Source organism: Microbacterium sp. NPDC088619 (assembly GCF_044752825.1).
Classification (GTDB): Bacteria; Actinomycetota; Actinomycetes; order Actinomycetales; family Microbacteriaceae; genus Microbacterium.
In genome coordinates this window covers 226,113-334,883 of record NZ_JBIVLZ010000001.1, presented here as the reverse complement: position 1 = coordinate 334,883, position 108,771 = coordinate 226,113, and the positions used below count along the sequence as shown (strand labels likewise).

Genomic DNA, 108,771 nt, shown 5'->3' with positions numbered 1-108,771 from the left:
CCATCACCCGACCTGCCCGTCGAGGTACAGCCACCTGCGATCCTCGCGTACGAAGCGGCTCCGCTCACGGAGCGAACCCCGCTCGGCGTCCTGCCGCCAGAAGGCCTCGAACTCGACCTCGCCGTCACGATCGAAAGGACCCCCGCCCATGCGATCGACGATCACGAGCCGTCGCCAGACCACGTCGTCGTGGAGGTCGATCTCGGCGGGGCGGGTCGAGGGATGCCAGGTCGCCTGGAGATACGCGGCATCCCTGACCGCGAATGCCGTGTAGCGCGAGCGCATCAGGCGCTCGGCCGTGGGGGCCGCAGCCCCGCGGAGCAGTGGTCCGCAGCATCCGCCGAAGACGTCTCCGGAGCCGCACGGACACCGATCGGCATTATCGGGGACATCGTGGTCCGACGCCATCCTCTGCACCTCGCTCATCGCTCCAGCGTACGCTGGCGCCATGACGGCTCTTCCTCAGTTCACGGCACACAACGGCTTCGCCCTTCCGGCTCTCGGGCTCGGGACCTACGCGCTCGACGGCGACGCGGGCGCGGATGCGGTCACCACGGCGATCGGCGCCGGGTACCGCCTGATCGATTCGGCATTCAACTACGAGAACGAGGGCTCGGTGGGGCGCGGCGTGCGCGCGTCCGATGTGGACTCCGCGGAGCTGATCGTCACCACCAAGCTGCCCGGCCGTCATCACCCGCGGGCGAAAGCTCGCACCAGCATCGAGGAGAGCCGTTCGCGGCTCGGCGTCGACGCGATCGACCTGCACCTCATCCACTGGCCGAACCCGCATCAGGACGAATACGTGCAGGCATGGGAAGCGCTGGTGGAGGCCCAGCAGCGCGGGGTCGTGAGACAGATCGGCGTCTCGAACTTCCTCCCCGAGCACCTCGAGCGCATCGAGCGCGAGACCGGCGTTCGCCCCGTGGTGAACCAGATCGAGGTGCACCCGTACTTCCCCCAGGACGAGCAGCTCGCCTATCACCGAGAGCACGGCATCCTGACCGAGGCGTGGAGTCCGCTCGGTCGGGCGAAGGAGCTGATCGAGGAACAGGTGATCGGCGAGGTGGCGGCAGCCCACGGCATCTCCCCCGCGCAGACCGTGCTTGCCTGGCACATCGCGCGGGAGACGGTCGCGATTCCCAAGGCATCCTCCCTCGAGCACCAGGTGTCGAACCTCGCCGCAGGAGAAGTGGTGCTGACGACGGCCGAGGTCGCTGCGATCACGGCGCTCGGACGCGCAGACGGGCGGCTCTTCGACGCGGATCCCGCATCGCACGAGGAGTCCTGAGGCAGCATGCTGAGCGGGCGTCCGCACACGGCGCTCATAGACTGACTGCATGCCGGTCATCGCAGGGATCCCGATCACACCGGTGACCGCCCGGCTGTATTTCGCTGTGCAGGCTCTGGCCGGAGCGGCCTGGTGGCTCGCGGTGGCACTGTCGGCCGACGTGCGTCACCTCACGCTCGGAGACCTGCCCGCCGGACTCGTGTCGGTGTTCGACATCCCGCTCTTCGTGATCGGTTCGGCGATCATCGCGGCCGGTTCCCGATGGGCTCTGTGGATCACCGTTCCGTGGACGGCCATCGTCGCCGCCGCCATGGCCGTCTACGCGACCGTGACGGGTCTCGCGGGGTGGGGCGCGCTGGTCATGGTGATCGCCGCCGGAGCGAGCATCGCGGCCGGAATCGTCCTTCTCTGCGGAAGGGCGCCTCTCGAGTGGCTCGTCACCGGCCCCCTCGCGTTCCGACCCGCTGCGAGGGTCGGGACACGAGCGCTGCTCGCCCGCACCGGACTGCAGACCCTCTTCTTCTGGGGCACGTTCCTGGTGGCCATCCCCGTGGTCGTGTCGCTCATCGAGGCCCGCTGGTCGCTGCGCATCGAGGCCCCGCTCGTCGTGCACCTCGCCGGCGGGGCGCTGCTCGTCGCAGCGACCGCCCTGGGGGTCTGGTCAGCCGTGTCGATGTCCGTCGAGGGCGAGGGCACCCCGCTCCCGTCACAGATGGCGCGAAGACTCGTGATAACGGGCCCGTATCGGTACGTTCGCAACCCCATGGCGGTCGCCGGCATTGCACAGGGGATCAGCGTAGGCCTCATCCTCGGTTCGTGGCTCGTCGTCGCCTACTCGATCTTCGGATCGCTGCTCTGGAACACAGTCGTCCGGCCGCTCGAGGAGGCGGATCTGGAAGCGAGATTCGGATCGGACTTCCTGGAGTACAGCAGCAGGGTGTCGTGCTGGGTGCCGGTCAGACCCGCTGTGTCCCGAGCACTCTGAGCAGCTCGAGCTTGCTCGCAGCGTCAGTGCCCGGGGCCGCGGTCAGCACGATGAGCGCCTGGGATTCATCCTCCGTGAACAGCGCCTGGCAGTCGACCTCGATCGGGCCGATCTCCGGATGGATCAGGACCTTGTGGTCTTCGAAACGCCGCCGCACCTCGTGCACGTCCCACAGCTCGGCGAACTTCGGGCTGTGCATCGTGAGCTGCCGAACGATCTCGCCGGCGCGTGAGCGCTCGCCGAGCGCGCCGTAGGCGGATCGGAGCGACGCCACCAGCACACGGCTGTGGCGCGGGTGGTCCTGCTCCGGGTAGCGCCTGCGCTCGTCGTGAGGGTGCGCGAACCAGCGGTAGATCCCACTCCTCTCGATCCCTTCCAGACCGCTCGCATCACCGAGCAGAGCCCGCGCGGCGTCGTTCTGGATCAGGACCTCGTCGAGCACGGACACCACGAACGCGGGCGTGTCATCGAGGCGGTCGAGAACACGGAGCATGCCTGGATGCACATAGTCGGTGAACGTCGTGCGATCCGGGGCGCTGTGCCCGCAGATGCGATGAAGGTAGTCGCGTTCATCGGGAGTCAATCGCAGCGCCCGCGCGAGCGAAGCGAGGATCTGCACGCTGGGCTGCGGACCGCGCTGCTGTTCGAGACGCGCGTAGTAGTCGGTCGACATGGCGGCCAGTTGGGCGACCTCCTCGCGGCGGAGACCGGGAGTGCGGCGTCTCGCTCCCGCTCCGAGGCCGACATCGGAGGGCTTCAGCTGCTCCCTGCGCCGCACGAGGAACTCGGCGAGTGCTTCTCTGTCCACCAGTGAAGTATCTCGTGCTCGTCGTCGTGCATCCAGGGACCGCCGATCCCTGGATGAGTGCTCTCTGGTGAGCCGGTGCGACAGGCCGAAGAGTGGACGCATGAACATCACCGGAAACACCATCTTCATCCCCGGCGCCACGAGCGGCATCGGCCTCGCGCTCGCCCGGCGACTCAGCGAACGAGGCAACACCGTGATCGTGGGCGGGCGTCGTGTCGAGCTGCTCGACGAGATCGCCGCGGCGAACCCGGACATCGACACGGTTCGGATCGACATGACGGATGCCGACAGCATCCGCGCGGCCGCACAGTCCGTCCTCGCCGAGCATCCCTCGCTCAACGTCGTCATCGCGATGGCCGGGATCATGCGCCCCGAGGACTGGAAGTCGTCCGAAGGGTTCCTCGAGACGGCCGAGGCTACCGTCACGACGAACCTGCTCGGACCGATCCGGTTGATCGCGGCTTTCATCGAGCACCTGCGCACCATGCCGGATGCCACGATCATGACGGTGTCCTCGGGACTGGCCTTCGCCCCGCTGCGCGTCACGCCCTCGTACAACGCCACGAAGGCCGCCATCCACATGCTCAGCGAATCGCTGCGCCTGCAGCTCGCCGACACGAGCGTGAGCGTGCTCGAGCTCGAACCGCCTGCCGTGCGCACGTCCCTCATGCCCGGACAGGAGACCAGCGACTTCGCGATGCCCCTCGACGAGTTCGTCAGCGAGGTCGTCGAACTCATCGAGACCCAGCCGGACGCCACCGAGATCCAGGTCGAGAACGTGAAGTTCCTGCGTTACGGCGAAGCGCGAGGCGACTACGCGCAGGTGGTCGAGACCCTCAACCGGCGCGACCCGCACGCCCGCTGAGCCGAGCGGGCTGTAGCCGCATCGTGCTCAGAGCGCGGCGTCGACGGCCTGCTTCGCGGTCTTGTGGATGAACTCGAAGCCGGACTCCTCGAGCGCGGCAGGTCGCACATCGGCGTCGGAGATGAGCAGCGAGTCGGCAGCGGCACGGCTCAGCGCGAGTCTCAGCGCCCAGGTCGGAGCGGGAATCCAGAACGGACGCCGCATCTTTTGCGCGAGTGCGCGACCGATGTCGTTCGCCGAGGCGCGCGTCGGGCCGGTGAAGTTCACGGGCCCCTCGAGGCGCTGGTCGATCACATGCCGGATGCCCCGGACCTCGTCTTCGAGAGAGATCCACGGCCAGATCTGGGTGCCAGGGCCGATGGGACCCGCGAGCCCGAACCGGGTGAGCTGAATCAGCGGCTTGAGCACTCCCTGGCGGTGGATGATCGGGGCTGTGCGCAGCAGCGCCACTCTCGTCTGCTCCCCCGCGCGCAGCGCCTCCTGCTCCCAGCGCACGCAGAGCTGGGCGAGGAACGTGTCTCCGGCGAGCGACGCCTCGGTCAGTATCTCGCCGGGTGCCGAGCCGTAGTAGCCGACGGCGGATGCCGAGACGAGCGCCGGAGCATCTTCGCGCAGTGCGCGCACCGCGGTCGCGAGCGTGCGAGTGGTGGTCAGCCGGGACTCGACCAGTTCCCTGCGGTAGCGCCGGGTCCACGGCAACCGGCCCACGCTCGCCCCGCCGAGGGCGACCACTGCGTCGGCCCCTGCCAGCACATCGGGGTCGAGTTCGCGCTCGCCGGGAGTCCACTGCACTTCGGAGGGCTCGCGCGGAGGGCGACGCACGAGGGTCGTCACCTCCGCACCGTCCGAGCGCAGGGACGACGCGAGGGCCGTGCCGATCAGACCCGATGCGCCACTGATCACGATCCGCTGCGGCATGATGACTCCCTCTGTCCGTTCACCGGACTCGTTCCTCTCCGCGAGTCTGTCACGTCCGACGCCCCCTGGCGATGTCGGCGGCGACCGGTAGGTTGCCCGACGTGACTGAACCCGTGGAGTCGTGGTGGGCGAGACGCCAGTTCTCGCGCGGGCGAGAGGTGCCCTACGACGTCGGCACCTATCGCTCGCAATGGGCCGCCTACCCCGAGTTGATCCGCCAGTACCACCCCGAGCTCAATCACGGCATCGCGCTGTCGCAGGTGCCGTTGGCGGCCGACGTGCTGCTGTGCTGGGAATGCCGGGTGGGCCACCGTTTCGCAGCCACCCCGACGGAACAGCGTGAGCGCCCGGGGCGAGTGCGTCGTCAATCGGCATGGTGCCCCGAGTGCTCGCTGCTCGCGAGGCCTCAACCCGTGATCCTGGGTGAGGCGCGCGCGGTTCCGCGGCGCCCGAAAGCTCAGCTCGCGCTGTGCGACAAGACTCCCGATCTGGCGACCGGAGAGGCGTTCACCAGCGTGTGCGCTCCTGCACCGGCATCCGCCGCCGAAGCCCGGCTTCGTGCGGCGCTCGCCGACCGCCTCTCCTTCACACCGGGTGCCAATGCGGTGAAGGTCTCGCGGCCCTTCTTCCGTCACACCGAGGTGTGGCCCGACATCCTGCTTCCGGAGCTTCGCGTCGCCATCGAGTACGACACCGTCGGGCGCCATGGACTCGAGCACGTCGGCAAGCGTGAGCACACGGATCTGCGCAAGGATCGTGCCCTGCGCTCCGCCGGTTGGGAGGTCATCCGCATCCGCACAGGGCGGCTGGAACCGCTGGGCCCCCACGACCTGCAGATGACGTCGGTCTCCGCCCGCGGTGTGGATCGCATCATCGATCAGCTGCGCGAGATCCGCGGTCCGATCATCGTCGACGCCTACCTGACTCCCGGCTGACGACCTTGCGGCGGGCATGGGCGAATGGGCACGCTGTCAGCTCTCGGAGAGATCGTCGACCTGCCGCACGACCGCATCCCATTCGGACCTCAGAAAACTGGCCTCGCCGGCCGCGACGATCTGCGCGTTGTCGTTCGGGCCGAGCTCGGGTCGCATGGTCAGGCCGCCGACCTCGAGGCTCGGGATGCTCTGCCTGATGCACTCGACGCTCCCGCGCACCAGCAGCTCCGCCGTCTGCTCCGGTGTCGTCACCGATCCCATCACGGCGTCGTCGTGAGCGACGAGCACCACCTGCCACACGGGCTGCCGGTCATCGGGATCCAGGGTGTACTGCATCAGCCCCTGCGGCGCGGCCTCGACCACGATCACGATCGAACCTGCGACCGGCTGCTCGTGTGCTGCGTACTCGCCCATGATGGTTCCCCTGACCCGAGCGTCCCCACGCCCACTGTCCGCTCAGGGTACTGCGAAAAGTTTCTTCTCGAACGCCTTACGGCGATCGAATCTCGACCGATATATGAGTACGGGGAGCGAAGGAGAAGGATCTTGACCAGCACCTACATCGAGACGGGTGGACACGTCCGCGTGTACGACGCGGCCGTCCGCACTCATCACGAATTCCCTCTCGGCACGTACCGGGTGCATTTCACGTCGAAAGAGGGCTTCAGCCTGATCAAGATCGACGATCTCACCGTCGGCACCGAGCGCGTCTACGGCGGCCGCGACAGGAAGGTCGACAAGATCTTCCGCTCCTATGCCCTCACCGATCGCAGCCTCGGCGTGATGCTCTCGGGCGACAAGGGAATCGGCAAGACGCTGTTCCTGCGCATGGTGGCCGAGGAGGCCCGTGAACAGTGTCTGCCGGTGGTCATCGTCTCCGAGGACAACGACGGCATCGTCGAGTTCCTCGACACCCTCGATGAGTGCCTGATCATCTTCGACGAGTTCGAGAAGGTCTTCCCCGCCGGACGCCGCGGCGGCGGTGAAGGAGGCAATCGGCAGAATCAGTTCCTCTCGCTGTTCGACGGCCTCTCGTCCGTGAAGCGCATCTACTGCCTGACCGTGAACGACATCAGCGACGTCAGCACCTACATCGTCAACCGCCCAGGGCGGTTCCACTACCACATGCGATTCGAGTACCCCGGTCCCGACGAGGTGCGGCAGTATCTGATCGATCAGGCCCCGCACGCCGACCCCGACGAGATAGAGAACGTCGCCCTGTTCTCCCGCCGTGCTCGCCTCAACTACGACCACCTCCGTGCCATCGCATTCGAGCTCGAGCAACCGGACGCGCTGTTCGCAGACGTCGTGGAGGACCTCAACATCAAGTCAGTCGAACCGAGCACCTACCGCATCGAGGCCCGCTTTCCCGATGGCAAGGTCTGGTCGGATGAGGTCGAGATGAACCTCTTCGAGCGCGGCGACGTCGGGCGCACCTTCGAACTGCGCAATGCGACGCGGTCCATCTTCGCGTCGTTCGTGCCCAAGGACCTCATCTTCGAGCCCGACGGCAGCATCTTCGTGCCGATCCACAAACTCGAACTGCTCGATGATGAAGACGAGGAGCCCGAGGTCTACCCGACGACGGTGAGCCTCATCCTGGTGGGTCAGGCGAGCTACGGCTTCGGACTCTGACCGCTCCGTCGGAGCGCCGTCGCGCGGGCTCCTGATCAGACGCCGACGGCGTGGGACAGGATCGCGCGGGTGAACCGCTGGCCGCTGGCCGCGAGGCGCTCGAAGTAGGCGTCCAGTCCTGAGGCGGATGAGCGCGCGACGGGCGCGGACTCGGTCGGCGGGACATCGGCGTAGTGACGATCCAGCGCATCTCGGAGCATGCGCACCGCCGCGGCTCGCTGCTGCGAGACGGCGGCGTGCGACACGCCCAGCTCGTCCGCGAGCTCCGTGACGGTGCGGTCGTCGAAGTAGATCGCCTTCACGATCGACCGCTTGCGCTCGGGCAGCGCGTCCACGGCACGTCGCAGGAACTCATCGCGCTCGGATGCGATCGCGAGCTCTTCCGGCAGGTACCCGGTCCACACGATCTCGGGCGCGTCCGGCGCATCGAGACTGGTGAGCAGACGCTCGGCGTCCGCCAGCCCTTCTCGTGCAACTGCCGTGTCGACACCCATGGCTGCCGCGATCTCCGCCACCGTGGGCGTGCGGCCGAGCGCTGCCGACAGCGTCTGCCTGACCTTGGTCGTCTGCTTGGCCCGCACTCGCACGTCTCGCGGCGCCCAGTCCATCGACCGCAGCTCGTCTTTCAACGCCCAGTTGACGCGTGCCCGCGCGAACGCTCCGAAGGGCACACCGAGACTCGCATCGAACTTCTCCGCCGCACGAACGAGCGCGAAAGCACCGGCCGAGGCGAGGTCGTCGCGGGAGATATGCGTGATGCGGGAAGCGACATACGCCGTTGCTGCGCCGACGATGTGCAGGTGATCGACCACGAGCTGGTCGCGCGCGCGCATGGGCACCGGATTCGCCTCTTTCACTGTAAGTGCAAGCCCTCCCCAGCGACTCACAGCGTGGTCTCTCCCCAGCGACCAGAACTACTTTCACCTACATGCTAGGGGTGCGACGGGCAAGAAAGATCCCCGGAGGCCGAAACCTCCGAGGATTCTCGTTTACGTTCAGATAACGATGACTAATCGTTCACCTTGACTCGACGGTTCACTTCGCGAGTCGCGGAGAATTTCAGCACCGTGTAGTCGTTGACCTCGGCGTCCCCGTCGTCCTTCGCGAACTGCACGCGATGCCCCTTGTGCGTCTGCGGATAGAACTTGCCGAAGTTGGTGAGCGTCACCGTATTGCCTCGGCCGACGAGGTCGAGGAGCTCGTCGATCATGGCGTTGTATGCGGTCTGCGCCGCCTGAACCGAGATGCCACCGCGGCGTGCGAATCTCTGCACGAACTCCCGCTTGCTCACCCGATTCGTCTCGAGCGTCCTTGATGTGCTCATGTTGTCTTCCGTCCCATGGAATGTCGCTCGTCACCGAGCGCCGTGCGCTGTACCCCTACCAACCGCATCCATGACGTGCCTCAGGCCCCGATCTCCTGCGACGACGCCGGGATCCCGCCAGTACCCCAGCCTGTGCTATTCAGAGGATAGATGCTCTTCCTTGGTATATGCGGTGAATCTCAGAATCCTCTGCTTGCCGAGAGTCCGCCCCGCCGAGGGCCGTCGAGCGACGAACCCCGCTCACCCGCCCAGAAGAGCGCGGATCGGGTACCGCTGGTCCTCGAGGATCGCCTGCACCGCACGGCCGGACTCCGCATGGATGAGGATCGGAGCGCGCAGGTTGATGTAGACGCCGTCTGCAGAAGGGTTCGCCACGACGAACACACGGATCTCCGATTCGTCGGCGGCGCCGATCTGCGCTCTCACCTCCTCGGGGATGGTCGGCTCGTAGCCGTAGTCCCCGGCGAGCGGGTCGAGGAGGAACAGTCGCACATCGGCATCCGTCGCTCGCAGCGCGTGCAGCCCTTCTGCACCGTCGATCCGATCGAGGGTGAACGCCGTGTGCGGGCTCAGCCCCGGCATCGGCGACGCGAACTCGACGTCCAGCGCCGCAGTCCCGTGGTCGGTGGATGAACTCATCGCAGGAACTCCATCAGATTGGTCTGCAGCGATCGGGCCGTCACCTGCAGGGCGGACTGGAAGACGAGCTCGGCCGACTGCAGCCGAACGAGCACCTCGAGGCTGTCGACGTTCTCGACCTCGGCACGGCGGGCCTCGAGGTCGATCGACGCCGAGAGGTTCTGCGCCGACGCACGCTCGATCTGCACCTGACGCGCGCCCGTCGATCCGCGAGCCGCGTTGACATCTTTCAGTCGCGCGTCGATGTCTCCGAGACGCGAACCGACCTCGACCCCGCTGCGCAGATCTGCCGCGATGTCGTTCAGCAGGGCGAACGCGCTGCCGGCGCCCTCGCCGAACGCCTGCGAGCCGTCGAAGTCGACGCGCACCGTCTCGTTGTCACTGATGCGGCGAAGCACGCCGTCGCCCGCCCCGCCGTTGAACGTGAAGGTGGTGGCGTCGAAGGCGGATCCCGCATCGCTCGTGCCGGCGAAGACGCTGCGACCGAGCACCCTCGTGTTCGCCTTGGCGAGCAGCTCCGCACTGATCGATTCGAGCTCCTGCGCGATCGACTCGCGCGCAGTCGGGCTGAGCGCCCCGGAGTTGGCCCCCTGAGCGGTGAGATCCCGCGCGCGGTTGAGCAGGTCGGCGCTGGCACCGAGAGCGGTGTCGACGGTTGTCACCCACGCCATCCCGTCGCTGAGGTTGCGGGCGAACTGGGCGACGCGTGACTGGTCGCCGTGCACGCCGAGCGCCGTGGCCGCCGCCGCAGGGTCTTCGCTCGGCGAGCGGAAGGCGCGCTGCGAAGCCGCCTGATTCTGCAGACGTTCGCGGTCTGCGAGGTTGGTCTGCAACGTACGCAGCGACTGCTGCGTCATGGTGTTGCTGGTGATACGACCGATCATGTTCACTCTCCCCAGAGTCAGCGGCCGACGAGGCCGGTGCGGTTGATCAACAGGTCCAGTGCCTCATCGACAGCGGTCAGCACGCGGGCCGCCGCCTGATAGGCGGTCTGGTAGGTCAGGAGGTTGATCGTCTCCTCATCGCCGTCCACCGACGAGTTCGACTGCTGGGCGGTGACAGCCGCGACGGCTCCCATGTCGGCGATGTCGGCGCGCTGCAGATCGCCCGCGACGGAGACTGCGAATCCCGTGACGAAGGTCGACCAGGTCTTGCCGGGTCCGGTGGCCGAGCCGCTGAGAGCGCTGATGCGGTCGGCGATCGTGGTGTCCTTCGCTCCCGCTCCCGGAGCCGCCAGAGCCAGCTGATCGAGACCCGTGGGAACCACGCTGAGTCCGAGAGCGGCCGGACCGGCGCCGTCGAGCGCGAAGAAGTCGCCCCCGGCAGCGCCCGACGACGTGACACCCGTGCGGTGCACGTCGTTCACGGCGGTCGCGAGCGCGGTCGCCGTCTCGTTGTAGGCCGCTGCGACACCGGCGAGCGTGCCGCCGTCCGATGCGGGGGCGAGAGCGCTGATCGTGCCACCGACGAGGCCGCCGGTGATCGGCACTGCCAGGCCCGGTCGATCAGCCCACGCGACGGTGATCCGACCGGCGTCGGCGATGTCACGCGGCCCGCTCGCCACGAGCGCCCGACTGCTGTCGCCCGACACGAGCGCGTTGCCGTCGACGCGAAGAGTGAGGGTCCCGTCCGCCTCGACGTTGCCCTTGGCACCGACCGCGGTCGAGAGCTGCTGGGCGAGGACGTTGCGCTGGTCGATCAGCTCGTTGGCGTTCCGCCCGGACTGCAATGCATCCCTGATCTGACCGTTGAGCGAGGCCACCTGGCCGGCGACGGCATTGACGTCGGCGAGCTGACTGTCGACCTGTCCACGCAGGTCGCTCCACTGGCCGGCGATCGTCTGGTACCCCGCAGCGATCTGTCCGATGAGCACATTGGCATTCGTGAGCACGACCTGCGCGGCCGCCGGATCCGGCGTGTTGGCGAGGTCGGACCAGCCGGCCCAGAAGCGGTCGAGGTTCGCCGCGAGACCGTCCTTGGTCGGTTCGGCCAGCACATCTTCGGCACGGCCGGCAGCCGTCGCGCGAGCTGCCCAGAAGCCTGACGTCGAGAGCGCATCGCGGACACGAGCATCGAGGATGTCGTCACCCAGCCGCGCGATCCCGGTCACCCCGACACCGCCGCCGATGCCGAGTCCGGACGGCCAGAGTCCCGTCTGCCCCGGCGCCGAGAGGGAGGTCTGCTCCACGCGCTGGCGTGTGTACCCGGGGGTGGCCTGATTGGCGATGTTCTGCCCGGTGACGGTCATCCCCGCGCGAGCGGCGGAGAGCGCGGATTCTGCGAGACGGACTGCGGCGAAAGACGACATCGTGCCCTCACACCCTCGTGTCGAGAAGTCGGGCGTCCCCGCCACGCACGACATCACCGTGCGTGTCGTATTCACCGGTCGGCGCGCCGAGACCGGCGATCGTCTCCTGCGTCACCCGGACGGCGGTGCGCAGACGCTGCTCATTGACCTTCTTCATGTCGCCGATCTCGTCGGCCAGAGTCGTCATGGCGTCCAGATGACCGGTCAGGATCTCCCGCCACGCGTCGGTCGGCGCGGCGTCGATCAGTTCACGGAGCGTCGTGGCCTCCGGCACCCCCCATTCGTCGGCCACCGCGATGACCAGCGTGTCACGCGAGAGGGCGACCGTCGGCATGGCCGCGAGGACCCGCTCGATCTCGTTCGCCGCATGGTGGATCCAACGGTTGCGTCCCGTCGCGAGCAGCATCTGCTGCTCGTCGAGTTTGAAGAGCAGCACTTCCAGCAGATCGCGCTCTCGCATCAGTTGCATGCTCAGGTCGTGAGCGGCCACGATTCGTCACCTCGTCATGTCGCGGTTTGCGTGGCGGGATCGCCCGTCACATCCACGACTATCGCGACAACGCTCGACCCAGTAACTCGAAGCGCAGCGAGATGACCCCGCGGCAACCGGATCAGGACGCGGAGGGCGTCTTTCCCAGGACGCCGAGGAGAAGCGATTCCGCGGACTCGTCAGAAGAGGTCTGGACTGCTTCCTGGTTCGCATCGCTCACAGCGAGCACGATCTCGGCGCGGTTGATGCGCTTGTCCCGAGGAGCATCGATGCCGACACGGACACCGCCGGGCGTCACCGCGAGGATGGTGACGGTGATGTCGTCGCCGATCACGATGCTCTCGTTTGCGCGTCTCGTGAGTACCAGCATGCGTCGTCTGCCTTCCATGGCGTGAGCGCTGTTGCGCCCTCTGCTCACAAACGTATCGCACTCAGCTCGTAAATGAGCAGAATCCGACGCTACACCGCCGCGCTCGGAAGAGCCGAGTGCGTCACGCGCACCACCCCGACCACATCGGTCGCGAGTCCGCCGGCCGCTGCCTCGTCATACGACAGCACGGGAAGGCCGCTGACCTGCGACGAGACCATGCGACGCACGGCCTGACGCAGAGACGGAGCGCACACGAGCACGGGTTCCGGCCCCACCTGCTCGAGTTCGGCGACGGTGCGACGCACGTTCTCGAGCACGTGCATGGTCGACTCCGGTGTCAGCACGATCTGCGGCTGACCGTCGACGACACGCATGCCCTCGAGCATCTGCTGTTCGAGCATCGGCTCGAACATGACCACCCGGATCCGTCCGTCCTCGGCGAACCGTGACGCGATCGCCGGACCGAGTGCCGCCCTGGCGGCATCGATCAGACCCGCGGTCTCGGTCGACGTCTTTCCCCGAAGGGCGAGAGCCTCGTAGATGCGGGCGAGGTCGTTGATCGGCACCCGCTCGGCGAGGAGCCCTGCCAGCACGCGCTGGATCGCGGCGAGAGACAGCACGGCGGGCGTGAGCTCCTCGACCGTCGTCGGGCTGGACTGCTTCAGGTGCTCGGTCAGCTGTCGCACGTCTTCGAGGGAGAGCAGACGATCGGCTTGGCTCTGCACGATGTCCGAGAGGTGGGTGATGATCACACTCGCGCGATCGATCACCGTCGCACCCGCCATATCGGCGGCGTGCGACATCTCAGCGGGCACCCATTTGCCCTCGAGGCCGAACACGGGGTCGACCACGGCCGTGCCCGGAAGCAGCTCGAGTCCCGTGCCGATCGCGAGCACGTGACCGCGCGGCACGGATCCGCGCCCGGCCTCGACCCCTGCGATGAGGATGGAGTAGGTCTGCGCGGGCAGATCGATGTTGTCGCGGGTGCGCACCGGCGGCATCAGAATGCCGATGTCGAGGGCGAGCTTTCGACGGAGCGACTTCACCCGGGTGAGCAGATCCCCCGCTCCCCCGGACGCCAGGTCGACGATGTCGGGTGAGAGGGAGATCTCCAGGGCATGCACCCGCATCCTGTCCATGAGGTCTTCCGGCCCCTCGACCCCGGCCTCGACCGCCTCCTGCTGCAGCGCATCGGCCTCGCGCGCGGCGTCGCGATCTTCGTTCGCCTTGACGCGGGATGCGGCGAACAGCAGCACCGCCCCGATCGCCAGGAAGATCACCAGAGGCATCCCGGGGATGAAGCCCATCGCGATGGCTGCGAGCCCCGTGATCACGAGGGCATTGCGCGACTGCATGAGCTGGCGACCTGCCGCCTGGCCCATCTCCGCCTCCGCGTTCTCGCGCGTGACGATCATGCCGGTCGACACCGCCATGAGCAGTGCCGGGATCTGGGTGACCAGTCCGTCGCCGATGGTGAGGATGCTGTAGGTCTCGAGCGCGTCGCCGACCTCCATGCCGTGCTGCACCATGCCGATGATGATGCCGCCGACGAAGTTGATGACGACGATCACGATGCCCGCGATCGCGTCGCCCTTGACGAACTTCGACGCACCGTCCATCGCACCGTAGAAGTCCGCCTCCGCCGCGACCTCGGCGCGGCGCCTGCGCGCCTCGGTGTCCGTGATCAGCCCGGCGTTCAGATCGGCGTCGATCGCCATCTGCTTGCCCGGCATGGCATCGAGGGTGAATCGCGCTCCGACCTCGGCGACACGCTCTGCGCCCTTGGTGACGACGACGAACTGGATGACGGTGAGGATGAGGAAGATCACTGCGCCGATCACGAGCGACCCGCTGATCGTGATCTGCCCGAACGCCTGGATCACCTGTCCCGCGTGCGCCTCGCTGAGCACGAGACGCGTCGACGCGACGTTCAGACCGAGGCGGAAGAGCGTCGCGACGAGCAGCAGGCTGGGGAAGACCGAGAAGTCGAGCGGCTTCTTGATGAACATCGCGGTGAGCAGGATCAGCAGCGCGAACGAGATGTTCAGGACGATGAGGACGTCGAGGAGAGGAGTCGGGATGGGCACGATGAGCAGGAGGATGATGCCCACCACCCCGACGGGCACCGTCGCCTTGGACAGCAGCTGACCGATCATGCGTCTCGCCTTCGTTCTCTCTCGTCGTTCGAAATCTGATCGCGACCCCGGCTCAGAGGCCGCGGTCCCTGGTGCTCGCGAAGGGCATCGTGTGCGTCCCCCTGGCCGACCCTCGGCGCTTGAGATGCTCGATGAAGGCGAGCACCTGAGCGACCGCGGTGTAGAGCTCTTCGGGGATCTCCCGCCCGAGGTCGCAGGCCGCGTGCAGCGCCCGAGCGAGCGGAACGTCCCTGATCATCGGCACGCCGGCCTCCTCCGCCCGCTCGCGGATCTTCTGGGCGACGATCCCCGCCCCCTTCGCCACGACCCGAGGGGCCGACTTGCCCGGTTCGTACCGCAGCGCGACCGCGACGTGGGTCGGGTTCACCAGAACGACATCGCTGTCGCCGACCGCGGCGATCATCCGATTGCGGCTCATGGCGAGCTGCCTCGAACGGCGCTGGGAGCGCACGAGCGGGTCGCCCTCGGTCTTCTTGTGCTCGTCCTTGGCTTCGTTCTTCGTCATGTGGGTGTGCTTGCGGTTGCGTCGCATCACCACGGCCACGTCGATCGCCGCGAGCAGGATGCCGACGGCGACGGCGACCTGCAGGAGCGCGATCGCTCCCCCGGCCGCCTGCTCGAGCAGCCAGGTGATGTTGTGGCTGCCGCTGGCCATGAGCACGGGGACGAGGCCGGAGACCACGATCCACAGCGCGAGCCCGATCGCCACCGTCTTCAGCAGCGCTTTGGCGCCCTCCCAGAGCGCCTGCTGCCCGAAGACCCGCTTCATGCCCGACACGATGTTGAACTGCTCGGTGCGCATCGTCACACCTCGCAGATGGATGCCGCCCTGAGCGACCGCGGTGGCCGTCGTCGCGAGCAGCACCACCACCAGCATCGGGAGCAGGATGCCGCCGAGCGATGCGATCGCCGAGCCGAGGACGTCGAGGGCCGCGTCGTCGGTGGGGTTCATCGCGACGGGTGTCACCGCGAGGAACAGCTCGGTGACGACCTGCGTGCCCGAGGCGATCGTCGGCACCATCATCACGGCGGCGGCCGCGATGCAGACCCAGGCGGTGAAGTCCTGGCTGCGGCCGATCTGCCCCTTCTTGCGCGCTTCCTTCAGGCGACGCTCGGTCGCCTTCTCGGTGCGTTCGCCGCTGTCGGACTCGCTCATCGCGTCACCCCCAGGAGCAGCCTCGCGGCCTCCTCGGCGATGACCGCGACCACACCGGGCAGCGCCGCGTAGACGAATCCGACGAGCAGCAGCGTGAGGCCGATCTTGATCGGGAAGCCCATCGCGAACGCGTTCAGGGCCGGCGCGACGCGACTGACCAGTCCGAGCCCGACGTCTGCGAGGAAGAGCACGATGAGCAGCGGGCCGGCGATCTGCACGGCGCTGAGCATCATCTGCCCTGCAGCGCCCACGAGCGCCTCCGCGGGCTTGGCCAGATCGATCATGCCGGTGACCGGCACCGCATCGAACGAGCGGAACAGACCTCCGAGCACGAGCTGGTATCCGTCCGATGCGAACAGCAGCATGATCGCGGTCATCTGGAACAGGCGGGTGAACTGCGCGCCGTTGATCGCCATGCCGGGGTCGAACGCCTGCGCGAGCTGGAAACCGCCGAAGGTGTCGACGAGATGGCCCGCACCCTGGATCGCGCTGAAGAGCACCATCACGAGGAAGCCGAGAAGCGCGCCCGTCAGTGCCTGACCGGCGAGGGCGAGCATGAAGGCTCCCGTGTCGAGACGCTCGTACCCCACCGTCACCACCGGCGACACGGCGAGAGCGAGACCCACGCCGAGCATCGCGCGGATCCGCATCGGGATCGTGCCGTGGCTGAACGGCGGGGCCAGCACGAGGAAGGCCGTGATCCGCACGCAGGCGAGCGATGTCGCCTCGAGCCAGGTGAAGTCGATCGGGATGTCCATCAGCCGCCGTTCAGCAGCGACGGTATTCGCGCGAACATCTCGTTCGTGAAGGCGATCATCTCGGCGATCATCCAGTGCCCGGTCACGAGCAGGGCGATGCCGACAGCCACGAGCTTCGGCACGAACGAGATCGTCATCTCCTGCACCTGGGTGATGGACTGCAGCAGCGAGATCGCGAATCCCACCACGAGGGCGGTGATGAGCAGCGGTGCGCAGAGCTTCGCCCCGACGATCAGCGCCGCCTGCCCGATGTCGATGACGGCCTCGGGATTCATCAGCCACCCCCGTTGTACGACTGGACGAGGGCGGTGATGACCATGCCCCAGCCGTCGATGAGCAGGAAGAGGAGGATCTTGAACGGCAGCGAGATCATCACGGGAGGCAGCATCATCATGCCCATCGACATCAGGGCGCTGGCGACGACGAGGTCGATCACGAGGAAGGGCACGAAGATGATGAACCCGATCAGGAAGGCGGCGCGCAGCTCGCTGATCATGAACGCCGGCACGAGCGTCTGCAGCGGGATGCTGGCGGCGTCCGTGGGGTTGTCCATCTGCGCCGCCCGGTGCATGAGCGCGATGTCCTCTTCGCGTGTGTAGGTGAGCATCCACTCCCTCAGCGGTTCCTGGGCGAGCTCGAACGCTCTGCCGAAGTCGATCTGACCGTCGGTGAACGGCGCGACCGCGACGGCGTTGATGTCGGTCAGCACCGGCCACATGATGAACAGCGTCAGGAACAGGCTGAGTCCGGCGAGGACCTGGTTCGGGGGGATCGACGGCAGCGAGAGCGCGTTGCGGGTGAGCGCGAGCACCACGAAGATCTTGGTGAAGCTCGACATCATCAGCAGCAGGGCGGGAGCGACGCTGAGGACCGTGATGCCCAGCAGCGTCATGATGCTGTCGGACGGCGCCCCGTTGATGCCGTTGATCGTCACTCCGTCGCCGTCACCGTCACCGATCTCCGTCGGGAGCAGGGGTGCAGCGGCGTGTGCGCCGCTGGTCTGCAGCAGCACCAGCAACGCCGCGATGCCGACAGCGGCTCCGACGAGCGCCCAGGCACGGCGCGGCAGACGCTGTGCGCGCGCAGACGGCGACGCGGCGACTGCGGCGGATACGGGCACGGCGGCACTCCGAAGATGGGTGACGTGGCCGATCCGTAGCCAGAGGGTCGAGCGATCCGTGCTCGCAGTCGACTATCGCGACACGACGCGGTGCACGTAACCGCGACGACCGATGCGCTGACGGCCGTCAGGCGACGGAGCGGAGAGCGCGGTCGACGATGTCGTCCGGCATCTCTGAGACGGCGGGGCGCTTCTCCTCGGCGAGGATCTCCTCCGCGAGCGGAGGCGCCTCCTGCGTGTCGACGACGTTGATCCCGTGCTCGGTCACGCCGAGCACATAGCGGATGCCGCCGAACTCGGCCACCACGAGCTGCGCCTTGCCCCCGATGCCGGACCGCGCCACGACGGTGATCTTCTCGGGGCGTGCGCGCGGGGCCGCCGCCGTACGCGAAGGCACGAGCTCGGTCAGCTTGGCCAGCTTCTTCGGCATCAGTCCGGCCAGCGGGCTCACCCCCTTCGCCTGCGACTTCTGCAGGCGACGGCTCAGGAAGAGCAGCAGCGCGAGCACCGCTCCGAGCGCCACGATCGCGCGGAGCGCGACGAGGATGTCGTCCATGGTCAGACCGTCTCGGCGCCGTCGAGGATGCGCTCGACGCGGATCGCGAAGTCGCCCTCCGCGACCACGACGGTGCCGTGCCCGATCAGACGCCCGTTCAGCTTGATGTCCGCCGGCGACCCGGCGGCGCGGTCGAGCTCCACCACACGCCCTGGTTCGAGCGAGAGCACGTCGCGCACCGGCATCCGCGTGCGTCCGATCTCGACCACGAGCTCCATCTCGACGCCCGCGATGCGATTCAGGCGCTGCGGGCCCGCCGGCGCGGCGGACCTGGCTCCGTCGATGCGCACGGATGCGCGCGCCACGACGCTGCCGTCGGCGTCGACCATGTCGAACACCTGCGTGCCCGAGTCGGTGAAGACCTCGGCGGCGGGCACGATCGCGCCGTCGCCGAGCGAGCCGCTGCCGAGCACTGCGGTGGCCGCCTCGAAGATCGGATGCAGTCGATCGGTCAGCGCTGCGTTCTTGGAGCCGTCCTCGAGCTGCGACGGATCGACGACCTGGATCGCGATGCGCGCGCCGGGGCTGCCGGTGAAGGTGACGACGACCGCGTCGCCTGCCGCGCCGGGGTCGGTCGAGGGTGCCGGGATCACCGGGTAGCCGAACGGCAGCTTGCCGGCGATCGCCGCGGCGATCGCGGTCTCGTGGAAGGTGCTCATCAGTGGGTCTCCTCATGGGTGGTCGTGATCTTGCAGGTGAGGCGCGAGCCCCGGCTGCCCGGTGTGGCGAGGGCGATTCGGGTCTGTCCCGCCATGAGCTCGTAGGGGCGGGTCTCAGGGTGCGGCAGACGCAGCAGATCGCCGGGAGCGAGGTCGAGGATCTCGCCCGTGCCGATCGTGATGGGGGCGAGACGCAGCGTCAGCTCCAGCGGGGTGCTTCGCACCTGTTCGAGGGTCTGATCGGCCGTATGAGCGGAGGCGGCATCCGATCCCGTGGCAGCGAGGCGATCGACGACCGCCGACGCGGGCAGCATGACGGTCGCGGTCGACTCCGAGTCCCCCAGGCGCATCGTGTAGCGGGCGACGATCACTGCGGCGGTGGCGGCGATGACCTGCATGTACTGGGGGTTGTAATGCACCGCACTGAACCTGGGCGCGCTGGGAAGCAGAGAGTCGAGGCTGGCGTGGAGATGCTCGAACGTGCCCTCCATCAGGTTGCGGACGAGAGCGAGCTCGATCGGCGTGAAGGTGCGCGCTTCGGGAAGCGACGTGCTCCTGCCGCCCATCATCTGCACGACCCACAGCAGGGCGCTGTCGAGGCCGAACTGCACGACGCACGGCTCATCACGGTCGGCGAAGGATCCCGCGACCATCGCCGTGGTTCCGGGGAGCGTGTCGGAGTACTCCTCGTACGACACGAGGTCGACGCTCTCGAGCGTCAGGTGCGCGCGCACACGGATCTTCGCCGTGAGCTGCGACGACCAGAGCCGGGCGAACGACTCGAACGCCGCCTCGAGGTGCCGGGTGCTCTCACGTCCGAGTTGCGCCGGGCGCCCGAAATCGTATGCCGGATGGCGCACGGCCGGATCATCGAGCACAGCGGATGCGGTCATGGCGGTCTCCTCGACAGTGGTGTTCACGTGAGCTCACTTGCTCGCGGCAGCGGCGAGAGCGGGTATCAGCGCTCTCACCTGCTCTTCTTCGTTCGACTCGACGATGATGTCGACGCGTCTGTTGCTGGCCAGCGCCTGAGGGGTGTCGCCCGGCACGATGGGGCGGGTGTCGGAGAACGCGATCGCCTTCACGCGGGGCCCTCCGAGGCCCTCATGCTCGACGAGGAATCGGGCCACCTGGGTCGCGCGTCCTCCCGAGAGCTCCCAGTTGGTCGGAAAAGGGGCTGCCGATACCCGGTGATCGGCGTGCCCCTCGACGCTCACCTGGTTGTCGACCGTGGCCAGCACGTCTCCGATGTTGTCGAGCACGGCATCCGCCTTCGCCGAGAGGTCGGTGCTGTTGTCAGCGAAGAAGGTCTCGGCGCCGACCAGCCCGACCTGGAGCCCCCGATCGTCGATGACGAACTGCACGGTGTCCTGCAGACCCTGAGCCGCAAGCGACGTGCTCATGCGATCACGCAGACCCACGAGAGACTCGAACTCGGTCTCCGCACGGGCGGCCAGGTCTACCACCCCGTCGTCGTCCTGCAGCTCGGGCGGCACGATCATGCCCTCCGCGGTGTCAGCGCCACCTTCGGTGCTCTCCTGCCCGAAGCCCGTCGCCAGACTGTTCGCGAGCATCTCGAACTTCGTCTTGTCGACGTTCGACACGGCGAACAGCACGATGAACAGGCACATCAGAACCGTGACCATATCGGCGTACGACACAGCCCAGCGTTCGTCCGGCTCGTCGTGCGAGTCGTCCTCATGCCCGCGACCGCGAGCTCTGCGGGCTGTGCTCACTGGACGCCCTCTGCCGGCGCCGACTCCCGCTTCTGCTTGCCGGGCTTGGGCTTCACGGTCGACAGGGCCTCGAGCCGTTCCTGCAGGAGGTGGGGCGCACTGCCCGCCTGGATGGCGAGCATCCCCTCGGAGACGAGGGTCATCCGCTCGAGCTCGACCGCGCCGATCCGCCCCAGTCGGCCGGCGATCGGGTTCCAGATGAAGTTCGCGGAGAGCAGGCCCCACAGAGTCGCCACGAAGGCCGCGGCGATCATCGGACCGAGGTGGTCAGGTTCATCCAGTTTCTCGAGCACGTGCGTCAGCGAGACGACGGTGCCGACGATCCCGATCGTCGGCGCGTATCCGCCCAGCGAGGCGAAGAACTTCGATGCGATGCGATTGCGCGACGACGTCGCGGTGATCTCGTCGTCCATGACCGTCCGCAGATCCTCGGCATCCGTGCCGTCCGCGAGCGCCTGGAGAGCCTGCCGGGTGAACTCGTCCGGTGCGGAGTCGAGTTCCTGCTCGAGAGCGAGAAGCCCTTCACCCCGAGCCTTCTCGGCATATCCGACGAGGAACGGGATCACCGCCTCCGGCGTCATCTTGGGTCCTCGGACCATGCGCCCGAGGCTCTTCACCGCGAGAATCGTGTCACGGAGAGTGTGGCTGGCGATGCCCACGCCGATCGTCGAGCCGAGCACCAGGATCATGGGCGCGGGAATGAGCAGAGCCTCGAAGCTCGCCCCCTCCATCGTGATCATCGCGACCAGCGCGCCGAACGCCAGGATCACTCCGATGATGAACGCGGGATCCATGATCACGCCTCCATCTGAGAGGTCAGGGCCTGGGCTGCACCCAGGACACGGGCCCGGTAGGCGACGATCAGGTCGATCAGGTGGTCGAGGTCTTCCTCGACCACGTAGACATGCCCGTCGACCATGTGCAGAGTCGTGTCCGGTGACGCGTGGATCCGTTCGATCAGGTCGGGGTTCACCGCGAACCGGGTGCGGTCGAGGCGGGTGACGATGATCATTCGGGGGGTCTCCGGGCTTCGGATGAGAGGGGGAAGTCTGCCCCGACTATCGCGACGCGGCCCGCCCCCGGTAACCAGGGGCGGGCCGCGTGGTGGCTGACCCTGCGGGTCCGCCAGGCGCTAGCGCTTGAGCTGGGTGAGCTCCTGAAGGACCTCGTCGCTGGTCGTGATGATGCGGGCGTTGGCCTGGAAGCCGCGCTGAGCGACGATCAGGTTGGTGAACTCCTGCGAGAGGTCGACGTTGCTCATCTCCAGCGCACCGGAGACGAGGTCGCCGAACCCTGCCTCGCCGGGCTCGCCCATGCGCACCGCCCCGGAGTTCACGGATGCCCGGTAGGCCGTTCCACCGGCCTTCTCGAGCCCCTCGGGGTTGGCGAACGTGGCCATGGCGATCTTGCCGAGAGTCTGCGTCGCGCCGTTGCTGAACGTGCCCACGATGGAACCGTCACCCGTGATGCTGTACGACTTCAACGTGCCGGCGGCGGATCCGTCCTGCTCGGACACAGCGACCGTCGACATGGTCGCGTAGCCGGTGACAGAACCGAGATCGACGCTCACAGCACCGGCGGTGAGCGTGAGGCCCGCTCCGGTCTGCTTGCCGTCGGTGAAGGCCAGAGCCCCGGTCGCACCGCTCGCAGGCTCGGTGACGTCCCATCCGGTCGCCGTCTTCGTGAAGGTCAGGCTGAGAGTAGAGGGCGTGCCCTGAGCGTCGTAGACGGTGACGTCGCGCACGAGCTCATCGCCGGTCGCTGCGGTCGACGGCAGGTTGCCGGTGACGGTCGCCTCCGTCGTCGCCTTCGCGGGCGACACGGCGTCGAGAGGGAGCACGATGTTGCCCGTCGCCTGCCCGGTGTTGACGACACCGTCCTGCGCCGACCAGCCCTGCACGACCGAGCCGTCAGCGGTGACCATCTTGCCCGTGGGGTCGAACGAGAACCCACCCGCCCGGGTGTACAGGGTCTCTCCGCCCGATCGGACGGCGAAGAATCCATCACCCGAGATCATCAGGTCGCCGCCGCGACCCGTCGCCTGGGCAGAGCCCTGAGCGAAGTTGGTGCGGACGCCGGCCACCTGCACGCCCAGACCGACCTGAGCGGGGTTGCGACCGCCCACCTCGTCGTCGGGGATCCCGGGGTTGCCTACGAGCTGAGACAGCGAGTCCTGGAACAGCACGGACGAGCCCTTGAACCCGGCCGTGTTGACGTTGGCGATGTTGTTGCCCGTGACATCGAGCATGGTCTGGTGCGAGCGGAGGCCGGAGATTCCGGAGTAGAGCGAGCGAAGCATGGGGTTCTCTCTTCCTGGGTGAGACGGGGATCAGGCTGCGGCGGGGGCGGGCGCAGCGGGGGTGGTCGGAGCGATGGGGGTCTGCGTCGTGGCGACGCCGGTGATGGCGTCGAGCGCGACGGTCTTGTCGCCGATGGTCACCTGCGGGACGGGTCCGTCGAACGAGACCTTGGTCACGACGCCGGAGACGGTCTTTCCATCGGCATCCTTGTAGCTCGCTTCTTGGCCGATGAGCGCGCTCGCGGCCTGACGCATGTTCAGGGCGAACGCCTCGGCGCCGCTGTCGGCGAGTGCCGTCAGCTGCTCCATCATGGCGAGCTGGGTGGTCTGCGAGATCATCTCGTTGGTGTCCATCGGACTCGAGGGATCCTGGTGCGTCAGTTGGGTGACCAGGAGCTTGAGGAAGACCTCCCCGTCGAGAACCTGCTTGCGGGCTGCGGGGTCGGTCGTGCCCCCCGTATGGATCGAGGTCGGGGCGCTCACGGCGTCGACAGTCATTCGGTCGTCCTCTCAGGCGAAGATGTCGAGCCCCACGCCGGAACCGGCAGAGGGCGTTGTCTGGATGGTGCGGGAGAGATCGGCGACCTGCTCGGCCCCGCGGCGGTGGTCGGGTCGGCCGCGGCTCGCGTCGCGATCGCCGCCGCCCTGCTCGACCGGTGCTTCGCCCGCAGTCTGCTGGCCGCGATCGCCGGCTCCGTCTGCGGACGTGCCGTGGTTGACGCTCAATGTGGCGTGCGGCATCACGGCGGCGAGGTCGCGGCGCAGCTCGACGAGAATCGTCCGCAGCGCGTCGCGACCGGCGTCGGTCGCACCGCTGAGTTCTACCTGCACCTCGCCCGAGGCGCTGATCTGTGCGCGGACCGTGACCGGGCCGAGGCTGTCGGGGTTCACCGTCATCGTGAGCTGGTGAGTGCCCATCGGACGCTGGGCGATGCTCACGACCACCGGCGCGACCTGCGCCGCGACCGCACGGTTCGCGGTGGTGGCCGCATCGGGCGGCGATACGGGAGTGAGCGTCGCGACTGTCGGAGTGACCGGCGCGGCGGAGGCCGTTGCGAGCACGGGCTGTGCTCCCGGCGCCTGGTCCCCCGCATCGCTCGACATCCGCTGCTCGAGGGCGCCGCCGACCGCGGGCGCGGGAGAGCCGAGAGGAGCCGGGATCACGGGCAGGCCCTGCCTCGGGGGCGATTCCTGCCGAGGCGTGGCTCCTACCGGGTCGGACAGCGATGCGTCGGCACCGCCTGCCGCGGGCTCTCGCGGGGTCGCCGCCGTATCGACACCGAGGTCTCGCACGTGGCCCGACGGTCGGCCCTGCGTCCGTAGTTCGGCACGGCCGTCGGCGACCGCCGCTGCGCCGGCTTCGGCCGTCGACGCCGCGGCAGCCGGATCGGGCACGGTCGCCGGAGCCGAAGCGGGCGCAGGCACCGACGTCGTCTCTGGGGTCGAAGCCGTCTGCGTTGCCGGCACTGACCCGACAACAGCCGGTGCAGCCGCCACCGCATCCGTCTCGACGACTCTGCTCGACGGGTCGACAGGAGTCTCCTCCGCCCCGGCCACGATCGGCGTCGTCTCCGCCGTCGTGTCCGGAGTCGCCTCGCCCGCGAGCGTCGGCTCGGACGTCGTCGCCTGCGGGGTCGTCGCCTGGAGGGGCGTCGGGGAGGGCACAGGGGTCGCCGGAGCCGACCATGCGACGAGGTGAGTCATCGCCGCGATCACCGCCTGTCGGTCGCTCGTGCGGTCGGGGGCCGCTGAAGCCTCCGCCGGCCCGCCCTGCCTGACTGTATCGAGCGTCGCCGTGCCGGAGTCCGACGCGCCGTCGAGCACCTGACCTGCTGCGGTGAGTGCGTCACCGAACAGCGAGCCGGAGTCTCCCGACGCTCGGCCCCCGGTGTCCGCCTCGCCGGAGCCGGCAACGGGCATGGACGCGAGCAGTCCCACCGCGCTCATCCGAGCATCTCCATGATCTTCTGCATCGACGGAGTCGATCCGCCTGCACTCGAAGCGTTGGCCGAGAACAGGGTCTGGAGTGCTGCCAGGACCTGGGCGTTCTCTCCGCCGGACGCACCGGTGCCGGCAGCCGCTGACGACTCGGTGGTCGCGGTGGCGGAGGTGGTCTCGGTGCCCGAGGTGGTCGCGGTGCCGGAGGCAGCCTTGGCCGCTTCGAGCACCCCGGCGAACGTCGTCGAGCTGGCCGCCGATGTCTCAGCAGTCGCCTCCGTCGCAGCTGCTGCGGCCGCGCGCCCCGCTGGATCCAGCGACACGATCTGGGTCTCGATCGCGTCGACGCGTGCGATCACCGCTGCCAGCCCGGTCACGCTGCGCTCCCCTCACGTCGCGAGGTGCGCACGACCGCGATCTCGTCGAGCGCGGTCTGCTCGGCGGCGAGCTCGGCCTTGGCGGTCTCGACACGGTGGGTGCTCTCGAGTCGCTCGAGCCCCTTCAGATCGCGTCGCGCTTCGACGTGGGCCGACCTGGCCTCGGACTCAGCGCTGCGCCTCATGTCGACCAGCGCCTGCAGATCGCTGAGCGTGCTGCGCCCCGCGGCGCGCGCCGCGGCCATGGCCATCAGCGCCCGAGGATCATCGATCTGCGCGCTGATGTCGGCGAGGCTCGTGATCGCACTCTGCTCGGCCGTCTCGGCCTGCGCACGTGCTGCGCTGGCACGCGAGAGATGCTCGGCGGCGACACGCTCCTGGGCGCCGCGCACACGCAGCAGACCAGCCAGTGGGAAGGTCATGGGGTGAGTCCTCCGAAATCGGTGGTGAGGGTGGCGAGCTGCTGCCAGGACGCATCGGATGCTGCGAACTCGTCCATGCTCTGGGTGAGGAACCGCGAGATCGCGGCCTCATGAGAGAGGGCGGCGTCGACCATCGGGTTGGCTCCCTGTCGGTAGGCGCCGATCTCGATCAGGTCGTTCGCGCTGCGCCGGGCCGCCAGCACGCTGCGCAACATCACCGCGTTCTGCCGCTGCTCCGGCGTGGTGATCTTCGACACGACGCGAGACACCGAACCGAGCACGTCGACCGCAGGGAAGTGTCCGCGGATCGCGAGCGCCCGATCGAGCACCACGTGCCCGTCGAGGATCCCTCTGGCGGCATCCGCGATCGGCTCGTTGTGGTCGTCGCCGTCGACGAGCACCGTATAGAGACCGGTGATCGACCCGACGGACCCCGTTCCGGCACGCTCGAGCAGCCGCGCCAGCACCGAGAACGTCGACGGCGGATAGCCGCGAGTGGCTGGGGGCTCTCCGGCGCTCAACCCGATCTCGCGCTGCGCCATGGCGACACGCGTCAGGGAGTCCATCATCAGCACCACGTCGAGTCCGTCATCGCGGAAACCCTCCGCGATCCGTGTGGCGACGAACGCCGAACGCAACCGCGCCATCGCCGGCTGGTCCGACGTCGCGACGATCACGACCGAGCGCGCCAGACCCTCGGGACCCAGGTCGTCTTCGAGGAACTCCCGCACCTCACGACCGCGCTCACCGACGAGGGCGATGACGTTCACGTCGGCGGTCGAACCGCGGGCGATCATCGACATCAGCGACGACTTGCCCACACCCGATCCGGCGAAGAGCCCGAGACGCTGACCCGACCCCACGGGCGTCATGGTGTCGAGCACGCGCACGCCGAGTCCGAGCTGCCTGTCGATCCGCTGGCGGTCCATGACACTCGGGGCATCGTGGTCGAGCGACACGAGGGCGGCGCTCCTGTCGAGCGGCCCCTTGCCGTCGATCGGCCTACCGAGTCCGTCGAGCACGCGTCCGAGCAGCGCCCGTCCCGTGGGCACCTGCAACGGTGCTCCCCCATGCCGCACACGGGCGCGAGCGGTGATCCCGTCGAGTCGACCGAGGGGCATGCACCGTGCCGAGGCTCCGTCGACTGCGACGACCTCGGCATCGACCGGACGACCGTCCGCCGCATCGATGCGAATGCGGTCGCCCACCGCGCCGTCGATGCCGAGCACCTCCACCCCGAGTCCTCGCACCGCCTTCACCGTGCCAGATCGCTCAGGACGTGCGGCGGCGAGTGCGCGCTGCCACGACTGCGTCCCGGTGGTCACACGATCACCTCGGCGTCGTGGTCGTCGCCGTCGAGAGCTGCGGCGGCGCGGGCGAGCGCTGCGGTGATGCGCGTGTCGACCGCGCCGTTCTCGATCTCGACGATGGCGCCGCCGTTGTCGACGACGTGAGAGGTCGAGATCTGGATGCCGCTCAGCGCGTCCATCGTGGACGCCTCCTCCTGCAGTCTCGCGGCGTCCTGCTCACTGAAGGTGACGCGTGTCCATCTGTCCGCAGGCATCTCGAGCAGGGCCCGCTGAAGCGCGTGAGCCGCGGATCGCGCAGGATCCGACAGCTCAGCTCCGAGGATCGCCGTGGCGAGCACCACGGCGAGTTCTTCGATTCGGTCGGCGGCGAGCATGCTCAGCTCGTCGACACGCTGATCCAGCGCCGCCCGCGCGGTCTGCAGTGCGCGCAGCCCGGAGCCGCGCTCGTGCAGGTACAGCTCCTGGAGTTCCTGCATCCGCTGGTGATCCGCGGCGCGCTGTGCTTCTCCCTCTTCGAGGGAGAGCCTGCGTCCTTCGGCGAAGCCGTCGGCGTACCCCCTGGTGCGGGCGCGGTCCGCCTCGCCTCGGAGGTCGATCGGAGTCTCGCCGACGCGCGGCACGACCAGCGGCGTGAAGGCGGAATCGAGCACGGCGGACACCTCGGAATCGAAGGGCGAGGCCTGTCCGTGGCCCGAAGGTCGAGCGATCCGTGCTCCCTGCCCACTATCGCGACGTCCCTTCGCGGCCGTAACCATCGCGGCCGAATCACCTGCCGTCAGAGGGATCACTCGATGAGCTCATCCTCGTCTTCGCGAGAGATCGTGATCTCCTCGGCGGCCTCCAGGTCGCGGATGATGCGCACGATCTCGGCGCGGGCTTCGTCGACCTGACGCATGCGCACGGGGCCGAGCACTCGGGTCTCCTCCGCGAGATTCTCCTGGTTGCGCTCGGTCATGTTGCTCTTCACCTTGTCGGTGATCTGCTCGTCTGCGCCCTTCAGCGCGAGCGCCAGCATGCGGAGGTCGATACCTCGCAGCACCCGTTGGGCGTCGCGGTCCTCGAGGCGGGCGATGTCGGCGAACGTGACCATGCGACTGCGGATGTCCTCTGCCAATGCCAGGTCGCGCCCCTCGAGGCTCGCGAGCAGCGACTTCTCGAGGGCGGTGTCAGACCGGTTGATGATCTCGACCAGGGGTTGGACGCCGCCGATCGACTCGTGGTTGTCGCGCATGGCGAAGACGCCGGTGCGAGAGCGCAGGGAGTCGGCGACGATCGAGATCGCCTCCTGGGTGGCGGTGCCCATCGTCGCGATCGCCTGGGCGACATCCGTGCGCAGCGGGTCCTGCAGCGCGGCGAGCACGGCTGCCGCACGATCGGCTCGCAGGTTCGCCAGCACCACGGCGACCGTCGTCGGAAGCTCGCCCTCGATGATCGTGGCGAGCTGGGCCGGGTCGGCTGCGTTCAGGAAGTCGAAGGACACCGACCCCTGCGACATCACCCGGCCGACCATGCCGACGGCCTTCTCGCGCCCGAACGCCGTCTCGAGCAGTCCGGTGGCGAGTTCCTGCCCGCCTCGAGACGGCACCGAACCACCGGTCGCGATGCGCCGGAACTCAGCGAGAGCGCGGGCCGTCGAAGCGACGTCCACCCCTCCGAGCTGCGTGAGCTCCGCGGCGAGCATCTCGGATCGCTCTTCACCGAGATGACGCAGGACCTCTGCACTGGCGGCGCGGTCCATGTTCATCAGCACGATCGCGGCCTTGCGAAGGCCGCTCATCTCCGGCACGGGAGTCACTGCGGGTGCCACGGCGGTCGAGACCTCGACCGTGTCGGCCTGCGCATCGAGCAGCTCGGTCAGTGCGCTCATACGGTCGCCTCGTCCATCAGGTCGGCCAGTGCGCTGGCGATCGTGTCGGGTTCGCGCTTCGCCAGATCATCGATCTCACGGCGCCGGCGCTCGACGAGAACCTTGTCGGGCTCCGGCTCGTCATCGAGGTCGACCGACGCCGAGGGCAGCAGCTTCGTGGGGGCGGGGGCGATGATCGCCTCCGCCTCCTTGAGTCCCCTGAGCGAACGGAGCTTCTGCTCCTCGCTCTCGGTGACCGTGGCGAAGTACTCGATCGGGCCGTCATCGGTGTAGAGGACGCGGCGCTTCATCTTGCGGCGCACGACGAGGAAGACGATCAGGATGATCACGGCCAGCAGGATCGATCCCCCGATGATCGCGGATCGCAGCAGCTCCTGCTGCAGCTGCGCCTCGCGCTCGGCCTCTGCCGCCGCGAGAGCGGTCTGCGCCGCCGTCGCTCCTGCCTGGTTGAACTCGACGAACTCGACGGCGATCTCGTCACCCCGCTCGACATCGATGCCGGCGGCCGACGCCACGAGCGATTCGATCTGGTTCGCCGTCACACCCGTGACGGTTCCCCTGTTCAGCGCGATGCTGACCGTCTGCCTCGTGACCTCTCCTGCCGGAGTGATGGTCTTCTCGGTGGACTTGTTCACGGCGTTGTCGCGCGACGTCTCCTCGAACTCGTAGGCACCGGTGCCGTCTGCGTTGTCGGGAACCGCGATGTTGTCAGGGCCGAGCACGCCCGTGCCGCCGGCCTGACCGCCGTTGTAGGTCTCCGTCTTGGTCTCCTCCGAGGCCCGCAGCTCGCCCTCGGGGGCCGAGTACGTCTCGTCCATGCGCTCCGAGGTCGAGTTCGCGACATCGGCCGCGACCGTCACTGTGGCGTTGCCGGGCCCGACGATCGTCTCGAGCATCCTGCTGACCGACGCCGCGACCTTCGCCTCGTGCTCCGTCGCCTGCTTCGACGAGTTGCCGGTGAGTCCGGTGCCGACGGCCGAGAGCACCCGGCCGTCCTGGTCGGTGACGGCGACGTCTTCCGGGGTCATCCCCGGCACTGCGGCACTGGTGAGGTGCACGATGGCCTCGATCTTCTCGTCGCCGAGGGTCGAGCCGTTGCGGGTCTTCACGAACACGGATGCGGTCGGGCTCTGCCGCTCCGAGACGAAGACGCTCTCCTCGGGGATCGCGAGCTGCACCGACGCGGTGGAGATGCCCTCCATGGCGCCGATCGTGCCCGCGAGCTCGCCTTCGATCGCCCGCTTGTAGGTGACGGACTGCTGGAACTCGCTCGCCGTCACACCCATGTCGTCGAGCAGCGTGTACCCCTCGCTGGTGTCGCCGGGAAGCCCGGCCGATGCTGCTGCCAGGCGCTGCGCGTAGACCTGGTCGTCTGGGACGAGAATGGTCGCGCCGCCCTCGGTGAGCTCGTAGCCCACGCCCGCCGACTTCAACTGCTCGACGACGGCCGAGGCATCGCCGGCACTGAGGCCCGTGAACAGAGGGCTCATCTGCGGCTTGGTGAGCCACGCGCCGAGCGCGATCGCTCCCATCACCAGCAGCGCGACGCCGATGATGGCGATCGTTCGCTGTGCGAGCGTGAATCCTGAGACGACCTGCTTCGCGCGGTCGTAGTAGCTCGTGAGCATCTTGGGCATCGTCAGGCCTGCATCCTCATGATCTCGTTGAATGCCGAGACGCTGCGGTCGCGCACCGCGACCACCAGATCAAGCGTCACGGAGGCGCGTGTCGAGGCGATCATCGCCTGATGGATGTCCTGCAGGTCGCCGGTGACCGCCTGGACCGCGAGTTCGTTCGACGAGGACTGCAGCTGTTGGAGGTTCTCCACGGCGCCCGAGAGCGATGTCGCGAAGGTGCTGCCCGATGCCGACGCGCCGGATGCCTCTGGGCCCGTCTCGAAGCTGAGCGCGGACAGCGGCGTGACGCCGGCCGCGCCGACGGCCTCGATGCCCGACATCAGTTGCGGCCGATCTGCAGTGCGGCCTCGTAGGTGGTCTTCGCACGATCGACCACGGCGGCGTTCGCCTCGTAGCCGCGCTGGGCGAGGATCAGCATGCTCATCTGATCGCCGAGCTCGACGTTCGGGTACTGCACGTAGCCGTCGTCGTTCGCGTAGGGGTGTTCGGGGTCGTACACGAGCTTGGCCTCGGCATCGGATTCGACCACGCCAGCGACATAGACGCCGGGGCTCTCCGTGCCGGCCTGCACCGTGACGAACTTCTCTCGAAAGGCCTCCTGGCCCGCAGGGGTGGCTGTGTTCACGTTCGCGATGTTGTCGCTGAGCGCGTCGAGCCACTTGCGGTGCGCGGTCAGGCCGGTGCCGGCGATGCCGATCGCGTCGAAGGTCATGCGGAGGCCTGCCCGATCGCCTTGGTGATCGACGCCGCCTGGCCGCCGATCGCCTGACTCGCGAACTGGAACCGCAACACGGTGTCGATGTTCGAGAGGGTCTCGGTGTCGAGATTGACGTTGTTGCCGTTCAGTCTGGTCGGCTCGAGCGATCGCTCGACCGTCGCGCCGACGGTGCCCGAACCGCCTTCGACGGCTGAGCGCAGCTCATCCTCGAACTGCACGCGCTGGGCCTGATAGCCGGGGGTGTTGACGTTGGCGATGTTCTCAGCGATCGCGCGTTGGCGCAGGGCCAGCCCGTCGAGGGCGCTGATCAGCGCAGAGGAGGTGACGGATTCGAGCACGGGGGCACTCCGGACGTTGGTGGAGAGGCCGATCCGTGGCCAATCGTCGAGCGATCCGTGCTCTGAGTCGACTATCGCGACACGCGACCGCTCCCGTAACCGTGATTCTCAACCTTGGACGTCGAGATATGCGGGCGCATCGGTCTTCGAGGTCGGCACCCGTCGCAGAGCGGCGATCTCTCGAGCGACGTTGGCGCGGGAGGTGACGAGTCCGCCGATCATGAGCTGCTGGCGCGCGAGCACCGCCTCCGCGCGCTCGCGAAGCTCGTCGGGCACGGGGCCGGGCGGCGCCTCGAAGGACTGCTCGTCCAGCTGCTCGTCGGCGACGTCGAGGGCCCGCTCGAACTGATCGAGCACGGTCAGCCAGGCCGAGAGGTTGTCCGGCACGGTCGCTCAGGCCAGTGCCGTGATGGGCGACTGCGTGCTCGACGTGATCGCCGCAGCGGCCGCATGCCACGCTTCGCGCAGCGGGACGACGAGAGCTCGGCACTCTGCGGTGGCGGCTCGGTCACGAGCGATGTTGGCGGTGATCAGACGGCCCGTGAGGTAGGTGTACACACCATGCAGCTCCGCGGAGCCGTCCCACTCATCGGTGAGCGAGCCGTTCAGCTCGGCGACGATCTGCTGCGCGTGCACGAGGTGGTTGCCCGCCGCCGCCCAGTCTCCGGAGTCCTGCGAAGCGTCTGCGCGTTCGATGTCGACCAGCAGGCGGTCGTACAGCAGCACGAGAAGGCGCTCAGGCGTGGCCGAGGCGACCTGCTGCTCGAGGTACTGCTGCTTGGCGCGGTCGAGAGAGGTGATGGGCATGGTTCTGTTCTCCGATGCGATGGTGGTGGCGGTGCTCAGGTCACGACGTCGTCGTGCTGTTGAGGCCGGCGAGCTGCGAGGTGAGCCACGACGACTGCGACTGCAGCTTCGACAGCTGCACCTCGAGCTGGGCGTAGGTGCGCTCGAGTGTGGCCTGGCGCTGCTCGAGTCGGATGTCCCATCGCTCGACCTGGGTCTTGAGCGTCTTGACCTCGGCCTCCTGGCCGGTGATCCTCTGGGTGAGCAGCCCGTCGTACTTGTCGGAGTACTGGTCGGTGACTCCTTCGACGCGGCCCGCGATCGCCGAGAACAGCTCCTGGGTCTTCTCCGGGTCCTCGGCCAGCGCCTTGGCGAACTTCTCTGCATCGAAGGAGAGCACACCCTTGTCGCTGATCGAGATGCCGATCGTCGAGGGCGAGACGCCGTCGACCGGATGCTGCATCGCGCTCGTGAGTGCACCGCGAAGGTTTCGGACCGTGCTGTCTCCCGTGAACACGCCCAGCGTGGTGGCCTCCCCGACTGCTCCGACCGTCGCGGTCGACCCCTTGTCGATGCGGGTCAGGAGCGACGCCATCTCCTTGACGAACGTCTCGGCCGTCGTGGTCTGCTTCTTCGCATCCCGAGCCACCGCCACCGTCACCGGATCCGCGCTCGCCTTCGTGACCGTGACCTCGATTCCCTCCCCCACGCTGATGGTGTTGCTCGCGCTGTTCAGCGTCTGCTCTGCCGCAGTGCCGGCGAACAGACGGATGCGGGCGTCGGCTCCCTGCGTGATGACGGCGGCGCCGGGCTCGGCGCCGAGATCCGTCGAGGTTCCGGCGGCGATGTCTGCCACCGTGCCTCTGTGCACGGTGAACTCGCCGGCAGTGCCGGTCTCGATCGACGTCAGCTGGATGCGCGACAGGGGCTTGCCGTCGGCATCGATCCCTGCGGGGACGACCGTGGCGCTCACTCCCGCCTTCGATGCGTTGATGGCCTTGGCGAGATCCTGCGGCCCGGTGCCGAGGGGTGTCACTTCGATCGATTCGCCGTCTGAGCCGACGAGCGTGAACGCGCCGCCCCACTCCGTGGATCCGCCTGCTGCCGTCACGATCGAGTGCGCGGTGGCGACGGCATCGACGACGATGGCGGTCGAGAACGCGCTGGCCTTGGCTCCGGCCGTGACGGTGACGGTCTCGGATGACGAGGACGCGGTGAATGAGGCCAGAGAGGTCGCACCCGCTGCGGTCTTCGACTTCGCGACCAGCTCCTGCAGCGTGGTGTTCAGCGACTGGAGGTTGGTGATGATCGAGTTTCGATCTGTGATCTTGTTCGTGATCAGTGTCTTCGGGATCGCCGAGACGTCCATCAGCGCCTTGATGAGCTCTTCGGTCTTGAGCCCTGATACGAGTCCGTCGAGTTTCATCCCGGTCGTCTTCCGTGCGATGCGGTCAAGGGTGTCCTACAGGAAGGCGCCCGAGCGGAGATGACTCCGCCCGGGCGCCTGATGCGCCTCAGGCGCAGCGACTCAACGGAGAAGCTGCAGGACGCCCTGGCCCGACTGGTTCGCCTGCGCGAGCATGGCGGTGCCGGCCTGCTGCAGGATGTTCGAGGCGGTGTACTTGACCATCTCGGCGGCCATGTCGGTGTCCGCGATGCGGCTCTTGGCTGCGGCGAGGTTCTCGGCCGAGACCTGCAGCGAGTTGATCGTCGACTCGAAGCGGTTCTGCACCGCACCGAGACCGGCGCGAGCCGACGAGACACCGGTGATCTCCGTGTCGATCGTCGCGATCGAGGCGAGAGCAGTCGCTGCGGAGTCGACGGTCAGGCCGCTGATCGTCGCACCCAGGCCGGAGAAGTCGGTCAGGGTGACTGCGATCTGGTCCTCGGCCGCCTCCGAGCCCGCACCCACCTGGAACGTCAGGGTGCTCGCGCTGTCGAGCAGCTTGATCCCGTTGAAGTTCGTGCTGGCTGCGACGCGGGTCAGCTCCTCGCCGAGCGTGTTGATCTCGGTCTTGATGGCGTCACGCGAATCCGCGTTGTTCGAGTCGGAACCCGCCTGCACCGCGAGGTCGCGGACACGCTGCAGGATCGAGTGGACCTCGGTCAGGGCGCCTTCTGCGGTCTGGATGACCGAGATGCCGTCCTGAGCGTTGCGGGCTGCGACGTTCAGGCCGTTGACCTGCGAGCGCAGACCTTCGGAGATGGCGAGGCCGGCTGCGTCATCGGCTGCGCGGTTGATGCGCAGACCGCTCGACAGCTTCTCGAGCGACTTCGAGACGTCGTTCTGGTTGACAGAGAGGTTGCGGTACGCGTTGAGTGCACCGACGTTGGTTGCGATCTGAAGACCCATGAGAATTCCTCCGTGGTTATGGGGCTGGACGCGGGCCCATCCGTGGGCCTGCACAATCCACATTCGCGACATGCGCCGCGGTCGTAACCAACGATGCGGAAGATTCCGGCAGAGGCGTCAGACAGCGGCGAGAAGCTCGCTCGACCGGTCACGGCTCTCGGCGCGCACCGGCCCGAACAGGCTCTCGAAGAACTCGGCCCTCGCCTTGGTCGTGCGGTCACCCGAAGTGCCGTTCTCCCACGCCTCCATGGCTTCGCGCATCAGCGAGAGGCCCTTGGACCGCAGCTTGGACACGTAGGCATGGCTGACCTCGAGCTCTTCGGCGATGTCCTTCACCATCCGATCCTCGAGGTAGATCCCACGCACCACCTGCTGCATGGCCGCCGGCAGTGCGTCGACCACGCGGTTGATCATCGTCCGCGTCTCAGACTGCTCGACCGCGTGCTCGGGGAGGATGACGTTGTCGGTGAGGTCGGCCGCCTGACGTCCGGTCTCGGCGTCGAAGTGCTCTTCGAAGCTGACCGCCGTCCGCACCATCTCGTCGAGCTTCATCATCTCCGCGACGACGTCGACCGCGAACCCCGACTCCCTCGCGAGCTCCGTCGAACTCGCCACGCGGCCGGTGCGGGCGAGCACTGTCTCGGCGGCGACCCGCAGGCGCTCGATCTTGTCGCGGCTGCGCTCGCCGGCGGGGTCTGCTCGACGCATCTCCGACAGCATCGCCCAGTTGATCTGACTGCTCGCGAAGGCGCCGAACGGAATGCCGCGCGCTGCGTCGTACGACATCGCTGCTCGTGCGAGGCCCATGCGCGCGGCGGAGAGCAGATCGTCGAGGTCGACATGTGTGGCAGAGCGGGCCTTCTCGACTGCCAGGAAGGTCGCGAGCGGCATGTTGTCGCGTGCCAGCCTCTCGGGCGAGACGGAGGTGTTGTCGGGCTGAGAGGAATCAGCAGAAACAGCGAAACTACTCAGCAATGTGACTCCGTGGCTTGAACAACTGTTTTACGAGTGAAGCTAGCACGAACAACACGTTTATGAGTAAAAAATGATCGAGTTCTTCGGTCCGACGCGGCCCTAGACTCGGTCGCATACGGAGTGCGCCTCCTCAGGAGCGACTCCGAGCTCCCGCTCCGGCTCGACGAAAGAAGACGATCATGGGTGTGATCTCCCGCGGCTTCGGTGCACGGCGACGCGAATCGGATGACCGCCTCCCCCCGGGGCAGTACCTCACCGAGGACTTCCCCGTCCTCTCGGCGGGGCCGACGCCGCGCGTCTCCACCGATACGTGGGAGTTCGCCGTCGTCGGTCTCGACGGCATCCGCCGCACCTGGTCGTGGGACGACCTCCAGGCGCTGCCGATCGACACCATCACCACAGACATCCACTGCGTGACCCGGTGGTCGAAGCTCGGCACCCAGTGGCGTGGCGTCTCCCTCGATCATCTGCTGCAGGATGCCGGAGACGGCGACTTCACCCGCGTCTTCTCCTACGGCGGGTACACGACCAACGTCCCTCGCGCCGACCTGACCGGCGGCAGGGCGTGGATCGCATTCGAGTTCGACGGCGAGCCGCTCGCCGCAGAGCACGGCGGCCCCGCCCGGCTCCTCGTCCCCCACCTCTACTTCTGGAAATCCGCGAAGTGGGTCCACGGCCTGGATCTGCTCGTGAACGACGAACCGGGGTTCTGGGAGCAGAACGGATACAACATGTACGGCGATCCGTGGAAAGAGGAGCGGTACTGGTGACCTCGTCGTCGCTGTGGCTTGTCGCCAGCGTCCTCGAGGTCCGACGAGCCACACCGCATGGGCGTGTGCTCTCCCTACGGGTCGACAGGTGGCCGGGGAACCTCGCCGGCCAGCACGTCGATGTGCGCCTGACCGCTGAGGACGGCTATCAGGCCGTGCGGTCGTACTCGCTCGCATCGTCCGGGGAGGGCGGCGTGCTCGAGTTGGCCGTCGACGAGGTGCCGGATGGCGAGGTCTCTCCGTATCTCGTCGAGGATGTCCGACCCGGCGACGAGCTGGAGGTTCGCGGTCCGATCGGCGCCTACTTCGTGTGGACCCCTGCGCAGACGGAACCCGTGCAACTCATCGCCGGCGGATCAGGGATAGTGCCGCTCCTCGCGATGGCCCGGGAACATGCGCGCTCGGCCAGCTCCGCACCGATGCGGCTCCTGTATGCGGTGCGTTCTGCGGAAGACGCGTTCTACACGGCCGAACTGGGCGATCTCACCGACGACGCCTTCAGCGTCGACTGGGCGTACAGCCGCTCGGCACCGACCGGGTCCGAACGGCCCGCCGGCAGGGTGGATGCGGCGACGATCGCGGCGTCCACCATCCCCGCTGCAGAGCGCCCTTCGGTCTACGTCTGCGGGCCGACCGGCTTCGTCGAGGCGGTCGCAGATCTGCTCGTCGCGACGGGGCATCCGCCCGACCGCATCCGCACCGAGCGTTTCGGAGGTTCCTGATGGACGCTGTCCACCCCGGTCATCGCAAGAGAGTCGACGGCAACGCCGCCGGCGGGATGCTGCTCGAGTTCTTCGGCAGGGACATGACCGCTGCCCGAGCGGCATGCACGCACTGCGAGAGGGAAGCCGACCTCGCCGACGCCGTCGCAGAGCTCGATCCGGCCGGCGTGATCCTGCTCTGCCGCGGGTGCGGGCGCACGCTGCTGACCTGTCTGCGCGCCGACGGGAGAGCGACCCTGGTGATCGGCGCGCTGAGTCGTCTGAGCTGGCCGGCCGACGAACGATAGACGAGATATGCGGGGTGCGGGTCCTGGGGCGACGCCGCGATCAGGCGCGGCGACCGGCGTCGGTCAGAGTTCCACGGGCGGAGCGGGTTCCGAGTCCGCGACCTCGGGGTGACGCGCGAGGTTCACGACGGCGGCGATGAGTCCGCCCCAGATCGTGACCATCGCGATGATCATCATGACGATGGCTGTCGTGGTCATGCGCCTGCTCCCTTCTCCATCGTGCGAGGTTCCGAGCCCGGCACCGTCGGAATCGACGAGGTTTCCGCATCGGGTTCGTAGTCTTCCTCGGCGAGGAACTCGTCGTACTCCGGGTCGTCCTTGGCGTGCGAACGACCGCTCCACGGCAGCGCGGACAGCAGCAGTGCGAGCGCGACGAGGGCGATGACCATGCCCCATCCGAAGACGGCGAGGAACCATCCGGGATAGCCGCCATACGGCTCTGCGATCTTCGAGATCAGCTCGGTGACCAACAGGTAGCCGAGCACCAGGGGCGCGAGCGCACCGACGAGCAGCATCCAGACCCGACCTACTCGGAAACTCGAACGACGATCGAGGTGATCGACGAGCGCCGGCAGCTTGTGCAGCAACCAGGCCACGACGATCACGGCCACGAGCGCGACGGCCATGATGCCGAAGGCGTTGACGAACGCGTCAGCCGTATCGAGGACCGACAGAGCAGTGGTCGTCGAGAAGAGGGCCATCGAGACGATCGCGAGCGGAATCGACACTGTGAGGGTCGTGCGGATGCGCGCCCACCCGAGCTTGTCCTGCAGCGCCGCGACGATGACCTCGAGGATGGAGATGAGTGAGGTCACGCCGGCGAAGACCAGTGCCCCGAAGAACAGGACGCCGATGATCGAGCCGCCGGTCGCCTGCGACACGATCGTCGGGAACGCGATGAACGCCAGGCCTATCCCCGACGATGCGACTCCGGCAACCTCGGTGCCCTGCGCCTGCGCCATGAAGCCGAGCGCGGCGAACACGCCGATTCCCGCGAGGATCTCGAAGCCCGAGTTCGCGAAGGCGACCACCAGGCCGGAACCGGTGAGGTCGGTCTTGCGCTTCAGGTACGACGAGTACGTCACCATGATCCCGAAGGCCACGGACAGCGAGAAGAAGATGTGACCGTAGGCCGATGCCCACACGGCGGGGTCTCCGAGTGCCTCCCAGTTCGGGGTGAAGAAGGCGTTCAGCCCGTCCATCGCGCCGGGAAGGAACAGCGACTGCACCACGAGGATCGCGAACATCACCGTCAGCAGAGGCATCAGGATCATGTTGGCCCTGCCTATGCCCCGCTTGACGCCCAGCGCCATGATGACGATGACGATCAGCCAGACCGCGATGAGCGGCAGCCCGACCTGAGGCACGAACTCGGTCGAGATGCCGATTTCGGCGACGTCGGCTGAGCGGAGGAAGTCCACGAAGAAGAAGTCGTTCTCGTTGCCGGGCCCCCAGGTCAACTGCGCCGAGAACCAGGTGTACATCGCAGCCCACGCGATGATCACCGCGTAGTAGACCGCGATCACCACGCAGATGAGCACCTGCCACCAGCCGAGCGGCTCAGCCCTGCGGTGCATCCGCCGGAAGGCCAGCGGCGCGGAACCGCGGAATCGGTGTCCGATCGCGTAGTCGAAGAAGAGCAGCGGGATTCCGGCGGTCAGCAGCGCGCACAGATACGGGATGAGGAACGCCCCGCCTCCGCCCTCGTACGCCACGTAGGGGAACCGCCAGATGTTCCCCAGACCGACGGCAGAGCCGATCGCAGAGAGGATGAAGACGTTGCGCGAGCCGAAGGCCTCGCGTTTCGGGGTCTGCGACGTTGCGGTGGCCATGCGCCGAGAGTACCGGAGTCGCGATCAGTTGACGTCGCGACTCTCGGCCCGCGGCAGGGCGCAGGCGGCCGTGCCCCCGGGAAGCCGGTGCCGGAAGCGGGCGATCAGCCTGTAGCCGAGTGCCGCTGCCCACGAGAACGGGGGCGTGACCAGCACCTGGCCCACGACGCGCAGGGGCCTCGAGCGCTGCATCCTCAGCAGCGCGGCGAAAGCCGCGTGACCGCGGAACCGGCGTTCGCCGACCAGCAACCATACGTAGCGGGTGACGTCGTCCGAGCTCAGTCCGAATTCATCGAGGTCGAGCCACTGCCACGGCTGAGCCTCGGGAAATCTGACGAGCCACCGCTCGAGTCGCCGCACCCACGTGGTGCAGAAGGCACAGTCACCGTCGAAGACGAGCAGCGGTTTCGGACGCATAGCGTCGACCCTACGCCCCGGACCGATGTCCGGAACCACAGGATCCTCCTGATCACAAGCCCCTGTTCATCGCTCGGAGCCTGATGGAGCCTGTCGCCATGAGCCACCCGGACGACATCAAGCAACCGCTCGATCATCTGCCTCCGCTCGACGAGCGTGACAGGGCGATCGAGATCGAAGAGCCCCACTACCCGAGCTCCGGATCACCGACCGGGCGCGCGCATGCGACGCCCGAGACGGCCGCCGAACCCGACAAGCCCCACCGGCACGGCGTCGACAAGCTTCCGCCGACCTCACGCTGACAAGAGTTCAGCAGGCAACGGCAGATCATGGGCAGGTTCGTGTACGAGGGAAGCCAGAAGGCCGAGATCGACGATCGCACTCTCCACCATCTGCAGGTGGTCGTGACGACGAAGCTACGACGAAGTGAGCCCTTTCTCTTCACGTGGAGGGATGACTCCAGCGTCGGGGGCGGTCGCAGCACGGTGTGGTTGCACCCGGGCTGCAGCCTCGTCTTCAGTTACTCCGTCGGCCAGGTGCCCGACCTCAACAGGCAGTGGATCGAGGCGCTCGCGTTCACCGCGAACGCACCGTCCGGGTTGTACGTCGTTCGCGAACCCGATGGCCGGACGGGCTCTGAGAGCGGTGGCGCCGCTCAACCCCGATCATGACTCGCCTATGAGCTGAGCGGACCGGCGCCAGCGACGTCGAACGCGGCACTGAGCAGACCGATGGCCATCGCCTCGGGCAGCGGCTCGAGCGGGCGGTGCCCCCTCGGATCCTCCCATGGGCCGTTGTCCGGCCGCGGATCGCGGTCGCGGCGACGCGGGACGAGGTGCGCGTGCACGTGCACGTGCGAGTCCGTGTCGCCGGAGAAGGCGACATCGACACGGTCGGCGCCGGTGGCTCGTCGGATGATGCGCGTCGCGCAGTGGATGTCGGCCATGAACAGCTCCGCGAGTGCCGACGGCGCGTCGGCGATGTCGTCGTGGTGATCGCGCAGACTGACGACACTGCGGCCGGGGAACCGGGCGTCCGAGAGCAGTCCGACGCGGGATACGCTCAGGCTGCCGACCGGATTGGCCACTGCGAACTGACACTTCTGACACGTGTTCACGTGACCTCCTTCCCGGCATCGACTTGACGTCCGCGAGCCGCTCAGAGTCCACGAAGAACTCTACGAGAGGCGTGACGTCTCAGGAAAGAAGGCGTCCTGTCTAGCCATCAGCGCCAGGGTGCGGTATCTTCCAGCGCAGCCCAGAGCCAGGACGAGATCGAGGTGGGCCCTGCCGGGATCGAACCGACGACATCCACGGTGTAAACGTGGCGCTCTACCAGCTGAGCTAAAGGCCCTGATGCGTCCAGTCTACAGATGACCCGGTGCGCGCTGATGTCGTGGAAGGGGGATAGGCTGAGGGCGGCACGCGTTGTGCACAGCCGACAAGGCTGCCCGCGTCGCTTCCCGTTTCATTGGCATGACCTGCCAGCTTGACGAAAGGCTCCCCGTGACTGTGCACGACCAGGATCCGTATTCCCAGGGCCCGCTCGACAGCGATCCGGATGAGACGGGCGAGTGGCAGCAGTCGCTCGACGAGCTCGTCGACGCCAAGGGCCACGGTCGAGGCCGCGAGATCATGCTCAGCCTGCTCAAGCGCTCCAAGGAGCTGCACCTGGGCGTGCCGATGGTCCCGACCACGGACTACATCAACACCATCGCGCCCGAGAACGAGCCCGAGTTCCCCGGTGACGAAGAGGTCGAGCGCCGCTACCGCGCCTGGATCCGCTGGAACGCGGCCATCACGGTGCACCGCGCGCAGCGCCCCGGCATCGGCGTCGGCGGTCACATCTCGACCTACGCGTCGTCGGCCGCGCTGTACGAAGTGGGCTTCAACCACTTCTTCAAGGGTCTCGACAACCCGGGCGGCGGAGACCAGATCTTCGTGCAGGGCCACGCCTCCCCCGGCACCTACGCCCGTTCCTTCCTCGAGGGCCGCCTGAGCGAAGACCAGCTCGACGGCTTCCGCCAGGAGAAGTCGCACGCGCCGTACGGCATCCCCTCGTACCCGCACCCTCGACTGATGCCGGACTACTGGCAGTTCCCGACCGTCTCGATGGGTCTGGGTCCGATCAACGCCATCTACCAGGCGATGTCGAACAAGTACCTCGAGAACCGCGGCATCAAGGACACGTCCGAGTCCCACGTCTGGGCATTCCTCGGCGACGGCGAGATGGACGAGGTCGAGAGCCGCGGTCAGCTGCAGGTCGCGGCCAACGAGGGTCTCGACAACCTCACGTTCATCGTCAACTGCAACCTGCAGCGCCTCGACGGCCCTGTGCGCGGCAACGGCAAGATCGTCCAGGAGCTCGAGTCGTTCTTCCGCGGTGCGGGGTGGAACGTCATCAAGGTCGTCTGGGGTCGCGAATGGGACGACCTGCTCGCCCGCGACACCGAGGGCGCGCTGCTCAACCTGATGAACATCACCCCCGACGGTGACTACCAGACGTACAAGGCCGAGTCCGGCGCGTACGTCCGCGAGCACTTCTTCGGCCGCGACGAGCGCGCCGCAGCCCTCGTCAAGGACTACTCCGACGACGACATCTGGAACCTCAAGCGCGGTGGCCACGACTACCGCAAGGTCTACGCCGCGTTCAAGGCTGCGACAGAGCACAAGGGCAAGCCCACCGTCATCCTCGCCAAGACCGTCAAGGGCTACGGCCTGGGTCCGCACTTCGAGGGCCGCAACGCGACCCACCAGATGAAGAAGATGACGCTGGACAACCTCAAGACGTTCCGCGACGCGATGCACATCCCGATCACGGACGCTCAGCTCGAGGAGAACCCGTACCTGCCCCCGTACTACAACCCGGGCTCGCAGGACGAGACGATCCAGTACATGCTCGAGCGCCGCCAGGCTCTCGGCGGCTACCTGCCGGAGCGTCGTTCCACGCACGTCGGGCTCTCGCTCCCCGACGACACCGCGTACGCACTGCCCAAGAAGGGCTCCGGTACGCAGGAGATCGCCACGACCATGGCGTTCGTCCGTCTGCTGAAGGACCTGCTGCGTTCGAAGGACTTCGGCCACCGCATCGTCCCGATCATCCCCGACGAGGCCCGTACGTTCGGAATGGACGCGTACTTCCCGTCTGCGAAGATCTACAACCCGAACGGTCAGCACTACACGTCGGTCGACCGTGAGCTCCTCCTCGCCTACAAGGAGAGCCCGCAGGGCCAGATCGTGCACGTCGGCATCAACGAGGCCGGCGCACTGGCGGCGTTCACCGCGGCGGGCACCTCGTATGCCACGCACGGCGAGCCGCTTATCCCGATCTACCTCTTCTACTCGATGTTCGGGTTCCAGCGCACCGGTGACGCCCAGTGGGCCGCCGGCGACCAGATGGCCCGCGGGTTCATCATGGGTGCCACGGCCGGCCGCACCACGCTCACCGGTGAGGGCCTGCAGCACGCCGACGGCCACTCGCACCTGCTCGCCGCCACCAACCCGGCGACGGTCTCGTACGACCCGGCCTACGGCTACGAGATCGCGCACATCATGCGCTCCGGTCTCGAGCGCATGTACGGCGGCAACCACGAAGACCCGAACGTCATGTACTACATCACGCTCTACAACGAGCCGATGGTGATGCCCGCCGAGCCTGAGAATGTGGACGTCGACGGCATCGTGCGCGGCATCCACCGCATCTCGGTCGGAGAGGGCGAGGGCCCGCGCGCCCAGCTCTTCGCATCGGGCGTCGGACTCCCCTGGGCACTCGAGGCGCAGGAGCTGCTGAAGAACGACTGGGGCGTGATCGCCGATGTCTGGTCGGTCACCTCCTGGACCGAGCTGCGCCGCGACGGACTCGCCGCCGACGAGCACAACTTCCTCCACCCGGAGGAAGAGCCGCGCACCGCGTACCTCACGCAGAAGCTGCAGGGGGCCGAAGGTCCCGTCGTCGCCGTGAGCGACTTCATGCACGCCGTGCAGGACCAGATCCGTCCGTGGGTTCCGCAGCGTTTCGCGACGCTGGGTGCCGACGGCTTCGGCTTCTCCGACACGCGTGCAGCCGCTCGTCGCTTCTTCAAGATCGACGGCCCGTCGATCGTCGTCCGCACGCTGCAGTCGCTCGCCGAAGACGGGGTCGTCGACCGTTCTCTCGCCGCGCAGGCCATCCAGAAGTACAGCCTGCACGACGTGAATGCCGGCACCAGCGGCAACGCGGGCGGCGAAAGCTGAGCCATCGGTGACGGGTTCCTCTTCGCGCGGCATGGACAAGTCCGCCACGCTCACCTGGCTGCGCCGGATCTCCGGCGACATCGCCTCGGTGACCATCAAGCGCCTCGAGGACACCCTTCCGTGGTACGCCGACATGCCACCAGCCCGCCGCTCTGCGGTCGGGCTGGTGGCTCAGGCGGGCATCACCTCCTTCATCCAGTGGTATGAGGATCCGACCTCGACGCCATGGATCGCCGCCGACATCTTCGCCGCGGCGCCGCGCGAGCTGCTGCGCAGCGTCAGCCTGCAGCAGACTCTGCAACTCATCCGTGTCACGGTCGAGGTGACAGAGGAGCGCGTCGCCGGACGAGGCGCAGATCTCCGCGAGGCGATCCTGCTCTATTCGCGCGACGTGGCTTTCGCCGCTGCCGACGTCTACGCCCGAGCCGCTGAGGCTCGTGGTCTGTGGGATGCGAGGCTCGAGGCGCTCGTCGTCGACTCCATCCTCACCGGTGAGGCGGACGAAGAGCTGCCGAGCCGGATCGCCGCCTTGGGCTGGCACGGTCACGGAGAAGTCGCGGTGCTGGTCGGCACGACTCCCCCGCAGTTCGACGTCGATCTCGTGCGTCGCACGGCGCGGAAGCTCGCGGTCGACGTGCTGATCGGAGTGCAGGGATCCCGACTCGTGCTCGTGATCGGCCGCGCTCGCATCGCGGGCCAGGAACCGGCGGAAGGCGAAGAGGAAGAACTCGGCTTCGAAGAGATCGCCTCGCGCCTCGAACCCTCGTTCGGCCCTGGTTACGTCGTCCTCGGCCCCGCGGTCGCCGCACTCGTCGACGCGAGTCAGAGCGCACGGGCGGCCCTCGCAGGCTTCGCTGTGGCCCGCGCCTGGCGCAGCGCTCCCCGGCCGGTCGACGCAGACGACCTCCTTCCCGAGCGGGCGCTCGCGGGCGATCCGCTCGCCAAGCAGACGCTGATCGAGCGCATCTACCGTCCGCTGCAGGCGCACTCCACAGATCTCGTGACCACCCTCTGGAGCTATCTCGACAACGGGCGTTCACTCGAGGCCACCGCCCGAGAGCTGTTCGTGCACCCGAACACCGTGCGCTACCGCCTCAAGCGTGTGAGCGAGGTGATCGGCTGGGACGCCACGGGTCCTCGCGAGGCTCTGATCCTGCAGACCGCGCTCATCCTCGGGTCGATCGGCGCCGCAGAGCAGGTCCGTCGCCGGGCTCCCCTGCGTCGCCCTTCGCGCTGATCTGCGCTCCGCGCGCCGATCAGCTGTACGCCACACACAAGGGTTTTCTCGAATCTTGTGATGGATCATCCACCGCTCACCGCAGATCGTTGGCAGACTGGGGTCTGTGATTGTCGTCGTATGCCCTGGACAGGGCTCGCAGACCCCCGGATTCCTCTCCCCCTGGCTCGAACTCGACGGTGCGGCAGACAGCCTCGCCGCGTTCTCCGAGGCGGCGGAGGTCGATCTCCAGCAGCACGGAACAGTGTCAGACGCTGACACGATCAGAGACACGCGCATCGCCCAGCCTCTGATCGTCGCTGCGTCGCTGATCGCTGCGAACGCGCTCAATGCGCGTGCCGGTCGCCGAGCCGACGGTGTCGCCGGACACTCGGTCGGCGAGATCGCCGCGCTCGTGAGCAGCGGTGTGATCGACGCCGACACCGGCATGCGCCTGGTCGGCATCCGAGGTCGGGCGATGGCGGACGCCGCGTCCCAGACCCCGACCGGCATGAGCGCCGTGCTGGGCGGAGACGAAGAGACCGTGCTCACCCGTCTCACCGAACTCGGGCTCTCCCCCGCGAACTACAACGGCGGCGGCCAGCTCGTCGTCGCCGGCGAGCTCGCCGGGCTCGACGCTCTCGCCACCGAACCCGTCAAAGGCACCCGCGTCATCCCGCTGCAGGTGGCCGGTGCATTCCACACGTCGTACATGGCCTCAGCGGTCGCCGCACTGCGCGACGCGGTCGCCACGGTCGCCCCGGCCGACCCCGAGATCACACTCTGGACGAACCGCGACGGATCCGTCGTCACCGACGGATCGCAGGCCCTGAGCTACCTCGTCGACCAGGTGTCGTCGCCGGTGCGCTGGGACCTCTGCATGTCGTCGTTCGCTGAACACGGCATCACCGGTCTGATCGAGCTCGCACCCGCGGGCGCGCTCACCGGACTCGCCAAGCGCGGCCTGCGCGGAGTCCCCTCCGTGGCCGTGAAGACCCCCGATGATCTCGATGCGGCCGTCGCGCTGCTGAACGGAGAAGCCGCATGAGCCCCATCCTGAACCAGATCACCGGTCCCGCCTATACGCGGATCTACTCCTATGGCGCTGCCCGCGGCGAGAACGCCGTGCCGAACGACGACCTGATCGGCCCGATCGACTCGAGCGACGAGTGGATCCGCCAGCGCACCGGCATCGTCACCCGCGTGCGAGCCGACAAGGGCACGGATGCGATCGACCTCGCCACGATCGCCGGAGCAGAGGCCATCGAGAAGTCCGGCATCCCTGCCGACCAGGTCGACCTCGTGATCGTCGCCACCATCAGCAACCCCAAGCAGTCGCCGTCCGTCTCGGCGATCGTGGCCGACCGCGTCGGTGCGAACCCGGCGGCTGCATACGACGTCAACGCCGCCTGCGCGGGCTATGCCTACGCGATCACTCAGGCAGACGCGCTGATCAAGTCCGGTGCCGCCCGCTACGCCCTCGTGATCGGCACCGAGAAGCTGTCAGACGTCGTGGATCCGGCCGACCGGAGCATCTCGTTCCTGCTGGGCGACGGCGCCGGCGCCGCCCTCATCGGCCCCAGCGACACGCCGGGCATCGCCCCGGCGGTGTGGGGATCGGATGGTTCGAAGGCCGATGCGGTCGGCATGAACGCGACTCTCACCGAGTTCCGCGACGGCGAGGTGCCGTGGCCGACCCTGCGCCAGGAGGGTCAGACGGTCTTCCGCTGGGCCGTGTGGGAGATGGCGAAGGTCGCGCGCGAAGCGCTCGACAAGGCCGGCGTCGAGCCGACCGACATCGCCGCGTTCATCCCGCACCAGGCGAACATGCGCATCATCGACGAGTTCGCGAAGCAGCTCAAGCTCCCCGAGTCCACGGTGATCGCTCGCGACATCGAGACCACCGGCAACACGTCGGCCGCCTCGATCCCTCTCGCGAGCCACCGTCTGATGGCCGAGCACCCCGAGCTCTCGGGTGGTCTCGCGCTGCAGATCGGCTTCGGCGCCGGACTCGTGTTCGCCGCTCAGGTCGTCGTCCTCCCCTGAGAACGCGCCGACTTTCCCTAGACTGTTCCACGGTTCCGAATACAACCCGTAAGAAAGAGGAAGACCACATGGCTTTCACCAACGATGAGGTCCTCGCAGGCCTCGCAGAGCTGATCACCGACGAGACCGGCATCAACGCATCCGAGGTCGCCCTCGAGAAGTCGTTCACCGACGACCTCGACATCGACTCGATCTCGATGATGACGATCGTCGTCAACGCAGAAGAGAAGTTCGGCGTCACCATCCCCGACGACGAGGTCAAGAACCTCAAGACCGTCGGCGACGCCGTCAACTTCATCGTCGCAGGCCAGGAGTAATCCTCGCAGGATGCCACCCCCGCGCTCGCGGGGCGTGGCATCCTCCGCCTTGCCCGTTCTCCGCTCGACCCGCCCGACAAGGAACCACACATGACCAAGCGCATCGTCGTCACCGGCATCGGCGCCACGTCCGCCATCGGCGGGACCGCCCCCGAGAACTGGGCGAATCTGCTCGCCGGCCAGTCCGGCACCCGCACCCTCGAGCACGACTGGGTGAAGGAATACGACCTCCCCGTCACCTTCGCGGCCGAAGCGATCGTCCGCCCCGAAGAGGTACTGCCCCGCCACGAGGCGAAGCGGCTCGACCCCTCGTCGCAGTTCGCACTCATCGCCGCACGCGAGGCCTGGGCGGACGCCGGCTCCCCCGAGGTCGCTCCCGAGCGCCTGGGAGTCGACTTCGCGACCGGCATCGGCGGCCTCTGGACTCTCCTCGACGCGTGGGACACCCTGCGTGAGAAGGGCCCCCGCCGTGTGATGCCGCTGACCGTCCCGATGCTGATGCCGAATGCCGCAGCCGGCAACCTGTCGCTGCAGTTCCAGGCTCGCGCCTATGCGCAGACCGTCGTCAGCGCATGCGCCTCCAGCACCGAGTCGATCATCCACGCCTTCCACCACCTGCAGGACGGTCTCGCCGACGTCGTGATCGCCGGCGGCACAGAATCGGCCATCCACCCGATCACGATGGCGTCGTTCGCCTCTGCTCAGGCTCTGTCCCGCCGCAACGACGACCCGGCCACAGCCTCGCGTCCCGGCGCGATCGACCGCGACGGCTTCGTCATGGGCGAGGGCGCAGCCGTGCTCATCCTCGAGACCGAGGAGCATGCCAAGGCGCGCGGTGCCAAGATCTACGGCTACGTGCTCGGCGGTGGCGTCACCGCTGACGCGTACCACATCACGGGCAACGACCCCGAGGGCAACGGCGCCGCACGCGCCGTCACGCAGGCGCTCGACGAGGCCGGCATCACCGCCGACCAGGTGACCCACATCAACGCGCACGCGACGTCGACCCCCGTGGGAGACCCCAACGAGTACGTCGCGCTGAGGAAGGTCTTCGGCGAGCGGATCGACGAGATCCCCGTCTCGGCCACCAAGGCGTCGACCGGCCACCTGCTCGGCGGCACGGGAGCCCTCGAGGCGATCTTCTCGCTGCTCGCGCTCCGCGACCGCGTCGCCCCGCCGACGATCAACATGACCGAGCCCGACCCGGCCGTGCCGTTCCGCCTCTCCGGCGAGCCCACGCCCCTCGGCGACGGCCCGCAGATCGCGATCAGCAACTCGTTCGGCTTCGGCGGCCACAACGCCGTCGCCGTCTTCGCGAGCGCCGACTGACCTGCGACAGAGACGAACAGCGGCCCCCGGGTTATCCCGGGGGCCGCTCCTCGTCTCTGAGGACCTAGCGCGCGGACGCGCGTGCGAGCTGGCGCGACCTCGCCGCACGGACGCGAGTGGTCCACGGCAGGAACCAGCCGATCAGGGGCCCGACTCCGAAGGCGAAGAGCACCGTCCCCACGCCCACCGGACCGCCGAGCAGGAAGCCGATCAGCAGGACGCTCCCCTCGATGAGCGTGCGCACGAGCCACACGGGCCACCCCGTGCGCCCCACGAGCCCCGTCATCAGACCGTCTCGCGGGCCGGGACCGAAGTCTGCCGCGATGTAGAGACCGGTGGCGAAGGCGAGCAGCAGAAGCCCGGCCACGAACATCGGAGCGCCGACCCAGATCGACGACGGTGCGGGAATGACGGCGAGAGCCAGATCTGCGCTGGGTCCGACGAGCAGGGCGTTGAGCAGAGTCCCGAGCCCGACCCGCTGCCGCAACGGGATCCACAGCAGCAGCACCAGCACCGACACGAGCACGGTGACCGCCCCGTATCCGATCCCCGTCTGCCCCGAGACTCCGAGTGCGAGGACGTCCCACGGGGCGACGCCGATACCGCCGCGCACCATCAGCCCGAGGGCGACGCCGTAGAGGAACAGGCCGACGAGCAGCTGCACGATGCGCTCGACGACGTCGCGGGGGCTGGTGGCGCTGATCGGGAGGAGGACGGAACGAAGTCGCATCCCTCAATGCTGGCCCAGTCGTCCATCGCGTTCACGAGACCACTCGGTGAGAAGTGGCCTGCTTTCTTCAGGCCACTTTGGTGCATGCTGGAGTCATGACCTCACGGCTCGTCCAGCAGCTCGGTGCCCACAACATCGCCGGCGCCACGGCGAAGGCCCTCGCCGAGCACATCCGCGCGTTGATCCTCGACGGTCGACTCACCGTGGGCGAACGGCTGCCGAGCGAGCGAGCGCTCGCGCTGGAGCTGCGTCGCTCCCGCTCGACGACGACCCGTGTCTACGACCTTCTCGAGGGCGACGGGTACGTCTCACGGCTGCACGGGGGCAGCACTCGGGTCACCCTGCCGCATACCGTCGCCCCGGGAAGAGGTGCAGAAGACGAGTCGGCCATCGATCTGTCGATCGCATCGATGGATTCGACTCCAGGGCTGTACGACGCGACCGTGCGATCACTCCCCCGGCTCGCGGCGATGCGCGGCACCAGCGGCTACTCACTGCGGGGCCTTCCCGAGCTGCGTGAGGCGGTGGCGCAGCGATTCACGCAGCGGGGAGTGCCGACGGATACCGACGAGATCATGATCACATCCGGTGCGCTCAACGCCTTCAACCTGCTGCTCGCCACGATCGGCCGAAGGGGCGAGCGCGCACTCGTCGAGCAGCCCACCTTCCCGCATGCACTCGAGGCACTTCACCGCCACGGCTACCGGCTGCTGCCGACCCCGGTCGATGTCACGGGATGGGATGAGGGCCACCTCACCGACACTCTGCTGCGCGGCCGCCCCCATCTCGCCTACCTCATCCCCGACTTCCACAATCCGACGGGAGCCACGCTCTCGGATGTCGAGCGGTCGCGAATCGCGGCGACGGCTCGGAGCGTCGGCACGCACCTGATCATCGATGAGACGACCGCCGAACTCGACATCGATCGGGAGTGGACCCCGCTGCCCTTCTCGGCGTTCAGCCCGCATGTGATCACCGTGGGCTCGATGTCGAAGATCGCCTGGGGCGGCATGCGCATCGGCTGGATCCGGGCCGACCGCTCGGTGATGGCCCGCCTGCTCGCCACCCGCCCCTCGTTCGAGCTCGGCACGGCGCTGCTCGAACAGTGCATCGCCGTCGAGCTGCTGCAGGAGATGCCGGCGCTCACCGCGCACGTCGCGACACGCCTGCGGGCAGGTCGCGCCGCTGTGGCGGCGGGACTCGAGTCCTTCGACACCGTGTCCATGCCGCCGACGAGCGGTGGGCTCTCCGCTTGGCTCGACCTGGGCGCCCCGGTGTCGACAGCCCTGTCGCTCGCCGCGCGTGATCACGGACTGATCCTTCCGCCAGGGCCGCGATTCTCCACCGGCGGCGTGCTCGAGAGGCGCCTGCGGATTCCGATCACCCTGACACCTGAGCGCACCGCAGAGGCGATGGACCGACTCCGACTCGCGTGGGAGGACGTCATGGCCGGAGGGACCGCGGCCGAGTCCGAGATCCCGCGCTCGGCTGTCATCTGACAGACGAAGACCCCGTCCCTGATCTTCAGGAACGAGGTCTTCGTCATGTGTGGAACGGGAATTCGCCTTCTCGGCGTCCGGGATCACTCACCGGCATCCGATACTCGCGCCTTCCCGTTCCAGGTCTGGGGTGTCGGCTCAGCCGACCTTGTGCAGCCACACGACGCGTGCGTCGTCGCTCGCATGACGGAACGGCTCCAGCTCCTCGTCCCACGCGGCGCCGAGCGCGATATCGAGCTCGCGCTGCAGCTCGGTCGCACTGCCGGCGGCGATCTCCATCGCATAGCGGATGCGGTCCTCGCCGATGACGATGTTGCCCGCCGCATCCGTCTGGGCGTAGTGGATGCCGAGGTCAGGCGTGTGCAGCCAGCGTCCGCCGTCACTGCGGGGCGTCGGATCTTCCGTCACCTCGAAACGCAGATGCTCCCATCCGCGGATCGCGGTCGCGAGAGCAGCACCCGTGCCGACCGGGCCGTCCCAGTAGAACTCGGCACGACGAGCGCCGTCGAGCACCGGCTGGTCGCTCCAGTCGAAGTTCACCGCGCGACCGATAGCGCGTCCGACCGCCCATTCCAGGTGCGGGCAGAGCGCGCGAGGTGCAGAGTGGATGAACACCACTCCGCGTGCGTAAGCCGTCGCCATGATCTCTCCGTTTCATCAGGTGCGTCTTCCCCAACGACCTGAAACAACGAGAACTGGCGTGAATATGCGGTTATGGGGCTATTCTCGCCCAGACCAGGCGAAATCACAAGCATGTGATTCACACGGCGAAGGCCCCGGTCACAGGGACCGGGGCCTTCGGACCGCGAACGCTCGTGGATCAGACGAGGATCACGCCTCGCTCATGGCCTGCTTGACCTGCTGGCCCTTCGCGGCGTAGTACGCGGCGCGGGCGGCGTCACGACGAGCCTGCTCGGCGTAGCCGGCCTCGAGCACGTCCTGCGGCACCTCGACGTTCGGCACATCCTGCGTGCCGTTGTACTTCTCGATATAGGCGTCGAGCTCGGGGCCCGACGTCCACGACGTGATGAGGCAGTAGCGGGGCTCGGTGCCGACGTGGGTCGCCGCGTGCCACAGACGCTGCGTGTCGACGATCAGCTGCGCTCCTGCGGGCAGCGCGATGCGGTACTCGATGCTCGGGTCGGTGCGGTTCTCGCGGAGGACGAAGAAGCTGTCCTTGTCGTCGCTGAGGTTGAAGAAGCCTCGGACGACCCAGCCGGTGCCGTCGGGGTTCAGACGATTGTTGTCGTCCTGGTGCAGGTTGTAGAGGCACTCGCCGTACGGGGTCGGCTGAAGCTCGATCACACGGCAGCGACCGACGTTGGCACCCGGCTCCTGCGCGCGGCGCGTGAGGTTCGGGGCCTTGGCGGTCTGCGAGTCGATCCAGACGCCGTCCTTGTCGGTGCGCGGCGGCTTGTGGTTCCAGAAGCCGTTGCACTCGATCTCGCCCTTCGCACTGGCGAGCGGAGCGAAGCGGGTGTCACCCGACGACTTCCAGTCGTTGTACTCGATGTCGAGCCACTCCTTGGGGTCGAGCTCCTGGTCGTAGCTGTCGAGAACGACGAAGCCCTTGTCTTCGAGCGCCTTCGATTTGATGTATCCCATGATCTAGGTCATGTCCTTTCATCGGGGGCCAGCACGTTTTAACAGGCCCTGATAAGGCAAGCCTAACAGGGCGCCTCTGGAGCGCCGCCGAGGGCCACCGTGAATAAGCGAATAGACTGAATCGGGCGCCTGGCGACTCCTCGGCGCCGGGCGCTACGGGAGGACGAGACACCAGCATGAGCACTGCGACCAACGTCGAGGCGACAGCTGTCAACACGATCGAGTGGCTCGCGCAGGACTCCACCACCATCGTCGTGCCGGTGTACCAGCGTCAGTACCGGTGGGACATCGGCGGCTGCGAGCAGCTCCTCTCCGACGTCAGGGCAGTCGCTCGCGAAGACTCGTCGCACCGCCACTTCATCGGATCGATCCTCTCGGCCGCAGACGACAGCGAGGCCGACACCGACCTCGTCCTGATCGACGGTCAGCAGCGCATCACGACGTTGATGCTGCTCGTCGCCGCACTCCGGCATGCGGTTCAGCACACCGACCCTCTGCTCGCCGCCGACCTCGACCGAGTGCTCGTGCGCCCGGACGACCCCTCACGCACGAAGCTGCGGCCGCACGACGCGTGGGCCGAGCTCTACGAATCCGTGGTGCTTGATCGGGAGGTGCAGGAAGAGCGCGAGTCGCGGTTCGATGACAACTACGCGTTCTTCCGCAGCCAGGTGCACGCCGACGAGGCGCCGCAGATCTGGGCGGGGCTGCAGAAGCTCGAGCACGTCTCGATCACGCTCGGCGCCGACGCGAACGCCCAGCAGATCTTCGAGAGCCTGAACTCCACGGGCGAGCCCCTGCGCGATCACGAACTCATCCACAACTACATGCTGATGGGGTTGACCCACGCCGAGCAGCTCGATGTCGAGGCCCGGTTCTGGCTCCCGATCGAGCAGCACACCGGTGAGACCATCGGGGCGTTCTGGCGGCACTATCTCGTGATGACCACAGGTCGCGAGGTCGCGGCGAACGGCGAGCACGGTGTGTACAGCGCCTTCCGGCAGTCGTTCCCCCGCGTCGACCTCGATCACCTGCAGGCGGACGCCGAGGTCTGGCGTCACTACGCCGAGATCTACGGCATCCTGCTCGACCCGTCGCTCGAGCGGGACCTCGAGATCGCACAGCAGCTGCGATTCGTGAACACCTTCGGCCGCGCGTCGTACCCTCTCGTCCTGAGCGTCTACAGCGACCACTCCCGCGGACTCATCGAACGCGGCGAGCTCATCGAGACACTCGAGTGGATCCAGGCGATGTATCTGCGCCGAACACTCGTCAACCTTCCGAACGAGCGACTCGTGGCTCGGCTCTGTCGCGCCAGGGCGAACGGCCGAGACGCTCTGGCGCGCGCATTCGCCCGGATCACGCCGTCGGACGAGCGCGTCAGCGCCGTGCTGAAGTACGGCGAGCTCCCCCACCCCGCCTACGTGCTCGGTCGACTCGAAGGGGTCGACGACCCGGACCGTTTCGATGTGGAGCACATCGTGCCCACAGTCCCCAGCGACAGCTGGTCAGGCGACGGCCTGCGCCCGTGGATCGATTACTCGGATGACGAGCGCAACGCGCATCGCGCACTCGCCCCGACCCTCGGCAACCTCACGCTGCTCGAGCAGTCGCTCGCCGAACGGGTCTTCGGAGAGTCGTACGCCGCGAAACGCGACGCCGCATACGCTCGCAGCTCCGTCCCCGAGACCAGGGCCCTCATGGCCACAGAGGCATGGGGAACCGCGGCCATCTCGCAGCGCACGATCCGGCTCACATCCGACCTGCTGCGGATCTGGTCTCGCCCGGCACTGCCCGAGATCGACGACGACGGCCTCACACCGATCCTCGACGCGGTCCGTCGACGCGGCTGGCCGGCGGGGTGGGAGCGGGAGTTCGAGTACGTCGAGTACCGCGGAGAGCGCTGGGAGGTCTTCGACGTGAAGCACCTCTTCAACCGCGTCTTCCGCCGTGCGTGGGCGGACACGCGCGACGCCGCCGTGTCGTACTGCACCGCCCACGGCGGTCCGATCTACGACTCGATGGCCTGGAAAGGCCAATGGGATCAGCTCGACGAGACACACCATCTCTACATGGGCTGGGATTCGAACTACATGATGAACGCAGTGCAGGGCGTGCTCCACGAGGCGGACATCGCCTCGGAGGTGTTCGTCAAGTACTCCTACATCGGGAATGTGATGTGACATGACGACCACCATCCGCCGCCTCCTCGATCTGACCGTCGAAGATCACACGCTCACAGTCCCGCTGGTGTGGGGGGACGCCTCGGACGGCCGGACGATCGATGTCTTCGCCCGCGTCGTCACGCGCGACGGGGGCGAGCGACTCCCCTACCTGGTGTTCCTGCAGGGCGGTCCTGGCCACGAGGCTCCCCGGCCGTTCCATTCGTCGACCTCCCCGGCCTGGCTCGACGAAGCACTCGCGCACTACCGCGTCGTGATGCTCGACCAGCGCGGCACCGGACTGTCGACCCCCGTCGGCGACGCCGATCTCGCCCAGGGCTCCGCCGTGGTCGCCGAATACCTCACGCATCTGCGCGCAGACTCGATCGTGCGCGACTGCGAGGCGATGCGCGAGCACCTCGGCGCGGAGACGTGGAGCGTGCTCGGCCAGTCCTTCGGCGGATTCACCACCCTGGCTTACCTGTCGACCGACGCGGACTCGATCGCCGACGTGTTCATCACGGGGGGACTCAGCACCGTGAATCGGCACCCCGACGACGTCTATGCACTCTGCTACGACAAGATGCGCTCGGCCTCCGAGAGGTATTACCGCAGGTTCCCCGAGCACCGGGACGCCATGCGCCGCCTGGTCGACCGGGCAGACGCCGGTGACATCGTGCTCCCTGACGGCGAAGCGGTCTCGCCCTCGCGCCTTCGCTCGGTCGGCTCGGCGCTGGGCACGAACGACGGCTGGCAGACGGTGTGGTCGCTGCTGGAGCGCGACCCATCGTCGAACGCGTTCCGCCACGACCTGATGCACGCCATGCCGTACAGCGGACGAAACCCTCTGTACTTCGCTTTCCACGAGTCGAGCTACGCGAGCGGGCAGGCCACGCGCTGGTCGGCGGAACGCACCGAGCCCCAGGACTTCCGCGACGACGTCACACTGTTCACGGGTGAGCACATCCGCCGGGAATGGACCGAGACGGTGCCGGCGTTCCAGCCGTGGCGCGACGTCACAGTCGCACTGGCGGACTTCGAGTGGCCACAGATCTACAACGAGGTCGCCCTCGCGAGCTCCGGTGCGACGGGCGCCGCCGCGGTGTACGTGAACGACGTCTACGTTCCGATGGAGTTCTCGCTCGAGACCGCCCGGCTCCTGCCCGGTGTGGCGCTCTGGGTGACCAGCGAGCACGAGCACAACGGCGTCCGCTCCGGTCCGGTGCTGACGCACCTCATCGATCTCGCGCACGGGCGCCGCATCCGGTGATCATCCCCGCCGGAATCCTCCTGCAGACGGATGCCGACGCGGCGGGAGCCGCATAGCCTGGTCTCATGGCCGACACACTCGGGATGCTCCTCACGATCGCGATCCTCCTCGTCGTCGTGATCGCGATCGTCGTGGTGATCGTGGCCGTCTACGCGAAGGCTCCGCTCGAGAAGAAGTACGAGAGCGCAGGCGGCGGGCTGGGCGGTTCGTTCGACGCGATCTGGATGCCGTCGGCGCATGAGGCCGGGATGGAGCGCGACCGCCAGACGAAGCGCACCGCGCCCGCGCCCTCTCCCGGCGACCCGCCCAGCAGGATCGACGGCGAACGCATCGTCATCGACATCTGACCCGCTCGCGACCCGCGAGGAGACGACGAAGGCCCCGTGTTCCGAGGAACACGGGGCCTTCGATCGCGGTGGTCGTTACTTGGACGATCCGCCGAAGCCCTTGAAGCGCTGGTTGAACTTCTCGACGCGGCCGGCCGAGTCCATGATGCGCTGCTTGCCCGTGTAGAACGGGTGCGACGCCGACGAGATCTCGACGTCGATGACGGGGTACTCGACGCCGTCGAGCTCGATCGTCTTGTCGCTCGAGACCGTCGAACGGGTGAGGAACGTCTCGCCCGAGCCGAGGTCGCGGAACACGACTGCCTTGTACACGGGGTGAATGTCAGTCTTCATGGGATTCCTTAGTTGCTGCCCTGGATTGTGCCAGGGACGAGGGAAGTCTGCGGTGCAGAGAGCACCAAGGATCGATTCTATCAGATCCGCGTCAGGATGCCGCGCGGGCCGCGTAGCGACCGTCTTCGCTGCTGAGCACGATCGGCATGCCGAACGTCTCTGTCAGGGCGTCGGCGGTCAGGGTCTCGGCGACGGGCCCGGCTGCCACGATGCGCCCCTCGCGCATGAGCAGAACGTGCGTGAACCCGACCGGGATCTCCTCGACGTGATGCGTGACCATCAGCATCGCGGGCGTCGTCGGCGATGAGGCATAGCCGCTCAGCAGCGCGAGCAGCTCCTCGCGCGAGCCCAGATCGAGGGAGGCCGTCGGCTCGTCGAGCAGCAGCAGCTCGGGATCGGTCATCACCGCTCGGGCGATCTGGACCCGCTTCTGCTCACCGTCGCTCAGGGTGCCGAACGTGCGATCAGCCAGGTGGTCGAGACGCCAGTCGCCGAGCACGCGCAGAGCACGGCGCTCATCGATGTCCTCGTAGTTCTCGTTCCAGCGACCCAGGACGGAGTACGCCGCCGTGAGCACCGTGTTCAGCACCGTCTCGTCGCGCGGCACGCGCTTCGCCATCGCCGAGGAGGCGAAGCCGATGCGAGGCCGCAGCTCGAACACGTCCGTTCGCCCGAGCGTCTCGCCCAGCACCGTGACGGTTCCGGAGGTGGGGTGCATCAGCGTGTCTGCCAGCTGGAGCAGCGTGGTCTTGCCGGCGCCGTTGGGTCCGAGGATCACCCATCGCTGATCGTCGTCGACCTGCCAGGTCACGTGATCGATGATGTCGCGCCCCTCGCGGCGCACGACGACGTCGGTGAATTCCAGGGCGATCGACATGCCTCCAGCCTATCGGCTCAAGCGGTCAGCTCCGCGTACAGCGCGCGCGTGGTGTCGGCTATCGCATCCCAGCTGAACTCATCGCGTGCGCGCTCCCGACCGGCCGCGCCGTAGGCGCGAGCCGTCACAGGATCGGATGTCACCTCGGTGAGCACGCTCGCGAGGTCGGCGACATAGCGCTCGGGATCGACCGGCGTCCCTGTGCCGTCCTGCAGCTGCTCGATCGGCACGAGGCGCCCGGTGACGCCGTCGTCCACGACCTCGGGGATGCCGCCGGTGGCGGTGCCGACGACAGCGGCACCACAGGCCATCGCCTCGAGGTTCACGATTCCCAGCGGTTCATACACCGACGGGCATACGAACGTCGTGGCCGCCGTGAGGATGGCCGAGAGCTCGTCACGCGGCAGCATCCGATCGATCCAGATGACTCCCTCGCGGGTCTGCTGGAGGAGTCGCACGCCCTCCTGCACCTCCGCCATGATCTCGGGGGTGTCCGGTGCCCCGGCGCAGAGGATCAGCTGGACCTCCGGGGGCAGCAGACGAGCGGCCTGCAGCAGATACGGCAGACCCTTCTGACGCGTGATCCGGCCGACGAACACGACGGACGGTCGAGCGGGGTCCATGCCGACCGACTCGAGGAACGCGGGGTTCTGCACCGGACGCCACCTCTCGACGTCGATCCCGTTGTGGATCACACGCACTCGGGTGGGGTCGACGGAAGGGTAGCTGCGCAGGATGTCCTCGCGCATGCCGGCGCTGACGGCGATCACCGCCGCCGCGTTCTCGTAGGCGAGCTTCTCGATCCCGCTCGACACCGCGTAGCCGCCGCCGAGCTGCTCCGCCTTCCACGGGCGCAGCGGCTCGAGGCTGTGAGCGGTCAGCACATGAGGGATGCCGTGCAGCTGCGACGCGAGATGTCCGGCGAAGTTCGCGTACCAGGTGTGGCTGTGCACGAGATCGGCATCGGAGATCGCCGCGACGATCTCGAGATCGGTTCCGAGCGTCCGCAACGCGGCATTGGCGGAAGCCAGTTCGGAGGGGGCCTGATACGAGAAAGTACCCGCCTCATTCCGGGGAGAACCGAAGGCTCTGACCTGTACATCGATATTCTGCCGCAGGGCCGTGACGAGCTCTGCGACGTGCACACCGGCACCTCCGTAGATCTCCGGCGGGTATTCCTTCGTGATCATCTCGACGCGCATGTCTAGACGGTAGTGACTCACTTGTCCAGATGCTAGTTAGCCGAGCCGAATCACATCTATGGTTGGTGCATGTCCGCACCAAAGAAGATCTTCGGCATCATCCTCGCCGGCGGCGAGGGAAAGCGTCTCATGCCCCTCACGGCCGACCGCGCAAAACCTGCAGTGCCCTTCGGCGGACAGTATCGATTGATCGATTTCGCGATCTCGAACCTCATCAACTCGGGTCTGCGCCAGGTCGTCGTCCTCACGCAGTACAAGTCGCACAGCCTCGATCGCCACATCTCGCAGACCTGGCGCATGTCGGCGCTTCTCGACTCCTACGTCACCTCCGTGCCGGCGCAGCAGCGTCTGGGAAAGCGCTGGTTCTCCGGCTCAGCCGACGCGATCCTGCAGAGCCTCAACCTCATCAACGACGAGAAGCCCGACATCGTCGTGGTGATCGGCGCCGATCACGTCTACCGCATGGACTTCCGGCAGATGCTCGACGCGCACATCGAGTCGGGCGCGAAGGCCACCGTCGCCGGCATCCGCCAGCCGCTCGCGATGGCCTCTCAGTTCGGCGTGATCGACGCGGACACGGAGTCGGGGCGCATCAAGCAGTTCCTCGAGAAGCCGACCGACATCGCCGGGCTCGAGGACTCGCCGCACGAGGTGCTCGCCTCGATGGGCAACTACATCTTCGACGCGGACGCGCTGATCGCCGCCGTCGAGGCGGATGGCGAGTCGCCCACGTCGGGTCACGACATGGGCGGCGACATCGTGCCGTACTTCGTCGATCGGGGTGAAGCCGGCTACTACGACATGAAGCGGAACGACGTCCCGGGTTCGTCGCCGCGCGACCGCGCGTACTGGCGCGACGTGGGTACCATCGACTCCTTCTTCGACGCGCACATGGATCTGATCTCCACGTTGCCCATCTTCAACCTCTACAACATGGAGTGGCCGATCCACTCGCAGGCCGTGAACTCGCCGCCCGCGAAATTCGTGCGCGATTCCGTCGGGCGCATCGGCAACGCGATCGACTCGATCGTGTCCCTCGGTTCCGTGCTCTCGGGCACTCACCTCGAGCGCAGCGTCGTCGGGCCGTGGACTCTTGCCGGCGGTGGTTCGACCATCACCGATTCCGTCGTCTTCGACGGGGTGAGAATCGGCGCGGGCTCCCGCGTGCATCGCGCGATCCTCGATAAGAACGTCGTCCTCGCCGACGGCGCGACCGTGGGTGTCGACCGCGAACGAGACCTTGCCCGGGGCTTCACCGTGACCGAATCCGGCATCACGGTGGTGGGCAAGGGCCTCTTCATCGAGCGCTGAGGTGTCGACTGAAGACCGCCGTGCACTGACCAGCGGCTTCCGGTCGATAGGCTCGGAGGCGTGACCGCCGCGCGATTCCTCGTCGTCCTCGATGCCGATTCCACCCTCATCCGCAACGAGGTGATCGAGCTGATCGCCGACGAGGTGGGGCGCGGCGCCGAGGTGCAGGCAGCGACCGAAGCCGCAATGCGCGGAGAGATCGACTTCGCCACGAGCCTGCGCTCACGCGTCGCAGCCCTCGAAGGCGTTCCGGTGTCGGGGTTCGCGCGTGTGCTCGCACGCATCGAGCCCACTCCCGGCGTGCGAGAGCTCACGGCGGCCGTACATGAGCGCGGGGGTGTGGTCGGCGTGGTGTCCGGCGGGTTCCACGAGATCCTCGACGATGTCGCACCCGGACTCGGCGTCGACCGCTGGCGCGCGAACCGACTCGAGGTCGTAGACGGTGCTCTTTCCGGTCGGGTCGACGGCGAGATCGTGGATGCCGCGGTGAAAGCCGCCTCACTGTTGGAGTGGGCGGATGAGCTCGGCGTGCCCCGTCACGCCACGATCGCCATCGGCGACGGTGCCAACGACCTGCAGATGATGGCGGTCGCTGGACTCGGTCTGGCGTTCAACGCGAAGCCCGCTGTCCGGGAGGCCGCGAGTCTGGTCATCGGACCCCAGGATCTCGCAGAGGTCATCGCACTGCTGCCCTAGCGAATGTCCGATGCCCCGTCTAACCTCGGGCGCATGGACATCATCCTCATCCCCGGTCTCTGGCTCGATGCGTCCAGCTGGAGCGACGTGACCACCGAGCTCGAGCGCGCAGGACACACGGTGCATCCGCTGACCATGCCCGGCACGGGCCTGGTCGCCGCCGAGTCCGCGAACATCGGCATCGCCGATTGGATCGACGCCGCTGTCGCCGCCGTCGACGCGGTCGGTACGCCGGTGGTCGTCGTCGGTCACAGCGGCGGAGGCAATGTCGCCTGGGGTGTCGCCGATGCGCGGCCCGACCGCGTCTCGCGGGTCGTATTCATCGACACCGTGCCGCCGCCGCCCGGATTCGGCATCAGCGAGTTCGAGGTCGTCGACGGTGTCATCCCCTTCCCCGGGTGGGACTTCTTCCCCGCTGAAGACGTCGACGACCTCGACGACGCGACGCGTGCGCGCACCACGCCCCTCACGCACAGCGTGCCTGCCAGAGTGCCCACCGACGAGATCGTGCTCGGCCCCGGGGCTCGGCATTCCGTCCCTGTGACGCTGCTCATGGGCGCTATGGACCGGGAGACGCTCGACTCCGAGCTCGAGCAGTGGAGCCCGTACGCCGACGAGTTCCGGGCGATCGCCGATGCCGAGGTCGTGCGCATCGGCTCAGGTCACTGGCCGCAGTTCTCGGTTCCGAGCAGGTTGGCCGACCTCATGGATGCGGCGATCAGTCGACGCTGAGGCAGCGACGTGCACTCGGCTCAGTGACCCATCCCGAGTCCGCCGTCGACCGGGATGACCGCACCGGAGATGTATCCGGCGTCATCGCCCGCGAGCCACGTGACGACGCCCGCCACCTCATCGGGAGTCGCGAAACGTCCGGCCGGGATGTTCGCCTTGTACTGCTTCTGAGTCTCCTCCGGAAGCTCAGCCGTCATGTCGGTCTCGATGAATCCGGGGGCGACGACATTCGCAGTGATGCCGCGTCCCCCGAGCTCCCGCGTGAGCGACCGAGCGAAACCGACGAGCGCGCTCTTCGACGCGGAGTAGTTCACCTGGCCTGCCGAGCCGTAGAGACCTACGACGCTGGAGATGAGGATGACCCGGCCGAATCGAGCCCTCAGCATGCCCTTCGATGCGCGCTTCACGACGCGGAAGGTGCCTCCGAGGTTCGTCGCGACCACACTGTCGAAGTCATCCTCGCTCATCCGCAGCAGCAGGGTGTCCTTGGTGATCCCGGCGTTCGCCACGACGACCTCGACAGGCCCGAGCTGCTGCTCGACCTCGGTGAAGGCGGCATCGAGCGCAGCGGCATCGGTGACGTCGGCGCGCACGGTGAGAGTGCCCTCGGGGCCTTCGCCGCTGCGAGCCGTGACGGCGACGCGGTAGCCGTCCCTGACGAATCGTTCGGCGATCGCGCGACCGATGCCGCGGTTTCCGCCGGTGACGAGCACGACGCGAGAACTCATTTCCACTCCTGATCTGGCCGGTGCGGGTATGGCGGCCTGGTCGTGATCGATCCTATCGATGATGCCTCGACGTCACCGGCTGGACGTTTGACAGATCCATGCCCTGGCTGGAACGCTGAACCCGACGAAAGGCACCACCGTGAGCGACAACAGCATCCCGACCTCGGCGGACGGACAGCAGCAGACTCCCCCGGCGGCGCCGATCGCATCGGCTCCCCCGGCCCCGCCGGCGCCCTCGGCGCAGCCCTACCAGGCGTATCCCGGCGCTGCGCCGTCGGTCGCCCCGCCGCAGGGCTACGCGACACAGTCGCCACAGCCGCCGCAGTACGCTCCGCAGCAGCCCTATGGCTCCGCCGTGGCTCAGCCGTACGGCGCTCCAGCACAGCCGCCGTACTACGGGTCGTCTGCACCGGGTCAACCCGGCGCCGGCTATGCGACGAACTACGGCGCGACGCCGTACCCCGCTCCTCGCCCCTCCAGCGGCCTCGCGATCACGTCGCTGATCTGCGGAATCGCCGGCATCGTGCTCTTCTGGGCGGTCGTGCCTCTGCTCGCCTCGATCGTGGCCGTCATCACCGGCCACATGGCGCTGCGACAGACGAAGCAGAACCCGGCGATCGGCGGCCGTGGCATGGCCTTCGCCGGCCTCATCATGGGGTACATCATGGTCGCCGTCCTGGTCATCGGGATCGTCATGACGGTGATCAGCGCCCTGTTCTTCGGCGCCTTCACTCTGCCTTTCCTCTTCTCCGCCTGAGCGGCAGACGGGCGCGCCGTCGTGCCCGCACCGGCGTAGGCTGGACTCATCGTGAAGAGCAAGCCCCTGGTCCCTGCCGTCACCTCGCTTCCGCAATCGCCGAAAGACGAGGCAGACCACCGCGTGCGCCGATACGCGCTCACGATGACCATCCGCATCGTCTGCTTCGCACTGATGATGTTCGTTCAGCCGTACGGCTGGTACACCTGGGTGTTCGCGCTGGCCGCCGCCCTCCTCCCCTACATCGCGGTCGTGTTCGCCAACGCGGGGAGTGACAGCACCGAGACGACGGCCGAGTCCCCCGTGCAGCAGCTGGAGGCTCCGGCTTCGGCCCCGACGCTGCCGATCGAAGACGACTCCGCGCCTGACGTGTTCACCATCCACGAGAGCCGCCAGGATCGCGAGTGAGTGGACTGGAGTGCTCGCGTGCCGGATGCCGGGACGCGGCGACCAAGCAGGTGGTGTGGCGCAATCCACGTATCCACGCCGCTGACCGTGAGAAGGTCTGGCTCGCGTGCGATGAGCACGTCGGATTCCTCCACGACTACCTGGCAGCCAGGGACTTCCCCGTGACAGTGAGAGATGGTGTGCCCTCGTGAGTGCCCGGATGGGTCGATGGACCGTATACGTGCTGATCGCGATCGGATTCGCGGTCGCCTGCGCGTTCCTCTCGAACTGGCAGTTCGAGCGCAATGAGACGCGGACGGAGCAGATCGCGCTCGTCGAGAAGAACTACGATGCCGACCCCGTTCCGCTCTCCGACCTCATCGGCGATGATGGAGTGCTCGATCCCGGTGACGTGTGGCATCCCGTGGTGCTGAACGGCGAGTACATCGCCGACCAGCAGCTGCTGGTGCGCAACCGGCCGCACGGCGGCACGAGCGCGTTCGAGGTGTTGGTGCCCTTCCGCGACGCCGATGGTCGGGTGTTCATCGTCGATCGTGGATGGGTGCCGCCGGGCGACGGCGACTTCCCGGATTCTGTTCCGACGCCCCCGAGCGGCGAGGTCGAAGTCATCGTCCGACTGCGACCGGGCGAGCAGCTCCCCGCCTCTGGGCGAGGCGCCCCCGAGGGGCAGGTGCCCACAATCAACCTGCCGTCGATCGCCGAGTTGGTCAGCGGCGACGTCATCACCAGCGCATACGGGCAGATCGTCAGCGAGGACCCATCCGGAGAAGGGACCCTCGGCGGCTTCGACTCGCCCACCGACGACCCCGGACCGCATCTGTCTTACGCGATCCAGTGGATCCTGTTCGCACTCATGGGCTTCGTCTTCATCGGCTACATCATCCGCACCGAGATCGTGAAGCACCGTGAAGAGGTCGAGGGGATGCCGGCGCCGGTGAAGAAGTCGCGGCGGCGCGACAAGGATGCCGACATCGAGGACGAACTGCTCGACGCGCGCTGATCCTTCGATCAGTCCCAGGCCGTCACTTCACCGATGACTGCGGTCTTGGGATACGCGCCTTTGGGCCCACCGATTTCGAAGAGGTCGATCATCAGGGCCATGGGATAGTCCGGAGCCTGGCCGAAGCGGCGCACGACCTGTCGGTCGCAGCCGATGATCGTTTCGCCATCGCCCCAGATCACTGTCCAGGTATGCGGCTCCCGGGCATCGAACGGGAGGGTCACCTCGGCCATGTCGGTCGTCAACCTCGTGTCATGGTGCGCTTTGATGCCTACGCGCGCCCTCGTCATGCTCCCGATCGCTGAGGCGTCGATCTCGAAGATGCAGATCTCGCCGGAGTCTGTCTCAGAGAGGTGTTCGGTGCCGACCAGCCACACCGCGAGCATGCATCCTTCGTCGGTGCTCGCCGTGACCGTGACGTCGATCCGCCCGCGACGGGGTGTGAAGAGCAGTCGCTGCGGCGTGTCCGTCTCAACTACGAGTCCATCTTCGCGGTGGCGATGCGTGCCGACGGTCGATCCGACCGGACCGGAGTACGTCGCCGTCTGCAGATTCGACACCCGAAGCGGGGCGTCTTCTGGCCGCCAGTCGAGCTGATCGTGCTCGATCCGGAGCTCCAGGCCGCCCTCGACGAAAGCAAATCGCGCTTCAGACCGCTCGGGCACCGTCCAGTGCGGCAGGTAGTGCGGGATCCACTTCTCCGCGTCGAGCCCCCGCGTGAAGTCGTCCATGAGAGCCGGCGGTGATGATGGACGCGGTGGCAGGAGGTCAGCCACCGCTCAGTCCCGCCAGGGCATCGGCTTCTCGGGCAGGCGAGCGCTGTCATCGGGGAGATGTGGAAGCTCTTCCCCTCCAGCTCGGATGCAGAGCCAGCGCAGCTCTCCCGGGCTGTCGGGCCGAGCGCGCCAGGTGCGCGCGACGCGCTGTCCCACGCGGATCACCGTTCCCGGGCCCACCTCCACGACCTCGTCATCGAGGCCCATCTGCCCGCGCCCGTCAAGGAACACATAGAGCTCTTCGACCCGCGAATGGACGTGCCAGTAGCCCGCTTCCTCTCCCGGTTGGAGGGCGTTCGCGGTGAGGCCGATGTACTGCATCGTCAGCTCGTGATCGACGACACGACGGCCATCGCGCGAGCGCCGCGCGTCGAACCCGCCATGGTGTGCGCGCCACTCGTCGAGAGCACCGATCTCGATCACCTGGTATCCGCTCATTCCCCTCACCCCTCCGTCTTCTGATCTGCCATGCCGCCGATGACAGTCCGTTCCCATCCATCGTCGACGGCGTCGAAGATGACCCGCGTGTGACGGCGGTCTCTCGATCCCTGCCAGAACTCGATTCGGGTGGGCACGATCCGCCACAGCACCCAGTCACCGTCCGCGATGTCCGCCCGCGCGGCCGGAGAGCGCGCGGCCAGGTCGGCGGCGCTCTCCTCGGGCGTCGCCTCCTCCACACGACCGCGCACTCGCACCGCGCGCACCTGGGGCTGCCACCAGAAGTTCAGCGCGGCGGCCGGCGAGGCAGCCAGCTGCGCGCCCTTGCGAGACGACCTCGTGCTGGCAAATGCCCAGCCTCGCTCGTCGATCCGCTTCAGGATGAGAGTTCGAGCGTCGGGTAGTCCGTCGGCATCCACCGTAGCGAGGGTCACCGTGTGCGGCTCAGGCACACCGTGGGCAGCCGCTGCGCGCAGCCATGTCGCGAAGAGTGCGCTCGGGTCGTCAGGCAGCGTGCCGAGATCCCACTCCGGGGCGAGCCCGGTGAGAGCGTGCCGGCCCTTCAGCCACTCGTTGAGCGGGGCGGGGTCGAGGTCATGGTCGTCGTGCGTCACGCTCTCGACTATGCCACGAGAGGCGAAGGATCAGGCGAGCTCGATGAGGTCCTGGTACTCCTGGCTCCACAGGTCCTCGACGCCGTCCGGGAGGATCAGCACGCGCTCGGGGTTGAGCGACTGCACTGCACCCGGGTCATGCGAGACCAGCACGACCGCCCCCTCATAGTGCGCGAGCGCGCCGAGGATCTCCTCGCGCGACGCGGGGTCGAGGTTGTTGGTGGGCTCGTCGAGCAGCAGCAGGTTCGCGGACGAGACCACGAGGGTGGCCAGCGAGAGCCGCGTCTTCTCACCGCCCGAGAGCACTCCGGCGGGCTTGAGTACGTCATCTCCCGTGAACAGGAACGAGCCGAGCACCCTGCGCGCTTCCATCTCGGTGATGTGCGGAGCGGCCGACACCATGTTCTCGAGCACCGATCGATTCACGTCGAGGTTCTCGTGCTCCTGTGCGTAGTACCCGACCTTCAGGCCGTGCCCCGGCTCGAGCTGCCCGGTGTCGGGCTGGTCGACGCCCGCGAGCATGCGCAGCAGGGTCGTCTTTCCCGCACCGTTGAGACCGAGCACGACGACCTTGGATCCGCGGTCGATGGCGAGGTCGACGTCGGTGAAGATCTCGAGTGAACCGTAGGACTTCGACAGCCCTGTCGCCATCATCGGGGTCTTGCCGCAGGGGGCCGGCTTCGGGAAGCGCAGCTTGGCGACGCGCTCCTCCTGGCGGACGTCATCGAGTCCGGCGAGCAGCTTGTCGGCACGCGCGATCATCTGATGAGCCGCAGCGGCCTTCGACGCCTTCGCCCCGAAGCGGGCTGCCTGCAGCTGCAGGGTCGTGGCCTTCTTCTCGGCGTTGGCGCGCTCCTTCTTGCGGCGCTCCTCGTCGGCCACCCGCTGACGCAGGTAGTTCTTCCAGTTCATGTTGTAGGTGTCGATGATCTGGCGGTTCGCATCGAGGTAGAAGACGCGGTTGACGGTCTCGCCGACGAGCTCGACGTCGTGACTGATCACGATCAGCCCGCCCTTGTAGTTCTTGAGGAACTCGCGCAGCCACACGACGCTGTCGGCGTCGAGGTGGTTGGTCGGCTCATCGAGGATCATCGTCTCGGCATCGGAGAAGAGGATGCGGGCCAGCTCGATACGACGGCGCTGACCACCGGACAGTGTCGACAGCGGCTGGTCGAGGATGCGGTCGGGCAGCGAGAGGTTGTTCGCGATGGAGGCTGCCTCGGCCTCGGCCGCGTACCCGCCCTGCCCTTCGAACTCCTCGGTGAGGCGCGCGTAGCGCTTCATCGCCTTGTCGGCGACCGCAGGGTCGTCCGACCCCATCGCGAGCGCGGCCTCGCTCATTCCGAGGTTGAGCTGGCCGAGTCCACGGGCGTCGAGGATGCGCGTGCGAGCGAGATCCTCGGGGTTGCCCGATCGCGGATCCTGCGGCAGGTAGCCGAGTTGACCTGAACGGGTCACACTTCCGCCGGATGGCAGGACGTCACCGGCGAGCACCTTGGTGAGCGTGGTCTTGCCTGCACCGTTGCGGCCGACGAGACCGATCTTGTCTCCGTCGCTCACGCGGAACGACACGTTCTCCATCAGGAGGCGTGCGCCCACGCGGATCTCGAGTTCGTGCACGGCAAGCACAGCGGGATGTCCGTTCGTTCAAGGGGATTCAGGCCGAGGGGCCAAACTCCCAGTATAGATCGCCCGGCTGAGTGTTCAGTCGAAGTACAGATCGTGATGCAGTCGGCAGCCGGGATTGAAGACCGCCGAGCACGTCGGACACTCGGATGCCCCGAGGTAGGCATCGATGCGCAGCAGCGAACCGCAGACGCCGCAGAGCACCGCCTCCGTCGTGCGCTCGTCCGTCGACCACTGGCGCGCCTCGTGCCCGGCGAGCTCGGCGTGACACAGATGGCACGGGTACCAGTCACCGCAGCAGGCGAACCTGAGAGCGATGACATCGAGCGGCCCCTGATAGTGCTCGCACCGGGTCTGACTGTCGACCATCAGACCGTGCACGGTGGTCGCCCCGACCTCGATCGGGCGGTCGGCGGATCTACCTCCCTGGGGGGATGCGGTCGATACCTCAGGGTGATGCCCCACCTGCCACCTGCTTTCTAGCCTGCTGAGGTGGATGTTATCAACGAGCTCATTCTGCAGACCGTCGCGTCGCCCTGGCTGTACGCCGTACTGCTCGCAGTGACGATCATCGACGGCTTCTTCCCACCGGTGCCGAGCGAGACCGTGCTCGTGGCCGCGTCGGCAGTACTGGCGTCGACCGGTGAGTTCTGGGCGCTGCTGCCTCTCGGACTCGTCGCCGCCCTGGGCGCGACCATCGGCGACAACATCGCGTTCGCCCTCGGCCGCAGGCTGGGCACGACCCGGTGGGCGTGGATGCGTCGTCCGCGAGTCGCCTCCGCATTCGCTCACGCGGAGAGAGCGCTCACGCACCGCAGTGCGGCGCTCATTCTGGGTGCCCGCTACATCCCGGTCGGCCGCGTCGCCGTCAACATGTCAGCCGGCGCTCTGCGCTTTCCGTGGCGGAGGTTCCTTCCGCTGAGCATCGTGGGAGGCATCAGCTGGAGCGCCCTGAGCCTCGCCATCGGACTGCTCGCGGGCTCGTGGATCAAGGAGCAGCCGCTCGTGAGCGCCGGCATCGGCATCGCCGTGGCGCTCGTGGTCGGGCTGGTGATAGACCGCGTCACGGCATCCCGCCGGAGACGCGCCCGTGTTCTGCAACTGGCAGGATGACAGACATGGCACGTCGTCGGCCGCGCACCGAGCGCGCTCCCCGCATCAGCCGTCGGACCGCCGTGCTCGCGGCGCTCGGCGCGGCGAGCCTCGCGCTGTTCGCAGTGCTCGTGCCGGTCCAGACTGTGCTGTACGGCACGTCGCTGCCGCTCTCGTTCATCCTGGGTGCCGCGCTGTGCGCGGCGCCCCTCCTGGCACTGAGCCGCCCTCGTTGGGCGATCGCGATGTTCTGCGCTGCGGCGTTCACGCTTCCGCTCCTCGTCGTCCCGACTCTCGCGACCGAGGCGCCCTGGCCGTGGTCGGTGCCCGCCCTGCTGACCTTCGTGCTCCTGGTCGGCGTCGTGACCTTCGTCCACGGGGCCAGGCTCGGCGTCTTCCCGCTGGCCATCGGAGCTCTGCTCTCCCTCACCGCGCCGCTGCTGCGCCCCGAGATCGTGGCCACTCCTGCCACGGCCGGCAGCGTCACCGCCGACCTCATCGTCACGACCTCCCTGGCCGCGGCGATGTTCCTGGTGGCCATCCTCGTCGCCGGACGGGTCCGGGTGTCTGCCGAGCTCACACGAGAGCGCGAGCACTCCGCGCTCGAGGAATCGCGACGGGCCCTCGTCGAGGAGCGCACCCGCATCGCTCGCGAACTGCACGACGTGATCGCGCACAGCATGTCGGTGATCCAGGTGCAGGCATCGACCGCACGCTACCGGCTCCCGGAGATGGGCGACGCCGCGTCCGTGGAGTTCGACAGCATCGCGGCCACAGCTCGGACCTCGCTGACCGAGATGCGACGGATGCTCGGGGTGCTGCGCACCGAAGACCAGACGGCCGAGCTCGCACCGCAACAGGGCGTCGACGACATCCCCGCTCTCGTCGACACCATCCGTCGAGCCGGTGTGACCGTCGGCCTGGAGATCACAGGATCAGTGACGGATGCGCCGCAGGCCGTGCAGATCGCGGCCTTCCGCATCGCTCAGGAGGCATTGAGCAACGCGGTGCGACACGCATCGGGCGCCGCCGTGACCGTGCGCGTGCAGGCCGACGCCGATGCGGTCGGTATCCGCGTCCGCAACGGCCGCGCATCAGGCTCACCCGCGTCTTCGGGCGGCGGATACGGGCTCCGCGGCATGCGCGAGCGCGTCGAGCTGTTGGGCGGCTCGTTCACCGCGGGCGCCACGACGGACGGCGGCTGGGAAGTCGTCGCCTCGCTGCCGCTCCGAGACCTCACCCCGCGCGACAACGCCCCAGGGCAACCAGAGGAGACTCCGTGACGATCAGCGTCCTCATCGCCGACGATCAGGCCATGGTGCGCGCCGGGTTCGCCGCGCTCCTCGACGCTCACGACGGCATCCGTGTCACGGGGCAGGCCGCCAACGGCGCGGAGGCGGTCACGCTCGCTGCCCGACTCGATCCCGACGTCATCCTGATGGACGTGCGGATGCCGGAGATCGACGGGATCGAGGCGACCCGCCGCATCCTGGGCCCCGGCTACCCCGCAGCCCACGTGCCGCGGATCCTCATGCTCACCACCTTCGACATCGATGACTACGTCTACGACGCGCTGGAGGCCGGCGCGAGCGGCTTCCTGTTGAAGGACGCTCTCCCCGAAGAGCTCGTCCACGCCGTGCGCGTGGTCGCCGGCGGCGACGCGCTGCTCGCTCCCAGCGTGACCAGACGCATGATCGAGCAGTTCGCCGGTCGACGGCCGCGCACGCCGCGAGCCGCCACTTCGCTGGCCGATCTCACAGACCGAGAGCGAGAGGTGCTGGTGCTCATCGGTAGGGGCAGGTCGAACAGCGAGATCGCGGCCGATCTGTTCATCGCGGAGCAGACCGTGAAGACGCACGTCGGCAAGGTGCTCGCGAAGCTCCAGCTCCGCGACCGCGTGCACGCCGTGATCCTCGCATACGACGCCGGCCTGGTCGAACCCGCATCCTGAGCCTGCGCAGGATCACACTCCGGTAGGGGTGCGAACCAGTCCTGGGGGTGATCCCCCGGACGGCACCGCGTCCATACGCTCCTCGGACACCCCATCCGAGGAGGACACATGGCCATCGTCGAGGCACCACCGCGCACCGCTCCGCCGCTGCCATCTCCCGGCGGGCGTGACACCACGATCGACTTCCTGCGTGCGATCTGTGTCACAGGAGTCGTGCTGCTCCACGCCATCATGGTCGGGGTCACCGTGGTCGACGGCAGCCCGGTGTTCTCGAACGCCAGCGAAGGAACAGGGTGGATCGTGCCCATCAGCTGGGTTCTGCAGGTGATGCCGCTCTTCTTCATCATCGGCGGGTTCGCCGGCTACACCTCCTTCCGGCGCACGCAGGAGCGCGGCGACACCGCAGCCGGCTTCCTCGCCGCCCGGGTGCATCGGCTGCTGCGGCCGGCCCTGTTCGCGATCGGGATCGTCGGCGCGGCACTCGCGGCCCTGAGCGTCGCCGGCATGCCGGCCGAGATCATCGCCGTGGCCGGCTTCCGCTACAGCCAGCCCCTGTGGTTCCTCGCCGTCTTCCTGGGCAGCCAGGCGATTCTTCCTGCGCTCGCGGGAGCTCACGCCCGGAAGCCGCTGATCACGGTGGCCGCACTTGTCGCGGCATCGCTCGGCGTCGACGCGCTCCGGGCGATCACCGGGCTCGAGGGACTGGGCTTCCTGAATCTCGCTTTCGTCTGGCTCGCCCTGCAGCAGATCGGCTTCTTCCTCGCCGATGGCACCATCGACGGACTCCGCCGACGAACACGGGCGATCGCAGGAGCTGTGGCATTGATCACGCTCATCAGCGGCTTCACGACGGGGGTCTACTCCCCTGATCTCGTGGCCAACATCAACCCGCCCACCACAGCCCTGCTCCTCGTCGGGGTCGTGCACCTGAGCGCCGTATCGCTTCTCCGTGATCGCATCGGCGTTCTCAGTCGCCGCCCGGTCCCGGCCGCGTTCAGCGCATTCGTCAACAGACGCACCATGACGATCTACCTGTGGCACATGCCTGCGCTGCTCGCGATGGCCGGGATCTGCGCCCTGGCCTCGCTCGCAGGCGGAATCACCCTGCCGGAGCCGAGCACCCTCGAATGGTGGGTGTCTCGCCCGCCCTGGCTCGCGACCGCGCTGACCCTCACAGCGGTGATCGCGGTGTCGCTCACTCGCATCGAGACGCTGCCGTCACCCCCCGCGGCCGACTCTGCTCGCCGGGTCCAGAGCGCAGCGGTGCTCGGCGTCGCCTCGGTCGTCCTGCTCCTCGTCGCAGGCACGACGGTTCTGACGGCCGCGCTCGCCGTCGGCGCAATGCTGCTCTCCCTCCGCCTGGCCCGGAGATCACACCAGTCGCCGCGCGGCGAGAGCGTCACCGACCTCGTCCGCGTGGCGTAACGTCCTGACCATCAGCGGCACGGCGGTCCGCAGGCCGAGGCGGAGCCCTCGTGCCCGCTGCGCCTCGCGCACGGCGTGGGCGAACCCGGCCACCACCGGGATCATCGTGAGCGTCAACGAGATCGTCATCGCGACCGCATCGGCATCGATGCCCAGCCGACCCAGCGGCCGCAGCAGCCGATGCAGAACGGCCAGAAGATCCTCCATCCGCGTGGTGATCGTGAGCAGCGCCGCCAGCAGAAGCAGCGACGTCACCCTGGTCGTGCTGATCCACGCAGTGAGCGGTGAAACGAAGATCCACAGCGCCGACCCGAGAACCAGCGCGAGCCAGCGCATCCGCCACATCTCGATGATCAGGACCTTCACCGGCAGGCGGGCGACGAGATACAGCGAGCACACGACGACGAGCGAGACCGTGACGCTCCACGCATCATGAGGGTATCCGGATGACCCGAGCGCCAGCGAGGCGAAGAGTGCGAGCTTGAGCCCCGCCGGCATCCGGTGGACGAGGCTGTTCCCCGACCGATACGACTGGATCATCCGCACAGCCCGCGATACTCGGCGACCACGTCGTCCGGGGCGCCGGCTGCGATGAGCGATCCGGCGTCGAAGAGCACTGCAAGGTCGCATCTCGCCGCGAGATCGAGGTCATGCGTGACGATCACGACCTGCGACGGCAGCGCCAGGAGCAGGTCGGAGACCCTTCGGGAATTGCGGAGGTCGAGCAGCGTCGTCGGCTCGTCTGCCACGATCAGTCGCGGCTCCGTGATCAGAATCGACGCGAGCGCCAGCAGCTGCTTCTGACCACCGGACAGCTCCGATGCGGGCGCATTCGCCCTGTCTGTCAGACCGTGCTCAGCAAGTGCGCCGGCCACGCGGGTGGCGATCTCCGATCGGGGCGAGCCACGCAGCGAAAGCGCGAGATCCTCGGCGGGCGTCGGCATCAGGATCTGCGACTGAGGGTCGGTGAAGACGAAACCGACACGACGTCGCAGCGCCTTCGTGTCCCGCCGCGGATCGAGACCGTGGACCCTGACTCGCCCTGCGTCCGGCAGAACGAGGCCGTTCAGCAGGCGCGCGAAGGTCGACTTTCCCGATCCGTTCGCCCCGATCACCGCGATCCTCTGCGCTGCGAGTTCGACGCTCACATCACGCAGGATCGATCGCCCTTCTCTTCCGACCGTGACACCGTCGAGAGAGATCGATCCGACCGCGGTCTCAGATCGCACGAACGGACACGGGCGCCGGGGTGACACGCACGCCGAACGCCCTGGGGTACGCGCGTCGCAGCGCGAGAACCAGCGCCGTCGCCGCCGCAGCCTTGAGCAGATCGCCCGGGAGGAACACCAGACTCCCGAGCGCGGTGGGCCCGAGTCCGAGCCCGAGCACGAGCGCCGTCACGGGGATCCCGCAGAGATACACCACAAGGATGCCGCCGACGACGACTCCGAGGGCGATCCGCCACCAGCTGAGCCGACCGCTGCCCACGATGAGACCGATCACGATGACGCCGACCACCCATCCGAGCAGGTATCCGGCGGTCGGCCCCACGAACACACCGAGGCCGCCCCGCCCACCGGCGAGGACGGGCAGCCCGATCGCGGCGAGAGCGAGCACCAGAAGAATCGAGAGCGGGGCCAGACGGGGTCCGAGCACAGCACCGGCGAGCATGACCCCCAGGGTCTGCGCGGTGATCGGCACCCCGCCGGGAATCGGTATCGTCACCATGCCGAGAACGACGATGAGTGCGGCGAAGATCGCCACTCTTGCGAGTTCGCGACCGAGGTCATCGCGTTGCTGGGTCATGATCCGACACCTTCCTGAACACTGTTCACCTGAACGATGTTCACTATACTGACCACATGAGCCCAGAGCACAACTCCGCTCGTCACGACCGCGACGGCGTCGCACGCGTGGCGCTGGCCCTTCTCGACGAGGTCGGCCTCGCCGATCTGTCGATGCGGCGGATCGCAGGCAGGCTGGATGTCCAGCCGAGCGCTCTCTACTGGCACTTCTCGAGCAAGCAGGAGCTTCTGGCGGAGCTCGCCGACCGGATCACCGCAGGGATCCCCCGCGACGATGCCGACGTGCTGACCACCGCTCGCGGCATCCGCGACGCCCTCTTCACCTATCGCGACGGCGCGGAGCTCGTGCTCAGCACCTACGCGCTGCGCCTCGGCTCGTCCTACGCCCAGACCGCGCTCGAGGCCGCCCTCGCACGTCAGGGGCACGCAGACGCCGCCGAGCGTGCGACAGCGCTCCTGCACTTCGTGCTCGGCCATGCGACGCTCGTGCAGCAGCGCATGCACGCTGACAGCCATGGCGCGGCACTCGCCGACGGCACGTCCGACGTCACCGCCGGCCTCGACCGCGTCTTCGACCTCGGCGTCACCGCGCTCGCACGGGAATCGTTCGTCGCAGGCGTCAGCCCTCAGACGACTCCGCGGCATGGCCCAGCCTGAGCCCCGGCACGAATGCCAGCAGCACCAGACCGGAACAGAAGGCGAAGACCACGCCGAACGACGCCGCATCCCCACCCAGCGTCGCAACAGCCAACCCGGCCAGAGCGATCGTCACTGCTGAACCCGCGGCATCGGAGATCGACAGCGCTGACGAGTTGAAACCCTGATTGCCCTCGTCCGAATAGGCGAGCGTCAGCACGGTGAGGCGCGGATACAGCAGCCCCATGCCACCGCCGGCGAACCCCCACCCCACGACGACGAACACCGGCGATGCCCCCCACTGTGCCGACGCGAAGACGAGCACGAGCGCCACGAGGATGAGCGACAGGCTGATCACCGTGATGCGGGTGTTGCCGAGGCGTTCGCCGAAGCTCCCCTGCAGCTGCGATGCCCCTGCCCAGGCGAAGGCGGCGAACATGAGCGCGATCCCCGCCCAGGTCGCCGTGAAGTCGAAGCGCTCCATCAGCAGGTAGGGGATGTATGCCTCGGCCGCGAAGAACGCGCCTGCGGCGATGCCCCGCATGAGGACGACACTCGGCAGACCGCGCCCGGCACGGAGCGTGCGCCGGGGAACCAGCGGCAGCAGTGCGACGGCGATCACGATGACCGACCCGATCGCCACGGGCCATGCGAGGCGCACGGTCATCTCGGCGGTGAACCCGATCAGCACCGCGAAGACGGCGACCACCACCGCGAGGAGAAGGCGGATGACGAGCGCCTGGCGATTCTGCGGTTCGCCGTGACCGAGGTCGACTCCTCGCAACCGCGACGCGACGGTGATGAACGCGGCCGTCGTCAGCACGGCGACGCCGAGGAACGCCCAGCGCCAGTCGAGATACTCCGCGACCGCCCCCGCGAGGAACGGACCGATCATCGACGGCACCACCCAGGCGGCGGCGAACGCCGCGAACACTCTGCCGTGAAGGTGCGGCGGGTACAGACGGGCCACCAACACGTACAGCGCCACCGTCTGGCCACCGGCGCCGAGGCCCTGGACGAGACGACCGACGAGGAACTGATCCATCGAGACCGCGAACCCCGACAGAAGCAGACCGGCGATGAAGAGCGACACCGCGGCGTACAGTGCACGGCGTGGCCCACGAGAATCCGACCAGGCACCCGCTGCGACCATCCCGATCACGCTCGTCGCAAGCGTCCCGGCGAACGCTACGGCATACAGCTCCCGCCCGTCGAGCGCCTCGCTGACGATCGGCATGACGGTCGTGACCGCCAGCGCCTCGATCGCGGCGAGGAAGATCAGCGAGACGGCACCGGCGGTGACCCAGAGTCGCTCCCGGTCCCAGATCGATGCGGTCGGCTGCTGTTCGGTCGTCATCGATCCACGAGCGTCGCGATGCGCTCGATAGCCTCGGTGATGATCTCCGGGCTCGTGCCGAAGTTCAGTCGGACGAACCCCCTGCCCTCCTCGCCGAAGGCGGGGCCGAAATGCAGGGCGACCTTCGCCTCTTTCAGGATCCGACGCGCGGGGTTGTCTCCCCACTCCAGGCCCGAGAGATCGATCCACGCCAGGTATCCGGCATCGGGGATCCGGTAGCGGGCGCCAGGGAGCTTCGATGCCAGCAGATCTTCCAACAGCACCCGATTCGCATCCAGGGTCGTGAGCAGGCCGTCGAGCCACGCGTCGCTCTCCTCGGAGAACGCGGCCACGGCGGCGAGGAGTCCGAACTGCCCCGTGCGCCACTCGACCTCGATCGGGAGCCCGCGCACGATGGCGCTGGGGCGATCGGAGGCGGTCACCATGAGGGCGCACTTGAGACCGGCGAGATTGAAGGCCTTGCTCGCGCTCACGACGGCGTAGCCCACGCGCTCGGCGGCGTCGCCCGTGTCGAGGAAAGGCGTGAACCCTGTTCCCGGCTGGGCGAGCGGAGCATGGATCTCGTCCGAGACCACGGCAGCACCGAACTCGTCGGCGATCTCGGCCAGAGCGCTCAGCGAGTCACGGCTGTGCACCGTGCCCGTCGGGTTGTGCGGGTTGCAGAGCAGCATCGCGGTCGCACCGTCTTCGAATGCTGCGCGGATGCCGTCGAGATCGAGTTCCCATTCGGTGCCCGTGTCGATCAGCGGTACCCGAGCGACCTCGGCTCCGGCCTCGGAGACCAGGTCGAAGAACGGCGGATACACCGGCGGGGTGACGACCACGCGCTCCCCCGGCTGCGTGACGCGGCGCAGGATCTCGACGATCCCCATGCTCACGTCCGCGGTCGTCCGCATCCGCGAAGGATCTGCGCGCCAGCCGAAGCGACGGAGCGCGAAAGCCGCGTACTCCTCAGGCAGCGGGGTCCGCGACGCTATGTAGCCGGTGTCGCCGATGTCCACAGCGCGTCGAAGCGCGGATGAGATCGCCGGCGCCAACGGGAAGTCGGTCTCCGCGACGAACAGCGGAAGCACATCGGCGGGGTACTCCCGCCATTTCTCGCTGCTGCGCTCTCGGAGCTCGGCCAAAGGCAGAGCCTTGACCTCGAGCATCCTCAGATGGCGAAGCCGAGAGCGCGCATCATGTCGCGCCCATCGTCCGTGATCTTCTCAGGGCCCCACGGCGGCATCCACACCCAGTTGATGCGGAAGCGATCGACGACACTGTCCAGCGCCTGAGCGGTCTGGTCCTCGAGCACGTCGGTCAGTGGGCAGCCTGCGCTGGTGAGCGTCATGTGGATGACGAGAGCGTCGTTCTCGTCATCCCACGCGAGATCGTAGATGAGGCCGAGGTCGACGACATTGATCCCGAGCTCCGGGTCCATGACGTCCTTGAGAGCCTCGGTGACCTCGTCGTACTTCGCGTCGGTGAGGGTGGCTGTCATGCGAATCAGCCTACGCCTCGATGGGGGCTGCGGGGTCGAGGAAACGGTCGTATCCCTCGTCCTCGAGCCGGTCGGCGAGTTCGGGGCCGCCTTCTTCGACGATCTTGCCCGCGACGATCACGTGCACGAAGTCGGGGCGGATGTAGCGCAGGATGCGGGTGTAGTGCGTGATCAGCAGCACGCCGAGACCCGTCGCCTCCTTGGCGCGGTTGACGCCTTCCGAGACGATCTTCAGCGCGTCGACGTCGAGACCGGAGTCGGTCTCGTCGAGCACTGCGAACTTCGGCTTGAGCACCTCGAGCTGAAGGATCTCGTGGCGCTTCTTCTCGCCACCGGAGAACCCCTCGTTGACGTTGCGCTGAGCGAACTTCGGGTCCATGCGGAGGTTGGACATGGCCGCCTTGACGTCCTTCGTCCACCCGCGGATCGCCGGTGCTTCGCCGTCGATCGCGGTCTTGGCCGTGCGGAGGAAGTTCGTCACCGTCACGCCGGGGATCTCGACCGGGTACTGCATCGCGAGGAAGAGGCCCGCGCGAGCGCGCTCGTCGACGCTCATCGCAAGGACGTCCTGGCCGTCGAACGTGATCGAGCCGGACGCCACCGTGTACTTCGGGTGACCGGCGATCGTGTAGGCGAGCGTCGACTTGCCCGAGCCGTTGGGGCCCATGATCGCGTGCGTCTCACCCGTGTTCATCGTGAGGGTGATTCCGTTGAGGATCGGGGTGATTCCCGCCTCGGTCTCGACCGTCACGTAGAGGTCGCGGATTTCGAGAACAGACATTCAGACTTCCTTCGTCACAGTCGGGTCGATGAGCACGTCGTCGCCGTCGATCTCGACGACGTAGACCGGAACGGGCTCATAAGCGGGGAGATTCTGGGGCTTGCCGGTGAGCAGCGAGAATGCCGAGCCGTGGGCCCAGCATTCCACCGTCTCTCCTTCGACGAAGCCCTCTGAGAGGGAGATGTCACCGTGGGTGCAGGTGTCTCCGATGGCGTGGATGACGCCCTCGGAGTCCTTGATGACAGTGATCGGCACGCCGTTCGGCTCGACACGCAGCGGCATGTCCTGCTCGAGCTCGGCGACACCGCAGACTCGCTCGGCGGTCATGCGTTCACCTCGGCGAGCTCCGTCTCGATCGCAGCGAGGAGCTCGGCCTCCAGCGCGGGGATTCCCAGACGCTGGACGATGTCGGTGAGGAAGCCGAGCACGACCAGGCGGCGTGCTTCCTCTTCGCTGATCCCTCGTGCCTGCAGGTAGAACAGCTGCTCGTCGTCGAAACGACCGGTGGCGCTGGCGTGGCCCGCGCCGAGGATGTCTCCGGTCTCGATCTCCAGGTTCGGGATCGAGTCGGCGCGAGCACCTTCGGTGAGCACCAGGTTGCGGTTCGCCTCGTATGAGTCGGTGCCGTTCGCGTGCGCGCCGATCAGCACGTCGCCGATCCAGACGCTGTGCGCGCCCTGGCCCTGGAGCGCACCCTTGTAGAGGACGTCGCCCTTGGTGTGCGGCCCCTTGTGGTGCAGGAAGACCTGGCTCTCGAGGTGCTGGCCCGCGTCCGCGTAGGAGAGGCCGTAGAGGTATCCCTCCGAGCCCGCACCCGCGAGCTCGACGCTCGGGTTCACGCGCACGACGCCACCGCCGAAGCTGATGACGAAGTGCTTGAGCGTGGCATCCGCGTCGACCCTGGCCTGGTGCGCAGACGTGTGCACGGCCTCGTCCTGCCACTGCTGCAGGCTGATGACGGTGAGCTTCGCTCCGTCACGCACGATGATCTCGACGTTCTGCGAGTACTGCGCCGCGCCCGTGTGCTGGAGCACGACGGTGGCGGAGCTGTGCTCGAGCGCCTCGATCACGACGTGCGCATCTGCGCGACGGTCCGCACCGAGTCCCTCGATCGCGATGAAGACGGGCTCAGCGACCTCTTCTTCACGCGGGATGCGGATGTGCAGCGCCTCGGGCGAGCCCTGCCATGCGATCGCTGCAGTGATGTCCTCCGCCAGGAAGACCTCTCCGCGCGGTGCGTCGCCCGCGGCCAGCGGCGCCGACACGTACTGCTCTCCCGAGCCGAAGGAGTAGCTCACGCCGTCGCCCGAACCCGCGACCTCGAAGAGGGGCGAGAGCTTGGAGACCGGGGTGTGCTTCCAGTTGACCTCGCGACCGGTGGGAGCACCGAAGTCGTCTGGGTCGAAGGAGTGGGGGCGCTCCGAGCGGGTCTGCACCGGGACGAAACCGGCGGATGAGACCTGTGCTGCGGGGTCGATGTGCGCGTTCGTGTGCTGCGCCTCGCTGGGCGCTGTCGTCGAGGCCGCCATTTAGCCGACCGATCCTTCCATGCCCATTTCGATGAGCTTGTTCAGTTCCATCGCGTACTCCATGGGCAGTTCCCGGGCGATCGGCTCGATGAAGCCGCGCACGATCATCGCCATCGCCTCGTCCTCGGGCATGCCGCGGGACTGCAGGTAGAAGAGCTGCTCTTCGCTGACCTTCGAGACCGTGGCCTCGTGTCCGAGCTGCACGTCGTCGACACGGATGTCGATCGCCGGGTAGGTGTCGGAGCGGGACTTGGTGTCGACCAGCAGCGCGTCGCATCGGACCGTGTTGGCGGAGTGGTGCGCGTTGGCGTCCACTCGGACCTCGCCGCGGTATCCCGCACGTCCGCCGCCACGGGCGATCGACTTCGAGACGATCGACGACTGCGTGTACGGAGCCATGTGGATCATCTTCGCGCCGGCGTCCTGGTGCTGACCGGGGCCGGCGAAGGCGACCGAGAGCGTCTCGCCCTTGGCATGCTCGCCCATCAGGTAGATCGACGGGTACTTCATCGTCACCTTGGAGCCGATGTTGCCGTCGACCCACTCCATCGTCGCGCCCTCGTGCGCGACCGCACGCTTGGTGACGAGGTTGTAGACGTTGTTCGACCAGTTCTGGATCGTCGTGTACCGAACGCGGGCGTTCTTCTTCACGATGATCTCGACCACGGCCGAGTGCAGCGAGTCCGACTTGTAGATCGGAGCCGTGCAGCCCTCGATGTAGTGGATGTAGCTGTCCTCGTCGGCGATGATCAGGGTCCGTTCGAACTGGCCCATGTTCTCGGTGTTGATGCGGAAGTACGCCTGCAACGGGATCTCGACGTGCACGCCCTTGGGGACGTAGACGAACGAACCGCCGGACCACACGGCGGTGTTCAGCGCGGCGAACTTGTTGTCGCCCGCCGGGATGACCGTGCCGAAGTACTCCTCGAAGAATTCGGGGTGCTCACGCAGGGCAGTGTCGGTGTCCATGAAGATGACGCCCTGCTGCTCCAGGTCCTCGCGGATCTGGTGGTACACGACCTCGGACTCGTACTGCGCGGCGACGCCGGCGACGAGGCGCTGGCGCTCGGCCTCGGGGATGCCGAGGCGCTCGTACGTCTCGCGGATCTCGACAGGCAGGTCCTCCCAGGACTGCGCCTGCTTCTCCGTCGAACGCACGAAGTACTTGATGTTGTCGAAGTCGATCGCGCTGAGGTCGGCGCCCCAGGTCGGCATCGGCTTCTTGCCGAAGAGCTGGTATCCCTTGAGACGGGTTTTCAGCATCCATTCGGGCTCGTGCTTGAGCGCCGAGATCCCGCGAACCACCTCTTCGGAGATTCCGCGCTTGGCGATTGCTCCGGCGGCATCTTCGTCATGCCATCCGAATTCGTACACCCCCAGGCCGTCAAGCTCCGGGCGGTCGATCAGCACATCCGACATCACACACTCTCCTCACAGGTCCCAAACGGTGTCATCCGCCCCGACACACCTGATCCCCGTCGAGTCTGCGGGAGCGGGTGCCGTTGGTGGGCCCTCATCACCGGCGCATCCATCGCGCCTAAACTGTTAGTGATGCTTCAGCGCGGTAAGCGCTCATCACAACAATCCGATTCTACAGGTTCCGCCTGAAGACAGGGCCGCTCGCCGTGTCCGGGCGGTTCGGAGAAGACTTATGCCCCAGCCCTCGATCTCCTCCCCCGTGAACGCACCGGCGTCGCCGCATGCGATCCTCTGGGGACGAGCGCTCCGCGTCTTCGCCTGGCTGTCTTTCCTGGCCCAGACGATCATCATCGGCACCGGCGGTGCAGTGCGCCTCACCGGATCGGGCCTCGGATGCTCGGAGTGGCCGCTCTGCACTCCCGAGTCGCTCGTTCCGATCTATGCCGATCAGGGAATCCACGGCATCATCGAGTTCGGCAACCGCGTCATGACGGGCGTCGTCGGCATCATCGCCCTCGCGGTCCTGCTGCTCGTCCTCGCCCGTGTCGGCGGCCGGCTGCTGGTGTTCTCCGCCCTGCGTTTCGCGGCTGCCGGCATCGCCGCGGCCATCATCACCTTCGTGATCGTGTCGCTGCTCTCACTTCCCGCGACGCCGTTCGCGATGGGTGCTCTGCTCATCGCCGTGATCGCGGCCATGGTGCGCTCGCTGCGTCTGACGACCGAACGACGTGATCTCGTCGCCCTCGCCTGGATCGTCCTGCTCGGAGTCGTCGCACAGGCGCTGGTCGGTGGCATCACCGTGCTCACCGGCCTGAACCCCTTCATCGTCGGGTTCCACTACGTGTCGTCTCTGCTGCTCGTGTGCGTCACCGCGGCGTTCCTGGTGCGTCTCTACGGGCAGCCGGGCCCGAGGGAGCGCGCGGTCCCGAAGTGGTTCGCGATCCTGAGCCACGTCACCGGCCTGGCTCTCGCCGTCACGATCGTCTTCGGCGTGCTCACCACCGGCTCCGGCCCGCACTCAGGTGATGCCGACGTGCTGCGTCACGGGTTCGACGCCACCGTCCTGGCGCACGTCCACGCGTGGCCCGGATACGTCCTCGCCGCGCTCGTCGCCACGCTCACGATCTCGGCGTGGGTGCTGCGCCTCGAGCCCCGCAAGTGGCTGCTCGTGCTCGTGCTCGCGATCCTCGTGCAGGTCGGCGTCGGCATCTGGCAGGCGCGCACGGGTCTCCCTCCCCTGCTCGTCGGCATCCACATGGTGCTCGCGTCGCTCTCGGCCGCGGCGTACACCGTCGTGGTGCTGCACCTGAAGAAGCCGGTCGCGCCCGAGGAGTGACCGACCGCGCCGATCGATCGGCGTGCTCCGGAGCCTCGGCACAGGGGATGCATAGCTGCGACATCAGCCCCTCATCAGTTCGTCGTGCACCGTGGCTGGCATGAACAAGTCACTGACACGCAGCATCGGCTTCTGGCTCCTTCTCGTGCTCTCGCTCGCGTCAGCGGGCGTGGGCGGCTGGCTCATCGCCGGCCAGATCGGCACCATGACGAGCACGCTGCTCGACGGCACGGCCACCGGCATCGAGGTGTACGTCGGGCAGTCGCTCGTGGTCGTCGGCGCCGCGCTTCTCGGCGCAGGCGTCATCGGCGTGCTGATCGCCGTCGGGCTGAGCGCGGTGCAGGCGCTCGTGCCGTCTCCTGCACCCGCGGTCGTCGAGCCGATCGACTGGACGGCTGAATCAGATGCCGTCAACGACGAGACCACGACGGTCGAGAGCGACGCGACTGATGCGGCCGCCGAGCAGATCGACGAGGACGACGAGGCTCAGAAGGGCAGCAGCGGATCGACCGCGACGGCCACGAAGATCAGCGTCAAGTAGGTGATCGAGGCGTGGAAGACTCGCATCGGCCGCGCCTCGTTGCCCCGGACCGCCTGGTTGTAGAGACGGTGCGACTCGTAGATGAACCAGCCGCCGAACACGGCGGCCGAGACGCCGTAGACGAGGCCCATGTTCGCGATCGGGATCAGCAGCAGCGAGCAGGCCACGGTGGCCCAGGCATAGAGGATGACCTGGAGCCCGACCTGCGAGGCGTTGCGGGTCACGCCGAGCATGGGCACGTCGACGTCTTCGTAGTCGTCCTTGTACTTCATCGAGAGCGGCCAGTAGTGCGGCGGCGTCCACAGGAAGATGAGCGCGAAGAGGATGAACGCCGGCCAGTCGAGCGAACCCGTGACCGCGGCCCAGCCGATGAGCACGGGGAAGCATCCGGCGATACCGCCCCAGATGATGTTCTGCTCGGTGCGGCGCTTGAGGATCATGGTGTAGATCACGACGTAGAAGAAGATCGCGGATGCCGACAGCGTCGCCGCCAGCCAGTTCGTCGTGAACCACAGCCAGACGGTCGAGACGACGGCCAGCGTCCACGAGAAGATGAGAGCGCCCCTCGGGGTGATCTCACCCGTGACGAGCGGTCGGTTCTCGGTGCGATGCATATGAGCGTCGATGTCGCGGTCGAGATACATGTTGAACGCCGCGGCGGACCCGGCGCTCAACGACCCGCCGATCACGGTGGCCAACACCAGCCACATATCGGGCAGACCACCCTGGGCGAGGAACATCACCGGAACGGTCGACACCAGCAGCAGTTCGAGGACGCGCGGCTTGGTGAGGGCGACGTACGCCTTCACGGTGCGACCGATGGACTTCTTAACAACGGTCTGATCAGACATCGTCGAGATCTCGATCGCCTCCTCCACACGCGTCACGACAGCGTTTCCCAGTCTAGGGCACGCGAGACGAGGGGCTCGCCCGTCGCCGGTCATGGCCCCATGGCCACCCTCCGCATCCGCCTCGCCCGGGCGTCGCGGAATCGCGTTTCAACAACGATGAGCCGCGGTCCCATGGCCCCGGCGAAGCCGTGACAGATCCATGGAATTACTGGAAGGGCGGAGCGTTGTAAAGGGGGGTAATGGGTCAAACCTCGGCGCTATGCTGAAATGACTCGCGCGCCCAGCGCACATCACACCCTTCCGTAGCGTTGCGGACTGCGATCGTGCAATCCGGGCGCTCTCGAACAGTTGCAGAAGGGCTTCACAGTGTCGGAATTGCAGTGGGATGAGATCGACCGACGCGCGGTGGACACCGCACGTCTTCTGGCTGCGGATGCCGTGGAGAAGGTCGGCAACGGCCACCCCGGCACCGCGATGAGCCTGGCTCCGGCCGCGTATCTCCTCTACCAGCGGGTCCTGCGTCACGACCCGACCGACACCGACTGGCTGGGCCGCGACCGCTTCATCCTCTCGGTCGGACACTCCTCCCTCACCCAGTACGTGCAGCTCTACCTGGGCGGCTTCGGCCTCGAGCTCGACGATCTCAAGGCGCTGCGCACCTGGGGCTCGCTCACCCCCGGCCACCCCGAGTACGGCCACACCAAGGGCGTCGAGATCACCACCGGCCCGCTCGGCCAGGGACTCGCCTCCGCAGTGGGCTTCGCCTACGCCGCTCGCTACGAACGCGGTCTCTTCGACCCCGAGGCCGAGGCGGGCACCAGCCCGTTCGACCACTTCGTCTATGTCATCGCCGGTGACGGCGACCTCCAGGAGGGCGTCACCAGCGAGGCTTCGTCGCTCGCGGGCCACCAGGAGCTCGGCAACCTCATCGCGATCTACGACTCGAACCAGATCTCGATCGAGGACGACACGAACGTCGCTTTCACCGAGGACGTCGCGAAGCGCTACGAGGCCTATGGCTGGCAGGTCCAGACCGTCGACTGGAAGAAGACGGGCGAGTACGTCGAAGACGTCTCGGAGCTCTACGCCGCCATCGAGGCCGCGAAGGGCGAGACCTCGAAGCCGTCGCTGATCATCCTCAAGACGATCATCGGCTGGCCGTCGCCCGGCAAGCAGAACTCCGGAAAGATCCACGGATCCGCTCTGGGTGGCGACGAACTCGCCGCGACCAAGAAGGTCCTCGGATTCGACGCCGACGAGCACTTCGCCGTCGCCGACGACGTCATCTCCCGCACCCGCGGCCTCGCGGAGCGCGCCGCCGAGAGCCGGGCAGCGTGGCAGCAGTCGTTCGATGCCTGGGCCGCAGCCAACCCCGAGCGCAAGGCGCTTCTCGACCGCCTCGAGGCCAAGGAGCTGCCGGCTGACATCGCCTCTGCCCTTCCGGTCTTCGAGAGCGGCAAGGACGTCTCGACCCGTGCAGCCTCAGGGCAGGTCATCAACGCTCTCGCCGCCGAGCTCCCCGAGCTCTGGGGCGGCTCGGCCGACCTCGCCGAGTCGAACCTCACCACGATCAAGGACTCGAAGTCCTTCATCCCGGCCGAGTGGTCGACCCACGAGTGGTCGGGTGACCCTTACGGACGCGTGCTGCACTTCGGCATCCGCGAGCACGCCATGGGCGCGATCGTCAACGGGATCGTGCTGCACGGACCGACGCGTGCGTTCGGCGGCACGTTCCTCATCTTCAGCGACTACATGCGCCCGCCCGTGCGTCTGGCCGCGCTGATGAACGTCCCCAGCATCTTCGTCTGGACTCACGACTCGGTCGCTCTCGGCGAAGACGGGCCCACGCACCAGCCGATCGAGCAGATCGCGACGCTGCGCGCCATCCCGAACTTCACCCTGGTGCGCCCCGCCGACGCCAACGAGACCTCGGCCGCCTGGCTCGAGATCCTGCGCCGTCACGAGGGCCCGGCCGGCATCGCGCTGACCCGTCAGAACATCCCGGTGTTCGAGCGCGGCCAGGGCACAGCCGAAGGCGACGTCTTCGCGTCGACCGACGGTGTCTCGAAGGGCGCGTACGTGCTCGCCGAGGCTCCGAACGGCACCCCCGACGTGATCATCATCGCGACCGGCTCCGAGGTGCAGCTGGCGGTCGATGCCCGCGCAGCTCTGGCCGAGGAGGGCGTCAACGTACGCGTCGTCTCCGCTCCCTCGCTGGAGTGGTTCGACGAGCAGGACGAGGCATACCGCGAGTCGGTCCTGCCGAAGGCCGTCACGGCCCGCGTCTCGGTCGAGGCCGGTTCCGTCCTCAGCTGGCGCGGCATCGTGGGCGACCGCGGCCGTTCGGTCGGCATCGACCACTTCGGCGCCTCCGCCGACTACAAAACACTGTTCCAGAAGTTCGGCATCACCACCGAGGCCGTCATCGCGGCCGCACGCGAGACCATCAAGGAGAACGCATGAGCACCCCCACCGCAGACCTCGCAGCAGCCGGTGTCAGCATCTGGCTCGACGACCTGTCACGCACCCGCATCTCCTCCGGCAACCTCGCGGAGCTGATCGAGACCCGCAACGTCGTCGGCGTCACGACCAACCCGACGATCTTCGCGAACGCGATCACCGACAAGAACAACACGTCGTACGACGCTCAGGTCACCGAGCTCGCCGCATCCGGCGCGACGGCTGAAGAGGCCGTCTTCGCCGCGACCACGCAGGACGTCGCCGCCGCGCTCGACATCTTCCGCCCCGTGTGGGAGAAGTCGGGCCACGTCGACGGCCGCGTCTCGATCGAGGTCTCCCCCGACCTCGCGCACGACACCGAGGGCACGGTCGAGCAGGCGAAGAAGCTGTGGGCCAAGGTCGACCGTCCGAACCTGCTCGTGAAGATCCCCGCGACGAAGGCGGGTCTGCCCGCCATCACCGAGGCGATCGCGTCGGGCATCAGCGTCAACGTCACCCTGATCTTCAGCCTCGAGCGCTACGCCGAGGTCATCGACGCGTACCTGACCGGGCTCGAGCGGGCGCACAGCGCCGACTTCGATCTGTCGAGCATCCACTCGGTCGCCTCGTTCTTCGTGTCTCGTGTCGACACCGAGACCGACAAGCGTCTCTCGGCGATCGGCACCGACGAGGCCGAAGCGCTCAAGAGCAAGGCCGGACTCGCGAACGCGCGCCTCGCCTACGAGCTCTTCGAGCAGAAGTTCGCCGAGAAGCGAGCTCAGGACCTCATCAAGCTCGGTGCGAACGCACAGCGTCCGCTGTGGGCATCGACCGGTGTCAAGGACCCGGCACTGCCCGACACCCTGTATGTCACGGAGCTCGTCGCGAAGGACGTCGTCAACACGATGCCCGAGAAGACGCTCGAAGCGACCTTCGACCACGGCGTCGTCGCGGGTGACACCATCACAGGCGGCTACGAAGAGGCCCGCGCGGTGTTCGCCGGCCTGGCCGACCTCGGGATCGACTTCACCGATGTCACGCAGGTGCTCGAGGACGAGGGCGTCGCCAAGTTCATCGACTCATGGCACGACCTGCTGACGCAGGTGGCCGAGGGCCTCGAGGCGCAGCGATGACCTTTGCGATCCACGCCTCTGGCGCGGCTCGGGTCGCGATCGACGAGACGGTTCCCGCTCTCGTCCACGATCTCATCGCCTCGCGTGTGACCGGCGGCGACGCGGCTCTGTGGGGCCCGGCAGCCGAGTCCGAGGCGTCGATCCGCCTGGGCTGGGTCGAGGCCGTGTCGGTCTCGCGCCCTCTGGTCGCCGAGATCGTCGCCCTGCGCGCCGATCTGCAGGCGAAGGGCGTGACGCGCATCGTTCTCGCGGGCATGGGCGGCTCCTCGCTCGCCCCCGAGGTGATCGCCCAGACCGCCGGTGTCCCGCTGACGATCCTCGACTCGACCGCACCCAGCCAGGTGCTCGCCGCGCTCGATGAGGGCCTGCAGAGCACCGCCCTCGTGGTGTCGTCGAAGTCGGGCTCGACCGTCGAGACAGACTCGCAGCGTCGCACGTTCGAGGCCGCCTTCCGCGACGTCGGAATCGATCCTCTCGAGCGCATCATCGTGGTCACCGACCCGGGCTCGCCGCTCGACGTCTCCGCTCGCGAAGCCGGCTATCGCGTGTTCAACGCCGACCCCCACGTCGGCGGACGCTACTCGGCGCTCACCGCGTTCGGACTCGTGCCGACCGGTCTCGCCGGCGCCGACATCGATGAGCTCCTCGACGAGGCAGAGGCCTCGCTCCTCGAGGTCGCGATCGATTCGGCCGACAACCCCGCGCTGCGCCTCGCCGCGGCGATCTCCGCCACGGTGCCGCGTCGTGACAAGCTCGGCCTGATCACCGACGGCACGCACATCAACGGCCTGCCCGACTGGATCGAGCAGCTCATCGCGGAGTCCACCGGCAAAGACGGGACCGGCATCCTGCCCGTCGTGCTGCTGCCTGTGTCGCCCGAGCTCGACTCGCAGCCGTCCGACCTGCAGATCGTGCGGCTCGTCGACGACGCGAACGAGTTCCACCTGCGCGAGAAGCACGAGGGCGAGATCCTCGTCAGCGGTTCGCTGGGTGCGCAGCTGATCGTGTGGGAGTACGCCACGGCGATCGCCGGATATCTGCTCGGGATCAATCCCTTCGATCAGCCGGATGTCGAGTCGGCGAAGGTCGCGGCTCGCGGTCTGCTCGACGCGCGTCCCGCGCCGACCGCTCCCGCCTTCGTCGAGAACGGCGTCGAGGTGCGTGTGTCCGACCCCGCTCTTGCGGCGTCGGGAACCGTCGAAGGCGTGCTCGACGCCCTGTGGGCGGCGCTGCCTGCCGATGGCTACGTGTCGATCCAGGCATACGTCAACCGGCTCGACGTCCCGCAGCTGCAGGGGCTCCGCGAGCTCGTCGCCGCCGACTCCGGTCGACCGACCACCTTCGGCTGGGGTCCTCGCTTCCTGCACTCCACCGGTCAGTATCACAAGGGCGGTCCCGCTCAGGGTGTGTTCCTGCAGATCCTGGAGCGCACCGACGTCGATCTCGAGATCCCCGAGCGTCCGTTCACCTTCGGTCAGCTCATCGAGGCTCAGGCGGCCGGCGACGCCGGCGTTCTGGCCGAGCACGGCCGCCCGGTCGTCTCCCTGACGATCACCGACTCGTCGGCCGACGTCCTCACCCTCTTCGAAGCCGCACAGAAGTAACAGCCAGGAGAATCCCCCACCGATGTCTGTTCCCATCTCGCGCGGGCACAACCCGCTGCGTGACCCCGATGATCGCCGTCTCAACCGGATCGCGGGGCCCAGCGCCCTCGTGATCTTCGGTGTGACCGGAGACCTGTCACGCAAGAAGCTCATGCCCGCCGTCTACGACCTCGCCAACCGCGGGCTCCTGCCTCCCGGATTCGCTCTCGTCGGCTTCGCCCGTCGCGATTGGGAGGACCAGGACTTCGCCCAGGTCGTCTACGACGCGGTCAAGCAGCACGCTCGCACGCCGTTCCGCGAGGAGACCTGGGCGCAGCTGCTCCAGGGCATCCGCTTCGTCTCGGGTGAGTTCGACAACCCCGAGTCGTTCCGCAAGCTCCGAGAGACCGTCGACCAGCTCGACGTCGAGCGCGGCACGATGGGCAACCATGCGTTCTACCTGTCGATCCCGCCGAAGGACTTCCCTCTCGTCGCGAAGCAGCTCAAGGACTCGGGTCTCGTGGGCGCGAACGACGATGACGACGAGCGCTGGCGCCGCGTCGTCATCGAGAAGCCCTTCGGTCACGACCTCGAGTCGGCGCGCGAGCTCAACGCCGCCCTCGAGGTGGCGTTCTCTGCCGACTCGATCTTCCGCATCGATCACTACCTCGGCAAGGAGACGGTCCAGAACATCCTGGCGCTGCGCTTCGCCAACGAGCTGTACGAGCCGATCTGGAACCGCAACTACGTCGACCACGTGCAGATCACGATGGCCGAGGACATCGGCGTCGGAGGCCGTGCGGGCTACTACGACGGCGTCGGCGCCGCGCGCGATGTCATTCAGAACCACCTCCTGCAGCTGCTCGCGCTCACCGCCATGGAAGAGCCGATCAGCCTGTCGGCCGAGCATCTTCGCGCCGAGAAGGAGAAGGTGCTCGCCGCGGTTCACGTTCCCGAGGACCTCTCGGTCGCCACTGCCCGCGGGCAGTACGCGGGCGGGTGGCAGGGTGGCGAGAAGGTCACCGGCTTCCTCGACGAGGACGGGATGAACCCGGAATCCGCCACGGAGACGTACGCCGCCATCAAGCTCGAGATCGACACCCGCCGCTGGTCGGGCGTGCCGTTCTACCTGCGCACCGGAAAGCGCCTCGGACGACGTGTGACCGAGGTCGCCGTCGTGTTCAAGAAGGCACCGGAGCACCTCTTCGGTCGCTCGAATACGTCGGAGCTCGGCCAGAACGCTCTCGTGATCCGCGTCCAGCCCGATGAGGGCGTCACGATCCGCTTCGGCTCCAAGGTGCCGGGCAACGGGACCAACGTGCGCGACGTCACCATGGACTTCGGCTACGGTCACGCGTTCACCGAAGCGAGCCCCGAGGCGTACGAGCGTCTGATCCTCGACGTCCTCCTGGGCGACCCGCCGCTGTTCCCGCGGCATGAAGAGGTCGAGCTCTCCTGGAAGATCCTCGACCCCGTGGAGAAGTACTGGGCAGCCGAGGGCGGCCCGGTCGACCAGTACGCACCCGGTTCGTGGGGTCCGGCATCCGCCGACGACCTCCTTGCCCGTGACGGACGAGTGTGGAGACGCCCATGATCATCGACCTTCCCGACACGACCGTCAGCCAGGTCGCCAAGCAGCTCGTCAAGGTGCGTGAAGAAGGCGGAGCGGTCGCGCTCGGCCGTGTGCTCACGCTCATCATCTCCGCCCGCAACGGCGTCGCTGAGGCCGCGATCGACGCGGCCAATGATGCATCGCGCGAGCATCCCATGCGTGTCATCGTGCTCACCACGGGCGACGGCGAATCACGACTCGACGCGCAGATCCGCGTCGGTGGCGACGCCGGAGCCTCCGAGGTGGTCGTTCTCCGCGCTTACGGGGACGCCGCGAGCAACGAAGAGAGCCTGGTCACCGGCCTGCTCCTGCCGGACGCGCCCGTCGTCGCCTGGTGGCCCGAAGAGGCACCGACCTCGCCGGCCGCGTCTCCGCTCGGCAAGATCGCGCAGCGACGCATCACGGATGCCGCGACGGCACCCGATGTCCGCGATCGCCTGGCTCAGCTCGGGAAGACGCATGCTCCGGGAGACACCGACCTCGCCTGGACGCGTCTCACGCACTGGCGCGAGCAGCTCGCCGCGGTGCTCGATCAGCCCCCGTTCGAAGAGGTGACTGCTGTGGAGGTTCGCGGCGGCTCTGCTTCTCCGTCCACGGCTCTGCTCGCCGCTTGGCTGCAGATGGCCCTCGACATTCCCGTCAAATGGTCGTACGAAGACCCGGAGCGCTGGCAGGAGGGCATCAAGTCTGTGCGGCTGCACCGCTCGTCCGGTGACATCCTGCTCGAGCGCCCCACGCCCGGGGTCGCGGTTCTGACGCAGCCGGATCAGCCCGATCACGACCTGCACCTCCCCCGCCGCACCCTGCGAGAGTGCCTTGCCGAGGAGCTGCGTCGCCTCGACCCTGACGTCCTGTACGGTCGAGTGATCACTGAGGGCTGGGAGAAGCTGGGTCCGCCCGAGACAGGAGAATGATGTCGACGCAGACAGCATCCGCTGAGAAGCGAGTCGTGGTCGAGCCGACGCCCGCAGCACTCGCTGCGAGCGTGGCCGACCGATTCCTGACCCGGCTTCGCGCCCGCACGCGCAACGGCCGCATCGCGCATATCGCCCTCACGGGCGGTTCCATGGGCGCCGCGGTCCTGCGCGCGACGCGTGACGACCCTCGGTCGGCTCAGATCGACTGGTCACTGGTGCACTTCTGGTGGGGTGACGAACGCTTCGTCGCCCGCGACGACGCCGACCGCAACGCCGTGCAGTCGCGGGAGGCCCTCCTCGACCACATCCCAGTTCCGACCGAGAACGTGCACGAGGTCGCAGCCGCAGGCGAGGGGGTCACTCTCGACGAGGCCGCCGCGGCCTACGCCGCAGAGCTCGCGCGATACGGCACCGAGGAGCACCCGTGGCCGTCGTTCGCCGTCTGCTTCCTCGGCGTGGGGCCTGACGGGCACATCGCCTCCCTGTTCCCCGATCGCCCCGAAGTCACGGTGACGGATGCTGCCGCACTCGCGGTGCGAGACTCCCCCAAGCCTCCGCCTGAGCGAGTCACGCTGACGCGACCGGTTCTCAACGCCTCGAAGCGAGTCTGGCTCGTGCTCACCGGCGCAGACAAGGCGTCGGCGCTCGGCCTCGCCCTTGCCGGCGCCAGCTACACGAACGTGCCGGCAGCCGGCGCCAAGGGTCGCAAGCGCACAGTGTTCTTCGTCGACGAGGCTGCCGCCTCAGAGGTCTCGCCCGACCTCATCGATCCGGCGTACTGAGCCGGGTCGGCGTCGGTCGGGCTCAGGCCTCTTTCGCCTCGCCACCCGTGGCGTCGTCGCTTCCGCGGGTGATACCGAGATCCTGGCTGTCGCTGAGCACCTGAGGGTGGTAGCGAGCCAATCCGACGACGCCCCATACCGCGATCGCGCCGGCGATGGCGAAGATCACGAGGACCCACGGCGGTGCGGCGGCCGCCTCGCCGAGCACGACCATGCCGATGAGCACGGCGATCAGCGGATCGACGACGGTGAGACCCGCGATGACGAGATCCGGGGGACCCGAGCTGTAGGCCGTCTGAACGAAGTAGGCGCCGACAGCCGCCGCGGCGATCAGGGCGATCACGCAGACGATGGTGATCCAGTCGAAGTTGCCCGCCTGAACACGCTTGATGACGACCTTCGCGAGCGTCGCGACGAAGCCGTAGAGGATTCCCGCGCCGACGATGTAGAAGAGCGCACGCATGCGGTGACGGAGCACGAGCCAACATGCACCGAGGATGATGATCACGACGAGCAGGATCGCCAGGATCGTGAAGAGCTCAGTGTCAGTGACCTCCTTCTCAGTGGCGAAGATCGCCGCGAAGAAGACGAAGAGGAAGATTCCTCCGACGCAGCAGACGATCGCCGTGATCGACTGCTTGGTGGGTGAGTGCCCGGAGATGCGGGCATTGAGCAGCGTCGTCATGACGAGCGCGATCGCGCCGAGCGGCTGAACGACGATCAGCGGCGCGACGGTCAGGGCCGCGAGTTGGCACACGATGGCCAAGCCGAGCATCAACGTGCCGACGAGCCACGACGGCCGCGTCAGCAGCCCGCGCACCTGAGCCATCGACAGACCGGACGCCCCGTCCGCACCGCTCAGCCGCTCCATCTTCTCGACGCCGCGGTGCTGATACTGAGCACCGAGCGACATGAAGACCGCTCCCGCGAGTGCGAGGGGGATGCCGAGGAGCAGTCCCGGGTTCTGGAACGCGCCTACCAGCTGGTCGGTGACGTCTTCCGCCCCAGCCGTCCATACGGAGATGCTCACCCTACGACCCTACCCGGCGATATGCGCCGAGTAGGGTTATGGCGTGGCTGTTCTTCCTATTCGCATCATGGGCGATCCCGTCCTGCACTCCCCCGCATCCGTCGTCGAAGAGATCACCGACGACATCCGCACCCTCGTCTCCGACATGTTCGAGACGATGGACATCGCGCCCGGCGTCGGTCTCGCCGCGCCTCAGGTCGGCGTGCCCCTGCGCATCTACACGTACGCCTACGTCGACGACGAAGACCAGCCATGGCGCGGGGTCATCATCAACCCGGAGCTCTGGATGGTGCCGCTGGAGCCGGGCGAGCCTGACGACGAGCTCGAATCCGAAGGATGCCTCTCCTTCCCCGGCGAGCGGTTCCCGCTGCGTCGCTCCGAGCGGGTGCGCGTCACGGGCACCGCCATCGACGGTTCTCCTGTCGAGATCTCCGTCGACGGATGGCGTGCACGCATCATGCAGCACGAATTCGACCACCTCGACGGCATCCTCTACATCGACCGCCTCTCGGACGGAGACTGGAAGACGGTGCAGAAGATCGCCAAGAAACGCGGATGGGGCAAGCCCGGCGCCAGCTGGATGCCTGGCATCGACGATCTGGAAGGCTGACCTTACCTCTCAGCCCAGTCAAAGGCTTCTCGGAGTTGCATCACAGACTCCGAGCCGGATAGCGTGCTTGAGGCGGGATATCGATATACCCGCGCACCAAGAGGCTCTGGAGGGGACGAAATGATGAAGATGCGCACGCGACGCGCACTGGCGCTGGCAGGTTCTGCTGTGGCGCTGTCGGTCGCACTGACCGGCTGTAGCGCGCTGAACGGCATCCTGGGGGGCGGATCGGGCGATGCCGACCGCGACGAGGACACCGGACAGGTCACCGAGAGTTCGAACATCGACATCTTCGCGCTGAAGCTCGGCGACTGCAAGATGGCTAGTGCGACCGGGCTGATCGAGGACGCCGATGTCGTACCGTGCGACCAGCCGCACGACGAAGAGGTCTACTACGAGATCACGATGGACGACGGTGAGTTCTCCGAGGAGAACATCGACGCCGCCTCGCAGGAGTGCATCGGCGACGCCTACACGACCTTCGTCGGCATCGCGTTCAACGACTCCGTGCTCGAGGTCTACCCGATCACGCCCACCCAGCAGACCTGGGACGAGCTGAACGACCGCGTCGTACAGTGCGTCATCTCCGACCCCGCCGGCCAGACCACCGGCTCGCTCAAGGGCGCTGCACGCTGATCCGACGTCGTTTCACAGCACGAGGCCCCGTCAGTCGACGGGGCCTCGTTCGCGTTGTCGGTGCTGTCTTCGCCTTGGTCGAGGAAGATCACCCGAGAACTGACGAGCGAAAGGGAAAAGCCCCTCCGAAGAGGGGCTTTTCATTGGCTCCCCGGCTTGGACTCGAACCAAGAACCTGCCGGTTAACAGCCGGCTGCTCTGCCAATTGAGCTACCGAGGAATGTGCTCCGCTGCGCGGGCAACTCGTCAATCCTAGCAAACTCCAGAGCGTGGTCGTGACACGGGCCGAAGGTCGGGCGTGTCGGCCACAGCTCCGTCAGTGGCCCGAATCCGCCTCGGCATTCGGGGCCCACAGCAGGTCCTTGCCTACGCCGCGGGCGACCACATGGCCGCCGCGCAGCATGAGCGTCTCTGCGTTCAGCTCGCGGATGAAGTCGGCGTCGTTCGTGACCAGCAGCGCACCCATCCCCTGCTCCTTGCGACGTCGCGTGATGGCGTCGAACACCACGGGTCGCACTTCGAGGTCGAGGTTGGCGAGGATCTCATCAGCGATGAGAACCCGGGGCTCGAGCACGAACGATCTGGCGATCGCGACGCGTTGGCGCATCCCGGCGCTGAGCTCGTAGGGGAACTTCGCGGCTGTTCCGAGCGGCAGGTGCAGCTCGTCGAGAAGCGTCGCGACCCGGATGGACAGGGCCTTGGTGTTGACCCGCTTCTCGCGGATCAGGATCGGCTCGGCGATGACCTCGTTGACCGTGAGCTGGGGAGGAAGATCGGCGCCGGCCCCCTGCGGCACGAAACCGGTGCGGTAGGTGAGCACGCGATGCTTGCGTCCCGGCCTGCGGATGTCGACTCCGCAGACCTGCGCGCTGCCGCCCACGACCCGGACGGACGGATCGGTCGAACCCGCCAGGGCGGCGACCAGAGTGGACTTGCCCGAGCCGGTCGGGCCGGCGACGCAGATGAGCTCGCCCGGCGCGAGCGAGAAGCTGACCCCGTCGATGGCGCGGGTCGGGCCGCTGTGCCCGATGCGGTCGATCACCAGATCTGAGCTGTCGATCGCATTGGTCGATTCGGGCCGAGAGAACATTCTCCCATCCTGCCCTGCCGCGCCTGACAGCCGCCGTTACGACTCGGCGAACCGCTGACGCTCGACGTCGATGTCACGAAGGCGCATGCGCAGAGCACGCCCGCCGTCGGAGTCCGCCGGAACCCGCTGCACCGCTCCGAGGAGCTCCTGCTTCTCGTGTTCCAGAATGCGCATGATGAGCCGTTTGGCGAGGTCGGTCGTCGAGGCGACCGCGCCCTCTTCGTTGCGCGCGGGGAAGGGCGTCATCAGCAGTTCGCCCGCGAGCGATCGGTAGGGTTCTCGCACCGAGTTGACGGTATCCGTCACCCACCCGGCGCGGGTCCGGTCAGGTGCCGATGCGACGGCCTCGCGTACGGCGTCCAGCCCCGGTGTCCGGAAAGGTGCGCTGAGGGCGCGTGTGAGCAGCGCCTGATCGATCTGATGTCCGTATTGAAGAGCACCCATCAGAGCGTCTCGCTCGACTGCCGCATCCGCAGTACGCGGCAGGCTCGCGAGGGTGACCGGAGCCACGCCTGGCGTGCCGGTCGCGGAGTCGCTCGCACTCTCGTGCCTGGTCGATTCGTGTCTCGACGACTGCGATCCCCCGCGCGCCGCACGCTCGACCTCGTTGCGCACCTCTGTGGGGTCCATGCCCAGCCGCCGTGCCAGCACGCGCTCGTAGCCGGGTCGCAGCAGCCGATCACGGATCTCGGCCACGATCGGCGCTGCCGCGCGAAGGGCGCCGACGCGGCCTTCGACCGTCGAGAGGTCGAAGCCGCTCAGCTTCCTGTCGATCGCGAACTCGAACATCGGCTGCTTCGTCTCCATCAGGGAGCGCACGGCGGCATCGCCGCGCTGCAGCCTGAGGTCGCACGGGTCGAGCCCGTCGGGCGCCACGGCGACGAACGTCTGGGCATTGAAACGATCGTCTTCGGTGAAGGCACGGAGAGCCGCCTTCTGGCCGGCCTCGTCGCCGTCGAACGTGAAAACGACTTCACCCGAGGCATTGTCGTCACCCATGACGCGGCGCAGGACCTTGATGTGGTCGGTTCCGAAAGCCGTGCCGCAGGTCGCGGTCGCGGTCGTGAGCCCCGCGAGATGGCAGGCCATGACATCTGTGTATCCCTCGACCACCACGACCCGACGAGGATCGCCCCGCGAGATGTCGCGCTTGGCGAGATCGAGTCCGTATAGCACCTGCGCCTTCTTGTAGATCGGGGTCTCCGGGGTGTTCAGGTATTTCGGGCCCTGATCGTCGTCGAACAGCTTGCGCGCGCCGAACCCGATGGTCTGACCCGACACGTCGCGGATCGGCCACACCAGACGGCCGCGAAAGCGGTCGTAGACGCCGCGCTGCCCCGTCGACACCAGGCCGGCGGCACTCAGCTCGTCGCGGGTGAACCCCTGCGCGGTGAGAGCCTTCAGCATCTTGTCCCAGCCGCGCGGCGCGAAGCCGACACCGAAATGCGCGGCAGCGCCGGCATCGAATCCCCGCTCGCCGAGGAAACGGCGTCCTGCCTCGGCGTCGGCGGTGAGCAGCTGCGCCCGGAAGTACTCCGCTGCGGCGGTGTTGGCGGCATAGAGGCGGCTGCGCCCGCTCGTCTCCGGAGCCGACCCGCCGTCTTCGTAGTGCAGGGAGTATCCGATGCGGCCGGCGAGACGCTCGACGGCCTCGGTGAAGCTGACGTGGTCCATCTCGCGCAGGAACGAGTAGACGTCGCCCGACTCGCCGCATCCGAAACAGTGGTAGTAGCCGACCTGAGGCCGCACGTGAAAGCTCGGGCTCTTCTCGTCGTGGAACGGGCACAGCCCCTTGAGCGACCCGACGCCTGCAGACTTGAGGGCGACGCGCTCTCCGACGATGTCAGCGATGTTCGTGCGGGCCTTGACCTCGTCGACGTCGGCCTGGCGGATGCGGGGCATCAGCCTGCCCCTTCGACGACCGCCTGTCGCGGCGCGTGCTCCCGTGCACCCGGTCGCGCGTGACGGGGTGTCCAGATGCCGACCTCTGCGGGGTCGATCTCGCCGACCAGCCTGTTGTGCCAGTCGATCGCGCTCTGATCGGTGAGACTCGCGATCTGGTCGACGATCACCCGTGCGCGCTCGGCATCCGTCGTCGCGGCGACGAAGTCGGCCGAGAAGGCAGGCTCGAGCACATCCGCGCCCGCCGACCAGAGCGTGTCTGTCGACCACAGCGCATCGGCGAGCCTCTTCAGCACGCGGCGCTGCTCTTTGTAGACGCCCTTGCGGGCCTCGATCGTGACGATCGCCTGCCCCATGATGCCCTTGAGAACGGCGATCTCCGCCTCGATGACGCGCGGCACGACGACGTGCGCGTTGTAGCGCACCAGGGCAGGGCCGGCATACGCCTCGCGCGTGGCCGAGACGGCTGCGCGCGCGAACCGACCGATGAAGTCACTCGTGAGGTTCTTGAGCCGAGCGAGATCTCGACGCGACCGATCGAAGGACTGCAGCCACATCGGCTGCGATGCCAGCCGATAGAGCGCGTCGGCGAGCTCATCGCGGGTGAAGTCGTAGCCCACCCACTGTTGGATGCGATCGATCAGCGCCTCGTGCGCCTGCGGATCGGCGAGCTGGGAGACATCGACGTAGCCGTTGAGGATCGCATCCTCGAAGTCGTGCACGGAGTAGCCGATGTCGTCGGAGAGATCCATGATCTCGGCCTCGATGCAGCGCCGACGCCCCGGAACACCGTCGCGCATCCAGCGGAACACCGCTTCGTCTTCGGGATACACGCCGAACTTGAGGCGCCCGCCCGGGTCAGGCACCGGGCTGTCGACGGTCCACGGGTACTTGCACGTCGCGTCGAGGCTCGCCCTGGTGAGGTTGAGCCCGACCGACTGTCCGTTGTCATCGATGGCCTTGGCCTCGAGCCTCGTCAGGATGCGCAGCGACTGCGCGTTGCCCTCGAAGCCGCCGATCGGCTCGGCCCACTCGTTGAGCGCGCGCTCGCCGTTGTGGCCGAACGGAGGGTGACCGAGGTCGTGGCTGAGGCAGGCGGTGTCGACGACATCGGCTGAGACTCCGAGCGCGGTCGCGAGTTCGCGTCCGACCTGAGCGACCTCGAGTGAGTGGGTGAGACGGTTGCGAGCGAAGTCCGCCGTGCTCGCGGGGCTGAGCACCTGCGTCTTGGCAGCCAGGCGTCGAAGCGCCGCGGAGTGCAGCACACGCGCACGGTCGCGGGCGAAGTCGTCGCGTTCGGATCGATGGGTCTCGGCGAAGAATCGCTCGGCGTCGCGCGGGTCGTATCCGTCCGAGCGACCGCGCTCCGGGTGTGCCTGAGGATCAGCCGCCACTGTTCTCGATCTCCGCCCCTCGCATCATCTCGGACGCCGACGCCGCGAGCTCCCGCGACTCCAGCCACTTGTCCGGCAGCGCCGGTCGCTTCGGGCGTCCGGACCGACCGCGCTGGCCCTCGGCATCCGCGCCGGGATACAGCGCCGTGTGGTCGAGCTGACCGAGCAGCTCGTCGATCTCGGCCAGGCTGGATGCCGTCGCGAGCCCGGTGCGGATGTCGCCGCCGACGGGGTATCCCTTGAAGTACCAGGCGACGTGCTTCCGGACGTCCCGGCACCCGCGGTCCTCGTCTTCAAAGAACTCGACGAGCAGCTCGGCGTGCCGACGGAAGGCGTCGGCCACGAAGCCGAGGGTCGCATCGACCGGGTGCGACTCGGCGCCGAACGCCGCAGCGAGCTCGCCGAACAGCCACGGGCGACCGAGACATCCGCGTCCGACGACCACGCCGTCGCAATCAGTCTGCTCCATCATGCGCACGGCGTCTTCGGCCGACCAGATGTCGCCGTTGCCGAGAACCGGGACGCTCGTCACGGCCTGCTTGAGCTCGCCGATCGCGTTCCAGTCGGCGAAGCCGGAGTAGAACTCGCTCGCTGTGCGCGCGTGCAGGGCGATGGCCGAGACACCCGCGTCTTCGGCCGCGCGACCTGCATCGAGGAAGGTGAGGTGATCGGGGTCGATACCCTTGCGCATCTTGATCGTCAGCGGCACGTCGCCGGCGGCCTTGACGGCCTGCGTGACGATCTGCGAGAAGAGCGAGCTCTTCCAGGGCAGCGCCGCTCCCCCGCCCTTGCGGGTGACCTTGGGAACGGGGCAGCCGAAGTTCAGGTCGATGTGGTCCGCGTGGTCCTCGGCGACGATGATGCGAACGGCCTCGGAGATGGTGTGCGGATCGACGCCGTAGAGCTGGATCGACCGAGGGGTCTCGGACTCGTGGTGGCGGATCAGTCGCATCGTCGTCTCGTTGCGCTCGACCAGCGCGCGGGACGTGATCATCTCGCTCACGTACAGCCCCGCACCGTACTCGCGGCAGAGACGTCGGAAGGCGGTGTTCGTGATGCCCGCCATGGGTGCGAGCACGACCGGTACGTCGAGAGCGATCGGACCGATGTCGAGGGTGCGAGCGGAGGCGGTGGCGATAGTCATATCCCCTCCATTCTCCCAGACACGGAGCCGGTATCGGCGCATCGACCTAAGCTGTGAATATGACTGATCCCGCAGTGCGCTCCATCCCCTTCACCGACGCCGACGGCAACGAGAAGACGATCGACGATCTGGGCGCCGACGTCGTGCTCGTGGTCAACGTCGCGTCGAAGTGCGGCCTCACTCCGCAGTACGAGCAGCTCGAAGAACTGCAGCGTCTCTACGGCGACCGCGGGTTCAGCGTCGTGGGGTTCCCCTGCAACCAGTTCTTCGGTCAGGAGCCCGGCTCGGTCGACGACATCCTCGAGTTCTGCTCCACCACCTACGGTGTGACGTTCCCCATCAACGACAAGGTGAAGGTGAACGGCAAGAACGCCACCGAGCTCTACAAGACGCTGAAGGAGACTCCGGATGCCGGCGGCAAGGCCGGTCGCGTCGAGTGGAACTTCGAGAAGTTCCTGGTGCTCCCCGATGGAGAAGTCGTCCGGTTCCGCCCGAAGCAGAAGCCGAACGATCCCGAGATCGTCGGCGCGATCGAAGCCGCGCTGACCCGCTAGGCGACCGCGGCGTCACTCGCGATCCGGACGGTGGGGGCACGTGGAGCACGAGCACGAACTCTCCGGTGGCAACGCCAGCGGGCCCGTCGTCAGAGTCGGCGATACGGTCCGCAAGATCTGGACCGCAGCGACGCCCGGCGTCCACGCGTTGATGGTGCACGTGCGCGAGCGGGGCGTCGATGTTCCTTCGCCCCTCGGACGAGATGCCTCCGCACGTCAGATCATCGAGTACGTGCCAGGACGCCTCGCAATCGATGCGCCCCCACTGACCTGCGACGAATTGCGCAGAGTCGGGGCGATGATCCGAGCGATCCATGACGCGAGCGCGGACTTCTCCCCTCCGGCCGACATCAGGTGGGAGACGGCGATCGCTGCTCCCGGTGCAAATCTCGTGTGCCACAACGACCTCGCGCCCTGGAACCTCATCGTCGGAGACCGGTGGGTCTTCATCGACTGGGATGCCGCAGCACCGAGCACTCGTCTCTGGGACCTCGCGTACGCGGCGCAGAGCTTCACGTTGTCGGCCACCGATGCTTCCCCCGCGCGGGCGGCGACCTGCCTGCGGGCGTTCGTGGACGGCTACGGTGCCGACCTGGATCTCCGCAGAAGACTGCCATCTGCGATGCATCGGCGGGCCGCAGCGATGCTCGATCTGCTCACCACCGCTCACCAGCAGCGCCGCGAGCCGTGGGCATCCATGTTCGCGGATGGCCACGGCACGCATTGGGCCGCTGTCGTCGACTACGTGGGCGCGCACCGAGCCGTCTGGCTCGATGCGCTGACCCGCTAGACGGCTGTTGCAGCCTCAGGCTCGGCTTCGGCCTCGCCGCGCTTGGCCCAGAGGTCACGCAGGACGTTCTCGAACGCTGCGGGCGGCTGCGCTCCGCTGATGCCGTACTGACCGTCGATCACGAAGAACGGCACGCCCTGGATGCCATAGGCCTGAGCCTGTGCCTGATCCTGGCGGACGTCGGCGAGGTGACGGGCGGAGACGAGGGCCTCACGTGTGTCATCGGGGTTGAGCCCCACCTCGACGGCGAGCTCGACGAGGTCGTCGATGCGGCCGACGTGCTTGCCCTCGGTGAAATACGCCGACATGAGACGCTCTTCCATCTCATGCTGCACACCCTGGGCCTTCGCGAAGTGCAGCAGTTCGTGCGCCTTCACCGTGTTGGTGTGCTGCAGCAGGTCGAAGCGGTACGCGAGACCGGCGTTCTCTGCGACGCCGGTGACGTGCGAGAGCATCTGCTCGACCTGGTCACGCGGCATCCCCTTGTGACCGGCGAGGAAGTCGATCTCATCTCCGTCGAAGTCGACCGGGGTGTCGGGCGAGAGCTCGAACGAGTGGAAGGTGATGTTCACCTGCGGGGCGTCGTCGTCGCCGGAGACGGCTTCGAGACCCTTCTCGAGGTTGCGCTTGCCGATGTAGCACCACGGGCAGGCGATGTCGGACCAGATGTCAATCGAGATGGCTTCACTCACACTGACATCCAACCGTATGCACCTATGGGCTATTCCGTCGTTAGGATTCTCAGATGCTCTCCGCCGATGATCCTCTGCCGCTCCGGCCAGAGAGAGTGCTGATCGCGGGTGTCACAGGATCGGGCAAGACGACGCTCGCACGGCGCATCGCCGGCCTCTGGGATCTGCGTCACGTCGAGATCGACGGACTCTTCCACGGTGAGAACTGGACTCCACGGCCGTCTTTCCTCGACGATGTGCGCGCCTTCGCTGCGGAGGACCGCTGGGTCACCGAGTGGCAGTACACGAGCAAGGGCACCGACGAGATCCTCGCTCCTCGTGCGCAGCTCGTGATCTGGCTCGACTACCCGTACCCCCTCGTGCGTAGACGTCTCCTGCTCCGCACGCTGAAGCGGCGACTGCTGCGCACGCGGCTCTGGAACAGCAACGTCGAACCGGCGCTGTGGGAACGCGAGGGATGGACCGGCGAGAACGACATCCTGCGTTGGCAGAAGAACACGCGCACCAAATGGATGGAGCGCATGCCTCACATCGAGGCATCCCATCCGCATCTGCAAGTGGTTCGCTTCGATCACCCTCGCACTCTCGAGACCTGGCTCGGGCGCGTCGATCGGGCCCTGGCATCGTGACGTCTCGGATGCTCACGGCGGACGATCCGCTTCCGTTCCGCCCGCAGCGAGTCCTCATCGCCGGCGTGACCGGATCGGGAAAGACCACGCTCGCGGGCCGACTCGCCACGCTCTGGAGCCTTGATCACCATGAGATCGACGCGCTGTTCCACGGCGAGAACTGGACGCCGCGGCCGTCCTTTCTCGACGACGTGCGCGCCTTCGCTTCCGAAGACCGCTGGGTCACCGAGTGGCAGTACACGAGCAAGGGCACCGACGAGATCATGACTCCGCGTGCGCAGCTCGTGGTCTGGCTCGACTACCCCTGGCTGACCGTTCGCGCACGCTTGCTGCGTCGCACGCTGAGCCGCAGCATCCTGCGCACCGAGATGTACAACGGAAACGTCGAGAAGCCGATCTGGCAGGTGCTCTCGACGCGGGATCCTGCGCAGAGCATCTTGGCTTGGCAGACGAAGACCCGCAGGTTCTGGACCACCCAGATGCCCCTGAAACGAGAGCGCTTCCCCCACCTCATCATCGTGCGGTTGAGCCACCCGCGGGAGACGGAACGGTGGCTGCGAGCTCAGGCCGGCGCGTCGGGTGTGTCGATCGCCCCACCGAAGCGTCGGTCGCGCGACAGGTAGACCTCGATGGCACGCCACAGCTCCTCACGGGAGAAGTCGGGCCAGAGCGTGTCGAGGAAGACCATCTCCGCGTACGCGGCCTGCCACAGGAGGAAGTTCGAGGTGCGCTGCTCGCCGGAGCTGCGCAGGAACAGATCGACGTCCGGCATGTCAGGCACATAGAGGTTGCGACGGATCATCTTCTCGGAGATCGCGTTCGGCTTCACCCGACCAGCGGCGACGTCGGCGGCGATCGAGCGCATCGCGTCGACCAGCTCGATCCGACCGCCGTAGTTCACGCACATGGTGAGGGTGAGGACGTCGTTGTTCGCGGTCAACTGCTCTGCGTATTGCAGCTCCTTGATGACGCTGCCCCAGAGCCGCGGCTTACGGCCCGCCCATCGGACTCTGACGCCCCACTCATTGAGCTGATCGCGACGGCGATGAAGGACATCGCGGTTGTAGCCCATCAGGAACCGCACCTCGTCAGGCGACCGCGCCCAGTTCTCCGTCGAGAACGCGTAGACCGAAAGGTGCCTGACTCCTGCCTGAATCGCACCGGCGACCACATCGAGGAGCACCTCCTCCCCCGCCTTGTGCCCTTCGATGCGGTTGAGGCCGCGACGGTTCGCCCACCGACCGTTGCCGTCCATGACGATCGCGACGTGCTCCGGCACGGCCCGGAAGCTCGGAGGATACGCACCGGTCCAGTCGAGCGGGCGATAGGCCACGGCATCCTTGTGGGTGTAGGGCTTCGGGCTCACCGTGCTCCTTCTCGGGGGATGTCTGCCACCAGGTGCTCGAGCGAGCGGATGCCGCGCTCCAGGTGCCATTGGGCATAGGCGGCGACAAGGCCGGATGCCGCAGCGTTGTCGGCGTGCGGAGCAGCGTCGATCGCCTCCCACTCGCCGGCCATGAGCGACCGCAGCAGCGACAGCGTCTTCTCCGCGACCTTCGGACTGCCCGCCGGCGCGCAGTTCGGGCACACGGCGCCACCGAGCTGACCGACGAAATGCGCATGCGGCCCGCGAGTGGCGCATCGCGCGCAGTCGTCGAGCGACGGTGCCCACCCGGAGAGCGCCATCACGCGCAGCAGATAGGAGTCCAGGATGCTGCGGGGCGAATGCTCTCCGCGAGACAGCGCACGCAGTCCACCCACCAACAGCAGATACTGATCAGGCGTCGCCTCGGAGTCGCTGAGCCGATCGGCCGTCTCGACCATCGCGTTGGCAGAGGTGAAGCGGTCGTAGTGCGCCGCGATGTCGGATCCGTAAGAGCCGAGCGACTCCGCCTGCTGCACGATGTCGAGTGTGCGCCCCTGGTAGAGCTGCACATCGGCGACCATGAAGGGCTCGAGACGAGACCCGAACTTCGACGAGGTGCGACGGACGCCCTTGGCGACGGCTCGGATCTTGCCGTGCCGTCGCGACAGCATCGTGACGATGCGATCGGCCTCACCCAGCTTGTGGGTGCGCAGGATCACCGCTTCGTCTCGGTAAGTGGGCACCGTTCGATTATCCTCCGTGCAGGAGAATAGAGGCGTGACCGAACCGCTCTTCATCATTCCGCTCTGGGCGGACCTGCTCGGCGTCGGACTCGGCGGCGTGCAGGGAGCGATGTTCGCCTCGGGATTCCAAGGACAGCGACGCCTCGACTGGCTGGGCGTCGCGATCATCGGAATCATGATCGGCATGGGCGGCGGTCTCATCCGCGACATCCTGCTCGGACAGACCCCGGCCACGCTGCAGAACCAGTGGTATCTGGTGACCGCCGGTGGCGCGGCGCTGCTCGGCATGCTCCTTGCAGGGCTCTTCACCAGACTGAACACAGCGATCGTCGTGCTCGATGCGGTCGTGATCGGGATGTTCGGCGCCTTCGGAACGAGCAAAGCGCTCGCGTTCGGCATCCCCGAAGTCCCGGCCGTCTTCATCGGCGTCTGCGCGGCCGTCGGCGGCAGCGTGCTCCGCGACATGCTGATGGGTCTGCCGACCGCCATCATGCATGTCGGCTCGCTCTACGCGGTCGCGGCCGGTGCGGGGTGCGCGTTCATCGTCATCGCTGTGGCATTGGGCATGCCCATCACCGTCGCGGCCGTCATCGGCATCGCGGTGACGAGCGTGATCCGCATCCTCGCCGTCACCTTCGACGTCTCGCTCCCCGAACAGCGCCGGATCTACCGCCGCAAGGTCGCAGCCGAGACGGGCGTGATCCCCATCATCAAGCCCAGCGCCGAGTGATCCGGTCACTTCGGCGTCATCCTGGACGACGAACGCCTCCTCGGTCGATGACCGAGGAGGCGTTCTCGTCGAAGGTCAGACTGCCGCGAGCTCCAGCTGGCGCGTGCGGATCGAGCGGTTGACGCCCGAGACGATCGCCTTGAGCGATGCGGTCGAGATGTCGCCGTCGATGCCGACGCCCCATAGACGCTGGTCTCCGACCTGCAGTTCGACATAGGCCGCGGCCTGCGCGTCGCCGCCGGCGCTGAGAGCGTGCTCGACGTAGTCGTAGAGCGTGATGTCGAAGCCCTGACCACGCAGGACCTCGATGAACGCCGCGATCGGTCCGTTGCCGTTGCCCGCGACGGCGACCTGCTGGTCATCATCGCGCAGCGTCACATCGAGCACCACGTCGCCCGACATGTCGCTGCGGGTCTGCGTCGACAGCAGCTCGAACCGGCCCCACTTGGCCTCGGTGTCGGCGGCGGGCAGGTACTCGTCGTTGAAGATCGACCAGATCTGCTCGCTCGTGACCTCGCCGCCCTCCGCATCGGTCTTGGTCTGCACGACCCCCGAGAACTCGATCTGCAGCTTGCGCGGCAGGTCGATCGCGTGATCGGCCTTCAGCAGGTAGGCGACGCCACCCTTGCCCGACTGCGAGTTGACGCGGATCACCGCTTCGTACGAACGGCCGAGATCCTTCGGGTCGACCGGCAGGTAGGGAACGGCCCACTCGATGTCATCGACGGTGACGCCCTCGGCCTCGGCTCGGGCGGCCATCGCCTCGAAGCCCTTCTTGATCGCATCCTGGTGCGAGCCGCTGAACGCGGTGAAGACCAGGTCGCCGGCCCACGGGCTGCGCTCGGGCACCGGCAGCTGGTTGCAGTACTCGACCGTGCGCTTGACCTGGTCGATGTCGCTGAAGTCGATCTGCGGGTCGATGCCCTGCGTGAAGAGGTTGATGCCCAGCGCCACGATGTCGACGTTGCCCGTGCGCTCGCCGTTGCCGAACAGGCAGCCCTCGATGCGGTCGGCGCCGGCCATGTACCCGAGCTCGGCCGCGGCGATCGCCGTGCCGCGGTCGTTGTGCGGGTGCAGCGACAGGATGACGTTCTCGCGGTGCGCGAGGTTGCGGCTCATCCACTCGATCGAGTCGGCGTAGACGTTCGGCGAGGCCATCTCGACGGTCGCAGGCAGGTTGATGATCACCTTGCGGTCGGGCGTCGGCTCGAAGACCTCGATCACCTGGTTGCAGACGTCGACGGCGAACTCGAGCTCGGTGCCCGTGTAACTCTCGGGCGAGTACTCGTAATAGACCTTCGTGTCAGGGATCGTCTTCTCGTACTGACGGCACAGGCGTGCGCCCTCCAGGGCGATGTCGATGATGCCCTGCTTGTCCGTGCGGAACACGACCTCGCGCTGCAGAACGCTCGTCGAGTTGTACAGGTGCACGATCGCCTGCTTGGCTCCGGCGATCGACTCGTAGGTGCGGGCGATCAGGTGCTCACGCGCCTGCGTCAGCACCTGGATCGTGACGTCGTCGGGGATCAGGTTCTCTTCGATGAGCTGACGGACGAAGTCGAAGTCGGTCTGGCTTGCCGACGGGAACCCGACCTCGATCTCCTTGTATCCCATGCTGACGAGCAGCTCGAACATCACGCGCTTGCGCTCGGGCGACATCGGATCGATGAGTGCCTGATTGCCGTCGCGGAGGTCGACAGCGCACCAGCGGGGGGCTTCGGTGATGCGGGCGTCGGGCCAGGTGCGGTCAGGCAGGTTGACCGCGATCTGCTCGTGGTACGGCCGATACTTGTGGATCGGCATCGCAGACGGGCGCTGAGTGTTCTGCATGATGGGGCTTCTTCTCTTCGTCAGAATTGTGAACGGGCCAACACAAGCGCCGCGACGAGGAAGGCCCTAGCTTTAGGACTCGTCGCGGCAGCTAAGAAGAAGCAGACCGCCGAAAGGCATGCGGCCATGGTAGCAGGGATGCGGATTCCCGTCGGACCGAGCGTGAGACGATCATGCGAGGCGAGACACTGTCAGGCATGAGCACAACGCACAGTCGCATGCTTCTCGCCGCAGCCGCCCTCGCTGGCGTGCTCTGCATCGCCGGATGCGCCGCAGGTTCCGGCGCCTCCCCCGCACCGACCGACGCCGGCCCGCTCGCCTGGGACGCCGCGAGCATCGCGCCTCCCGAGGGGCGGGTGATCGGCACCGGCACAGTGCTCGACGCCGCGGGTGAGCCGCAGCTGTGTCTCGGCATCGTCGCAGAGTCGGCCCCTCCACAGTGCTCGGGGATTCCGCTCGACGGATGGACCTGGGACGACGTGGACGGCAGCGAGACCAGCGGTGACACCACCTTGGGGACGTACGCCGTCTACGGGATCTATGACGGCGAGCGGTACGCCGTCTCCGACCCCCCGATCATGCTCGCGCTGTACGACCCGATCCGACCTGAAGACCCGTCCGCAGGAATCGAGGGGACTACTGCTGAAGGCGACCTCGTGCGGGTACGGGACGAGCTCGCGGCGTCTCTCGGTACCGAAGCACTCACCGTCTGGACCGAGCGCGGGTATGTCTGGATCCAGGTCGTCTGGGATGACGGAACTCTGCAGGATGCCGTCGACTCCACCTACGGCGACGGAGTCGTGTTCGTGACCTCGGCGCTGCGCGAGATCGACTAGTCCGACGGGATCAGTGCGAGCTTGCCGCCCGGGTGCCCGTCGGCGAGGAACGCGAGCGCTGACGGCGCATCCTCCAGCGTGAAGGTCCTTGCCAGCGGGACGACCAGCTCTCCAGCCTGCG

Annotated in this window: 124 protein-coding genes and 2 tRNA genes (1 of these 126 cut by a window edge); 48 read left to right on the top strand and 78 right to left on the bottom strand. The window is 67.5% G+C overall.

Annotated elements, in window-relative coordinates; genetic code table 11:
• Nucleotides 1–3: 3 nt before the first annotated feature.
• Nucleotides 4–426, bottom strand: a complete 423-nt coding sequence (locus ACIP5T_RS01780; RefSeq protein ID WP_400860100.1) for a YchJ family protein — start codon at nt 424–426, stop codon at nt 4–6.
• Between the two features lie 22 nt (nt 427–448).
• Between ACIP5T_RS01780 and ACIP5T_RS01775 the strand changes: the two genes are divergently transcribed.
• Both ACIP5T_RS01775 and ACIP5T_RS01770 read left to right on the top strand, forming a co-directional pair.
• Nucleotides 449–1,288 (top strand): aldo/keto reductase, encoded by an 840-nt coding sequence (locus tag ACIP5T_RS01775; RefSeq protein WP_400860098.1) that lies wholly within the window; start codon nt 449–451, stop codon nt 1,286–1,288.
• A gap of 49 nt (nt 1,289–1,337) precedes the next feature.
• Nucleotides 1,338–2,273, top strand: a complete 936-nt coding sequence (locus ACIP5T_RS01770; RefSeq protein WP_400860096.1) for a methyltransferase family protein — start codon at nt 1,338–1,340, stop codon at nt 2,271–2,273.
• Here ACIP5T_RS01770 and ACIP5T_RS01765 read toward each other — a convergent pair.
• Nucleotides 2,245–3,081 carry a helix-turn-helix transcriptional regulator gene (locus ACIP5T_RS01765; protein ID WP_400860094.1) on the bottom strand — a complete coding sequence of 279 codons (837 nt, stop codon included), beginning with the start codon at nt 3,079–3,081 and terminating at the stop codon, nt 2,245–2,247. The genes ACIP5T_RS01770 and ACIP5T_RS01765 overlap by 29 nt on opposite strands.
• 100 nt (nt 3,082–3,181) lie before the next feature.
• On the opposite strand from ACIP5T_RS01765, the gene ACIP5T_RS01760 reads away from it, so the two are divergent.
• Entirely contained in the window at nt 3,182–3,946 is a 765-nt protein-coding gene (locus ACIP5T_RS01760; RefSeq protein ID WP_400860092.1) for an SDR family oxidoreductase, read from the top strand.
• 27 nt (nt 3,947–3,973) lie between these two features.
• Here ACIP5T_RS01760 and ACIP5T_RS01755 read toward each other — a convergent pair whose 3' ends face one another.
• Nucleotides 3,974–4,864 (bottom strand): TIGR01777 family oxidoreductase, encoded by an 891-nt coding sequence (locus ACIP5T_RS01755; RefSeq protein ID WP_400860090.1) that lies wholly within the window; start codon nt 4,862–4,864, stop codon nt 3,974–3,976.
• A 101-nt stretch (nt 4,865–4,965) separates the two neighbouring features.
• Between ACIP5T_RS01755 and ACIP5T_RS01750 the strand changes: the two genes are divergently transcribed.
• On the top strand, nt 4,966–5,799 hold the full coding sequence (locus ACIP5T_RS01750; protein WP_400860089.1) for a zinc-ribbon domain-containing protein: 834 nt from the start codon (nt 4,966–4,968) through the stop codon (nt 5,797–5,799).
• Nucleotides 5,800–5,835: 36 nt separating this feature from the next.
• Here the strand turns inward: ACIP5T_RS01750 and ACIP5T_RS01745 are convergent, their stop codons facing one another.
• Nucleotides 5,836–6,213: a hypothetical protein gene (locus ACIP5T_RS01745; protein ID WP_400860087.1), complete on the bottom strand. Its 378-nt coding sequence runs from the start codon at nt 6,211–6,213 to the stop codon at nt 5,836–5,838.
• Between the two features lie 132 nt (nt 6,214–6,345).
• Between ACIP5T_RS01745 and ACIP5T_RS01740 the strand changes: the two genes are divergently transcribed.
• On the top strand, nt 6,346–7,434 hold the full coding sequence (locus ACIP5T_RS01740) for an AAA family ATPase (protein ID WP_400860086.1): 1,089 nt from the start codon (nt 6,346–6,348) through the stop codon (nt 7,432–7,434).
• A 35-nt stretch (nt 7,435–7,469) separates the two neighbouring features.
• Here ACIP5T_RS01740 and ACIP5T_RS01735 read toward each other — a convergent pair whose 3' ends face one another.
• From ACIP5T_RS01735 to ACIP5T_RS01565, 35 genes are all read right to left on the bottom strand, one after another.
• Nucleotides 7,470–8,267, bottom strand: a complete 798-nt coding sequence (locus tag ACIP5T_RS01735; protein ID WP_400864555.1) for a sigma-70 family RNA polymerase sigma factor — start codon at nt 8,265–8,267, stop codon at nt 7,470–7,472.
• A 176-nt stretch (nt 8,268–8,443) separates the two neighbouring features.
• Nucleotides 8,444–8,758: an HU family DNA-binding protein gene (locus ACIP5T_RS01730; protein WP_053096320.1), complete on the bottom strand. Its 315-nt coding sequence runs from the start codon at nt 8,756–8,758 to the stop codon at nt 8,444–8,446.
• Between the two features lie 240 nt (nt 8,759–8,998).
• Entirely contained in the window at nt 8,999–9,397 is a 399-nt protein-coding gene (locus ACIP5T_RS01725; protein WP_400860085.1) for a flagellar assembly protein FliW, read from the bottom strand.
• Nucleotides 9,394–10,281, bottom strand: coding sequence for a flagellar hook-associated protein FlgL (gene flgL, locus ACIP5T_RS01720; protein WP_400860083.1), 888 nt, complete (start codon nt 10,279–10,281; stop codon nt 9,394–9,396). Before flgL ends, ACIP5T_RS01725 begins: the two co-directional genes overlap by 4 nt.
• A gap of 17 nt (nt 10,282–10,298) precedes the next feature.
• The gene (gene flgK / locus ACIP5T_RS01715) at nt 10,299–11,705 is read right to left on the bottom strand and encodes a flagellar hook-associated protein FlgK (protein WP_400860082.1); all 1,407 of its coding nucleotides are present in this window, start codon (nt 11,703–11,705) and stop codon (nt 10,299–10,301) included.
• A 7-nt stretch (nt 11,706–11,712) separates the two neighbouring features.
• Complete coding sequence (gene flgN, locus ACIP5T_RS01710) at nt 11,713–12,195, bottom strand: flagellar export chaperone FlgN (RefSeq protein ID WP_400860081.1); 483 nt, start codon at nt 12,193–12,195, stop codon at nt 11,713–11,715.
• 121 nt (nt 12,196–12,316) lie between these two features.
• Nucleotides 12,317–12,565: a carbon storage regulator CsrA gene (gene csrA / locus ACIP5T_RS01705; protein ID WP_400860080.1), complete on the bottom strand. Its 249-nt coding sequence runs from the start codon at nt 12,563–12,565 to the stop codon at nt 12,317–12,319.
• 89 nt (nt 12,566–12,654) lie between these two features.
• Nucleotides 12,655–14,721, bottom strand: coding sequence for a flagellar biosynthesis protein FlhA (locus tag ACIP5T_RS01700; protein ID WP_400860078.1), 2,067 nt, complete (start codon nt 14,719–14,721; stop codon nt 12,655–12,657).
• 52 nt (nt 14,722–14,773) lie between these two features.
• Complete coding sequence (locus ACIP5T_RS01695; protein ID WP_400860076.1) at nt 14,774–15,877, bottom strand: flagellar biosynthesis protein FlhB; 1,104 nt, start codon at nt 15,875–15,877, stop codon at nt 14,774–14,776.
• The gene (locus tag ACIP5T_RS01690) at nt 15,874–16,635 is read right to left on the bottom strand and encodes a flagellar biosynthetic protein FliR (RefSeq protein WP_400860074.1); all 762 of its coding nucleotides are present in this window, start codon (nt 16,633–16,635) and stop codon (nt 15,874–15,876) included. Before ACIP5T_RS01690 ends, ACIP5T_RS01695 begins: the two co-directional genes overlap by 4 nt.
• Nucleotides 16,635–16,910, bottom strand: a complete 276-nt coding sequence (gene fliQ, locus ACIP5T_RS01685; RefSeq protein ID WP_042541106.1) for a flagellar biosynthesis protein FliQ — start codon at nt 16,908–16,910, stop codon at nt 16,635–16,637. Before fliQ ends, ACIP5T_RS01690 begins: the two co-directional genes overlap by 1 nt.
• Entirely contained in the window at nt 16,910–17,755 is an 846-nt protein-coding gene (gene fliP / locus ACIP5T_RS01680) for a flagellar type III secretion system pore protein FliP (protein WP_400860072.1), read from the bottom strand. Before fliP ends, fliQ begins: the two co-directional genes overlap by 1 nt.
• A gap of 127 nt (nt 17,756–17,882) precedes the next feature.
• Nucleotides 17,883–18,311: a flagellar biosynthetic protein FliO gene (locus ACIP5T_RS01675; protein WP_400860071.1), complete on the bottom strand. Its 429-nt coding sequence runs from the start codon at nt 18,309–18,311 to the stop codon at nt 17,883–17,885.
• Nucleotides 18,312–18,313: 2 nt separating this feature from the next.
• Complete coding sequence (locus ACIP5T_RS01670) at nt 18,314–18,970, bottom strand: FliM/FliN family flagellar motor switch protein (RefSeq protein ID WP_400860069.1); 657 nt, start codon at nt 18,968–18,970, stop codon at nt 18,314–18,316.
• The gene (locus ACIP5T_RS01665) at nt 18,970–19,863 is read right to left on the bottom strand and encodes a flagellar motor switch protein FliM (protein ID WP_400860067.1); all 894 of its coding nucleotides are present in this window, start codon (nt 19,861–19,863) and stop codon (nt 18,970–18,972) included. Before ACIP5T_RS01665 ends, ACIP5T_RS01670 begins: the two co-directional genes overlap by 1 nt.
• A 33-nt stretch (nt 19,864–19,896) precedes the next feature.
• Nucleotides 19,897–20,706 carry a flagellar motor protein MotB gene (locus ACIP5T_RS01660; protein WP_400860066.1) on the bottom strand — a complete coding sequence of 270 codons (810 nt, stop codon included), beginning with the start codon at nt 20,704–20,706 and terminating at the stop codon, nt 19,897–19,899.
• Entirely contained in the window at nt 20,703–21,500 is a 798-nt protein-coding gene (locus ACIP5T_RS01655) for a motility protein A (protein ID WP_400860065.1), read from the bottom strand. The genes ACIP5T_RS01660 and ACIP5T_RS01655 overlap by 4 nt, the downstream gene beginning before the upstream one ends.
• 2 nt (nt 21,501–21,502) lie before the next feature.
• Nucleotides 21,503–21,718 (bottom strand): flagellar FlbD family protein, encoded by a 216-nt coding sequence (locus ACIP5T_RS01650; protein ID WP_400860063.1) that lies wholly within the window; start codon nt 21,716–21,718, stop codon nt 21,503–21,505.
• Between the two features lie 120 nt (nt 21,719–21,838).
• A complete protein-coding gene (locus tag ACIP5T_RS01645) occupies nt 21,839–23,005 on the bottom strand; it encodes a flagellar hook protein FlgE (RefSeq protein WP_400860061.1) in 1,167 nt (388 codons plus the stop codon).
• 30 nt (nt 23,006–23,035) lie between these two features.
• A complete protein-coding gene (locus tag ACIP5T_RS01640; RefSeq protein WP_400860059.1) occupies nt 23,036–23,503 on the bottom strand; it encodes a flagellar hook capping FlgD N-terminal domain-containing protein in 468 nt (155 codons plus the stop codon).
• Between the two features lie 12 nt (nt 23,504–23,515).
• Nucleotides 23,516–24,952, bottom strand: a complete 1,437-nt coding sequence (locus tag ACIP5T_RS01635) for a hypothetical protein (RefSeq protein WP_400860057.1) — start codon at nt 24,950–24,952, stop codon at nt 23,516–23,518.
• Complete coding sequence (locus ACIP5T_RS01630; RefSeq protein ID WP_400860056.1) at nt 24,949–25,320, bottom strand: hypothetical protein; 372 nt, start codon at nt 25,318–25,320, stop codon at nt 24,949–24,951. The genes ACIP5T_RS01635 and ACIP5T_RS01630 overlap by 4 nt, the downstream gene beginning before the upstream one ends.
• Nucleotides 25,317–25,742: a hypothetical protein gene (locus ACIP5T_RS01625; RefSeq protein WP_400860054.1), complete on the bottom strand. Its 426-nt coding sequence runs from the start codon at nt 25,740–25,742 to the stop codon at nt 25,317–25,319. Before ACIP5T_RS01625 ends, ACIP5T_RS01630 begins: the two co-directional genes overlap by 4 nt.
• Complete coding sequence (locus ACIP5T_RS01620) at nt 25,739–27,067, bottom strand: FliI/YscN family ATPase (protein WP_400860052.1); 1,329 nt, start codon at nt 27,065–27,067, stop codon at nt 25,739–25,741. The genes ACIP5T_RS01625 and ACIP5T_RS01620 overlap by 4 nt, the downstream gene beginning before the upstream one ends.
• The gene (locus tag ACIP5T_RS01615; RefSeq protein WP_400860051.1) at nt 27,064–27,702 is read right to left on the bottom strand and encodes a FliH/SctL family protein; all 639 of its coding nucleotides are present in this window, start codon (nt 27,700–27,702) and stop codon (nt 27,064–27,066) included. The genes ACIP5T_RS01620 and ACIP5T_RS01615 overlap by 4 nt, the downstream gene beginning before the upstream one ends.
• Nucleotides 27,703–27,836: 134 nt before the next feature.
• Complete coding sequence (gene fliG / locus ACIP5T_RS01610; RefSeq protein ID WP_400860049.1) at nt 27,837–28,919, bottom strand: flagellar motor switch protein FliG; 1,083 nt, start codon at nt 28,917–28,919, stop codon at nt 27,837–27,839.
• Nucleotides 28,916–30,556 carry a flagellar basal-body MS-ring/collar protein FliF gene (gene fliF, locus ACIP5T_RS01605; protein ID WP_400860047.1) on the bottom strand — a complete coding sequence of 547 codons (1,641 nt, stop codon included), beginning with the start codon at nt 30,554–30,556 and terminating at the stop codon, nt 28,916–28,918. The genes fliG and fliF overlap by 4 nt, the downstream gene beginning before the upstream one ends.
• 2 nt (nt 30,557–30,558) lie before the next feature.
• Nucleotides 30,559–30,876: a flagellar hook-basal body complex protein FliE gene (gene fliE, locus ACIP5T_RS01600; protein WP_400860045.1), complete on the bottom strand. Its 318-nt coding sequence runs from the start codon at nt 30,874–30,876 to the stop codon at nt 30,559–30,561.
• Complete coding sequence (gene flgC / locus ACIP5T_RS01595; protein WP_400860043.1) at nt 30,876–31,268, bottom strand: flagellar basal body rod protein FlgC; 393 nt, start codon at nt 31,266–31,268, stop codon at nt 30,876–30,878. Before flgC ends, fliE begins: the two co-directional genes overlap by 1 nt.
• Nucleotides 31,265–31,612, bottom strand: a complete 348-nt coding sequence (locus ACIP5T_RS01590) for a flagellar basal body rod protein FlgB (RefSeq protein WP_400860041.1) — start codon at nt 31,610–31,612, stop codon at nt 31,265–31,267. The genes flgC and ACIP5T_RS01590 overlap by 4 nt, the downstream gene beginning before the upstream one ends.
• 108 nt (nt 31,613–31,720) lie before the next feature.
• Nucleotides 31,721–31,999 carry a hypothetical protein gene (locus tag ACIP5T_RS01585; RefSeq protein ID WP_400860039.1) on the bottom strand — a complete coding sequence of 93 codons (279 nt, stop codon included), beginning with the start codon at nt 31,997–31,999 and terminating at the stop codon, nt 31,721–31,723.
• A gap of 6 nt (nt 32,000–32,005) precedes the next feature.
• On the bottom strand, nt 32,006–32,419 hold the full coding sequence (gene fliS, locus ACIP5T_RS01580; protein WP_400860037.1) for a flagellar export chaperone FliS: 414 nt from the start codon (nt 32,417–32,419) through the stop codon (nt 32,006–32,008).
• 40 nt (nt 32,420–32,459) lie between these two features.
• Entirely contained in the window at nt 32,460–33,824 is a 1,365-nt protein-coding gene (fliD, locus tag ACIP5T_RS01575; protein ID WP_400860035.1) for a flagellar filament capping protein FliD, read from the bottom strand.
• 102 nt (nt 33,825–33,926) lie between these two features.
• A complete protein-coding gene (locus tag ACIP5T_RS01570) occupies nt 33,927–34,751 on the bottom strand; it encodes a flagellin (RefSeq protein WP_400860033.1) in 825 nt (274 codons plus the stop codon).
• A gap of 117 nt (nt 34,752–34,868) precedes the next feature.
• On the bottom strand, nt 34,869–35,642 hold the full coding sequence (locus ACIP5T_RS01565; protein WP_400860030.1) for a sigma-70 family RNA polymerase sigma factor: 774 nt from the start codon (nt 35,640–35,642) through the stop codon (nt 34,869–34,871).
• 263 nt (nt 35,643–35,905) lie between these two features.
• Here ACIP5T_RS01565 and ACIP5T_RS01560 point away from each other — a divergent pair, with 263 nt between their 5' ends.
• From ACIP5T_RS01560 to ACIP5T_RS01550, 3 genes are read left to right on the top strand one after another with little or no spacing between them, the layout of a single operon-like run.
• Entirely contained in the window at nt 35,906–36,496 is a 591-nt protein-coding gene (locus tag ACIP5T_RS01560; RefSeq protein ID WP_400860028.1) for a sulfite oxidase-like oxidoreductase, read from the top strand.
• Complete coding sequence (locus ACIP5T_RS01555) at nt 36,493–37,218, top strand: ferredoxin reductase (protein ID WP_400860026.1); 726 nt, start codon at nt 36,493–36,495, stop codon at nt 37,216–37,218. The genes ACIP5T_RS01560 and ACIP5T_RS01555 overlap by 4 nt, the downstream gene beginning before the upstream one ends.
• Nucleotides 37,218–37,505, top strand: coding sequence for a DUF6510 family protein (locus ACIP5T_RS01550; RefSeq protein ID WP_400860025.1), 288 nt, complete (start codon nt 37,218–37,220; stop codon nt 37,503–37,505). Before ACIP5T_RS01555 ends, ACIP5T_RS01550 begins: the two co-directional genes overlap by 1 nt.
• Nucleotides 37,506–37,568: 63 nt before the next feature.
• Here ACIP5T_RS01550 and ACIP5T_RS01545 read toward each other — a convergent pair whose 3' ends face one another.
• Genes ACIP5T_RS01545 through ACIP5T_RS01535 form a run of 3 tightly spaced genes read right to left on the bottom strand, consistent with a single transcriptional unit; the run spans nt 37,569 to nt 39,754 of the window.
• Nucleotides 37,569–37,703 carry a methionine/alanine import family NSS transporter small subunit gene (locus tag ACIP5T_RS01545; RefSeq protein WP_400860023.1) on the bottom strand — a complete coding sequence of 45 codons (135 nt, stop codon included), beginning with the start codon at nt 37,701–37,703 and terminating at the stop codon, nt 37,569–37,571.
• The gene (locus ACIP5T_RS01540) at nt 37,700–39,337 is read right to left on the bottom strand and encodes a sodium-dependent transporter (protein WP_400860021.1); all 1,638 of its coding nucleotides are present in this window, start codon (nt 39,335–39,337) and stop codon (nt 37,700–37,702) included. Before ACIP5T_RS01540 ends, ACIP5T_RS01545 begins: the two co-directional genes overlap by 4 nt.
• 24 nt (nt 39,338–39,361) lie before the next feature.
• Nucleotides 39,362–39,754: a thiol-disulfide oxidoreductase DCC family protein gene (locus tag ACIP5T_RS01535; RefSeq protein ID WP_400860020.1), complete on the bottom strand. Its 393-nt coding sequence runs from the start codon at nt 39,752–39,754 to the stop codon at nt 39,362–39,364.
• 98 nt (nt 39,755–39,852) lie between these two features.
• Here ACIP5T_RS01535 and ACIP5T_RS01530 point away from each other — a divergent pair, with 98 nt between their 5' ends.
• Nucleotides 39,853–40,056 carry a hypothetical protein gene (locus ACIP5T_RS01530; RefSeq protein ID WP_400860019.1) on the top strand — a complete coding sequence of 68 codons (204 nt, stop codon included), beginning with the start codon at nt 39,853–39,855 and terminating at the stop codon, nt 40,054–40,056.
• A gap of 27 nt (nt 40,057–40,083) precedes the next feature.
• The gene (locus ACIP5T_RS01525; RefSeq protein ID WP_400860017.1) at nt 40,084–40,425 is read left to right on the top strand and encodes an ATP-dependent DNA ligase; all 342 of its coding nucleotides are present in this window, start codon (nt 40,084–40,086) and stop codon (nt 40,423–40,425) included.
• 5 nt (nt 40,426–40,430) lie between these two features.
• Here the strand turns inward: ACIP5T_RS01525 and ACIP5T_RS01520 are convergent, their stop codons facing one another.
• Together ACIP5T_RS01520 and ACIP5T_RS01515 are read right to left on the bottom strand one after the other, a co-directional pair.
• Entirely contained in the window at nt 40,431–40,871 is a 441-nt protein-coding gene (locus ACIP5T_RS01520; RefSeq protein ID WP_400860015.1) for an HIT family protein, read from the bottom strand.
• A 163-nt stretch (nt 40,872–41,034) separates the two neighbouring features.
• Nucleotides 41,035–41,107 (bottom strand) — tRNA-Val (locus tag ACIP5T_RS01515).
• A 152-nt stretch (nt 41,108–41,259) separates the two neighbouring features.
• Here ACIP5T_RS01515 and aceE point away from each other — a divergent pair.
• From aceE to ACIP5T_RS01485, 6 genes are all read left to right on the top strand, one after another.
• Complete coding sequence (aceE, locus tag ACIP5T_RS01510) at nt 41,260–43,986, top strand: pyruvate dehydrogenase (acetyl-transferring), homodimeric type (RefSeq protein ID WP_400860014.1); 2,727 nt, start codon at nt 41,260–41,262, stop codon at nt 43,984–43,986.
• Nucleotides 43,987–44,017: 31 nt separating this feature from the next.
• Nucleotides 44,018–45,223 carry a PucR family transcriptional regulator gene (locus ACIP5T_RS01505; protein ID WP_400860013.1) on the top strand — a complete coding sequence of 402 codons (1,206 nt, stop codon included), beginning with the start codon at nt 44,018–44,020 and terminating at the stop codon, nt 45,221–45,223.
• Nucleotides 45,224–45,329: 106 nt separating this feature from the next.
• Nucleotides 45,330–46,250, top strand: a complete 921-nt coding sequence (locus ACIP5T_RS01500; RefSeq protein WP_400860011.1) for an ACP S-malonyltransferase — start codon at nt 45,330–45,332, stop codon at nt 46,248–46,250.
• Nucleotides 46,247–47,248, top strand: coding sequence for a beta-ketoacyl-ACP synthase III (locus ACIP5T_RS01495; protein WP_400860009.1), 1,002 nt, complete (start codon nt 46,247–46,249; stop codon nt 47,246–47,248). The genes ACIP5T_RS01500 and ACIP5T_RS01495 overlap by 4 nt, the downstream gene beginning before the upstream one ends.
• A 68-nt stretch (nt 47,249–47,316) precedes the next feature.
• Nucleotides 47,317–47,565 (top strand): acyl carrier protein, encoded by a 249-nt coding sequence (locus ACIP5T_RS01490; RefSeq protein WP_017202249.1) that lies wholly within the window; start codon nt 47,317–47,319, stop codon nt 47,563–47,565.
• A gap of 90 nt (nt 47,566–47,655) precedes the next feature.
• Nucleotides 47,656–48,894, top strand: coding sequence for a beta-ketoacyl-[acyl-carrier-protein] synthase family protein (locus ACIP5T_RS01485; RefSeq protein WP_400860007.1), 1,239 nt, complete (start codon nt 47,656–47,658; stop codon nt 48,892–48,894).
• A gap of 64 nt (nt 48,895–48,958) precedes the next feature.
• On the opposite strand, the gene ACIP5T_RS01480 is transcribed toward ACIP5T_RS01485, so the two are convergent.
• Nucleotides 48,959–49,624, bottom strand: a complete 666-nt coding sequence (locus ACIP5T_RS01480) for a YitT family protein (RefSeq protein WP_400860005.1) — start codon at nt 49,622–49,624, stop codon at nt 48,959–48,961.
• Nucleotides 49,625–49,719: 95 nt separating this feature from the next.
• On the opposite strand from ACIP5T_RS01480, the gene ACIP5T_RS01475 reads away from it, so the two are divergent.
• Nucleotides 49,720–51,123: a PLP-dependent aminotransferase family protein gene (locus ACIP5T_RS01475; RefSeq protein ID WP_400860003.1), complete on the top strand. Its 1,404-nt coding sequence runs from the start codon at nt 49,720–49,722 to the stop codon at nt 51,121–51,123.
• A 138-nt stretch (nt 51,124–51,261) separates the two neighbouring features.
• Here ACIP5T_RS01475 and ACIP5T_RS01470 read toward each other — a convergent pair whose 3' ends face one another.
• Nucleotides 51,262–51,765 carry a DUF3145 domain-containing protein gene (locus tag ACIP5T_RS01470; protein ID WP_400860001.1) on the bottom strand — a complete coding sequence of 168 codons (504 nt, stop codon included), beginning with the start codon at nt 51,763–51,765 and terminating at the stop codon, nt 51,262–51,264.
• 189 nt (nt 51,766–51,954) lie between these two features.
• On the bottom strand, nt 51,955–52,728 hold the full coding sequence (locus ACIP5T_RS01465) for a hypothetical protein (RefSeq protein ID WP_400860000.1): 774 nt from the start codon (nt 52,726–52,728) through the stop codon (nt 51,955–51,957).
• Between the two features lie 176 nt (nt 52,729–52,904).
• Between ACIP5T_RS01465 and ACIP5T_RS01460 the strand changes: the two genes are divergently transcribed.
• The 3 genes from ACIP5T_RS01460 (at nt 52,905) to ACIP5T_RS01450 (ending at nt 56,504) form a co-directional block, all read left to right on the top strand.
• Nucleotides 52,905–54,908, top strand: coding sequence for a DUF262 domain-containing protein (locus ACIP5T_RS01460; RefSeq protein ID WP_400859998.1), 2,004 nt, complete (start codon nt 52,905–52,907; stop codon nt 54,906–54,908).
• A gap of 1 nt (nt 54,909) precedes the next feature.
• Nucleotides 54,910–56,157, top strand: a complete 1,248-nt coding sequence (locus tag ACIP5T_RS01455) for an alpha/beta fold hydrolase (RefSeq protein WP_400859996.1) — start codon at nt 54,910–54,912, stop codon at nt 56,155–56,157.
• A gap of 65 nt (nt 56,158–56,222) precedes the next feature.
• Nucleotides 56,223–56,504 (top strand): hypothetical protein, encoded by a 282-nt coding sequence (locus ACIP5T_RS01450; RefSeq protein WP_400859994.1) that lies wholly within the window; start codon nt 56,223–56,225, stop codon nt 56,502–56,504.
• A 75-nt stretch (nt 56,505–56,579) separates the two neighbouring features.
• On the opposite strand, the gene ACIP5T_RS01445 is transcribed toward ACIP5T_RS01450, so the two are convergent.
• From ACIP5T_RS01445 to glgA, 3 genes are all read right to left on the bottom strand, one after another.
• Nucleotides 56,580–56,837, bottom strand: a complete 258-nt coding sequence (locus ACIP5T_RS01445; RefSeq protein WP_042537536.1) for a type B 50S ribosomal protein L31 — start codon at nt 56,835–56,837, stop codon at nt 56,580–56,582.
• Between the two features lie 91 nt (nt 56,838–56,928).
• Nucleotides 56,929–57,714: an ABC transporter ATP-binding protein gene (locus ACIP5T_RS01440; protein WP_400859992.1), complete on the bottom strand. Its 786-nt coding sequence runs from the start codon at nt 57,712–57,714 to the stop codon at nt 56,929–56,931.
• Between the two features lie 17 nt (nt 57,715–57,731).
• Complete coding sequence (gene glgA, locus ACIP5T_RS01435) at nt 57,732–58,916, bottom strand: glycogen synthase (protein ID WP_400859990.1); 1,185 nt, start codon at nt 58,914–58,916, stop codon at nt 57,732–57,734.
• A gap of 69 nt (nt 58,917–58,985) precedes the next feature.
• On the opposite strand from glgA, the gene glgC reads away from it, so the two are divergent.
• From glgC to ACIP5T_RS01420, 3 genes are read left to right on the top strand one after another with little or no spacing between them, the layout of a single operon-like run.
• Nucleotides 58,986–60,227 carry a glucose-1-phosphate adenylyltransferase gene (gene glgC, locus ACIP5T_RS01430; RefSeq protein WP_400859988.1) on the top strand — a complete coding sequence of 414 codons (1,242 nt, stop codon included), beginning with the start codon at nt 58,986–58,988 and terminating at the stop codon, nt 60,225–60,227.
• Between the two features lie 60 nt (nt 60,228–60,287).
• A complete protein-coding gene (gene serB / locus ACIP5T_RS01425) occupies nt 60,288–60,923 on the top strand; it encodes a phosphoserine phosphatase SerB (RefSeq protein ID WP_400859987.1) in 636 nt (211 codons plus the stop codon).
• Nucleotides 60,924–60,956: 33 nt separating this feature from the next.
• Nucleotides 60,957–61,655: an alpha/beta fold hydrolase gene (locus ACIP5T_RS01420; RefSeq protein WP_400859985.1), complete on the top strand. Its 699-nt coding sequence runs from the start codon at nt 60,957–60,959 to the stop codon at nt 61,653–61,655.
• 20 nt (nt 61,656–61,675) lie between these two features.
• Here ACIP5T_RS01420 and ACIP5T_RS01415 read toward each other — a convergent pair whose 3' ends face one another.
• The gene (locus ACIP5T_RS01415; RefSeq protein WP_042537549.1) at nt 61,676–62,383 is read right to left on the bottom strand and encodes a beta-ketoacyl-ACP reductase; all 708 of its coding nucleotides are present in this window, start codon (nt 62,381–62,383) and stop codon (nt 61,676–61,678) included.
• A gap of 139 nt (nt 62,384–62,522) precedes the next feature.
• On the opposite strand from ACIP5T_RS01415, the gene ACIP5T_RS01410 reads away from it, so the two are divergent.
• The 4 genes from ACIP5T_RS01410 to ACIP5T_RS01395 are packed head-to-tail and all read left to right on the top strand — an operon-like array spanning nt 62,523 to nt 64,548.
• Complete coding sequence (locus ACIP5T_RS01410) at nt 62,523–63,140, top strand: DUF4190 domain-containing protein (protein ID WP_400859983.1); 618 nt, start codon at nt 62,523–62,525, stop codon at nt 63,138–63,140.
• Between the two features lie 51 nt (nt 63,141–63,191).
• Complete coding sequence (locus ACIP5T_RS01405; RefSeq protein WP_400859982.1) at nt 63,192–63,548, top strand: DUF3099 domain-containing protein; 357 nt, start codon at nt 63,192–63,194, stop codon at nt 63,546–63,548.
• The gene (locus tag ACIP5T_RS01400; protein WP_400859980.1) at nt 63,545–63,739 is read left to right on the top strand and encodes a hypothetical protein; all 195 of its coding nucleotides are present in this window, start codon (nt 63,545–63,547) and stop codon (nt 63,737–63,739) included. Before ACIP5T_RS01405 ends, ACIP5T_RS01400 begins: the two co-directional genes overlap by 4 nt.
• An 8-nt stretch (nt 63,740–63,747) precedes the next feature.
• Nucleotides 63,748–64,548 (top strand): SURF1 family protein, encoded by an 801-nt coding sequence (locus ACIP5T_RS01395; RefSeq protein ID WP_400859978.1) that lies wholly within the window; start codon nt 63,748–63,750, stop codon nt 64,546–64,548.
• A gap of 8 nt (nt 64,549–64,556) precedes the next feature.
• Here the strand turns inward: ACIP5T_RS01395 and ACIP5T_RS01390 are convergent, their stop codons facing one another.
• From ACIP5T_RS01390 to ACIP5T_RS01370, 5 genes are all read right to left on the bottom strand, one after another.
• A complete protein-coding gene (locus ACIP5T_RS01390; protein WP_400859976.1) occupies nt 64,557–65,279 on the bottom strand; it encodes a family 16 glycosylhydrolase in 723 nt (240 codons plus the stop codon).
• A gap of 48 nt (nt 65,280–65,327) precedes the next feature.
• A complete protein-coding gene (locus tag ACIP5T_RS01385; protein ID WP_400859974.1) occupies nt 65,328–65,762 on the bottom strand; it encodes a cupin domain-containing protein in 435 nt (144 codons plus the stop codon).
• Nucleotides 65,763–65,767: 5 nt separating this feature from the next.
• Entirely contained in the window at nt 65,768–66,376 is a 609-nt protein-coding gene (locus ACIP5T_RS01380) for a pyridoxamine 5'-phosphate oxidase family protein (protein ID WP_400859972.1), read from the bottom strand.
• Nucleotides 66,377–66,406: 30 nt separating this feature from the next.
• Complete coding sequence (locus tag ACIP5T_RS01375; protein ID WP_042537558.1) at nt 66,407–68,005, bottom strand: ABC-F family ATP-binding cassette domain-containing protein; 1,599 nt, start codon at nt 68,003–68,005, stop codon at nt 66,407–66,409.
• 75 nt (nt 68,006–68,080) lie between these two features.
• Entirely contained in the window at nt 68,081–68,467 is a 387-nt protein-coding gene (locus tag ACIP5T_RS01370; protein WP_400859971.1) for a CHY zinc finger protein, read from the bottom strand.
• Between the two features lie 27 nt (nt 68,468–68,494).
• On the opposite strand from ACIP5T_RS01370, the gene ACIP5T_RS01365 reads away from it, so the two are divergent.
• From ACIP5T_RS01365 to ACIP5T_RS01350, 4 genes are all read left to right on the top strand, one after another.
• Complete coding sequence (locus tag ACIP5T_RS01365; protein ID WP_400859969.1) at nt 68,495–69,115, top strand: DedA family protein; 621 nt, start codon at nt 68,495–68,497, stop codon at nt 69,113–69,115.
• A gap of 5 nt (nt 69,116–69,120) precedes the next feature.
• Complete coding sequence (locus ACIP5T_RS01360) at nt 69,121–70,377, top strand: sensor histidine kinase (protein ID WP_400859968.1); 1,257 nt, start codon at nt 69,121–69,123, stop codon at nt 70,375–70,377.
• Nucleotides 70,374–71,045 carry a response regulator gene (locus ACIP5T_RS01355; RefSeq protein ID WP_400859966.1) on the top strand — a complete coding sequence of 224 codons (672 nt, stop codon included), beginning with the start codon at nt 70,374–70,376 and terminating at the stop codon, nt 71,043–71,045. The genes ACIP5T_RS01360 and ACIP5T_RS01355 overlap by 4 nt, the downstream gene beginning before the upstream one ends.
• A 108-nt stretch (nt 71,046–71,153) precedes the next feature.
• Nucleotides 71,154–72,470 carry an acyltransferase gene (locus ACIP5T_RS01350; protein ID WP_400859964.1) on the top strand — a complete coding sequence of 439 codons (1,317 nt, stop codon included), beginning with the start codon at nt 71,154–71,156 and terminating at the stop codon, nt 72,468–72,470.
• Here ACIP5T_RS01350 and ACIP5T_RS01345 read toward each other — a convergent pair.
• From ACIP5T_RS01345 to ACIP5T_RS01335, 3 genes are read right to left on the bottom strand one after another with little or no spacing between them, the layout of a single operon-like run.
• Nucleotides 72,417–73,010 (bottom strand): energy-coupling factor transporter transmembrane component T family protein, encoded by a 594-nt coding sequence (locus ACIP5T_RS01345; protein WP_400859962.1) that lies wholly within the window; start codon nt 73,008–73,010, stop codon nt 72,417–72,419. The two genes, ACIP5T_RS01350 and ACIP5T_RS01345, sit on opposite strands and share 54 nt — an antisense overlap.
• The gene (locus tag ACIP5T_RS01340; protein WP_400859961.1) at nt 73,007–73,699 is read right to left on the bottom strand and encodes an energy-coupling factor ABC transporter ATP-binding protein; all 693 of its coding nucleotides are present in this window, start codon (nt 73,697–73,699) and stop codon (nt 73,007–73,009) included. Before ACIP5T_RS01340 ends, ACIP5T_RS01345 begins: the two co-directional genes overlap by 4 nt.
• Nucleotides 73,689–74,276, bottom strand: a complete 588-nt coding sequence (locus tag ACIP5T_RS01335) for a biotin transporter BioY (protein ID WP_400859959.1) — start codon at nt 74,274–74,276, stop codon at nt 73,689–73,691. The genes ACIP5T_RS01340 and ACIP5T_RS01335 overlap by 11 nt, the downstream gene beginning before the upstream one ends.
• A gap of 56 nt (nt 74,277–74,332) precedes the next feature.
• On the opposite strand from ACIP5T_RS01335, the gene ACIP5T_RS01330 reads away from it, so the two are divergent.
• A complete protein-coding gene (locus tag ACIP5T_RS01330) occupies nt 74,333–74,932 on the top strand; it encodes a TetR family transcriptional regulator (protein WP_400859958.1) in 600 nt (199 codons plus the stop codon).
• On the opposite strand, the gene ACIP5T_RS01325 is transcribed toward ACIP5T_RS01330, so the two are convergent.
• Genes ACIP5T_RS01325 through sufB form a run of 7 tightly spaced genes read right to left on the bottom strand, consistent with a single transcriptional unit; the run spans nt 74,895 to nt 81,480 of the window.
• Nucleotides 74,895–76,268: an MFS transporter gene (locus tag ACIP5T_RS01325; RefSeq protein WP_400859956.1), complete on the bottom strand. Its 1,374-nt coding sequence runs from the start codon at nt 76,266–76,268 to the stop codon at nt 74,895–74,897. The genes ACIP5T_RS01330 and ACIP5T_RS01325 overlap by 38 nt on opposite strands.
• The gene (locus tag ACIP5T_RS01320; protein WP_400859955.1) at nt 76,265–77,419 is read right to left on the bottom strand and encodes a MalY/PatB family protein; all 1,155 of its coding nucleotides are present in this window, start codon (nt 77,417–77,419) and stop codon (nt 76,265–76,267) included. Before ACIP5T_RS01320 ends, ACIP5T_RS01325 begins: the two co-directional genes overlap by 4 nt.
• Nucleotides 77,420–77,421: 2 nt before the next feature.
• Complete coding sequence (locus ACIP5T_RS01315; protein WP_060926108.1) at nt 77,422–77,751, bottom strand: metal-sulfur cluster assembly factor; 330 nt, start codon at nt 77,749–77,751, stop codon at nt 77,422–77,424.
• Nucleotides 77,752–77,761: 10 nt separating this feature from the next.
• A complete protein-coding gene (gene sufC / locus ACIP5T_RS01310; RefSeq protein ID WP_400859953.1) occupies nt 77,762–78,532 on the bottom strand; it encodes a Fe-S cluster assembly ATPase SufC in 771 nt (256 codons plus the stop codon).
• Nucleotides 78,533–78,859 carry a non-heme iron oxygenase ferredoxin subunit gene (locus ACIP5T_RS01305; RefSeq protein ID WP_042537584.1) on the bottom strand — a complete coding sequence of 109 codons (327 nt, stop codon included), beginning with the start codon at nt 78,857–78,859 and terminating at the stop codon, nt 78,533–78,535.
• A complete protein-coding gene (gene sufD / locus ACIP5T_RS01300; RefSeq protein ID WP_400859951.1) occupies nt 78,856–80,061 on the bottom strand; it encodes a Fe-S cluster assembly protein SufD in 1,206 nt (401 codons plus the stop codon). The genes ACIP5T_RS01305 and sufD overlap by 4 nt, the downstream gene beginning before the upstream one ends.
• Nucleotides 80,062–81,480, bottom strand: a complete 1,419-nt coding sequence (gene sufB, locus ACIP5T_RS01295; RefSeq protein ID WP_400859949.1) for a Fe-S cluster assembly protein SufB — start codon at nt 81,478–81,480, stop codon at nt 80,062–80,064.
• 232 nt (nt 81,481–81,712) lie between these two features.
• Between sufB and ACIP5T_RS01290 the strand changes: the two genes are divergently transcribed.
• Together ACIP5T_RS01290 and ACIP5T_RS01285 are read left to right on the top strand one after the other, a co-directional pair.
• Nucleotides 81,713–82,816 carry a heme A synthase gene (locus tag ACIP5T_RS01290; protein ID WP_400859947.1) on the top strand — a complete coding sequence of 368 codons (1,104 nt, stop codon included), beginning with the start codon at nt 81,713–81,715 and terminating at the stop codon, nt 82,814–82,816.
• Nucleotides 82,817–82,916: 100 nt separating this feature from the next.
• Nucleotides 82,917–83,357 carry a hypothetical protein gene (locus ACIP5T_RS01285; protein WP_400859946.1) on the top strand — a complete coding sequence of 147 codons (441 nt, stop codon included), beginning with the start codon at nt 82,917–82,919 and terminating at the stop codon, nt 83,355–83,357.
• Here ACIP5T_RS01285 and ACIP5T_RS01280 read toward each other — a convergent pair.
• Nucleotides 83,303–84,208 carry a heme o synthase gene (locus ACIP5T_RS01280; protein WP_400864552.1) on the bottom strand — a complete coding sequence of 302 codons (906 nt, stop codon included), beginning with the start codon at nt 84,206–84,208 and terminating at the stop codon, nt 83,303–83,305. The two genes, ACIP5T_RS01285 and ACIP5T_RS01280, sit on opposite strands and share 55 nt — an antisense overlap.
• Nucleotides 84,209–84,574: 366 nt before the next feature.
• On the opposite strand from ACIP5T_RS01280, the gene tkt reads away from it, so the two are divergent.
• From tkt to pgl, 6 genes are read left to right on the top strand one after another with little or no spacing between them, the layout of a single operon-like run.
• On the top strand, nt 84,575–86,671 hold the full coding sequence (tkt, locus tag ACIP5T_RS01275) for a transketolase (protein WP_400859944.1): 2,097 nt from the start codon (nt 84,575–84,577) through the stop codon (nt 86,669–86,671).
• Entirely contained in the window at nt 86,668–87,780 is a 1,113-nt protein-coding gene (gene tal / locus ACIP5T_RS01270; protein ID WP_400859942.1) for a transaldolase, read from the top strand. The genes tkt and tal overlap by 4 nt, the downstream gene beginning before the upstream one ends.
• On the top strand, nt 87,777–89,384 hold the full coding sequence (locus ACIP5T_RS01265) for a glucose-6-phosphate isomerase (protein WP_400859941.1): 1,608 nt from the start codon (nt 87,777–87,779) through the stop codon (nt 89,382–89,384). Before tal ends, ACIP5T_RS01265 begins: the two co-directional genes overlap by 4 nt.
• A gap of 22 nt (nt 89,385–89,406) precedes the next feature.
• Nucleotides 89,407–90,957: a glucose-6-phosphate dehydrogenase gene (zwf, locus tag ACIP5T_RS01260; RefSeq protein ID WP_400859939.1), complete on the top strand. Its 1,551-nt coding sequence runs from the start codon at nt 89,407–89,409 to the stop codon at nt 90,955–90,957.
• Nucleotides 90,954–91,889: a glucose-6-phosphate dehydrogenase assembly protein OpcA gene (locus ACIP5T_RS01255; protein WP_400859937.1), complete on the top strand. Its 936-nt coding sequence runs from the start codon at nt 90,954–90,956 to the stop codon at nt 91,887–91,889. Before zwf ends, ACIP5T_RS01255 begins: the two co-directional genes overlap by 4 nt.
• Complete coding sequence (gene pgl, locus ACIP5T_RS01250) at nt 91,889–92,674, top strand: 6-phosphogluconolactonase (protein WP_400859935.1); 786 nt, start codon at nt 91,889–91,891, stop codon at nt 92,672–92,674. The genes ACIP5T_RS01255 and pgl overlap by 1 nt, the downstream gene beginning before the upstream one ends.
• A 22-nt stretch (nt 92,675–92,696) precedes the next feature.
• On the opposite strand, the gene ACIP5T_RS01245 is transcribed toward pgl, so the two are convergent.
• Entirely contained in the window at nt 92,697–93,698 is a 1,002-nt protein-coding gene (locus tag ACIP5T_RS01245; protein ID WP_400864549.1) for a DMT family transporter, read from the bottom strand.
• 49 nt (nt 93,699–93,747) lie between these two features.
• Here ACIP5T_RS01245 and def point away from each other — a divergent pair, with 49 nt between their 5' ends.
• Nucleotides 93,748–94,314: a peptide deformylase gene (gene def / locus ACIP5T_RS01240; protein ID WP_400859933.1), complete on the top strand. Its 567-nt coding sequence runs from the start codon at nt 93,748–93,750 to the stop codon at nt 94,312–94,314.
• A gap of 129 nt (nt 94,315–94,443) precedes the next feature.
• Complete coding sequence (locus tag ACIP5T_RS01235) at nt 94,444–94,950, top strand: septum formation family protein (RefSeq protein ID WP_400859931.1); 507 nt, start codon at nt 94,444–94,446, stop codon at nt 94,948–94,950.
• Between the two features lie 144 nt (nt 94,951–95,094).
• Here the strand turns inward: ACIP5T_RS01235 and ACIP5T_RS01230 are convergent.
• The 5 genes from ACIP5T_RS01230 to dusB form a co-directional block, all read right to left on the bottom strand.
• A tRNA-Asn gene (locus ACIP5T_RS01230) sits at nt 95,095–95,170 on the bottom strand.
• A 96-nt stretch (nt 95,171–95,266) separates the two neighbouring features.
• Entirely contained in the window at nt 95,267–96,040 is a 774-nt protein-coding gene (locus ACIP5T_RS01225) for an ATP-binding cassette domain-containing protein (RefSeq protein ID WP_400859930.1), read from the bottom strand.
• Nucleotides 96,041–96,076: 36 nt separating this feature from the next.
• Entirely contained in the window at nt 96,077–97,942 is a 1,866-nt protein-coding gene (gene dnaG / locus ACIP5T_RS01220; RefSeq protein WP_400859929.1) for a DNA primase, read from the bottom strand.
• Nucleotides 97,942–99,336: a deoxyguanosinetriphosphate triphosphohydrolase gene (locus ACIP5T_RS01215; RefSeq protein WP_400859927.1), complete on the bottom strand. Its 1,395-nt coding sequence runs from the start codon at nt 99,334–99,336 to the stop codon at nt 97,942–97,944. Before ACIP5T_RS01215 ends, dnaG begins: the two co-directional genes overlap by 1 nt.
• Nucleotides 99,326–100,480: a tRNA dihydrouridine synthase DusB gene (gene dusB / locus ACIP5T_RS01210; RefSeq protein ID WP_400859926.1), complete on the bottom strand. Its 1,155-nt coding sequence runs from the start codon at nt 100,478–100,480 to the stop codon at nt 99,326–99,328. The genes ACIP5T_RS01215 and dusB overlap by 11 nt, the downstream gene beginning before the upstream one ends.
• 59 nt (nt 100,481–100,539) lie before the next feature.
• Between dusB and ACIP5T_RS01205 the strand changes: the two genes are divergently transcribed.
• Complete coding sequence (locus ACIP5T_RS01205; RefSeq protein WP_400859924.1) at nt 100,540–101,034, top strand: glutathione peroxidase; 495 nt, start codon at nt 100,540–100,542, stop codon at nt 101,032–101,034.
• Between the two features lie 40 nt (nt 101,035–101,074).
• Nucleotides 101,075–101,824: a phosphotransferase gene (locus ACIP5T_RS01200; protein WP_400859923.1), complete on the top strand. Its 750-nt coding sequence runs from the start codon at nt 101,075–101,077 to the stop codon at nt 101,822–101,824.
• Here ACIP5T_RS01200 and ACIP5T_RS01195 read toward each other — a convergent pair.
• Nucleotides 101,821–102,516 (bottom strand): DsbA family protein, encoded by a 696-nt coding sequence (locus ACIP5T_RS01195; RefSeq protein WP_400859921.1) that lies wholly within the window; start codon nt 102,514–102,516, stop codon nt 101,821–101,823. The two genes, ACIP5T_RS01200 and ACIP5T_RS01195, sit on opposite strands and share 4 nt — an antisense overlap.
• A 53-nt stretch (nt 102,517–102,569) precedes the next feature.
• Here ACIP5T_RS01195 and ACIP5T_RS01190 point away from each other — a divergent pair, with 53 nt between their 5' ends.
• Nucleotides 102,570–103,145: an AAA family ATPase gene (locus ACIP5T_RS01190; protein ID WP_400859919.1), complete on the top strand. Its 576-nt coding sequence runs from the start codon at nt 102,570–102,572 to the stop codon at nt 103,143–103,145.
• Nucleotides 103,146–103,153: 8 nt separating this feature from the next.
• Nucleotides 103,154–103,768, top strand: coding sequence for an AAA family ATPase (locus ACIP5T_RS01185; RefSeq protein ID WP_400859917.1), 615 nt, complete (start codon nt 103,154–103,156; stop codon nt 103,766–103,768).
• On the opposite strand, the gene ACIP5T_RS01180 is transcribed toward ACIP5T_RS01185, so the two are convergent.
• Together ACIP5T_RS01180 and recO are read right to left on the bottom strand one after the other, a co-directional pair.
• The gene (locus ACIP5T_RS01180; protein WP_400859916.1) at nt 103,708–104,511 is read right to left on the bottom strand and encodes an isoprenyl transferase; all 804 of its coding nucleotides are present in this window, start codon (nt 104,509–104,511) and stop codon (nt 103,708–103,710) included. The two genes, ACIP5T_RS01185 and ACIP5T_RS01180, sit on opposite strands and share 61 nt — an antisense overlap.
• Complete coding sequence (gene recO, locus ACIP5T_RS01175; protein WP_400859914.1) at nt 104,508–105,254, bottom strand: DNA repair protein RecO; 747 nt, start codon at nt 105,252–105,254, stop codon at nt 104,508–104,510. The genes ACIP5T_RS01180 and recO overlap by 4 nt, the downstream gene beginning before the upstream one ends.
• Before the next feature lie 34 nt (nt 105,255–105,288).
• Here recO and ACIP5T_RS01170 point away from each other — a divergent pair, with 34 nt between their 5' ends.
• A complete protein-coding gene (locus ACIP5T_RS01170) occupies nt 105,289–105,984 on the top strand; it encodes a trimeric intracellular cation channel family protein (protein WP_400859912.1) in 696 nt (231 codons plus the stop codon).
• A gap of 75 nt (nt 105,985–106,059) precedes the next feature.
• On the opposite strand, the gene leuA is transcribed toward ACIP5T_RS01170, so the two are convergent.
• The gene (gene leuA, locus ACIP5T_RS01165) at nt 106,060–107,814 is read right to left on the bottom strand and encodes a 2-isopropylmalate synthase (protein WP_400859910.1); all 1,755 of its coding nucleotides are present in this window, start codon (nt 107,812–107,814) and stop codon (nt 106,060–106,062) included.
• 197 nt (nt 107,815–108,011) lie between these two features.
• On the opposite strand from leuA, the gene ACIP5T_RS01160 reads away from it, so the two are divergent.
• Entirely contained in the window at nt 108,012–108,650 is a 639-nt protein-coding gene (locus ACIP5T_RS01160; protein WP_400859909.1) for a hypothetical protein, read from the top strand.
• On the opposite strand, the gene ACIP5T_RS01155 is transcribed toward ACIP5T_RS01160, so the two are convergent.
• On the bottom strand, nt 108,647–108,771 hold the 3' portion of the coding sequence (locus ACIP5T_RS01155; protein WP_400859908.1) for a zinc-binding alcohol dehydrogenase family protein. The gene runs 820 nt beyond the window's last position; only the last 125 of its 945 coding nucleotides appear in the window; the start codon falls outside the window, past its right edge; its stop codon occupies nt 108,647–108,649. The two genes, ACIP5T_RS01160 and ACIP5T_RS01155, sit on opposite strands and share 4 nt — an antisense overlap.

What these genes read in the sequence shown, in the direction of transcription:
- zwf (WP_400859939.1), top strand. Translation starts at nt 89,407, where the DNA reads ATGTCTGTTCCCATCTCGCGCGGGCACAACCCGCTGCGTGACCCCGAT.
- leuA (WP_400859910.1), bottom strand. Translation starts at nt 107,814, where the DNA reads ATGCAGAACACTCAGCGCCCGTCTGCGATGCCGATCCACAAGTATCGG.
- ACIP5T_RS01470 (WP_400860001.1), bottom strand. Translation starts at nt 51,765, where the DNA reads ATGGCGACGGCTTACGCACGCGGAGTGGTGTTCATCCACTCTGCACCT.
- tal (WP_400859942.1), top strand. Translation starts at nt 86,668, where the DNA reads ATGAGCACCCCCACCGCAGACCTCGCAGCAGCCGGTGTCAGCATCTGG.
- ACIP5T_RS01465 (WP_400860000.1), bottom strand. Translation starts at nt 52,728, where the DNA reads ATGGGATACATCAAATCGAAGGCGCTCGAAGACAAGGGCTTCGTCGTT.
- fliE (WP_400860045.1), bottom strand. Translation starts at nt 30,876, where the DNA reads ATGTCGGGCATCGAGGCCGTCGGCGCGGCCGGCGTCACGCCGCTGTCC.
- ACIP5T_RS01760 (WP_400860092.1), top strand. Translation starts at nt 3,182, where the DNA reads ATGAACATCACCGGAAACACCATCTTCATCCCCGGCGCCACGAGCGGC.
- glgA (WP_400859990.1), bottom strand. Translation starts at nt 58,916, where the DNA reads ATGCGCGTCGAGATGATCACGAAGGAATACCCGCCGGAGATCTACGGA.
- ACIP5T_RS01225 (WP_400859930.1), bottom strand. Translation starts at nt 96,040, where the DNA reads ATGTTCTCTCGGCCCGAATCGACCAATGCGATCGACAGCTCAGATCTG.
- ACIP5T_RS01285 (WP_400859946.1), top strand. Translation starts at nt 82,917, where the DNA reads ATGAACAAGTCACTGACACGCAGCATCGGCTTCTGGCTCCTTCTCGTG.
- ACIP5T_RS01480 (WP_400860005.1), bottom strand. Translation starts at nt 49,624, where the DNA reads ATGCGACTTCGTTCCGTCCTCCTCCCGATCAGCGCCACCAGCCCCCGC.
- ACIP5T_RS01385 (WP_400859974.1), bottom strand. Translation starts at nt 65,762, where the DNA reads ATGAGCGGATACCAGGTGATCGAGATCGGTGCTCTCGACGAGTGGCGC.
- ACIP5T_RS01745 (WP_400860087.1), bottom strand. Translation starts at nt 6,213, where the DNA reads ATGGGCGAGTACGCAGCACACGAGCAGCCGGTCGCAGGTTCGATCGTG.
- ACIP5T_RS01545 (WP_400860023.1), bottom strand. Translation starts at nt 37,703, where the DNA reads ATGACCACGACAGCCATCGTCATGATGATCATCGCGATGGTCACGATC.
- ACIP5T_RS01650 (WP_400860063.1), bottom strand. Translation starts at nt 21,718, where the DNA reads ATGATCATCGTCACCCGCCTCGACCGCACCCGGTTCGCGGTGAACCCC.
- csrA (WP_400860080.1), bottom strand. Translation starts at nt 12,565, where the DNA reads ATGCTGGTACTCACGAGACGCGCAAACGAGAGCATCGTGATCGGCGAC.
- ACIP5T_RS01775 (WP_400860098.1), top strand. Translation starts at nt 449, where the DNA reads ATGACGGCTCTTCCTCAGTTCACGGCACACAACGGCTTCGCCCTTCCG.
- ACIP5T_RS01415 (WP_042537549.1), bottom strand. Translation starts at nt 62,383, where the DNA reads ATGAGTTCTCGCGTCGTGCTCGTCACCGGCGGAAACCGCGGCATCGGT.
- ACIP5T_RS01395 (WP_400859978.1), top strand. Translation starts at nt 63,748, where the DNA reads ATGGGTCGATGGACCGTATACGTGCTGATCGCGATCGGATTCGCGGTC.
- ACIP5T_RS01485 (WP_400860007.1), top strand. Translation starts at nt 47,656, where the DNA reads ATGACCAAGCGCATCGTCGTCACCGGCATCGGCGCCACGTCCGCCATC.
- ACIP5T_RS01460 (WP_400859998.1), top strand. Translation starts at nt 52,905, where the DNA reads ATGAGCACTGCGACCAACGTCGAGGCGACAGCTGTCAACACGATCGAG.
- ACIP5T_RS01445 (WP_042537536.1), bottom strand. Translation starts at nt 56,837, where the DNA reads ATGAAGACTGACATTCACCCCGTGTACAAGGCAGTCGTGTTCCGCGAC.
- sufD (WP_400859951.1), bottom strand. Translation starts at nt 80,061, where the DNA reads ATGGCGGCCTCGACGACAGCGCCCAGCGAGGCGCAGCACACGAACGCG.
- sufB (WP_400859949.1), bottom strand. Translation starts at nt 81,480, where the DNA reads ATGTCGGATGTGCTGATCGACCGCCCGGAGCTTGACGGCCTGGGGGTG.
- ACIP5T_RS01455 (WP_400859996.1), top strand. Translation starts at nt 54,910, where the DNA reads ATGACGACCACCATCCGCCGCCTCCTCGATCTGACCGTCGAAGATCAC.
- ACIP5T_RS01185 (WP_400859917.1), top strand. Translation starts at nt 103,154, where the DNA reads ATGCTCACGGCGGACGATCCGCTTCCGTTCCGCCCGCAGCGAGTCCTC.
- fliD (WP_400860035.1), bottom strand. Translation starts at nt 33,824, where the DNA reads ATGAAACTCGACGGACTCGTATCAGGGCTCAAGACCGAAGAGCTCATC.
- ACIP5T_RS01315 (WP_060926108.1), bottom strand. Translation starts at nt 77,751, where the DNA reads ATGACAGCCACCCTCACCGACGCGAAGTACGACGAGGTCACCGAGGCT.
- sufC (WP_400859953.1), bottom strand. Translation starts at nt 78,532, where the DNA reads ATGTCTGTTCTCGAAATCCGCGACCTCTACGTGACGGTCGAGACCGAG.
- fliG (WP_400860049.1), bottom strand. Translation starts at nt 28,919, where the DNA reads ATGAGCGCACTGACCGAGCTGCTCGATGCGCAGGCCGACACGGTCGAG.
- ACIP5T_RS01495 (WP_400860009.1), top strand. Translation starts at nt 46,247, where the DNA reads ATGAGCCCCATCCTGAACCAGATCACCGGTCCCGCCTATACGCGGATC.
- ACIP5T_RS01690 (WP_400860074.1), bottom strand. Translation starts at nt 16,635, where the DNA reads ATGGACATCCCGATCGACTTCACCTGGCTCGAGGCGACATCGCTCGCC.
- ACIP5T_RS01695 (WP_400860076.1), bottom strand. Translation starts at nt 15,877, where the DNA reads ATGAGCGAGTCCGACAGCGGCGAACGCACCGAGAAGGCGACCGAGCGT.
- ACIP5T_RS01565 (WP_400860030.1), bottom strand. Translation starts at nt 35,642, where the DNA reads ATGCCGCTCGCGACCTTCCTGGCAGTCGAGAAGGCCCGCTCTGCCACA.
- ACIP5T_RS01550 (WP_400860025.1), top strand. Translation starts at nt 37,218, where the DNA reads ATGGACGCTGTCCACCCCGGTCATCGCAAGAGAGTCGACGGCAACGCC.
- ACIP5T_RS01205 (WP_400859924.1), top strand. Translation starts at nt 100,540, where the DNA reads ATGACTGATCCCGCAGTGCGCTCCATCCCCTTCACCGACGCCGACGGC.
- ACIP5T_RS01235 (WP_400859931.1), top strand. Translation starts at nt 94,444, where the DNA reads ATGCGCACGCGACGCGCACTGGCGCTGGCAGGTTCTGCTGTGGCGCTG.
- fliQ (WP_042541106.1), bottom strand. Translation starts at nt 16,910, where the DNA reads ATGAATCCCGAGGCCGTCATCGACATCGGGCAGGCGGCGCTGATCGTC.
- ACIP5T_RS01735 (WP_400864555.1), bottom strand. Translation starts at nt 8,267, where the DNA reads ATGCGCGCGCGCGACCAGCTCGTGGTCGATCACCTGCACATCGTCGGC.
- ACIP5T_RS01290 (WP_400859947.1), top strand. Translation starts at nt 81,713, where the DNA reads ATGCCCCAGCCCTCGATCTCCTCCCCCGTGAACGCACCGGCGTCGCCG.
- ACIP5T_RS01675 (WP_400860071.1), bottom strand. Translation starts at nt 18,311, where the DNA reads ATGGACGACATCCTCGTCGCGCTCCGCGCGATCGTGGCGCTCGGAGCG.
- ACIP5T_RS01280 (WP_400864552.1), bottom strand. Translation starts at nt 84,208, where the DNA reads ATGTCTGATCAGACCGTTGTTAAGAAGTCCATCGGTCGCACCGTGAAG.
- ACIP5T_RS01730 (WP_053096320.1), bottom strand. Translation starts at nt 8,758, where the DNA reads ATGAGCACATCAAGGACGCTCGAGACGAATCGGGTGAGCAAGCGGGAG.
- flgK (WP_400860082.1), bottom strand. Translation starts at nt 11,705, where the DNA reads ATGTCGTCTTTCGCCGCAGTCCGTCTCGCAGAATCCGCGCTCTCCGCC.
- dnaG (WP_400859929.1), bottom strand. Translation starts at nt 97,942, where the DNA reads ATGCCCCGCATCCGCCAGGCCGACGTCGACGAGGTCAAGGCCCGCACG.
- ACIP5T_RS01390 (WP_400859976.1), bottom strand. Translation starts at nt 65,279, where the DNA reads ATGGACGACTTCACGCGGGGGCTCGACGCGGAGAAGTGGATCCCGCAC.
- fliS (WP_400860037.1), bottom strand. Translation starts at nt 32,419, where the DNA reads ATGCCCATCACCTCTCTCGACCGCGCCAAGCAGCAGTACCTCGAGCAG.
- ACIP5T_RS01345 (WP_400859962.1), bottom strand. Translation starts at nt 73,010, where the DNA reads ATGATCCAGTCGTATCGGTCGGGGAACAGCCTCGTCCACCGGATGCCG.
- ACIP5T_RS01640 (WP_400860059.1), bottom strand. Translation starts at nt 23,503, where the DNA reads ATGACTGTCGACGCCGTGAGCGCCCCGACCTCGATCCATACGGGGGGC.
- ACIP5T_RS01330 (WP_400859958.1), top strand. Translation starts at nt 74,333, where the DNA reads ATGAGCCCAGAGCACAACTCCGCTCGTCACGACCGCGACGGCGTCGCA.
- ACIP5T_RS01530 (WP_400860019.1), top strand. Translation starts at nt 39,853, where the DNA reads ATGAGCCACCCGGACGACATCAAGCAACCGCTCGATCATCTGCCTCCG.
- ACIP5T_RS01755 (WP_400860090.1), bottom strand. Translation starts at nt 4,864, where the DNA reads ATGCCGCAGCGGATCGTGATCAGTGGCGCATCGGGTCTGATCGGCACG.
- ACIP5T_RS01665 (WP_400860067.1), bottom strand. Translation starts at nt 19,863, where the DNA reads ATGACCGCATCCGCTGTGCTCGATGATCCGGCCGTGCGCCATCCGGCA.
- ACIP5T_RS01420 (WP_400859985.1), top strand. Translation starts at nt 60,957, where the DNA reads ATGGACATCATCCTCATCCCCGGTCTCTGGCTCGATGCGTCCAGCTGG.
- flgL (WP_400860083.1), bottom strand. Translation starts at nt 10,281, where the DNA reads ATGATCGGTCGTATCACCAGCAACACCATGACGCAGCAGTCGCTGCGT.
- ACIP5T_RS01655 (WP_400860065.1), bottom strand. Translation starts at nt 21,500, where the DNA reads ATGGATCCCGCGTTCATCATCGGAGTGATCCTGGCGTTCGGCGCGCTG.
- ACIP5T_RS01335 (WP_400859959.1), bottom strand. Translation starts at nt 74,276, where the DNA reads ATGACCCAGCAACGCGATGACCTCGGTCGCGAACTCGCAAGAGTGGCG.
- ACIP5T_RS01320 (WP_400859955.1), bottom strand. Translation starts at nt 77,419, where the DNA reads ATGCTCGAGGTCAAGGCTCTGCCTTTGGCCGAGCTCCGAGAGCGCAGC.
- pgl (WP_400859935.1), top strand. Translation starts at nt 91,889, where the DNA reads ATGTCGACGCAGACAGCATCCGCTGAGAAGCGAGTCGTGGTCGAGCCG.
- ACIP5T_RS01350 (WP_400859964.1), top strand. Translation starts at nt 71,154, where the DNA reads ATGGCCATCGTCGAGGCACCACCGCGCACCGCTCCGCCGCTGCCATCT.
- ACIP5T_RS01560 (WP_400860028.1), top strand. Translation starts at nt 35,906, where the DNA reads ATGGGTGTGATCTCCCGCGGCTTCGGTGCACGGCGACGCGAATCGGAT.
- glgC (WP_400859988.1), top strand. Translation starts at nt 58,986, where the DNA reads ATGTCCGCACCAAAGAAGATCTTCGGCATCATCCTCGCCGGCGGCGAG.
- ACIP5T_RS01325 (WP_400859956.1), bottom strand. Translation starts at nt 76,268, where the DNA reads ATGACGACCGAACAGCAGCCGACCGCATCGATCTGGGACCGGGAGCGA.
- ACIP5T_RS01475 (WP_400860003.1), top strand. Translation starts at nt 49,720, where the DNA reads ATGACCTCACGGCTCGTCCAGCAGCTCGGTGCCCACAACATCGCCGGC.
- ACIP5T_RS01700 (WP_400860078.1), bottom strand. Translation starts at nt 14,721, where the DNA reads ATGATCGGTCAGCTGCTGTCCAAGGCGACGGTGCCCGTCGGGGTGGTG.
- ACIP5T_RS01440 (WP_400859992.1), bottom strand. Translation starts at nt 57,714, where the DNA reads ATGTCGATCGCCCTGGAATTCACCGACGTCGTCGTGCGCCGCGAGGGG.
- ACIP5T_RS01305 (WP_042537584.1), bottom strand. Translation starts at nt 78,859, where the DNA reads ATGACCGCCGAGCGAGTCTGCGGTGTCGCCGAGCTCGAGCAGGACATG.
- fliF (WP_400860047.1), bottom strand. Translation starts at nt 30,556, where the DNA reads ATGCCCAAGATGCTCACGAGCTACTACGACCGCGCGAAGCAGGTCGTC.
- ACIP5T_RS01625 (WP_400860054.1), bottom strand. Translation starts at nt 25,742, where the DNA reads ATGACCTTCCCACTGGCTGGTCTGCTGCGTGTGCGCGGCGCCCAGGAG.
- dusB (WP_400859926.1), bottom strand. Translation starts at nt 100,480, where the DNA reads ATGACTATCGCCACCGCCTCCGCTCGCACCCTCGACATCGGTCCGATC.
- ACIP5T_RS01645 (WP_400860061.1), bottom strand. Translation starts at nt 23,005, where the DNA reads ATGCTTCGCTCGCTCTACTCCGGAATCTCCGGCCTCCGCTCGCACCAG.
- ACIP5T_RS01525 (WP_400860017.1), top strand. Translation starts at nt 40,084, where the DNA reads ATGGGCAGGTTCGTGTACGAGGGAAGCCAGAAGGCCGAGATCGACGAT.
- flgC (WP_400860043.1), bottom strand. Translation starts at nt 31,268, where the DNA reads ATGACCTTCGACGCGATCGGCATCGCCGGCACCGGCCTGACCGCGCAC.
- ACIP5T_RS01535 (WP_400860020.1), bottom strand. Translation starts at nt 39,754, where the DNA reads ATGCGTCCGAAACCGCTGCTCGTCTTCGACGGTGACTGTGCCTTCTGC.
- ACIP5T_RS01160 (WP_400859909.1), top strand. Translation starts at nt 108,012, where the DNA reads ATGAGCACAACGCACAGTCGCATGCTTCTCGCCGCAGCCGCCCTCGCT.
- ACIP5T_RS01505 (WP_400860013.1), top strand. Translation starts at nt 44,018, where the DNA reads ATGGACAAGTCCGCCACGCTCACCTGGCTGCGCCGGATCTCCGGCGAC.
- ACIP5T_RS01360 (WP_400859968.1), top strand. Translation starts at nt 69,121, where the DNA reads ATGGCACGTCGTCGGCCGCGCACCGAGCGCGCTCCCCGCATCAGCCGT.
- ACIP5T_RS01450 (WP_400859994.1), top strand. Translation starts at nt 56,223, where the DNA reads ATGGCCGACACACTCGGGATGCTCCTCACGATCGCGATCCTCCTCGTC.
- ACIP5T_RS01780 (WP_400860100.1), bottom strand. Translation starts at nt 426, where the DNA reads ATGAGCGAGGTGCAGAGGATGGCGTCGGACCACGATGTCCCCGATAAT.
- ACIP5T_RS01265 (WP_400859941.1), top strand. Translation starts at nt 87,777, where the DNA reads ATGACCTTTGCGATCCACGCCTCTGGCGCGGCTCGGGTCGCGATCGAC.
- ACIP5T_RS01255 (WP_400859937.1), top strand. Translation starts at nt 90,954, where the DNA reads ATGATCATCGACCTTCCCGACACGACCGTCAGCCAGGTCGCCAAGCAG.
- ACIP5T_RS01635 (WP_400860057.1), bottom strand. Translation starts at nt 24,952, where the DNA reads ATGAGCGCGGTGGGACTGCTCGCGTCCATGCCCGTTGCCGGCTCCGGC.
- ACIP5T_RS01540 (WP_400860021.1), bottom strand. Translation starts at nt 39,337, where the DNA reads ATGGCCACCGCAACGTCGCAGACCCCGAAACGCGAGGCCTTCGGCTCG.
- ACIP5T_RS01570 (WP_400860033.1), bottom strand. Translation starts at nt 34,751, where the DNA reads ATGGGTCTTCAGATCGCAACCAACGTCGGTGCACTCAACGCGTACCGC.
- ACIP5T_RS01725 (WP_400860085.1), bottom strand. Translation starts at nt 9,397, where the DNA reads ATGAGTTCATCCACCGACCACGGGACTGCGGCGCTGGACGTCGAGTTC.
- ACIP5T_RS01770 (WP_400860096.1), top strand. Translation starts at nt 1,338, where the DNA reads ATGCCGGTCATCGCAGGGATCCCGATCACACCGGTGACCGCCCGGCTG.
- ACIP5T_RS01190 (WP_400859919.1), top strand. Translation starts at nt 102,570, where the DNA reads ATGCTCTCCGCCGATGATCCTCTGCCGCTCCGGCCAGAGAGAGTGCTG.
- ACIP5T_RS01490 (WP_017202249.1), top strand. Translation starts at nt 47,317, where the DNA reads ATGGCTTTCACCAACGATGAGGTCCTCGCAGGCCTCGCAGAGCTGATC.
- ACIP5T_RS01670 (WP_400860069.1), bottom strand. Translation starts at nt 18,970, where the DNA reads ATGAGCACCTTCCACGAGACCGCGATCGCCGCGGCGATCGCCGGCAAG.